This window comes from Pseudoalteromonas sp. MMG006, assembly GCF_018101025.1.
Classification (GTDB): Bacteria; Pseudomonadota; Gammaproteobacteria; order Enterobacterales; family Alteromonadaceae; genus Pseudoalteromonas.
The window spans coordinates 1-115,343 of record NZ_JAGJEJ010000008.1 but is presented as its reverse complement, the minus strand read 5'-3'; the positions used below and the strand labels follow the sequence as shown (position 1 = coordinate 115,343).

Annotated in this window: 96 protein-coding genes and 2 pseudogenes (1 of these 98 running past the window's edge); 27 read left to right on the top strand and 71 right to left on the bottom strand. The window is 39.7% G+C overall.

What is annotated here, in order from left to right; all coding sequences use genetic code 11:
- The 23 genes from J8L73_RS10130 to J8L73_RS10020 all read right to left on the bottom strand — a co-directional run.
- Positions 1–2,154, bottom strand: the 5' portion of a protein-coding gene (locus J8L73_RS10130; RefSeq protein WP_211016715.1) for a YhdP family protein. It extends 1,701 nt beyond the left edge of the window; only the first 2,154 of its 3,855 coding nucleotides appear in the window; it begins with the start codon at positions 2,152–2,154; its stop codon lies off the left edge, out of view.
- The gene (rng, locus tag J8L73_RS10125) at positions 2,154–3,626 is read right to left on the bottom strand and encodes a ribonuclease G (protein ID WP_058547573.1); all 1,473 of its coding nucleotides are present in this window, start codon (positions 3,624–3,626) and stop codon (positions 2,154–2,156) included. The genes J8L73_RS10130 and rng overlap by 1 nt, the downstream gene beginning before the upstream one ends.
- A 1-nt stretch (position 3,627) precedes the next feature.
- Complete coding sequence (locus J8L73_RS10120) at positions 3,628–4,197, bottom strand: Maf family protein (protein WP_211000353.1); 570 nt, start codon at positions 4,195–4,197, stop codon at positions 3,628–3,630.
- Positions 4,197–4,676 carry a rod shape-determining protein MreD gene (gene mreD, locus J8L73_RS10115; protein WP_211000352.1) on the bottom strand — a complete coding sequence of 160 codons (480 nt, stop codon included), beginning with the start codon at positions 4,674–4,676 and terminating at the stop codon, positions 4,197–4,199. The genes J8L73_RS10120 and mreD overlap by 1 nt, the downstream gene beginning before the upstream one ends.
- Complete coding sequence (gene mreC, locus J8L73_RS10110) at positions 4,669–5,511, bottom strand: rod shape-determining protein MreC (RefSeq protein WP_211000351.1); 843 nt, start codon at positions 5,509–5,511, stop codon at positions 4,669–4,671. Before mreC ends, mreD begins: the two co-directional genes overlap by 8 nt.
- Entirely contained in the window at positions 5,511–6,554 is a 1,044-nt protein-coding gene (locus tag J8L73_RS10105) for a rod shape-determining protein (RefSeq protein WP_007586338.1), read from the bottom strand. The genes mreC and J8L73_RS10105 overlap by 1 nt, the downstream gene beginning before the upstream one ends.
- Positions 6,555–6,690: 136 nt before the next feature.
- Positions 6,691–8,739, bottom strand: coding sequence for a formylglycine-generating enzyme family protein (locus J8L73_RS10100; RefSeq protein WP_211016713.1), 2,049 nt, complete (start codon positions 8,737–8,739; stop codon positions 6,691–6,693).
- 121 nt (positions 8,740–8,860) lie between these two features.
- Positions 8,861–12,601: an H-type lectin domain-containing protein gene (locus J8L73_RS10095; protein ID WP_211016704.1), complete on the bottom strand. Its 3,741-nt coding sequence runs from the start codon at positions 12,599–12,601 to the stop codon at positions 8,861–8,863.
- Positions 12,598–13,089 carry an agglutinin biogenesis protein MshP gene (locus J8L73_RS10090; RefSeq protein WP_211016702.1) on the bottom strand — a complete coding sequence of 164 codons (492 nt, stop codon included), beginning with the start codon at positions 13,087–13,089 and terminating at the stop codon, positions 12,598–12,600. Before J8L73_RS10090 ends, J8L73_RS10095 begins: the two co-directional genes overlap by 4 nt.
- On the bottom strand, positions 13,079–13,918 hold the full coding sequence (locus J8L73_RS10085; RefSeq protein WP_211016700.1) for a prepilin-type N-terminal cleavage/methylation domain-containing protein: 840 nt from the start codon (positions 13,916–13,918) through the stop codon (positions 13,079–13,081). Before J8L73_RS10085 ends, J8L73_RS10090 begins: the two co-directional genes overlap by 11 nt.
- Positions 13,918–14,457 carry a prepilin-type N-terminal cleavage/methylation domain-containing protein gene (locus J8L73_RS10080; RefSeq protein ID WP_211000346.1) on the bottom strand — a complete coding sequence of 180 codons (540 nt, stop codon included), beginning with the start codon at positions 14,455–14,457 and terminating at the stop codon, positions 13,918–13,920. The genes J8L73_RS10085 and J8L73_RS10080 overlap by 1 nt, the downstream gene beginning before the upstream one ends.
- Entirely contained in the window at positions 14,444–14,935 is a 492-nt protein-coding gene (locus J8L73_RS10075) for a prepilin-type N-terminal cleavage/methylation domain-containing protein (RefSeq protein WP_211016698.1), read from the bottom strand. Before J8L73_RS10075 ends, J8L73_RS10080 begins: the two co-directional genes overlap by 14 nt.
- A 9-nt stretch (positions 14,936–14,944) precedes the next feature.
- On the bottom strand, positions 14,945–15,481 hold the full coding sequence (locus tag J8L73_RS10070) for a prepilin-type N-terminal cleavage/methylation domain-containing protein (RefSeq protein WP_211016697.1): 537 nt from the start codon (positions 15,479–15,481) through the stop codon (positions 14,945–14,947).
- A gap of 13 nt (positions 15,482–15,494) precedes the next feature.
- Positions 15,495–16,085: a prepilin-type N-terminal cleavage/methylation domain-containing protein gene (locus tag J8L73_RS10065; RefSeq protein ID WP_211016696.1), complete on the bottom strand. Its 591-nt coding sequence runs from the start codon at positions 16,083–16,085 to the stop codon at positions 15,495–15,497.
- A 4-nt stretch (positions 16,086–16,089) separates the two neighbouring features.
- Positions 16,090–17,310 carry a type II secretion system F family protein gene (locus J8L73_RS10060; RefSeq protein ID WP_211000423.1) on the bottom strand — a complete coding sequence of 407 codons (1,221 nt, stop codon included), beginning with the start codon at positions 17,308–17,310 and terminating at the stop codon, positions 16,090–16,092.
- Positions 17,297–19,024 carry a GspE/PulE family protein gene (locus J8L73_RS10055; protein WP_211016695.1) on the bottom strand — a complete coding sequence of 576 codons (1,728 nt, stop codon included), beginning with the start codon at positions 19,022–19,024 and terminating at the stop codon, positions 17,297–17,299. The genes J8L73_RS10060 and J8L73_RS10055 overlap by 14 nt, the downstream gene beginning before the upstream one ends.
- The gene (locus J8L73_RS10050) at positions 19,021–20,160 is read right to left on the bottom strand and encodes a tetratricopeptide repeat protein (protein WP_211016694.1); all 1,140 of its coding nucleotides are present in this window, start codon (positions 20,158–20,160) and stop codon (positions 19,021–19,023) included. The genes J8L73_RS10055 and J8L73_RS10050 overlap by 4 nt, the downstream gene beginning before the upstream one ends.
- Complete coding sequence (locus J8L73_RS10045) at positions 20,157–21,059, bottom strand: AAA family ATPase (protein ID WP_211016693.1); 903 nt, start codon at positions 21,057–21,059, stop codon at positions 20,157–20,159. The genes J8L73_RS10050 and J8L73_RS10045 overlap by 4 nt, the downstream gene beginning before the upstream one ends.
- Before the next feature lie 2 nt (positions 21,060–21,061).
- A complete protein-coding gene (mshL, locus tag J8L73_RS10040; RefSeq protein ID WP_211016692.1) occupies positions 21,062–22,717 on the bottom strand; it encodes a pilus (MSHA type) biogenesis protein MshL in 1,656 nt (551 codons plus the stop codon).
- On the bottom strand, positions 22,701–23,027 hold the full coding sequence (locus J8L73_RS10035) for an agglutinin biogenesis protein MshK (RefSeq protein WP_211000338.1): 327 nt from the start codon (positions 23,025–23,027) through the stop codon (positions 22,701–22,703). The genes mshL and J8L73_RS10035 overlap by 17 nt, the downstream gene beginning before the upstream one ends.
- On the bottom strand, positions 23,005–23,694 hold the full coding sequence (locus J8L73_RS10030) for an agglutinin biogenesis protein MshJ (RefSeq protein WP_211016691.1): 690 nt from the start codon (positions 23,692–23,694) through the stop codon (positions 23,005–23,007). The genes J8L73_RS10035 and J8L73_RS10030 overlap by 23 nt, the downstream gene beginning before the upstream one ends.
- Positions 23,691–24,290, bottom strand: a complete 600-nt coding sequence (locus J8L73_RS10025) for a PilN domain-containing protein (protein ID WP_247659615.1) — start codon at positions 24,288–24,290, stop codon at positions 23,691–23,693. Before J8L73_RS10025 ends, J8L73_RS10030 begins: the two co-directional genes overlap by 4 nt.
- Entirely contained in the window at positions 24,287–25,210 is a 924-nt protein-coding gene (locus J8L73_RS10020) for an MSHA biogenesis protein MshI (RefSeq protein WP_211016690.1), read from the bottom strand. The genes J8L73_RS10025 and J8L73_RS10020 overlap by 4 nt, the downstream gene beginning before the upstream one ends.
- A gap of 76 nt (positions 25,211–25,286) precedes the next feature.
- Between J8L73_RS10020 and J8L73_RS10015 the strand changes: the two genes are divergently transcribed.
- Positions 25,287–26,195: a pyridoxal-phosphate dependent enzyme gene (locus J8L73_RS10015; RefSeq protein ID WP_211016689.1), complete on the top strand. Its 909-nt coding sequence runs from the start codon at positions 25,287–25,289 to the stop codon at positions 26,193–26,195.
- A 20-nt stretch (positions 26,196–26,215) separates the two neighbouring features.
- Here J8L73_RS10015 and J8L73_RS10010 read toward each other — a convergent pair whose 3' ends face one another.
- From J8L73_RS10010 to J8L73_RS10000, 3 genes are all read right to left on the bottom strand, one after another.
- Positions 26,216–27,904 carry an EAL domain-containing protein gene (locus J8L73_RS10010; protein ID WP_211016688.1) on the bottom strand — a complete coding sequence of 563 codons (1,689 nt, stop codon included), beginning with the start codon at positions 27,902–27,904 and terminating at the stop codon, positions 26,216–26,218.
- Positions 27,905–28,087: 183 nt separating this feature from the next.
- On the bottom strand, positions 28,088–28,792 hold the full coding sequence (ssb, locus tag J8L73_RS10005; protein ID WP_211016687.1) for a single-stranded DNA-binding protein: 705 nt from the start codon (positions 28,790–28,792) through the stop codon (positions 28,088–28,090).
- A 20-nt stretch (positions 28,793–28,812) separates the two neighbouring features.
- Positions 28,813–30,180, bottom strand: coding sequence for an MFS transporter (locus J8L73_RS10000; protein WP_211016686.1), 1,368 nt, complete (start codon positions 30,178–30,180; stop codon positions 28,813–28,815).
- 163 nt (positions 30,181–30,343) lie between these two features.
- On the opposite strand from J8L73_RS10000, the gene uvrA reads away from it, so the two are divergent.
- Both uvrA and J8L73_RS09990 read left to right on the top strand, forming a co-directional pair.
- Complete coding sequence (gene uvrA, locus J8L73_RS09995; RefSeq protein ID WP_211016685.1) at positions 30,344–33,166, top strand: excinuclease ABC subunit UvrA; 2,823 nt, start codon at positions 30,344–30,346, stop codon at positions 33,164–33,166.
- A 35-nt stretch (positions 33,167–33,201) separates the two neighbouring features.
- Positions 33,202–34,239: a hypothetical protein gene (locus tag J8L73_RS09990; protein WP_211016683.1), complete on the top strand. Its 1,038-nt coding sequence runs from the start codon at positions 33,202–33,204 to the stop codon at positions 34,237–34,239.
- A 95-nt stretch (positions 34,240–34,334) separates the two neighbouring features.
- On the opposite strand, the gene trpS is transcribed toward J8L73_RS09990, so the two are convergent.
- Genes trpS through rpe form a run of 3 tightly spaced genes read right to left on the bottom strand, consistent with a single transcriptional unit; the run spans position 34,335 to position 36,721 of the window.
- Positions 34,335–35,339: a tryptophan--tRNA ligase gene (gene trpS / locus J8L73_RS09985; RefSeq protein ID WP_211016681.1), complete on the bottom strand. Its 1,005-nt coding sequence runs from the start codon at positions 35,337–35,339 to the stop codon at positions 34,335–34,337.
- Between the two features lie 33 nt (positions 35,340–35,372).
- Positions 35,373–36,038 (bottom strand): phosphoglycolate phosphatase, encoded by a 666-nt coding sequence (locus tag J8L73_RS09980; protein ID WP_211000326.1) that lies wholly within the window; start codon positions 36,036–36,038, stop codon positions 35,373–35,375.
- Positions 36,038–36,721 carry a ribulose-phosphate 3-epimerase gene (rpe, locus tag J8L73_RS09975; protein WP_211016679.1) on the bottom strand — a complete coding sequence of 228 codons (684 nt, stop codon included), beginning with the start codon at positions 36,719–36,721 and terminating at the stop codon, positions 36,038–36,040. Before rpe ends, J8L73_RS09980 begins: the two co-directional genes overlap by 1 nt.
- Before the next feature lie 214 nt (positions 36,722–36,935).
- On the opposite strand from rpe, the gene J8L73_RS09970 reads away from it, so the two are divergent.
- Positions 36,936–37,232 (top strand): hypothetical protein, encoded by a 297-nt coding sequence (locus J8L73_RS09970; RefSeq protein ID WP_211016677.1) that lies wholly within the window; start codon positions 36,936–36,938, stop codon positions 37,230–37,232.
- Between the two features lie 3 nt (positions 37,233–37,235).
- Positions 37,236–37,421, top strand: a complete 186-nt coding sequence (locus J8L73_RS09965; RefSeq protein ID WP_211016675.1) for a DUF2970 domain-containing protein — start codon at positions 37,236–37,238, stop codon at positions 37,419–37,421.
- Here the strand turns inward: J8L73_RS09965 and J8L73_RS09960 are convergent.
- From J8L73_RS09960 to J8L73_RS09920, 9 genes are all read right to left on the bottom strand, one after another.
- Positions 37,378–38,235, bottom strand: a complete 858-nt coding sequence (locus J8L73_RS09960) for a Dam family site-specific DNA-(adenine-N6)-methyltransferase (RefSeq protein ID WP_211016673.1) — start codon at positions 38,233–38,235, stop codon at positions 37,378–37,380. The genes J8L73_RS09965 and J8L73_RS09960 overlap by 44 nt on opposite strands.
- 53 nt (positions 38,236–38,288) lie before the next feature.
- On the bottom strand, positions 38,289–39,623 hold the full coding sequence (locus J8L73_RS09955) for an AAA family ATPase (protein WP_211000321.1): 1,335 nt from the start codon (positions 39,621–39,623) through the stop codon (positions 38,289–38,291).
- Positions 39,623–40,693, bottom strand: a complete 1,071-nt coding sequence (aroB, locus tag J8L73_RS09950; RefSeq protein ID WP_211016672.1) for a 3-dehydroquinate synthase — start codon at positions 40,691–40,693, stop codon at positions 39,623–39,625. Before aroB ends, J8L73_RS09955 begins: the two co-directional genes overlap by 1 nt.
- Before the next feature lie 28 nt (positions 40,694–40,721).
- Positions 40,722–41,240: a shikimate kinase AroK gene (gene aroK, locus J8L73_RS09945; protein WP_004589350.1), complete on the bottom strand. Its 519-nt coding sequence runs from the start codon at positions 41,238–41,240 to the stop codon at positions 40,722–40,724.
- A 184-nt stretch (positions 41,241–41,424) separates the two neighbouring features.
- A complete protein-coding gene (locus tag J8L73_RS09940) occupies positions 41,425–43,518 on the bottom strand; it encodes a type IV pilus secretin PilQ family protein (RefSeq protein ID WP_211016663.1) in 2,094 nt (697 codons plus the stop codon).
- A complete protein-coding gene (locus J8L73_RS09935; RefSeq protein WP_211000318.1) occupies positions 43,505–44,044 on the bottom strand; it encodes a pilus assembly protein PilP in 540 nt (179 codons plus the stop codon). The genes J8L73_RS09940 and J8L73_RS09935 overlap by 14 nt, the downstream gene beginning before the upstream one ends.
- On the bottom strand, positions 44,041–44,646 hold the full coding sequence (locus J8L73_RS09930; RefSeq protein ID WP_211000317.1) for a type 4a pilus biogenesis protein PilO: 606 nt from the start codon (positions 44,644–44,646) through the stop codon (positions 44,041–44,043). The genes J8L73_RS09935 and J8L73_RS09930 overlap by 4 nt, the downstream gene beginning before the upstream one ends.
- On the bottom strand, positions 44,636–45,208 hold the full coding sequence (locus J8L73_RS09925) for a PilN domain-containing protein (protein WP_211016661.1): 573 nt from the start codon (positions 45,206–45,208) through the stop codon (positions 44,636–44,638). Before J8L73_RS09925 ends, J8L73_RS09930 begins: the two co-directional genes overlap by 11 nt.
- Positions 45,196–46,275, bottom strand: a complete 1,080-nt coding sequence (locus J8L73_RS09920; protein WP_211000315.1) for a pilus assembly protein PilM — start codon at positions 46,273–46,275, stop codon at positions 45,196–45,198. The genes J8L73_RS09925 and J8L73_RS09920 overlap by 13 nt, the downstream gene beginning before the upstream one ends.
- 131 nt (positions 46,276–46,406) lie before the next feature.
- Between J8L73_RS09920 and J8L73_RS09915 the strand changes: the two genes are divergently transcribed.
- Positions 46,407–48,899, top strand: coding sequence for a PBP1A family penicillin-binding protein (locus J8L73_RS09915; protein WP_211016659.1), 2,493 nt, complete (start codon positions 46,407–46,409; stop codon positions 48,897–48,899).
- Between the two features lie 61 nt (positions 48,900–48,960).
- On the opposite strand, the gene metL is transcribed toward J8L73_RS09915, so the two are convergent.
- Both metL and metB read right to left on the bottom strand, forming a co-directional pair.
- Positions 48,961–51,306: a bifunctional aspartate kinase/homoserine dehydrogenase II gene (gene metL / locus J8L73_RS09910; protein WP_211016657.1), complete on the bottom strand. Its 2,346-nt coding sequence runs from the start codon at positions 51,304–51,306 to the stop codon at positions 48,961–48,963.
- 228 nt (positions 51,307–51,534) lie between these two features.
- A complete protein-coding gene (gene metB, locus J8L73_RS09905) occupies positions 51,535–52,722 on the bottom strand; it encodes a cystathionine gamma-synthase (RefSeq protein WP_211016655.1) in 1,188 nt (395 codons plus the stop codon).
- Between the two features lie 268 nt (positions 52,723–52,990).
- Here metB and metJ point away from each other — a divergent pair, with 268 nt between their 5' ends.
- On the top strand, positions 52,991–53,311 hold the full coding sequence (gene metJ, locus J8L73_RS09900; RefSeq protein ID WP_002958371.1) for a met regulon transcriptional regulator MetJ: 321 nt from the start codon (positions 52,991–52,993) through the stop codon (positions 53,309–53,311).
- 63 nt (positions 53,312–53,374) lie between these two features.
- On the opposite strand, the gene J8L73_RS09895 is transcribed toward metJ, so the two are convergent.
- Both J8L73_RS09895 and rpmE read right to left on the bottom strand, forming a co-directional pair.
- Entirely contained in the window at positions 53,375–54,616 is a 1,242-nt protein-coding gene (locus J8L73_RS09895; RefSeq protein WP_211016653.1) for a malic enzyme-like NAD(P)-binding protein, read from the bottom strand.
- A 524-nt stretch (positions 54,617–55,140) separates the two neighbouring features.
- Positions 55,141–55,356 carry a 50S ribosomal protein L31 gene (rpmE, locus tag J8L73_RS09890; protein ID WP_002958369.1) on the bottom strand — a complete coding sequence of 72 codons (216 nt, stop codon included), beginning with the start codon at positions 55,354–55,356 and terminating at the stop codon, positions 55,141–55,143.
- 230 nt (positions 55,357–55,586) lie between these two features.
- Between rpmE and priA the strand changes: the two genes are divergently transcribed.
- From priA to J8L73_RS09865, 5 genes are all read left to right on the top strand, one after another.
- Entirely contained in the window at positions 55,587–57,773 is a 2,187-nt protein-coding gene (gene priA / locus J8L73_RS09885) for a primosomal protein N' (RefSeq protein WP_211016805.1), read from the top strand.
- Between the two features lie 20 nt (positions 57,774–57,793).
- On the top strand, positions 57,794–58,321 hold the full coding sequence (locus J8L73_RS09880) for an SPOR domain-containing protein (protein WP_211016651.1): 528 nt from the start codon (positions 57,794–57,796) through the stop codon (positions 58,319–58,321).
- 79 nt (positions 58,322–58,400) lie between these two features.
- A complete protein-coding gene (hslV, locus tag J8L73_RS09875) occupies positions 58,401–58,919 on the top strand; it encodes an ATP-dependent protease subunit HslV (RefSeq protein WP_002958366.1) in 519 nt (172 codons plus the stop codon).
- Between the two features lie 11 nt (positions 58,920–58,930).
- Positions 58,931–60,259, top strand: coding sequence for an HslU--HslV peptidase ATPase subunit (gene hslU, locus J8L73_RS09870; RefSeq protein ID WP_211000309.1), 1,329 nt, complete (start codon positions 58,931–58,933; stop codon positions 60,257–60,259).
- A gap of 62 nt (positions 60,260–60,321) precedes the next feature.
- Entirely contained in the window at positions 60,322–60,696 is a 375-nt protein-coding gene (locus J8L73_RS09865) for a gamma-butyrobetaine hydroxylase-like domain-containing protein (RefSeq protein ID WP_211016648.1), read from the top strand.
- A 29-nt stretch (positions 60,697–60,725) separates the two neighbouring features.
- On the opposite strand, the gene J8L73_RS09860 is transcribed toward J8L73_RS09865, so the two are convergent.
- The 3 genes from J8L73_RS09860 to J8L73_RS09850 all read right to left on the bottom strand — a co-directional run bounded on the left by J8L73_RS09860 (position 60,726) and on the right by J8L73_RS09850 (position 64,283).
- A complete protein-coding gene (locus J8L73_RS09860; protein WP_211016647.1) occupies positions 60,726–62,606 on the bottom strand; it encodes a methyl-accepting chemotaxis protein in 1,881 nt (626 codons plus the stop codon).
- A gap of 109 nt (positions 62,607–62,715) precedes the next feature.
- Positions 62,716–63,747, bottom strand: coding sequence for an MJ1255/VC2487 family glycosyltransferase (locus J8L73_RS09855; RefSeq protein WP_211016645.1), 1,032 nt, complete (start codon positions 63,745–63,747; stop codon positions 62,716–62,718).
- Complete coding sequence (locus J8L73_RS09850) at positions 63,744–64,283, bottom strand: phosphatase PAP2 family protein (RefSeq protein WP_211000305.1); 540 nt, start codon at positions 64,281–64,283, stop codon at positions 63,744–63,746. The genes J8L73_RS09855 and J8L73_RS09850 overlap by 4 nt, the downstream gene beginning before the upstream one ends.
- Positions 64,284–64,488: 205 nt before the next feature.
- Here J8L73_RS09850 and rraA point away from each other — a divergent pair, with 205 nt between their 5' ends.
- Together rraA and J8L73_RS09840 are read left to right on the top strand one after the other, a co-directional pair.
- The gene (rraA, locus tag J8L73_RS09845) at positions 64,489–64,986 is read left to right on the top strand and encodes a ribonuclease E activity regulator RraA (RefSeq protein ID WP_058547623.1); all 498 of its coding nucleotides are present in this window, start codon (positions 64,489–64,491) and stop codon (positions 64,984–64,986) included.
- A gap of 1 nt (position 64,987) precedes the next feature.
- Entirely contained in the window at positions 64,988–66,034 is a 1,047-nt protein-coding gene (locus J8L73_RS09840; RefSeq protein WP_211016643.1) for a formimidoylglutamase, read from the top strand.
- A 30-nt stretch (positions 66,035–66,064) separates the two neighbouring features.
- Here J8L73_RS09840 and J8L73_RS09835 read toward each other — a convergent pair whose 3' ends face one another.
- Both J8L73_RS09835 and J8L73_RS19310 read right to left on the bottom strand, forming a co-directional pair.
- A complete protein-coding gene (locus tag J8L73_RS09835; protein WP_211016803.1) occupies positions 66,065–67,729 on the bottom strand; it encodes a GGDEF domain-containing phosphodiesterase in 1,665 nt (554 codons plus the stop codon).
- A gap of 122 nt (positions 67,730–67,851) precedes the next feature.
- Positions 67,852–68,719 (bottom strand): annotated as a pseudogene (locus J8L73_RS19310) (hypothetical protein).
- A 182-nt stretch (positions 68,720–68,901) separates the two neighbouring features.
- Here J8L73_RS19310 and hutC point away from each other — a divergent pair.
- Complete coding sequence (hutC, locus tag J8L73_RS09830; protein ID WP_211000303.1) at positions 68,902–69,609, top strand: histidine utilization repressor; 708 nt, start codon at positions 68,902–68,904, stop codon at positions 69,607–69,609.
- A 41-nt stretch (positions 69,610–69,650) separates the two neighbouring features.
- Here the strand turns inward: hutC and J8L73_RS09825 are convergent, their stop codons facing one another.
- Positions 69,651–70,421, bottom strand: a complete 771-nt coding sequence (locus J8L73_RS09825) for an NADP-binding protein (protein WP_211000419.1) — start codon at positions 70,419–70,421, stop codon at positions 69,651–69,653.
- Positions 70,422–70,669: 248 nt separating this feature from the next.
- Between J8L73_RS09825 and J8L73_RS09820 the strand changes: the two are divergent.
- From J8L73_RS09820 to J8L73_RS09805, 4 genes and pseudogenes are all read left to right on the top strand, one after another.
- Positions 70,670–70,858 (top strand): annotated as a pseudogene (locus J8L73_RS09820) (hypothetical protein); the annotation flags it as partial.
- Between the two features lie 373 nt (positions 70,859–71,231).
- On the top strand, positions 71,232–73,940 hold the full coding sequence (secA, locus tag J8L73_RS09815) for a preprotein translocase subunit SecA (protein WP_211016641.1): 2,709 nt from the start codon (positions 71,232–71,234) through the stop codon (positions 73,938–73,940).
- A gap of 60 nt (positions 73,941–74,000) precedes the next feature.
- Positions 74,001–74,399, top strand: coding sequence for an 8-oxo-dGTP diphosphatase MutT (gene mutT, locus J8L73_RS09810; RefSeq protein ID WP_211016639.1), 399 nt, complete (start codon positions 74,001–74,003; stop codon positions 74,397–74,399).
- Positions 74,400–74,404: 5 nt separating this feature from the next.
- Entirely contained in the window at positions 74,405–75,472 is a 1,068-nt protein-coding gene (locus J8L73_RS09805) for a phosphotransferase (RefSeq protein ID WP_211016637.1), read from the top strand.
- 101 nt (positions 75,473–75,573) lie between these two features.
- Here the strand turns inward: J8L73_RS09805 and J8L73_RS09800 are convergent, their stop codons facing one another.
- The 3 genes from J8L73_RS09800 to pmbA all read right to left on the bottom strand — a co-directional run bounded on the left by J8L73_RS09800 (position 75,574) and on the right by pmbA (position 79,856).
- Positions 75,574–77,649 carry a M13 family metallopeptidase gene (locus J8L73_RS09800; protein ID WP_211016635.1) on the bottom strand — a complete coding sequence of 692 codons (2,076 nt, stop codon included), beginning with the start codon at positions 77,647–77,649 and terminating at the stop codon, positions 75,574–75,576.
- Between the two features lie 257 nt (positions 77,650–77,906).
- The gene (locus tag J8L73_RS09795; RefSeq protein WP_211000299.1) at positions 77,907–78,389 is read right to left on the bottom strand and encodes a DUF721 domain-containing protein; all 483 of its coding nucleotides are present in this window, start codon (positions 78,387–78,389) and stop codon (positions 77,907–77,909) included.
- A gap of 117 nt (positions 78,390–78,506) precedes the next feature.
- Complete coding sequence (gene pmbA, locus J8L73_RS09790) at positions 78,507–79,856, bottom strand: metalloprotease PmbA (RefSeq protein ID WP_138682584.1); 1,350 nt, start codon at positions 79,854–79,856, stop codon at positions 78,507–78,509.
- A 144-nt stretch (positions 79,857–80,000) separates the two neighbouring features.
- Here pmbA and yjgA point away from each other — a divergent pair, with 144 nt between their 5' ends.
- Together yjgA and hemN are read left to right on the top strand one after the other, a co-directional pair.
- Positions 80,001–80,534, top strand: coding sequence for a ribosome biogenesis factor YjgA (gene yjgA, locus J8L73_RS09785; protein WP_058547636.1), 534 nt, complete (start codon positions 80,001–80,003; stop codon positions 80,532–80,534).
- A 112-nt stretch (positions 80,535–80,646) separates the two neighbouring features.
- Positions 80,647–82,020 (top strand): oxygen-independent coproporphyrinogen III oxidase, encoded by a 1,374-nt coding sequence (gene hemN / locus J8L73_RS09780; RefSeq protein WP_211016634.1) that lies wholly within the window; start codon positions 80,647–80,649, stop codon positions 82,018–82,020.
- Positions 82,021–82,096: 76 nt separating this feature from the next.
- On the opposite strand, the gene J8L73_RS09775 is transcribed toward hemN, so the two are convergent.
- From J8L73_RS09775 to J8L73_RS09765, 3 genes are all read right to left on the bottom strand, one after another.
- Positions 82,097–82,612, bottom strand: coding sequence for a DUF2489 domain-containing protein (locus J8L73_RS09775; RefSeq protein ID WP_211016632.1), 516 nt, complete (start codon positions 82,610–82,612; stop codon positions 82,097–82,099).
- Positions 82,613–82,624: 12 nt separating this feature from the next.
- On the bottom strand, positions 82,625–83,221 hold the full coding sequence (gene yihI, locus J8L73_RS09770; RefSeq protein ID WP_211000294.1) for a Der GTPase-activating protein YihI: 597 nt from the start codon (positions 83,219–83,221) through the stop codon (positions 82,625–82,627).
- Between the two features lie 750 nt (positions 83,222–83,971).
- Complete coding sequence (locus J8L73_RS09765) at positions 83,972–84,604, bottom strand: c-type cytochrome (RefSeq protein ID WP_211000293.1); 633 nt, start codon at positions 84,602–84,604, stop codon at positions 83,972–83,974.
- A gap of 283 nt (positions 84,605–84,887) precedes the next feature.
- Here J8L73_RS09765 and yihA point away from each other — a divergent pair, with 283 nt between their 5' ends.
- A complete protein-coding gene (yihA, locus tag J8L73_RS09760) occupies positions 84,888–85,553 on the top strand; it encodes a ribosome biogenesis GTP-binding protein YihA/YsxC (protein ID WP_211016630.1) in 666 nt (221 codons plus the stop codon).
- A gap of 3 nt (positions 85,554–85,556) precedes the next feature.
- Here the strand turns inward: yihA and J8L73_RS09755 are convergent, their stop codons facing one another.
- The 3 genes from J8L73_RS09755 to polA form a co-directional block, all read right to left on the bottom strand.
- Positions 85,557–86,075 carry a DUF1285 domain-containing protein gene (locus J8L73_RS09755; protein ID WP_211016628.1) on the bottom strand — a complete coding sequence of 173 codons (519 nt, stop codon included), beginning with the start codon at positions 86,073–86,075 and terminating at the stop codon, positions 85,557–85,559.
- Positions 86,072–86,659 (bottom strand): YceI family protein, encoded by a 588-nt coding sequence (locus J8L73_RS09750; RefSeq protein ID WP_211000290.1) that lies wholly within the window; start codon positions 86,657–86,659, stop codon positions 86,072–86,074. Before J8L73_RS09750 ends, J8L73_RS09755 begins: the two co-directional genes overlap by 4 nt.
- A gap of 488 nt (positions 86,660–87,147) precedes the next feature.
- Entirely contained in the window at positions 87,148–89,883 is a 2,736-nt protein-coding gene (gene polA / locus J8L73_RS09745) for a DNA polymerase I (RefSeq protein ID WP_211016625.1), read from the bottom strand.
- Positions 89,884–90,407: 524 nt separating this feature from the next.
- On the opposite strand from polA, the gene elbB reads away from it, so the two are divergent.
- The 3 genes from elbB (at position 90,408) to J8L73_RS09730 (ending at position 94,393) form a co-directional block, all read left to right on the top strand.
- A complete protein-coding gene (elbB, locus tag J8L73_RS09740; RefSeq protein WP_211016623.1) occupies positions 90,408–91,055 on the top strand; it encodes an isoprenoid biosynthesis glyoxalase ElbB in 648 nt (215 codons plus the stop codon).
- Between the two features lie 225 nt (positions 91,056–91,280).
- The gene (locus tag J8L73_RS09735; RefSeq protein ID WP_211000287.1) at positions 91,281–91,676 is read left to right on the top strand and encodes a cytochrome c5 family protein; all 396 of its coding nucleotides are present in this window, start codon (positions 91,281–91,283) and stop codon (positions 91,674–91,676) included.
- A gap of 164 nt (positions 91,677–91,840) precedes the next feature.
- Positions 91,841–94,393, top strand: coding sequence for a diguanylate cyclase (locus tag J8L73_RS09730; RefSeq protein ID WP_211016621.1), 2,553 nt, complete (start codon positions 91,841–91,843; stop codon positions 94,391–94,393).
- A 16-nt stretch (positions 94,394–94,409) separates the two neighbouring features.
- Here the strand turns inward: J8L73_RS09730 and rep are convergent, their stop codons facing one another.
- Positions 94,410–96,428, bottom strand: coding sequence for a DNA helicase Rep (gene rep / locus J8L73_RS09725; protein WP_211000285.1), 2,019 nt, complete (start codon positions 96,426–96,428; stop codon positions 94,410–94,412).
- Between the two features lie 161 nt (positions 96,429–96,589).
- Between rep and J8L73_RS09720 the strand changes: the two genes are divergently transcribed.
- Positions 96,590–96,853: an accessory factor UbiK family protein gene (locus J8L73_RS09720; protein ID WP_211016610.1), complete on the top strand. Its 264-nt coding sequence runs from the start codon at positions 96,590–96,592 to the stop codon at positions 96,851–96,853.
- A 214-nt stretch (positions 96,854–97,067) separates the two neighbouring features.
- On the opposite strand, the gene J8L73_RS09715 is transcribed toward J8L73_RS09720, so the two are convergent.
- From J8L73_RS09715 to ilvG, 8 genes are all read right to left on the bottom strand, one after another.
- Positions 97,068–97,712 carry a short chain dehydrogenase gene (locus J8L73_RS09715; RefSeq protein ID WP_211016609.1) on the bottom strand — a complete coding sequence of 215 codons (645 nt, stop codon included), beginning with the start codon at positions 97,710–97,712 and terminating at the stop codon, positions 97,068–97,070.
- A gap of 8 nt (positions 97,713–97,720) precedes the next feature.
- Entirely contained in the window at positions 97,721–98,380 is a 660-nt protein-coding gene (gene can / locus J8L73_RS09710) for a carbonate dehydratase (RefSeq protein WP_211000283.1), read from the bottom strand.
- A 31-nt stretch (positions 98,381–98,411) separates the two neighbouring features.
- A complete protein-coding gene (locus J8L73_RS09705) occupies positions 98,412–99,587 on the bottom strand; it encodes a methyltransferase (protein ID WP_211016607.1) in 1,176 nt (391 codons plus the stop codon).
- Between the two features lie 57 nt (positions 99,588–99,644).
- Positions 99,645–100,679 carry an ABC transporter substrate-binding protein gene (locus J8L73_RS09700; protein ID WP_211016604.1) on the bottom strand — a complete coding sequence of 345 codons (1,035 nt, stop codon included), beginning with the start codon at positions 100,677–100,679 and terminating at the stop codon, positions 99,645–99,647.
- A gap of 92 nt (positions 100,680–100,771) precedes the next feature.
- Entirely contained in the window at positions 100,772–102,325 is a 1,554-nt protein-coding gene (gene ilvA, locus J8L73_RS09695; RefSeq protein ID WP_211016602.1) for a threonine ammonia-lyase, biosynthetic, read from the bottom strand.
- 2 nt (positions 102,326–102,327) lie between these two features.
- Positions 102,328–104,184 carry a dihydroxy-acid dehydratase gene (gene ilvD, locus J8L73_RS09690; RefSeq protein ID WP_211016600.1) on the bottom strand — a complete coding sequence of 619 codons (1,857 nt, stop codon included), beginning with the start codon at positions 104,182–104,184 and terminating at the stop codon, positions 102,328–102,330.
- A gap of 99 nt (positions 104,185–104,283) precedes the next feature.
- On the bottom strand, positions 104,284–104,526 hold the full coding sequence (ilvM, locus tag J8L73_RS09685) for an acetolactate synthase 2 small subunit (RefSeq protein WP_006793049.1): 243 nt from the start codon (positions 104,524–104,526) through the stop codon (positions 104,284–104,286).
- Positions 104,523–106,172 (bottom strand): acetolactate synthase 2 catalytic subunit, encoded by a 1,650-nt coding sequence (ilvG, locus tag J8L73_RS09680; RefSeq protein ID WP_211016598.1) that lies wholly within the window; start codon positions 106,170–106,172, stop codon positions 104,523–104,525. Before ilvG ends, ilvM begins: the two co-directional genes overlap by 4 nt.
- 666 nt (positions 106,173–106,838) lie before the next feature.
- Between ilvG and J8L73_RS09675 the strand changes: the two genes are divergently transcribed.
- Entirely contained in the window at positions 106,839–107,717 is an 879-nt protein-coding gene (locus J8L73_RS09675) for a TraB/GumN family protein (protein WP_211016596.1), read from the top strand.
- Positions 107,718–107,768: 51 nt separating this feature from the next.
- Here J8L73_RS09675 and J8L73_RS09670 read toward each other — a convergent pair whose 3' ends face one another.
- The 5 genes from J8L73_RS09670 to J8L73_RS09650 form a co-directional block, all read right to left on the bottom strand.
- Positions 107,769–109,178, bottom strand: coding sequence for an ATP-binding cassette domain-containing protein (locus tag J8L73_RS09670; protein WP_211016595.1), 1,410 nt, complete (start codon positions 109,176–109,178; stop codon positions 107,769–107,771).
- A 52-nt stretch (positions 109,179–109,230) separates the two neighbouring features.
- Positions 109,231–110,976 carry a response regulator gene (locus J8L73_RS09665; RefSeq protein WP_211016592.1) on the bottom strand — a complete coding sequence of 582 codons (1,746 nt, stop codon included), beginning with the start codon at positions 110,974–110,976 and terminating at the stop codon, positions 109,231–109,233.
- A 155-nt stretch (positions 110,977–111,131) separates the two neighbouring features.
- On the bottom strand, positions 111,132–113,465 hold the full coding sequence (locus tag J8L73_RS09660; protein WP_211016591.1) for a fatty acid cis/trans isomerase: 2,334 nt from the start codon (positions 113,463–113,465) through the stop codon (positions 111,132–111,134).
- Positions 113,462–113,827, bottom strand: a complete 366-nt coding sequence (locus J8L73_RS09655) for a hypothetical protein (RefSeq protein ID WP_211016589.1) — start codon at positions 113,825–113,827, stop codon at positions 113,462–113,464. Before J8L73_RS09655 ends, J8L73_RS09660 begins: the two co-directional genes overlap by 4 nt.
- Positions 113,828–113,968: 141 nt before the next feature.
- Entirely contained in the window at positions 113,969–114,772 is an 804-nt protein-coding gene (locus J8L73_RS09650) for a VOC family protein (RefSeq protein WP_211016587.1), read from the bottom strand.
- Between the last annotated feature and the right edge of the window lie 571 nt (positions 114,773–115,343).

The window sequence follows — 115,343 nt, the reverse complement described above, 5'->3', positions numbered from 1 at the left end:
TATCGGCATGCCAAGCCATGTTGCAGTGGCGTTATTTAAGCGAATATTGTCGTTTTTAAAAGTCAGTTCGCCATTAAGTTTTTCAAGCTCAATGCCTGGATTTGCAATATAAAGAGGTAAGTCTTTAAGTGCTACCTTGCCACTAACGCTCGCCCCACCTTTAAATTTGTCACCAACTAATAGCTCAATACTGGCCTGAGCCTCACCTTTTCCTTGCACAACTTCAAAAATATTAGCAAGAGGGTTTGCTATTGGGGTGGCAGCAAAAAAGTCATGTAACTTTTCCATTGGCGCTTTTTTATCAATTTGTACTATTAGTTCATCGGCATTCATTAAATCGGCAATACTTACTTTTACACTATTACCGAGTTCTAAATTAACTAATTGGCCCTGCTGGCTATAAATGTCCATTCGCTCATTAGCAAAATGTAATTGTATGTTAGCATTTTTGACCGAAGGCCAATTTGGATCAAACTGGTAAGTGGCATTATCTATTTGTGCTAAAACATCGAACTGCCCACTACCATCTGTAAATGGAAAGCCTGAAAGCGGCCCTGCAAATAGTACTTGCGCTTTAGATACTTCGCCCTCTTTAATTGCACCATTTAAGTAACTCACTAAGCCTGGGCTCATTGCTTTTAATGGAAAGTAATGCCCTGCAATTTTGGCATCAGGTGCAAATGCTTCAGCATAAAGATCTAACCGAGGATCATCGCCTAAACTAATTTGTAACTCAGCGGCGAGTGTCACTTCGTTGTTATCAAACCAAATATTGTCACTGTTTATTTGCCAGCCATTTGCACGCTTAGCTAAATCAAGCTCAACATTGAGTTGATTATAATTGATATCGTCACTAAAGCTCTCACCTGTAACCAGCGTACCGTTTTCGCCAAATAGGTTTATTCGGCCACGGTTTTGCGTAAGCAACCCATCAACCCTAAGCGCTTGCGCTGCTGGTACCGAATTTAATTCTTGCCAACCTATATTGTTTGCTTCAAACCACAACTGCCATTGCTGTGCACTGCTAAAACTTAAATACGCTTGATTTACCTGCCCTGTTGGTTGGCGTGCAAGTAGTGGCTCTAGGGCGTTAAAATTGCTGAGTCCCGCCAAGTTACTTAACAATTCAAAATCAACTTGATGAAGCCATACTTTATTTTGTTTGCCTAGCTGCGCTTCAAATTCAAGGCTTGGCCACGCTTTATCGTTACTATTGAACGCTAAACCGGTACTTTTTAGGTGCCAACTATTTTGCTCTGGGTATAAGTGAAAACCGCCTTCGCTTAAGCTTACTTGTTGGCTTTGATCATCTCGTTGCCAACGCACAAAGCTAGGTAGCCACTGCATTTTAATATCTCTTACTTGGCCTTCATTAAATTTTAGCCAAGCTTGTAAATTAATATCGCTATGCAGCTGTTGCTTTTCAGTATTAATATATTGCGCTAACCAATTAGATACATCCACCTGGTTAGCTTGTACATACATATCGCCAGCTATTTGTTCAATGGTATCGCCGGTAAGTGCAATGCGCGCATCAAAGCTTCCAACGGAAATACCCGGTAGCGCTAAACTACCACTCCCTAAATGCTGCTCGTTTTCGTTTTGCCATACAATATTTTTTAAAAGTAGCTTACGCTCTTTGCCATCTTCTAGGATAAAACTAATACTGGAGCTTTCTATTGCGAAGTGGCCTGTTTCACCTAAAAATAGCTCTTCTATTAATTCTTTTTGTTCAAACGATACCTCTTCGTCGTTACTTTGTAATAAGTTTTCGACCTTTACGCTTGTATGAAAGCCGTTAATAACAAAGTAATTAGATTTGAGCTGAAAAGACTTTAAGCTTTCCCACAAATTAAGTTCTAGGCTAGTTTTTGCAATAGTGAGTGAAATTGGCGCGGTTTCGTTGTCTTTAAACGATAGGTTTTCAAGCACAAGGGCGGGACCACTACCCTGCCAGCTTGCTGATATTTCACCGATTGATAAACTGATTGCAAACTTATCATGGAGGTAGGTTTCAATATCTCCTTTATAGTCGTTTGCATAAGGAAGTGTGTACTTTAAAATTGAAACAATAACGGCCAGTAATACTAAAATTATGGCGCAGGTTTGCCATAACTTTCTAAAACAAAAAAAACAGACCGCTTTTGCTTTCATTACATCATTACCACATCAAACTGCTCTTGGCTGTATAAGCTCTCTGTTTGAATGTTGACTTGCTTACCTATAAATAGTTCAAGTTCAGCTAGGTTATGATATTCATCATTAAGTAATGCCTCACTGACTGCTGGTGCTGCGTAAACCATAAACTTATCCGCTGCGTAAGCTCGGTTTACGCGTACTATTTCACGTAAAATTTCGTAGCAAACAGTCTCTACTGTTTTTTGCGAGCCGCGTCCTGAACACGCAGGGCAAACATCACATAAAACATGTTCTAAGCTTTCACGCGTTCTTTTACGTGTCATTTCAACAAGGCCAAGCGCAGAAAGACCATTAATATTAGTTTTAGTACGATCTTTAGCAAGTGCTGACTCAAGAGAGTGCAATACACGGCGTTTATGATCTTCACTTACCATATCAATAAAGTCGATTATGATAATACCGCCTAAATTACGCAGCCTAAGCTGACGCGCTATTGCAGACGTTGCCTCTACATTAGTATTAAAGATAGTCTCTTCTAAATTACGATGGCCTACAAATGCGCCTGTATTTACATCCACCGTGGTCATTGCTTCGGTTTGGTCAATAATAATATAACCACCCGATTTGAGCGTTACCTTACGGTGTAGTGCTTTTTGAATTTCTGTTTCAACATCAAACAAGTCAAAAATAGGTCGCTCACCCGGGTAGTACTCTAAAACTTGAGAAAGCAGCGGTACAAACTCTTCTGTAAATAACTTTAGCTCTTCATAAGTTAGCTTTGAGTCGACCCTAATACGCTCCATGTCCTCACCTACGTAGTCACGTAGGGTTCTAAAAGCGAGCGTTAAATCTTCATGCAAAATACTGGCTTTACTGGTTTTTTGTCTGCGAGAAGTAATTCTCTCCCAGAGCTTTCTTAAGAAACCAGCGTCGTGACGTAGCTCTTCTTCACTTGCACCCTCAGCTGCAGTACGCACAATGAAGCTGCCATTATCGTCGCCATACTCAGCCACTATTTTTTTAAGGCGTGAGCGCTCTTCTTCTGTTTCTATACGCTGACTAACACCTACATGGGTAGCATCAGGCATAAATACCAAGTAGCGAGATGGGATAGTGATATCGGTAGTAAGCCTTGCACCTTTAGTACCTAATGGGTCTTTAACCACTTGCACCATAATGTATTGCCCTTGGCGGACAAGCTCGCGAATATCTTGTACTTTTTTAATAGGCTCGTCGTCAACACCTTCAACAATTGAGGCGCTGTTTACAATATCAGATGCGTGTAAAAAAGCCGCTTTATCTAGGCCTATATCTACAAACGCAGCTTGCATACCAGGTAAAACACGACTAATTTTTCCTAGGTAAATATTGCCTACAATACCGAGGTTTCCAATTCGCTCTAATTGAATTTCTTGAAGTACACCATTTTCGATCAGGGCAACACGGCTTTCACTTGGCGTGACATTTATTAGTAATTCTGTACTCATGCTACCTTCTTAAGAATGCTTGTAATAATTGTTCGGTCTCGTATAAAGGTAAGCCTACAACGGCAAAATAGCTACCTGCAATGTGAGTTACAAAGCGACCACCCAACCCTTGGATGCCATAGCCACCGGCTTTATCAAGTGGCTCTTTTGACTCCCAATAGTCATTTATCTCTTTATCAGTTAATGTTTTAAAGGTTACATCGGTACTGACTACGCAGCTCACTACGTCAGTTTTATTGGCAAATGCGATGGCAGTTAAGACTTGGTGGGTGTTACCTGATAGGCGTTTTAGGGTGGCTGTAAAATCGTTTTTATCTCGAGGTTTACCAAGTGACTCGTTATCAATAACAACGACGGTATCACTGCCTAGTACTGGACGGTCTGTATAACCAAGCGCAACACCACTTTGCGCTTTTAATCGTGCTAAGCGTTCAACAAGGGCGCTAGGTTGTTCATTTGGTAGTGGGCTTTCATCGGCATCAACACTAAATTGTGTAAATTCGATGCCTAGCTGACTCAATAGCTCTTTACGGCGTGGGGAGGCTGATGCCAAATATACTGCACAAGTCATTATCTGATCCTAAAGTGTCTACGGTATTTACGAAGTAGTAAAAACACCCAAAACCAGCTCACCATACCGGTTGCTACTGGCCATAAATACTGAGGATTAAAATAAACCCCTAACAAAAAGTGATTTAGCCAAAACTGCATTAAGTGATACAGCGTTAAAAATAAACCAATCAGTAAACTTTGTTGCCAAAGCGAGAAGTTACGAATTTTTTGAAAGTTACTTGCAGTAACAAATATACATATAGAAAATGTTAGCGAATTTACGCCAAGCGGAGAACCAGACGCTAAATCTATGAGTAAGCCAACAACCCAAGCCGCGCCAATATTTAACCTGTGCGGGACGGCCAGAGACCAATACATAAGCACAAGTAAAACCCAGTCGGGTCTAAACGGTTCAAATGAAAACGGCAGTGGCATTAATGCCATTATTAAAGCAAAAAAGATGCTCAGTGCAATTAACAATGAATAGCGGTCAATCATCGTTGGTTTGCTCCTGTTGATTACGCCATAAAATAACAAGTAATCGAATACGGTCTAGCTGCGCTATAGGCTCTGCAAATACTTGTGCAAATGGGCGTCCTTCATCACGATTAATCTCAGTGACGACTGCTACAGGGTAACCCTCTGGGAAGGTCCCGCCTAAGCCGGATGTAACAAGTACATCACCAATTCGTACATCTAAGCTATGTGGCACGTGAGAAAGCTTAACAACGTTAATTTTACCAATACCTTCAACCACGGTACGTACATCGTTTCGTAATATGCGTACAGGCGTTGCATGCGTTGTATCGGTCATCAGTAAAACGCGTGACGTAGTAGAACCCACCTTAGTAAGCTGCCCCACTACACCCATTTCATCAATTACAGCTTGCCCTTCACTAAGCCCATCAGTAGTACCCCGATTAATAACGACCTGGTGACTGTAAGGGTTAGAGTGTACAGAGAGCACCTGAGCAATAATTTTGCGATTAGATTGCTTAGCCGATGAGCCTAACAAAGCGCGTAGCTTTTGATTCTCTCTCGCTAAAAATTGGTACTGCTGCAATTGTTCGCTTTGAAGCATTTGCTTTTTTTTCAGCGCTTCATTTTCAGTAAGGAGTTGCTCGCGAGTGTGCAAACTTTTAGCACCTAAGCTAAACAATTCGTAAGGTAAATTAGCAACGTAAATTAGAGGGCTTACAAGCGTGTTAAGAGTAGTACGAACAATCGTACCGCCTTGCGTGTATCTGTCTCCTACTATGAGTACGATACTCAAAAGCACTGCGACAAAAAGTCGCAGTTGCAAAGAGACTGTGCGTCCAAACATTAATTTCATTAGTCGTAACTAAAAACATCACCACCATGAACATCTATCATCTCAAGTGCTTTACCACCACCGCGTGCTACACAAGTAAGTGGATCGTCAGCAACAACAACCGGAATGCCTGTTTCTTCCATTAATAAGCGATCTAAATCTTTTAATAATGCACCACCGCCAGTCAGGACCATGCCGTGCGCAGAAATATCAGAAGCAAGCTCTGGTGGCGACTGTTCAAGTGCAACCATTACTGCACTTACAATACCCATTAATGGCTCTTGCAGTGCTTCTAGTATTTCGTGAGAATTAAGCGTAAACGAGCGTGGAACCCCTTCTGCAAGGTTACGGCCGCGCACTTCAATTTCAATCGGTTCATCTGTTTTAAACGCAGAACCAATTTGATGTTTAATATTTTCAGCTGTCGCTTCACCAATTAAGCTACCAAAGTTACGACGCACATAATTAATAATAGCTTCGTCAAATTTATCACCACCGATACGTACTGATGATGAGTAAACAACACCGTTTAGTGAAATAATAGCAACTTCAGTAGTACCACCACCAATATCAACAACCATTGAGCCTGTTGCTTCAGATACAGGTAAGCCTGCGCCAATTGCCGCAGCCATAGGTTCTTCAATTAAGTAAACTTCACGAGCACCCGCCCCCATTGCAGATTCGCGTATCGCGCGTTTTTCTACTTGCGTTGCACCACACGGTACACATATAAGTACACGTGGGCTTGGGCGCATAAAGTTATTATTGTGTACTTGTTTAATAAAATGCTGGAGCATTTTTTCTGTTACAAAAAAGTCAGCAATAACACCGTCTTTCATTGGGCGAATTGCTTTTATATTGCCAGGGGTACGACCTAACATAAGTTTTGCTTCCGTTCCTACAGAGGCAACACTTTTAGGTCCACCAGCTCGTTCTTGGCGAATAGCTACAACAGAAGGTTCATTAAGTACAATACCTTCGTCTTTTACATAGATTAGGGTATTGGCTGTACCCAAGTCGATCGATAGATCGTTAGAAAAAATACCACGGAGTTTTTTAAACATGAGGCTGGATGACCTTTGAAATACGTTCTTATATTAGCTGCCTCACTTTAACATGCTTGAATAGATGAGCAATATAAAGCGCAGCTGCCTTTTTAAATTTTCGGAAAAAAGGAAGCAAAGCTTCCTTATTGAGTTTTTATCGTTCGCGAACTAAGCGAAAACCAATGTAGTTAGATCTAAAGTCAGGCGCTAAAATTAAGCGCGTAGATGCACGTGCAAGACTTGGTGCAAAATTCCACGCTCCGCCTCTAACCGCCACATCTGACTTACCAGATTCTTTGCTGGTCCATTCCCATGCATTGCCTACGGTATCGTATAATCCAAATGCATTAGGAGAAAAAGACCCTACCGGTGCAGTGCGTCTGTTTGACCACTCGCTACCACACCAACCACAGTTTGCTAAGTTTTTACCAATTTCGTTACCCCAAGGGTATTCTGTTTCGGTTCCTGCGCGGGCGGCATATTCCCATTCAACTTCGTTTGGTAAACGAAATTGTTGACCTGTTTGACCTGATAACCACTCAGCGTAAGCTTTAGCATCGTTATACGTTAAACACACAGCCGGAAAGTCACTGCCCTGCTCAAAACCTGGATTGCGCCAATTTAAATTAGCTTCCCATACTGGTTCACCATTTAAATAATATGCACACCCTTTGTTTTGCTCTGCTTGCGTTTTATAGCCCGTGTTTGCTACAAATTTTTCGTAGTCTCCCACGGTTACTTCTTTGCTTTGCATAGCAAAAGAGTTCGCTATCACTTTTTCAATTACTGGACGCTCATTGGCTAAACCGTTGCCATTTATGTCGCCCATTTTAAATTTACCTGCAGGAATAACAACAACCGGAGTTTCTACGTTCGTATTTAATACATTAACGTTTTCACTAACCTGACGAGTTTTTATTTCTGGTTGCTCACGGGTGTAGGTCGGTGCAGCAATCGACTCAGGCTTTTTTACTAACTTTGCATGAATAGTCTGTGCTTTATTCAAATCAACACGAGCTTGAAATGGCTTATAACCTAACTTTCGCACTTCAACATTGTGTACTCCACGCGGTAAACGTGTAATTAAACGTGTTGAACCAAAGCTAACACCGTCAATAAATACTTCATCATCGTATACATTAGAGCGTAATGTTAGCTCTACTGTTTGATCCTGCTTTTTATTAACTATTGTAGGGTAATCTCTTTTAACAGCTGCCGATTTAACCGAATAATCGCGCACGGGTTGTTTTTTTAAACGAGAAACCGAAACAGTGCTGGCATTATCCTTGGTATTACTGAATGTTAACTGACTATCAGTAAATGTTGTGCCGTAGGCTGGTTGATAAGTTGCAGTGAGTGGCGTGCCATACTCTGAGCAATAACGATTATCAATACTTAATAAACTACATAAACGGCTGCTGTTTACTTCGCCGCGCATAGTAACGCTTAAATTAACGTTGTAATTACCTTGTCCGCTAAAGGCACTATTTACTACGTGGCTACTTAGAATTTGTACTTGAGCGCCCGCTAAATTGCGTTTTGGCTCAACAATGCGTTCTTCTGTTAAATTTGCAAATATTTGATCGACAAAGCGTTTAGTCGCTTTTTGAAGGCCCATTTGTTGGCCGCGCTGCTCACATGCCGCAAGCGTTTCTGTACGCTTACAGTTAATAGTATGGTTAACTTCAAGTGTACCTTCGCGCGTAAACTCGTTACGTAAGCGCTCTACACGAGCTGAAGTTAACTGCTCTTTTAAGCTCTCTAAAGTATTTAACAGCGTATGCTTCGCTACACGAATTTGTTCAATGTCTTTACGGTGGGATGCAATTGCCGCCAACTGCATAGAAATATCATCTTTATTTTGCTTATGATCAACCACAGCTTTTTGATAGCGCGACTGCGCTGCACTAATATCAATAGTTGGATCGTCAATCAAACGACGGTACATTTCGTTCATCGCATCGAGCGCTTGGTTTTTTTCTTTATCTAGCTCTGTGGAACGAGAGCGAAGTAGCTCTAATTGATTTTGTAACTGACTTTCTTCTTTAAGATGTTTTTCAAGTATTCTTGTCGAGTTATCGTATTCTGTTTGTTTAACACTAATCTCTGACTCAATTCCAGTTACTGTTGCTGTGTCTTGTGCAAATGCACTAGTAGCTAACAAACTAGCTGAAATTAACAGAGATAAAGGAGTAATTCGCATATATTCCAGTCCCAAAAAGCGGCAATTATTTGGTCGTTATTATTTTTTATAATTAAAGCCTTATGCTATGTACTTGCAGCACAAAACACAAGCTTTGTTCAATTATTATCTTAGTTTACAACTATTCGCGTGTTTCACGCCAGTAAATAACCCGATCATTTCCTCTAAAGCGGCCAAATTGTAAAATAGCATGAGGATTAAGCTGTGTGCCATCGCCTTGCCAGTCCCATTTTAGCCAGTCATTAGTATTATATTCTAATGTAAATTCACCTGACCCATTGGGTTGGGTATAAATACCATTATTTGTAGGGTAGTTGCCCGACTCTAATTGCCCAGATACTCCTGCTGCATACTCATAGTTTAATATAGGGCTCGAAGGCGCTACTTGTGTAATTTGAGTATGCTCAAACACGCTGCAATTATCTTCTGCATTATTAACAAAACCACTACCGTTGTAATGTTGAGCCTGCATAGGAACAAGTAAAGGGTCTAAGTCAGAACCTGAATTATTGCCAAGCACTAAACGTCCAAACTTAAACTCTATGGGTACAGAGTTTAACCTTACGCTATTGCAGCCACCTGAGCATGTTGTTTGGGTATTAGGTTTATCGTTTGCACCTACAAGTGTTGCGCCTTCAATGTTATTTAGGGTTGCCATTAAACTAACCATAGAAAAAGGACCATCAGGCTGATCTACACCTAACCTTTTAAGCGTGGTATTAATTTGGCTCATTTGCCATTGACCATCGCTTATATCTCCCCAGCTATTATTACCGAGGTTTACAAGTCGGCTGGTAAAACTTGTTGCGGGTATATAATTACCGGCTTCGTTATTTTCAGCGTTAATAAATACCAAGGATTTATCAAACCCATCACGGTAGTTTGCCATTAACTGACTGTTCTGGTTTTGTGCTTGTACTGTAAAGCCAAGCTCAAATGGTTGCTCAAGGTAAGTTAAATTACTGCCATAACGTGTACATTGTGCAGCAGCTTGTATGCCCAATATTTGAAACTGAGAAGGTGCAAAACGGCCCACGTTATAAAGCTCCCCCTTTACATCACCAGCGCCAAAGTAATCTGCATCTTGCAGCCCTGCGGTTAAATCAACAATGCCTACTTGGTCGTAATTATACTGCGATATAGATTCGCTTAAGCTTCCTGTATCACTAAAAGCAGCAGTACTCACAGCTTCAAGCGTACCTGACACACCTGATACAGGGGCTTTAATTGTAGCCGCTACTAACGGTTGCTCTGCAATAAAGTGTTTAGCAATGGGGTTATTGCTAATGTTGCTGTAATTATCAGGATTACCATCATTATTACTATCTTGCCCTGCAAGCCATTGCACAGCATTCATCTTTAAGTTAAATGCTTCACCGGTTAGTCTAAACAAACTACCATTAAAGTCTGCTGCGTAACCATCATTTTCAACGCTCATTGCGAGCCCAAATGGTTTAATAACATACTCATTCGAGCTACCTGTTAAATTAACCGACAGATTAGTTACGGGATCTAATATGAGATTGGTTTTTACATTTAGGCTGAGTTTACCTGCATCAGGATAATTAATAATAATGGGCGCTTTAGAATCATTATCAAAATTTATAGTAAAAGTTTGGGGCGCCTGCTCAACACTATAGTCATTATTGTTATTACTTAGTACAACAGGGTCAGTACAGCTCGCCCCTGCACTGCAGGTATAGGCTAAATCTAAGTTTACATCACCACCTGCAGGAAAAGCAGCTTCGCATACGCCGGTAGTAGTATTTGTTTTAACTGCCTGGATTGAGAGCGCTTTAGCGTTAAAACCTATGTTTGAAGGTTTAGCTGATAACTGAGTAGGTATAGTTGTGTTGCCATCGGTTTCATTATTAAAAATAAACCCCGCATCTGAAAACGTCACTTTACAGCCACTGAGCCCCACATTATTACCTGCAATATAACAGCGAAGCGGTGCTGAAGGGTCTGCGGTGTTATAGCCAAAAGTGACACTACCAGTTGTGCGCTTTGCAAACTCGACCACTGTAGAGCCGGTAAAACTAATATCTTCTCCTGTAACCCAGCTCTGTTGAGCGCTATTATCTGGCGATAAATTAAAACTAGACGGTTCGTCAAACAATAGATCACACGCATCGTTTGCACAGGCCGTAAGCGTCATTTCTTTTGCTTCACACGTTAACCCCTTGTTATCACTTATTGATAAACGATAATGATCTAAAGTTACCCGCTTATAAATACCACAAAACCCAGGGATACTTTCAGGGACTGTTAGTGCATCAAATGTTGAACTTCCTTCTGTAATGACTTGTGTTGCAGAAGTAATAGACCCTTTATATGTAACATTTTGCGCTATTCTTACTTCACCTGTTGCGACAATATATGCTGAGATATTCGCATCTGCGGCAATGGCCACTGCACCATCAACATAAATTGCTAAGTATGCCCCCGGTGCCACTTCTATATTCGTTTTACCAATATTTAAAAATGAAGTAGATACAAGAGATGTTGTGTCTTTTAAAAAAATCCGTGTGGGTGCTGTTACTTTATATTGTGTTTCAAGCATACTTAGCTGCAGCTCATCGTAAAAATAATCCCCTGCAAGCGAATTAGGAATAGGACCTGTTGAGCTACCATCGTTTGTAACTGTCGGTACCTGTGCAGCTTGATTTGGCTCTAATGAATTATAGCCACTTGCAACACAGCCTTGCCCGTTACACAAAGGGGGGTTCGTTAATGCTGTAGAAATTAAATTCGTCGTGGTTACAAATTGTGCATTACCATCTGTTATTTCAACCCCCTGAACAAGCTGTACTTCACCATTATTGTAAGTAGATATAGCGCCGGGAAATAAGGTCTCGCAATCTAAAATATCACCATTAAACACAAAGGTACTGGTCATCGCGAGAACTGATGCTTCTTCTTCAACATGATTTCGTTCGTTATCTGCGTTACGGTCCTCATCTACCACCAACCCCAATCGGTCTGTTCTGAGGTTACAGCTTCTCAGCCACCCCCCGTCCTCTTCCAAACGTGAATTTTTACTCGCCACTACCAAGGGAGCTACAGCAAAGTCGTTCGTAAAATTAAAGTAATTACACCCATTACTCCATCCATCAACCTCAAAGCCAGTAAAAAATGTCTCCCATGAAACCTCTACACCATTATCGTCGCTAAAAGTACGATTACTTCCAGGTTCTACAGCCATATAAGCAACGGTTTCACTTTGAATAACACCCAAAGCAGTTTCAGATGCCTCAAGCGCTATATTTACAGCACTAGTTGATAACGAACCACTTTCTACCGCTACAGTTAAAAATGGTATTAATGCCTCAGAGGGAGGATTGCCATCAATACTATTAAGCGTTTGCAAAGAATGAAAAAAGTTTGGCCTTTGAGAAAAGGGCTCTGCGAAAACTAACGACTTATAACTTTTAGGTGTGATCGGTGAAAAACCTGATTTAGAACCATATTGTAGCTCTAGCTGCAAATCGGTACTCCCGACTTCCATAACTGTTCCATCGGGAAATTCATGCACACCGTATTCAACAGCTAAGTAATGAGCGCCCATACTAACGTGTCCGCCATCTTCGCCTGAGGGCTCAAGCGGTAATGCCTCAAAGCCGGTTGTGGTAATATTGCGTATCCTTATTATTGCAGGGTTTCCGCCTTGATTTGTTGAGAGCATAAACACGGCTGGAGGCGTTATATATTGTTGCTGAAAATTTATTTTTGTCCAAATAGGCGACGTATATGTATCCTGTAATTCAATATAACGCCCTTCTATTTTAGGCGGTACGGCGTATGCGTAATTACAAAGCAACACGCTACTAAAAAATATAATGACTAATGCATTTTTCATCATGGTAACGTTTTAGCCTCTACGCTTAGTGTTCTTTGTGTTTGCCAATAGTCTTTTGTGCAACTACTCCCTGCAGGGCAATCAAGTGCAGCACACGTTGCACTGCTTTGAAGATAATATATATTCACAAGCCCGTTAGTTGTGCTGCTATCGGGTAAACCTATATATTCATCGCAACTTATCACTACTTTACAGTTAGCTAAATATGTAGTTTGGTAGGTTAAATCAGTAGTGACTGATGCACAGCTTTGAACTGAGCTATTTACAGGAAATAGTTGCGTTAAACCACTTTCAAGGCCGCTTTGCGCCGCCATATAAGCACGAGCGCCGTAATACTCAATCGTGTTTTGTTGTGATGCGCCAGAAAGCACTTTAGCTAATGCTAATCCCAGTGCTAATAAAGCAACAATAATGACCAAAGAAACGATTATTAAGTTTCCTTTTTGTTTACTGGGTAAGGCTTTTCCGTGAAGGTTTTTTCTAAGGTACATTAGGAATATGTACCTCATGGTTAAAGCTCATAACTTCAGTATCGTTGAATTGCATTTGCGCATTTACATTAAGCACAGCGTTTCTTTGTAAGGAGAGTGCATCAAGAGTAAAAAATAAATCACTCGCTAAATTGTTAGCAATATAAATACCTAATAAATCCCGTTTAACACCACTGCTTATTTGTAAGCTCACGACATCCAATTGTTTAACAGTAAAACCGTAATTGGTATATCTATATAAATACTGCCCTTCAACGCAAAAACTTACAGGTTGAGAGAGTAAATAAAGGCGCTTACTGGGTGACTCCTCAGCAAATGCTTTACTAAATTGCCACTCATCAATTGCACTCGCTGAACTATTAAATGCAGATACTTTTAAGCGCTTATTATTATTTTCATCGTATATATCAGCACTGCTTAATGGGTATATCGTTGCCCAATCTCCAGCTTGCGGCTGCGTTAAATTATTAAGTGCAAAATCAACAGCGCTAACATTAAAAGGTGCTAAGGTAGGTAGGTAATTTGTATAGTGAGTGGCCGACAAAAACGGCGTAAACTCTAAACATTGCTGAACGCTACACGCGCCACGGGCATTATTATCGCAAGAAAGTCTAAGTGAGTTTGGTGTAGCATGGCGTAGCTCTTTGCTTATACGCGTTATTACAAAACGAGCCTGCGCAACGGCTTCTTGACGCTCTATACCTTGTGAATAGATGCTGACACCTGCACCAATGAATGAAAATGCGCTTACCGCTAAAATACCAATGATCACCATAACAAGTAATAGTTCTATAAGCGTAAATGCATATTGATACTTAGCTGCTTGCATTAGTAGTTTCCTTTATATGCACTAAATCCGTAAACCTCACCGAGAGATGAAGTAACTTCAATAGTAATTCGCTTAAAGGTTGTGCCATCGTTATTCGTTGATTCGTTAAAGTCACTATCGTATTCAACATCAATAACGATATTAAAGTCGCTATATTGTGCTAACGCCTCTCCTAAACTATTTGTAATAGGCTGATTAGAGAGCGAAATATAATCATCAACATCGTTGTAGTTAGTTCGGGTCTCTGAGTTGTCAGCCCCTAAATCAGCAGGTGCGGTACACGCCTCAGCACCTAGAGATATTTCGCCACATCGCTTAAAAGGAGGACTTCTGTCGCTGTGTTCATCAAATGATTTACTTTGAATCTCGTTCATCAGAGATTGGCCTAATTCTGATGCTCTTAAAGCAATAATAGGCTCTGCACTTTTTTGTGCCTGAGGGGCAATTAACGCAGTAATAATGCTAAGCGTTATAGCAAGCATGACTATGCCTATAATCAGCTCTATTAATGTAAACCCCTTAATTTTATGGGCATGCATAAATAAGCCCTTCACCACTTATACATATAGCAGCCAAGCCAACATCAATTTTACATTGTGTTGTACAGGTTTGATTAGCACGCCCTAGCGGATCAAAGCTAATTTCAGTAAAGGTGTTTGCATTACTATCTATCGCGTTAAAAGTAATATCGCTACGTTGCGTGTTGACTTGAACAACTAAATGTTCGCTGTTATTGGCGTCTGCGCTACCTAAACATGTATCTGGTGTGGGTGGCGCGATAAGCGTGGGAGTTATATAAAGTTTATGGCAACTGGTTGTTGCTGTATTTTGCATTGCACGTAATTGCACTGTTCTGAGTGCATTTAAAGCACTATCTCGATATGAGTAGGCATCTTCTGTTGAGCTTCCCAGAAATTTGGGAACTGCCGTTACCGACAGTATTCCCAATATCACCAGAGTAATAATTAACTCAATGAGTGTGAAGCCACGCAACCGTTGCTTACAACTGCTTTTCATTTAATTTACTTAACAGCCTGTAGTTACAAGTGTAATGGTAGGTGGAGTTACCACGACAGGTCCTGTCGTTGCTGTAGCTTGTTTATAATCAATACGGCACTCATCTGTTTTTTCGTAACTGTTAGGATAAATAATTAGCGTACCATCTGCGGCTGTATCATCAAGGTTAAAATCTGCTGAATCATTCGTTGCAAAGCTAACATCTAAAAATGCTTTAAAGGCTTCTTCTGATGCTGCAGGGTACCCATAAACGGTAGGGACACCAACCGAATCACCATTAGCGTCAGTACCTAAAACAACAGTAGCCGTTGCCTTCTTGTGATTACTCGCAATAATAGATTTACCGTTTACGATATTCATACCACTGCGAATAGAGCCTTGTAAGCCCTCAAGTGTTGAAGCGTTAGCATCACCTTGCAAATTTAAAAAACGAGGAGCGGCAGTAACAGCCAAAATGCCTAAAATAACGATTACAATAATCAATTCTACAAGCGTAAAACCTGCTTGCTTATTCAATGGTAAGTTGTTTAACGATTGCGTTTTCATAAGTAAGCCTCTTTTAATTACTCAATTTGAATACTTTTACTTTTCCTGTTTGAGGAAAGTATGAAAAACCAGCCAAACCAGGTACAACGGCACCATTGGTTGGTATATTTTTAGTATTAAGGGTGTTAGTTAAATAGTAGATGCATTGTGTATTTTTTGCATTGTACCTAACTAAAAAACTTACACTTTTCACTTTTGATACTTCATTACTTAGTGTACTACTTGGTGCATCTTGTAAAATTGCACTTAATACCTGGCGACACCTTTTTGCATTACTTGCCAGTGCGCGAGTATCTGTTTTTGTTGTTTCATCACTGGTTGGCGTGCCTTTAGCTCCATCTACACCAACTATTACTCCCCCATAATTTACAAAAGTAGTATTAAGCTTGCCGCTAGGCCGCCCTTCTAATTCCCATTGTCCTTTAACCATACCAACAGCAGAAGCAAAACCACCAGCAACTGTATCTACACTTGCGTTATATGACTGATTTTTTATACCTAAATACTGAGGTATAGCGAAGCTCACAATAATCGCGAGTAAAATAACCACGATCACCAATTCAAATAACGTAAAACCTTTTGAGTAAACTCTCGAGGCAATCACTGTTTTAATTACCTTTAATTGCCGACATCATGTTCCACATAGGCATAAAAATACCTAATGCCAATATGAGCACCATAATGGCAACAAACACAGTTAATATAGGTTCTATTTTTGCGGTTAAACTACGTAAGTCATAATCAACTTCGCGCTCATAATAATCTGCGGCCTCTTGCAGTAACTCATCTACCCGGCCGGTTTCTTCGCCTACGGCTACCATTTGTAGTACTAACTGAGAAAATAAAGTTGAGCTTTTTGATGCCCTAAGCAAACTATCCCCTTTTTCTATATCTTGGCGCATTGTTATAATTGCTTTTTCCATATAGCTGTTATCAACCGCATGTGCAGTGAGTGATAAACCCGTAGTCATCGGAACGCCAGAGCGAAGCACCATAGCTAAACTTTGGCTATAACGTGCAAGTAATGTGCGCTTTAAAATGTGTCCAATAAAAGGTATTTTTAACTTGTGTTGATCCCATTTAAAACGACCTGCGGTAGTCGTTAAGTAACGACGAGTAGCTAATACAGCGCCAATCCCCAGTACTAGTAATAACCACCAGTAATTAACAAAAAAATTGCTCGTGCCAATTAAAATTTGTGTCATTAAGGGGAGTTCAGCATCAAATTTTGCGAACATACTGGCAAAGGTAGGTATTACAAAAATATTTAAAATAACCATGGCCGCAACCAACGCTAAAATAACGAAAGTGGGGTAACGCATAGCTGCTTTTATTCGTTTGCGTGTTTCTTGTTCTTTTTCAAAATAAATAGCAAGCTGATAGAAAGCATCTTCTAATCGCCCTGAACCCTCACCTACCATTACCATCGACACCGTTAACCGGCTAAATACTTCATTATGAATAGCCATGGCACTTGATAAGTCTCGTCCTTGCTCCAGCTGCTTAGTCACTTCTACTAGTACATTTTTAAACTGTTTATTTTGCGTAGTGTCAGCAAGGCCCATCATTGCACGAATTATGGGTATTCCCGCTTTGAGCAAAGAATACATTTGCCTAGAGAACATGATCATGTCATCAAGTGTTATTTTTTCGATAAATAAATTATCGAACATTTTAATATTGTTTTTAGTTTCAATCTGAGTGATTGAAATGGGAATAAACTGACGTTTTATTAAGCTATCAGCCACGCCAGCTTGGTTATTGGCCTCCACCTGCCCTTTAACTAACACACCTTTGCTATCTTTTGCTTTATAGCTATATAGCTGCATCATCATCCCCTATAATCTCTGGGATATATTCCGCAACTTTAAATACCTCATCTAACGAAGTAATACCTTGTTTGGCGTAATTTAATGCCATAGTTGAAAGTGGTGAAAAGTTTACGCTCTTTTTAGCTGCTTTTGAAAACTCTTGAGTGTCATTTGCACGTAGCGCGTCCATCATTGCGTCATCCATTTCTAACAGCTCAAAAATACCTACGCGTCCTTTATAACCACTATGATTACATGCAGTACATCCTCGGCCTTTAGAAAAGTGAGCATCAGCGGTGTCTTCGCCTAAATACTTTAACCAGCTCAACTCTTGATGATCGGGTAAATAAGGTACCTTGCAATCGTTACATATACGCCTAACTAAACGCTGGGCAATAATAGCGCGTAGCGAGCTTGCAACTAAATAAGCGGGCGCGCCCATATCAATCAAGCGCATCGCGCTGGTTATTGCATCGTTTGTATGCAATGTAGATAAAACTAAGTGTCCTGTAAGGGCTGCTCTTAAGCCGATATCAACCGTTTCTTGGTCTCGCATTTCGCCGACCATTATTATGTCGGGATCTTGCCTTAACGCCGTACGTAAAATACTCGCAAAACTCAAACCTATCTTACTATTAATTTGTACTTGGTTTATTCGCCCAATACGATATTCAACGGGGTCTTCAACAGTAATAATTTTACTTTCTTGCTGATTTAGCTCACTCAAAGCGCCGTATAATGTGGTGGTTTTACCAGAGCCGGTAGGCCCGGTAACAAGCACCATTCCGTGAGGGCGTTTAATAATACTGCGTACACGCTTTAATACATGTACAGGCATGCCTGTTTCATCTAACGATAACAATCCAGCCGATTGGTCAAGTAATCGCATTACAACTGATTCGCCATGTTGCACAGGCATCGTTGATAAACGAACATCAATGCTGTGACTACGCACTTTAATATTAAAGCGCCCATCCTGTGGTAGGCGTTTCTCAGAAATATCTAAGCCCGACATTAGCTTTAAACGCAGAACCAGTGCAGAGGCTATTTTCACTTGATTAAGGGTATGCTCTTGCAGCACACCATCTACACGTTGGCGTATTCTCAGTAACCCTTCATCCGGCTCTATATGTATATCGGAGGCACGAACTTGAACTGCATCTTCAAAAATAGATTGCAGTAGCTTAACAACCGTTGCGTCGGATGTTTCATCTCCTAAAGAGTTTAGATCAAACTCTTCTACATCTTCATATTCTTCATGAAGCTGCGCTGCAAAGTTAGTTATCTCGTCAGTGCGACGATATACATTATCGAAAGCTGCCAATATTTGGCTTTCTTGCACTACCGCTAAATCAATTCGTTTAGGGGCAAGCATAGGTGCAAGCTGATCAAGCCCTCTTAAATCAGCAGGATCACTCATTCCCATCAAAACAGAATCGCCATGATCTTCGATAACTAAAGCTCGATAGCGCCGGGCATACACTTCAGATAAAAGCTTAGAGACATCCGGCGATAGCTTACGTTGAGATATATCTAAAAAAGGAACATTCAATTGCTGAGCTAAAAATCTAAGTAACTGCGGCTCACTAATAAACTCAAGAGAAATAAGAGTTGCACCCAATTTACGACCCGATGATGCTTGCACATTGAGCGCTTCACTTAATTGTGCTTCGGTGATCATTTGCTCATGAACGAGTAGATCCCCTAAACGCATTTTTAAACTCGGTCTCATACGACCTCCTTGAGCGCAACTAAACGCTGTAATGCATGTTGGGTCATGGCTGTATTTAATCCGCCTAAATCTAATGCCACTTTATAAAGCTGCTTTGCATCTAGATATTCTCCTAATGCGTCTTTAGACGTAGCAAGTGCAAGCCACCATTTAGCCTGACTTGGCTGTAACTGTGTAAGGTGTTTAAAACTATTTAATGCTTTTTGATGATGACTAGCACTTTGAGCAGCAGTACCTTGAAGCACCCAAAACTCAAGGTTCGCTTGACTCTCAAACTCTTCACTTAAAAGCTGCAATACAACGTCGTACTCACCTTGCATAATTAATATTTTGCTTAACATTACGCGCCACTCAAGCACATTCGCATTTAAGGAAATACCTTCTTGTAAAACGAGTTGGGCCGAATTTATATCTTGTTGTTTAAAGTAAGTGCCCGCTAATAAGTTTCTTGCCTCTACGTGTAAAGGAGACTTCATTAAAATTAAATTTAAATCGCTTATTGCTTCATCGTACAAACCAAACTGTATTGCCTGCTTAGCCCCTGTTAATAGCTCAGCCTGTATAACTTGCTCTGATTTGACTAAGGCTTCGCTCTTCACCATTACATTATTTTGCAGAGATTTTTTTTCTGGTTTTGTAATATCGCTACTAACGTCTTGCGTATTTTCAGTATCAGAGGCTTTAGCTAAAGCGTCATTCTCAGTCTTGTTAGCAAGGCCTTTAGCAATAGCAGGTTGAGTTTGTTGAACCTCACTTTCTACCATTAATTGTTCGCCAGGCTTTTGCTGGATATTAACTACAGCTTTATTTTGGGTAGAGGGATGACTTAACTGTTCATCATTAGTAGCTGAATACGTTGTAGAAGGGGCTTTTTCTAAAGGCGGCTTATCAACTAAAACATCTGTTTTTGCACTAATATTTTTTATTTGTTCAATCGTTGGAGGGAGTGTTTTAGTGCTTGCGGGTAAGAATACATAAGCGGCATAAATAACTAACAACATAATTACTATAACACTTACTTTAAAAGCAATGTTACGAACGTCATAAACAGGCTTAACTATAATGCCGTTTTCAATATTTACTTGCTTTGCCTCTCGTTGCTCAATGTTTTTGAGCATATTATTAATCACGCTCATAGCCATTGCCTCCATATCCAAATGGCGGCAATAGCAAATACACTAATCGCTATAGCGCTGTAGCTCCAGTATTGGCCGGTGCGGTATTTAGCACAGTCTTCGGTATCTTTAATGGCAAGCTGAATATGCCGGGTAGTAATTTGATTTAACCCCTCCCCATACGCTTGCAGTAATACTTTATGACATAAAATATTTACTAAACGAGGTATACCACGGCTTGCTCGCGCTATTTTTAGCCCCATATTATTGCTAAACAAAGGAGGCTGATTAAATCCAGCCACTTGCAGGCGATGGTTAATATAGTAAATAACTTCAGCCGCTGTCATTGATCTTAATTTATAAGAAAAACTAATACGCTGGCGTAGCTGCCTTACTTTATTATTTGCGAGTTTTTCATCAAGCTCAGGTTGTCCAAACAATACAACTTGGATTAGTTTTTCACTCTCCGTCTCTAAGTTTGTAAATAAACGCAGTGCTTCTAGCGTCTCCAAGCTTAGGCACTGAGCTTCATCAATTAATAACACTACCCGTTCGTTATCTTCTTGAAGGTCTAGTAAGTAGTGATTAATAAGTTGAGTTAGCGCCTGCTGATCAAGCGCTTTATCTACATCCATGCCAAGCTCAACGGCAATAGCCCAACGTAACTCTTCTGGGCTTAAATAAGAGTTAGGCAAATAAGCTACTATGTAATCGGGCTCAAGTTGGTTTAATAATTTTCTACAAAGTAATGTTTTTCCGGTCCCTACCTCTCCGGTTACTTTAATAAACCCCTCTCCCATATCAATCGCCGTTGTTAACACTTGCATGGCTTCATGGTGCGGTTCAAGCGCACAAAAAAACTCAGTGTTAGGGGTTAACGTGAAAGGCATTTCACTTAAATTAAAAAAGTTTAAATACATGGTTAGTTTTCATACCATGTTTTTAAAAGCTGACGGCTTTCGCCTTGTTGCTTTTTCCAGGTGTCTGGCATAACCACTGTCGGCTTTATTAAAATAATAAGTTCTTTTTTCTCTTGGCGTTTACGAATGCTTTTAAATAAATTGCCAAACATAGGAATATCACCAAGCACGGGGGTTTTTGATTCCTCGTCTTCTGTTGAGGTTTGCATTAACCCACCAATAACGACTATTTCTCCGCTTTGTGCACGGATCACCGTATCTGACTCCCTTATATTACTTTGCGCTAAAGGCAACTCGAATCGCTGATCGTCTAAAGTAATAACTTTTAGCTGCTCCTCGGTATCTGTTACTGAAGGATGTACATGTAAAATAACCGATCCATATTTATCAATCTGCGGTGTAACATCTAATGCTATCCCTGAAAAAAACGGTGTTAAATCAATTTCTGGAGACGTTGTAGTAGATGTACCCGTAACGGTAGTACTCGATACATTAGTAACAAAATATTCGTCTTGGCCTACTTTAATAACTGCTTTTTGGTTATTTGTAGCAGTTACCCTTGGGTTAGAAAGCATTTGCACATCACCTTGCGTTTCAAGTAAGTTGATTACCCCGTTAAAATCACCTTTTTGAATAGTTAACGAAGACGCCCCACCAATAGCCGCTGAAATACTATTACTGATTGTTGAGCCCGCAGTCGTTGCAAACGAAATCCCCCCTTCTAAACCACTCGAAATACGCTCCCAATTAACACCTTGCTGGTATTCGTCTTTTAGCGTTACTTCAATAATTTTTGCCTCTAAAATTACTTGGCGCTGTAGGTTTTCTTGGCTTTGATTCAAAAATTCTTTTAGCTGACTTATTTCACTCGGTAATGCATTAACTGTAACCAAGCTTGCTTGCGGGCTTGCAATCACATAACGACCATCGCTTACACCAATTAATGATTTAAGGGCAACTTCAAGCTCTTTCCAAAAGTCGTTTTGGTTAATAGTTTGAATACGCGATCCATTTAACTCTAAGTTTTGATTACTGCTGCCAAATTCACTACTTTGCTGATTACTACTAGAACTTGAGCTTCCTGAACTATTACCACCTTGTCCAAATTGGCTCACACCACCAGCAACTACACTCACTGTAGACTGCCCATAGCGCTGCATCATTAAATAATTAACAGGTATCGTTTCTGTACGCATTTGTGCTGGAAGCACTTGAACAATTCGCCCTTCATTTACAATATCAAGCGGGTACATGCGCTTAATGACTGCAATAACCTCATTAAAAGTCACATTTTTTAAGTTTATGCTAATTGAACCGCTGACCTCAGGGTGCACAGCCACACTAAAAGGTGTTCCATCTGTTAGACCAGCAAAAAAAGCACCTACCTCTACATCATTTGCTGCAACGTCAAAGCGTTTAATGGCGAGTTCGTCACTTATAGTTTGCTCGTTATTAATTGAAGAGAGTAAGCTTTGAGTAAGCGCACTGGGCATTTGTAAAGGCGCTATCTCTTTTGTTTTTACCGGAGCCTGTGCTAATTCTTGCTCGATATGAGGCTTAATTTCTTTACCTGGTTTAAAACTATGGCACGCAGTTAAAAATGTGGGTATTAATAAAAGAACAAGCCACGGTCCAGATAAGTTATTTTTTAATTTCATAATCATATAGTTCTAATTTTATTTGCTTATCGTCATTTGCTAATACAACTTGCTTTGAGCTAATGCTTAGCACCCGAAAACCATCGACAGCATCATTTACTTGGTAAATATGGCCGGAAATAATAGCCTTGAATTTACTGCTGCTTTTAATAATAGTCTGTAATTTAAGTTCACTACTTGGCGTACTGTTTTTTATGCCACTTACAAATTTGATAGGTTGTGTTGGGTCGCGTAATTGTGCAAATACATTGGGTGTAATTACACAAATAATAACGCTCGCAAAAAAACTATAACGCAATAAATTTTTCATTCGCGCTCACCGTCGCTATTTGTAAAGTAAGCTCAGCGTCAGGGTACGTTGTTACCTGATAGCTAAACTCCTGTATTAATAATTTATCTTGGCTACTCTTTAATGCTGATAAGTACTTTTGCAAATTAAAGTAGCTACCTTGTAAAGTAACTACCATTTGATGTTCGAAAAATAATGTTTGAGTGTCATGCTCACCTAATTTTTCTACATCAATCGCTCGTGCTGGGTTTACATTAAAGCTAATAACACTCACGTCGCTGCTGTCGACTAATAAATTTTTCAAAACGGCAGGTACATTTTTAGCAGCAACAAACCCTTGGCTAAAACGGTTAAGTTGGTTATTTATTTCATCTATTTCATTTCGAGTTTGCGCTATTTGTCCTCTCAAAACTTTTGTATAGTCGTGGTTTAGCGCTTGGTTTAACATCGAAAGTTGTGCATTAATCTGCTGCCACTCTTGAAGAACAGCGTTATGCTCAGTACGGATATTAGCGACCTCATCTTGCTTAGGAAAAATCACAAACCAAAGCCCCAAATAAATTACTACAAATAAACCTACGAATAATGTTGAGTATTTTTCACGCTTTTGAAGCGAGGCAAACTGTGTTTGATACTTGACCCACGTTGGCCAACCTTTTTTGTCCTGGTTATTTAAATCTTGATTCATTGTGTCGCGTCCTCTTTCCTAAGATCGCTTGCGACACTAAATACGCTGACACCATCGCGAGTAGATAACTCCATAACAGAAAATTCTTTACCAACAAAAAAAGGCGATTGCTTTAAGTTATTAAACCAAATAGGTAAAAATTTTGACTGTGCAGCTTGCCCTTCAAAAGTAACTTTTTGCCCTACAAATTTAATATGCGTAAGCCATATATTAGGTTCGTGATATTTAGCCAAATCTTCCATTACCTGAGCGTAGTCTGCCGTTGACTGATCTGAGCTTTGCTCTAAATAACTAAATATTTGCTTTTTATGTAGGATTTCTTGCTGAAGTGTTTTTAGCTCATTAATAAATAATGTTTTATTTTGCTTGTCTGCAAGCTTCTGCTTTACGAGTTCTAATTGGGCCTTGCCTTGTTTGATGTATTGTCTATTTTTTTGTAACTCAAGTTCACTATTGTGGGCTTTATAACTATAAAAAGCCCATGTAAGCGCAATAATTAGTAAAGCTCCAAACCAAAGCGTAAGCAAGCCAGACAAAGGAACAGGATCCCGCCTTACCCTCAGTGATTTTTGATAAAAGTTAATCCGAATTTTCATAACACTGACCCTGGGTCAGTTAATTGATAAGCCGCCCCTAAAGCATAGTAAAAATTAGGCTCTAAATGCTCAGACAACTTAATATTAGGTACAAAATCAACCACTTTAATCTGTAAAAACTCAGCAATACCGGCTCGAAGTGCCAACGACGATAAGTCATCACATTGCAGATGAATACTGCGTATAGGAGGTTGCTTTAGTTGGCTTTCAAAAAAATCCATAGAGCGTTGTATTTCAAGGCCTAATGCCTCTACCTGCTCTTGGTTTTGATCTTTATCTGAAATTCCTAGAAAACCATTTAATCGTCTAGCCAGTAATAATTGCCCATCACGAATTATTAAAATCCGTGGCTCGTGCCCTACATGCTGAACAATAAGCATATGTGCCTCTTTGTGCGATCCAAACAAAGTGACTAAAATCATTTCTTCAGAAGTCATTGCGCGTAAAACAGATTTAGTATGTTCAAAGCTATCAATGAAAGGGAGAAGTTGTAGCTTATTAGTAATAAACACGTTCATTTTGCTACTTTGCATAGGTAGCGTAATTGGGTAATCGATAAAATCTGCAACTATATTTTCAGGTGCTATATCAACGAGGTCTTTAGCCGTCCAGGGCAATGATTGAATGATCTCTTCATCACTTAAATTTGGCTTATCCATTTGCACTATTTGATAGAAGGAATGAGGAATAACAATATTAACTCCGCATACATCTGTAGATACTTCATTTATACACGCCACCATCGCAGTGGTATAATCAGCTTGCTCAGAAACATTTACACTGTGGGAGCTATAGACAGACCATTTATTCTGGCTTTTTTTCAGGCAGACTGCATTTACAGTATCAGCGTAAGCTGCAACACCAATAGCTGTATTACGATCTAAACTACGGTTCAACCATGAAAACAGCTTTTCTTTCATATAGCTACTATTGTTAATAAGATATAAAATAAGTGTCGTACACTTATTTTATTTTGCAAATTGAAAACAAATAAAAATGCCTAAATCATTCGAAATCAATGAAAATAACTATATTCAACACATAGATAGTCTGTTTCTAAAAAAGAAAAATATTTCTTTAGATGTAAAACGCGACGATTTGCTACACCCGCTAATAAGTGGCAATAAATGGCGAAAATTAAAATATAATTTAGCCCATATGCGTAAGCTCAATAAAACAGAATTGCTTACTTTTGGCGGTGCCTTTTCAAATCATATTCATGCATGTGCGGCTGCTGGTAAAGAGTTTAATATTAAAACTCATGCGATTATTCGCGGGCCAGTTCTTGATGAGAATAACCCAACAATTCAATTTGCTAAGCAATGTGGTATGCAACTTCATGCTGTTAATCGAATAGAGTATAGGTTACGTCAAGATGAACAATACCTTGCAAAACTTCAAGCGCGCTTTCCTAATGCATTTATACTTCCTGAGGGCGGCACCAATGAACACGCATTATTAGGGTGTAAAGAATTAGTGCACACCTTACCCGAACACGATTATTTAGTTTGCCCTACAGGCAGTGGAGGCACATTTGCAGGACTTATTGAAGGCAGTAAGCAAAGTACGCAAGTGCTAGGTATAGCAGTGCTAAAGCAAGCCCAATACTTAATTGATGACGTAAGAAAACTTAGCAATAAAGCCAAAAATCAAAATAATTGGCAGTTGCTAACAGACCATCATGATGGTGGATATGGTAAGTTTTCATCAGCGCTTTGGACGTTTTGTCAAAACATGAAACATACCTATAACCTCCCGCTAGAACCAATTTACAGCGGAAAAATGATGTATGCGCTATGGCAACTTATTGAGCAAGACTACTTTCCTCCAGGAAGTAAAATAATTGCTGTGCATACAGGGGGGTTGCAAGGGTTAAATGGCCTTAAATACAGAGGGTTAATTTAACTTTATAAAATAAACACGCCCTAGTGAAATACTGCATGAGTAAATTCTTGTAGGGGCTCTGAAAAATAAAAGCCTTGAGCTCCCACTACGCCTAATTTTGCGAGCATAAATAACTCTTTTTGAGTTTCTACACCCACTGCAAATACAGGTAAATTTAAATAACGAGCAGATTCCACTATTTTTGTTATTTGTTTTTGGTTATCAGGTTTTTCATTTAACAAATGCACCAACTCATACGACAATTTAATTGCGCAAACTTCGCTATACTCTACTAATGACGCTATTTTTTCACTGCTTTTCACATTATCAATCACAAGCTGCGAGCTACTTTGTCTAATTATATTTAATGGCTTAGTTATCGAATTTCTATGAGCAAAAAAATCAGCTTCACTTATCTCAAACTGTAATTTTGCGTTTAACTTTAATTCAGTGAGTTGACTGGGCAGCCACTCCCAAAACTCATTATTAAACCAGTTGTTAGGATGCAAATTAATACTTACGATTAATGCTGATGCTTCACTTAACATTAGTTTTTTAACTTGGCCTATTACCGCCTTATCTAATATTAAAGCATCCTGATTACTGTAATGCTGATTAATAAAATAACGCGCAGCTAGTAAGCCATGTTGGCTATGGCGAACTCTCATAAGCACTTCATGCTGTAATATATCACCAGTGGAGAGCTCAAAAAGAGGCTGAAAAAATAATATAAACTTATTCTTTTTTATATTTTCTATCACTTGTTCGCTAGAAAGCTGCGTATCTTGGCTATGATTTAAAGGAAGGCGGTGACAATGTTGCAGCAAACTACTTTGAGATAACGTAAGTGCCGATTTAGCCAACTGATAAACAGTCACTTTGTCAGCACCTAAACGATAATTGCACGCCCCTACTTTAATATTTTTACGGATAATTGTTTTTTGATGATTACGACAAAGCAAAAATACAGCTTTATGAACCCTTTCAATGTCGCGGTCTAACTGCGCAACAGATACATTTTGTAAAGTAACACCTAAGTAGTGAGTGTTTAGCAACTCAACAGATACACATTTAAGCTCGGGAAAGCTTTTAACAATGGCAACTTTAAAGGTAGCCTCTTTGTCTGTATTTTTGTCAAAATTACAAGTGTATTCAATAAGTAAAAATAAGCTATGAGACGCTAAGCTCACCCCATATAAAGAACTTAATTCACAATTTTTTACCGGCTTAGTTACCCCTCCCTCTTCATATTTTTGCTTAATAAGTTTGGGGGATTTTATTAAGGCCTTTTGCGCGGCCTTTGTAGGTGTCTCTTTTAATAAGCTCCACCAACAATAAAACCAACAAGCAGCGCCTATAATAACTAAGTTTAATAAAACAAATAAGTAGCCTTGCTTTACCCAAGCAGAATAATGATAAATACTTAAACTGAATGTTTTATAAGTAAATACGTCATGCTCAACGCTTACCAAATGCTTAAAATGTTCTGCCGGCACTTTAGGCTTAAGCATAAACCCTTCGCTTTTTACCAGCGCCGCTAGCACTTCATTATTTATAGAGGGAGCTAAATTTAAATCGTATATTTGTTTAACTAATTGCTGCCCAGATGTATGTATTTTTTTATGAAGAGCGTCGTTTAATAAAAAATTTAAACTCACAACAATTAGCCCTACAAAAGCAAAATACATTACTTTGAACTGTTTTAAATGCCAAATATTGCTGTGTTGCATGGCGCACTCACTCGTTAAGTTAATAACCAAAGTGTTGTTCAATATTTGCATAAGCACAAGGGTCTAAACCAAGTTTAAATATTTATCGCAAGTGTTAAACAAAAAACCCAGTTTTTACACTGGGTTTAGTTTAATACTTCATTAAAAAGTGATTTATATTTACACTTTTAGATTATACGTTTCCTAGAACGGAATATCGTCATCAAAGTCTATCGTTGGTTCCATAGGATTTGACGCGCCGCCTTGAGGAGCATTTTGTGGCTTAGGTGCAAAACCACCTTGCTGCTGTGGTGCACTATTTTGCTGTGGAGCAAAGCCACTATTGTTTGATTGCTGGTATTGGTTATTTTGCTGTGGTGCAGGCGCTGACTGAGGTTGCGCTACAGGTGCTGCTTGTTGCTGTGGTGCGTATCCACCTTGCTGGCTGTTTTGACCTTGGTTGTTTTGGCCATAGCCACCGCCTTGCTGATTATTTTGGTAACCGCCACCTTGTTGGCCGCCTTGATTACCTTGATAGCCACCACCTTGCTGATCGCCACCGCGAGCGCCTAGCATTTGCATTTGCCCCGTAAAGCCATCAACAACGATTTCAGTTGTGTATTTTTCTTGGCCTTGTTGGTCAGTCCATTTACGTGTTTGAAGTTTACCTTCTACGTAAATTTGTGAACCTTTACGGCAGTATTCGCCCACAATTTCAGCTAGTTTTCCAAAAAACACTACACGGTGCCATTCCGTTTTATCAACCATTTGGCCAGTGTTTTTATCTTTATAGCTGTCTGACGTTGCTAAGGTAATATTTGCTACACCATTGCCATTAGGCATGTAACGAACTTCAGGATCTTGTCCTAAATTACCAACCAAAATTACTTTGTTCACACCGCGTGCCATGGAACCATCTCCTATAAACGTTAGATTAAACCAGCTACTTTACGTGCTTGGTCTAGGTCAAATTCTTTATCATTAATCTTTAAATAGCTGCGGCTTTCGTCGCGTACTACTGTTGCTTCTATTACGCCAGGTAAAGCAACTAGCTGAGAAGCAAGTGCTTGGGCTTGCTCTTCAGAACTTAAATTGGTCATTAAACTAATAACTTTACTTTTCGGTGGGACTTGCATTTTCCACGCAATAATAAGCCATATTAACCCAACAAGTGCCGCTGCCGCAAACACAGCTTGCGTACTTGTTGTTTGGGCAACATAACCCCCTAAAATACCACCTAAAAAAGCCCCTAAAAACTGGCTAGACGAATACCCGCCCATCGCCGAACCTTTTTGGCTAGCTGGGGCAATTCGCGATACTAGCGCAGGCATAGTGGCTTCTAAAAAATTAAATGCCACAAAATAAAGCAACATACAAATGGCAATACCAACCACACTATTTACCCAAATAGACATGGCAAACATACTAATAGAAAGCAGGGCTACTGAGCCAATAAACGCTTGTTTTTCTTTTTCTTTTTTAATCGCAATAATCATAATTGGGACCATTAAAATAAACGCTAAAAGCAATACCGGAATATATAAATACCAGTGGTGATTTGCCACTAAGCCATCTTTTATTAGCTGACTCGGCAGTACCACAAAAATAGTAGTTAGCGTTAAATGTAGCAGTAGCACACCTGCATTTAAACGCGATAACTGTGGATGCTTAATAAGTTTTTTAATGTCGCTAAAGCTTGCCAACGTATCACCTTTGGGGGCTTTATTAACGGCATTGGGCACTAAAAATAAAATAATACCAATACCAAACACAGCGAGTATTGCTGTTAACCAAAATACACCTGCCACGCCCCAGGACGCTGCAACAATAGGCCCTAATAACATCGCAAAGGCAAAGCTCATGCCTATGCTCATACCAATCACAGCCATTACTTTAGGGCGTTGTTCGTCGCGGCTTAAGTCGCTGGCAAACGCAAGCAATGCACTGGCTATTGCTCCCATACCTTGCAGCGCTCGGCCAACAGTAACCATTTGAATAGATTCAGCAAGTGCAGCAATAACAGAACCCAGCGCAAACACAACTAAGCCACCAACAATTACTTTTTTACGGCCTATTTTATCAGACAAACGTCCCATAGGTATTTGCAGTACTGCTTGGGTTAAACCATAAGCGCCAATTGCAAAACCTATCCACATAGGCGAAAAACCATCAAGCGATTGGCCATAGATAGCCAATATAGGCATCAGCATAAACAAGCCGAGCATTCTAAATGCAAACACACTCGCCAGCGATACAGCGGCGCGTTTTTCTCGTGAATTAAGTGAAGATGCGGTCATTATCTGCGTAATCTTACGATATGAAAAATTTAGGGTGGGATTCTACCACAAGCTTGGCAATAATTAATCGCCTATAAGTAAGGATTTTTTCGTTGATCATTGATTAATAATGTTTCGTATTATGCGATACTGAGCAAATAATTTTGGTAATAAACGAGATAGCATGGAAAACATTGAAGTCCGAGGCGCCCGTACGCACAATTTAAAAGACATCAGCCTAACCATCCCACGTGATAAATTAATTGTTATCACTGGCCTATCTGGTTCGGGAAAGTCATCACTGGCATTTGATACTTTGTATGCAGAGGGACAGCGTCGTTATGTTGAGTCACTTTCTGCCTACGCAAGGCAATTTTTATCGTTAATGGAAAAGCCTGACGTTGATCATATTGAAGGCCTCTCTCCCGCCATTTCTATTGAGCAAAAATCAACATCGCACAATCCTCGCTCAACAGTAGGTACCATTACCGAAATATACGATTACTTGCGTTTAATGTTTGCCCGCGTGGGCGAGCCACGATGCCCAACCCACGACTTACCACTTGCAGCACAAACAATTAGCCAAATGGTTGATACCGTTTTGGCACTGCCAGAGGGCACTAAGCTGATGCTTTTGGCCCCAGTGGTTAAAGAGCGTAAAGGTGAGCACGTTAAACTGCTTGAGCAGCTTGCAAGCCAAGGTTACATTCGTGCCCGTATAGATGGCGAAGTGTGCGACTTATCCGATCCGCCAACGCTTGAGCTTCACAAAAAACATACTATTGAAGTGGTTGTTGATCGCTTTAAAGTAAAAGACGGCCAGCAGCAGCGTTTAGCAGAGTCATTTGAAACCGCACTTGAGATGTCTGGCGGTGTTGCAAATGTAGCCTACATGGACGACAGCAGCATTGAAGAAATGCTGTTTTCAGCCAACTTTGCCTGCCCTACTTGTGGCTATGCAATGACCGAATTAGAGCCGCGTTTATTTTCGTTTAATAACCCTGCCGGCGCGTGTCAAAGTTGTGACGGTTTAGGCGTACGCCAATATTTTGATCCTAACCGCGTAGTACATAACCCTGAGCTAAGCTTGGCCGGTGGTGCTATAAAAGGGTGGGATAAACGCAGCTTTTATTATTTTCAAATGCTTCAAGCGGTAGCCGAGCATTATAAATTTGATTTAGATGTACCATTTGAAAAACTTGCTAAAGAATCTCAAAAAATTATTTTAGAGGGCTCAGGGCAAACTAAAATTGCTTTTAATTACCGTAATGACAGAGGCGATTTAATAACACGCAACCACGAGTTTGAAGGCGTGTTAAACAACATGAACCGTCGCTATCGCGAAACTGAGTCGAACTCGGTGCGCGAAGAGCTCGCTAAATATCAAACTAGCCAAGCGTGCCCTAGTTGTCATGGCTCTCGTTTACGCCAAGAAGCACGCCACGTATTTATAGGTCAAACAAACCTGCCTGCTATTACTACCATGAGTATTGGCGAAGCGATGGACTTTTTTGAAGGCTTATCACTTACAGGTCAAAAAGCCCAAATAGCAGAAAAAATCCTAAAAGAAATTCGCGATCGTTTATCGTTTTTAATTAATGTTGGCCTTAATTACTTATCACTTGAGCGCAGTGCCGATACCCTCTCCGGTGGTGAAGCGCAGCGTATTCGTTTAGCCAGCCAGATTGGTGCGGGCCTTGTAGGTGTAATGTACGTACTGGATGAGCCATCAATTGGTTTACACCAGCGCGATAATGACCGTTTATTACAAACATTGGTGCATTTACGCGACCTTGGTAACACCGTTATTGTTGTTGAGCATGATGAAGACGCGATTCGAGCAGCCGATCATATTATTGATATTGGCCCAGGTGCGGGTGTGCACGGCGGCCACATTATTGCACAAGGTACACGCGACGATATTTTAGCCACTAAAGACTCAGTAACTGGCCAGTTTTTATCAGGCGTGCGAAAAATAGAAGTACCAAAAGAACGTAACCCAACCAGCGATAAATGGCTTGAGCTATTTGGCGCAACAGGTAATAACCTTAAAAATGTCGATTTAAAAATTCCGTTTGGTTTAATGACCTGTATTACCGGTGTATCTGGCTCTGGTAAATCAACACTTATAAACGATACGCTATTCAAACTAGCGCATACTGAATTAAACGGCGCAACCACAGCAGAAGCCGCGCCTTACAAGTCAATTAGTGGCCTTGATCATTTTGACAAAGTAATTGATATTGACCAAAGCCCAATTGGTCGTACACCGCGTTCAAACCCTGCGACGTATACTGGTATTTTTACGGGTATTCGTGAGTTATTTGCAGGTACACAAGAGTCACGTTCTCGCGGATACAAAGTGGGTCGCTTTAGCTTTAACGTTAAAGGTGGACGCTGTGAAGCCTGCCAAGGTGATGGCGTAATTAAGGTAGAAATGCACTTTTTACCTGATGTATACGTACCGTGTGATGTATGTAAAGGGGCACGCTATAACCGTGAAACCTTAGAAGTACAATACAAGGGTAAAAATATTCATCAAGTACTAGAAATGACCGTTGAAGACGCGCACGACTACTTTGATAAAATACCTGCAATAGCGCGTAAACTTAAAACGCTCATGGACGTTGGTTTATCGTATGTGCGTTTAGGACAAGCCGCTACTACGCTCTCTGGTGGTGAAGCACAGCGTGTAAAACTTGCCCGTGAACTTTCTAAACGCGACACAGGTAAAACACTGTATATACTTGATGAGCCCACAACCGGCCTTCACTTTGCCGATATTGAACAGCTACTTGTTGTATTACATCGCCTGCGCGATCATGGTAATACCATTGTGGTAATTGAGCATAACTTAGATGTGGTTAAAACCGCAGACTGGGTGGTTGATTTAGGCCCAGAAGGTGGCGCTGGCGGCGGCGAAATACTCATTGCAGGCACGCCTGAAGAAGTAGCCGAATGTGAGCGCTCGCACACAGGACATTACCTAAAGCCCCTATTAAACTAACTGAGGTTTATTACCTCATACGATAAGGAAAGTCAGTGTTAAGGCGTTATAAAATTATAAAATGGCGAGCCAGTAGGCTATTTAAACAGCTGCAAAAAAAATCGCAGCCTTTTAAAGCTGATATTGATGAGCATATTAAACCCATATGGTTTAGCCTTAGCACCGCGCAAAAGCTTTACTTAGCAGCGCTTATATCTGTGATTTTCTTTAAATCTTGGTCACTTTGTGCGCTTTTAACAATGACTGCCTTGGTAATTGAATTTTGGCCAAAGTTTAATAAACTTTGGCACTCCTTAGCAGGCAAAGCTTTAATTTTGGTTTTTTATGCAACCATTGCTAATTTTGTTTTGGCAAATGCAAGCAGCATTGTTAACGATGTAACTCACGTATCAGCTGCAAACATGAGCTACACACACAATTTTGCAACTTTGATATATTTACCCATTTGGGCATTAGGAATTACACTCTGTACATTACTAATATTTCAATTTATTTTACCCTTTTATATCATAATGCTGTTACTTATAAAGCCATTTGGATCGCAAAGCATTAAATATATAAGTCAAAGCTACTCTCCCTTACTTACCGCATCTATTAGATTAATATTAGCCTTCATAACTTTAAGTACCCTCTATCCTTTATTGGACGATAGGGATGAAGCAACATTTCTATCAGATATAGAAAACGGTTTCTATTTTGGAAGAGAGCTGGCCAGTGGCTCTCCTGAGGTGAAGGGGCAAGCTATGGTCAACCTAAATGAAAGGCTGGCTCAACAGAAAACAAAAACTCAACCCAGCTCGCCAAAAGCAGAAGAAATAAATGAATTCGCCGAATCTGCAAGTTCATATGTTGCTACTGAAGGTTATTTTGAGCGTAGTAAATATCTTATAGCGATGTTTGCATTTAATTACGAAGCGGATGAATACTCAAGGTGTAAAAAAGCCGAAAATAGCAAAGTGGTAGAGTTGAACGATTACGAAATAGTAGAGATTACGCCAAATGAAACTATGCCTTATGGCTATTCTTTTATTGTAAAAGCCTGCGAATCGCCTGCGTTTAAGTCCACTAGCTGATAAATTATGGCTTTTTTAAGTGATGAATGAAGTATTAGAAGTTATACAGAAATGCCGCTAAATTTAGCGGCACTTTTACTTTAAACTAAATCAAATTATGTACGAGGAATAAACCCTAGTGCATCGTAAACCGATTTAAGAGTTTTTTCTGCACGTACACTGGCCTTTTCTGCACCTGCTTTCATGATGCTATCAAGTAGGTTTTGATCTTCTCTGATCTCTTTAAAACGTGCTTGGATTGGCTCAATCATATTTACTACCGCATCGGCAGTGTCTTTTTTCAGATGGCCGTACATTTTACCCTCAAACTCAGGCACTAAATCTTCGATTGAGCGCTTAGTCGCTACGCTTAATAAAGTAAGTAAGTTAGAAACACCTGGCTTTTCTTTGCGATCAAAGTAAATACGCGCTTGCTCATCTGAATCGGTTACTGCTTTTTTAAGCTTTTTCTCAATCTTTTTAGGTTCATCTAATAACATGATGTAACCGTTAGGATTTTCGTCAGACTTAGACATCTTTTTAAGCGGGTCTTGAAGGCTCATTACGCGGGCGCCAAACTCAGGAATATATGGCTCAGGTAATTTAAATACATCGCCATACAAGTTATTAAAGCGAGTAGCTATATCTCGAGTTAACTCTAAATGCTGCTTTTGATCGTCCCCTACTGGTACTTGATCAGCTTGATATAATAAAATATCGGCTGCTTGTAATACTGGGTACGAAAATAAACCTACGTTTACATTGTTAGCATGCTTAGATGATTTATCTTTAAACTGGGTCATGCGGTTTAGCTCACCCATTTGTGCGTAACAATTTAACACCCATGCTAGCTGTGCATGCTCTGGCACTTGTGATTGAACAAAAAGCGCAGACTTTTCAGGGTCAATACCGCATGCCGCATATAAAGCTATACCATCTAGCACACGAGAGCGAAGAAGCTCAGGCTCTTGGCGAACAGTAATTGCATGTAAATCAACAAGCATAAAGAAACTTTCGTGGTCTTCCTGTAGCTTTAGCCACTGGTTAATAGCGCCAACATAGTTGCCTATTGTCATACCACCGGTTGGCTGAATGCCGCTTAAAACTACTGGTTTACTCATGATTTTCCTTTAGTGTTTAGTTAGTTAAAAATTTTAACGCTGTGTAAGTGTCGGTATTATATCTAAGAAGTTATCGCATAGGTACTGCGGATTAAAATCGCTTAGCTTTTCGCCTTGGTTGTAGCCATAATTTAAAGCTATAACATCAATTTTAGCGGCATGTGCAGCGAGTATATCGCTTTTAGAGTCGCCAATCATAATGGCTTTGCTTGGTTCAACATTTAACTTGTTACATGCAAATAACAGAGGCTCTGGTGATGGCTTTTTTACCATGTCGTCACCACATACAATTACTTCAAAATGGCTAGTAAGAGAAAGCTTATCCAGTAGTTTTTCGGTAAATATACGTGCTTTATTAGTGATTAATGCTTTTGGCATGCCGCGTAATGCACTAAGACCCGTTTCTACATGCTGGTACAGTACACTGTACTCGCCAACTTGTTGTTCATAATGTTGATAAAACAAAATAATGGCTTTATTACTAAGTGTTTCATCAAGATGTTCACTTATTTGCATATCGCCACTAAGTGCACGCATTACTAATGTTTCAACGCCATTTCCTACCCAGCTCTCTACAAGGCTTTGGCTAACAATAGGAAAAGCTAAATCGCTAAGCGTTAAATTTATAGCTATGTATAAGTCGTAAACGCTATCAACTAAAGTGCCATCAAGATCAAATAAAGCTACATCGTATTTCATTACTTTACCCTTCCTAGCTGCTCACGCATTTGATCGATCACTACTTTGTAATCAGGCTGATTAAAGATTGCAGAGCCAGCTACAAACATATCGGCTCCTGCTTCTGCCGCTGCAGCTATGTTATCAACCTTAATACCGCCATCTACTTCTAAGCGAATATCACGGCCTGATTCAATAATACGCTGCTTAGCTTGTGCTAACTTTTCAAGTGTATGAGGTATAAAGCTCTGCCCGCCAAAGCCTGGATTAACCGACATTAGCAATATTGTATCTAGTTTATCGATAACATGGTCGAGGTAACTTAAACTAGTAGCAGGGTTAAATACTAAACCCGCTTTACAGCCATGATCTTTTATTAACTGAATTGTGCGGTCAATATGCTCGCTAGCCTCTGGATGAAAAGTAATAATAGAAGCACCGGCCTCAGCAAACAAAGGTATAATACTATCTACAGGTTTCACCATTAAATGCACATCAATAGGCGCGGTTACACCATAATCTCTTAGAGCTTTACACACCATAGGACCAATAGTGAGATTAGGCACATAATGATTGTCCATTACATCAAAATGCACTACATCAGCACCTGCAGCGAGAACTTTATCTACATCTTCGCCCAGTTTTGCAAAGTCAGCCGATAAAATTGAAGGCGCTATTAAGTATTTTTGTTCAGGGTTTAACATAGTAATCCGTCAATCAGTTAAGTATGGCCTTAATGTAACGTAATTGCTGACGTTTCCCAAGTAATACGCGGCAAATTAGGTATAACTAAAAATACCAATTTAAATACATAAGTATTTATTTATAAACAGTTTTAGCTATTATAGGTAAATATTAGTTTGTTATTTATACAGCTTTTGTTATTATTAAAAAAGTAACTCATTTTAGGCTAATATTATGCGTGCATTTAAAACAGGGATCTTAATTGCGTCGGCATTATTATTTATTGGAGCAATTAGTTTTGCACCAAGCTCTGAGCAAGATTTAAGCTTAGTTAATAATTGCCAGCATCAAACCGTAAGCACTAATTCACAAAGCGTGATTGCGTGTGCAAAAGTAGAAGAAGACTCATCGTGGTTTTCATGGCTAACGGGCGATAGCCGCAGTGCTCAATTTCACTATTTAGATTTACTAGAGCTTTTAACTAGTTCTGAAGATTCTAAAAACCCGCCTTCGTTAAAACCTCTATTTTAAATAATGTTGCAGCTTATTAGCGCGTTTCAAAGTGTGCTAGCTGCATTTTTTGGTGTTCAATCAGAACATAAACGCAAAGCTGACTTTAAACAACACTCTCCAGTCACTGTTATTACAATCGCAATTATACTTTTTATAGTTTTTATTATCGTAATTTACGCAGTGGTTGCTTGGGTGCTAAATACATAGCCATTAGCTCATCAACTTTGTTTCGTGATCCGCCTTTAGGGCTAATAGTCCGCTTTACTTTAATTTGTTCAAGCGATGCTTGGCTATAAATTTTTCGCGTCCATACCGTATCGTGATTAGAAATAAGCACTGGTGTATTATTTTCAAATGCAGCTTGCTCGGCTAAGTTGGCGAGATTTGCTTGGTCATCTAAATTGAACCCTCCTTTAGCGTACGACGTAAACGAAGCCGTTTTACTTAATGGCACATAAGGTGGATCGCAATAAATAACAGCGTTACTGGGTACTAACTTAAAAACGTCGTCGTAACCTAAGCAGGTAAAAGTAGCTTTTTGTGCTTTTTCTGCAAAAAAGTACATTTCTTTTTCAGGAAAGTAAGGCTTTTTATATTTACCAAACGGTACATTAAAAATACCTTTTAAGTTATACCTACAAAGCCCATTGTAACCATGGCGATTCATGTATAAAAAAAGCATAGCCCTTTCATATACATCGCTACTTTGATTAAACTGTACTCGGTATTCGTAATAAGCATCTGCGTGGTTATTCAAATCAACAAATAACTTTTTGGAATCACTAATAAACTCGTCAGGCGAGTTTTTTAGTTCTTTATACAAATTGATTAGATCAGCATTTATATCGTTGAGAATATAGTGTTTAAAATTACTATTTAAAAACACCGAACCAGCACCAACAAAAGGCTCAACCAGCGTATCAGCATGCTTGCTAGCTTTATTTAATCGCGCATTTATATCTTCAACTAGGCTGTACTTTCCGCCGGCCCATTTAAGGAAGGCTCTACTCTTTTGTTGCATTGGCTCTTTACTTCAATCTGCTGTTGCGCGATTTTACACTAAAGTAGTGTATTTTACTGATCAACAAGTGCAATTTCTTGTTTTATTTTACTCATTTTTTTATAGAAAGGTTTGTTTTTTCTAACCTGAGCAGGCAAATTGGCCATCGCCGATTTTGCTTCGTTTAAACTGGTAAAATTACCAAAAGTAACCACCCACCACATCTTATTATTACGCATTGTTTGATAGGTATGAGTGTGCTCTTGTAGATTATATTGAGCAATAAATTCATCACTTACTTTTTGCTGAGTTACTGCAAGTAATTGTATAACCAAACTGGCATCAGCTTGGTTTAAGTACCAACTAGTATTTAAATCAGTCCTAGGCTGCCCTGCTTTATTTACTATTTCAGCTATTGGCGTTTTAGACTCATTAATATTTAAGTTACTCGCCTTATTGTTCTGAGCATCATTAACAGTGATCTTGTCTTGGTTTGTAAGACTTTGCATAATAGCGGGAACATCATTGATGTGTACTTTTTCAGACACTGATTGCTCAGGAGCTATTTGAGCTAATGAGGGGTTACTTATTGCTTGTTCGTTTTTGACACTCGCTTTAGCTACTTGTTCTACAGGGATTGCGGTAGTTAGCACTTGCGGCTTTTCTTGCTGATAGTACTCCTGCCACCACTGCGTCATGTCTGACTTATAAAGCAAACCAATTATTAAAAGCATAATCAGCAACATTAAAATCAATAAATGCAAACGCCAAGAGACTTTATCCTTTACAATTACATCAGCAACATGTTCATTGGGCTGCCAAGCTAGCAGTAAACTCGGATTGCCGTGTGCTTCAGCCAAAAACGTACTAAATACAGGATCCTCATCATAAGGTAAATCAGTAAAGTACCACTGCATCAACATCTTACTTTCTTTAAGTGTTAATGCTTCTAAGTAAATCTCAACGGCATTACTGATAGGTAGTTTAGATTGCGAAGCAATCATAATATACAGAGTATTAGGACTGTTTTTTGAAAGTAACTCCAGCTCAACTAACATTTCATCAGACAACTGTTTGCCACCATCAAGTACCCACAAGCAAGGCCCACACGGTTGTTGTTGCAGTAGCTGATAATAATTTTCAGACAGACTCAAGGTATGATCGATTAGCGGAGAATTAAAACTTTGCTCTAATAAGTCACTCATCAGCTGAGCGTCAGTTGTTTGGGCACTTATATGCACAAATGCTTTATTAAAGTCGTTATACTTATCGGTAATGAAGGTTTCGAGCATATAGCTTTTACCAAGCCCAGAAGTGCCTAGTAATACAATTAAGTTTTGCCCGTATTCAAATTGCAGAGCAATTCTATCCACCAACGCCGCACGGCTTGGTAAAATTTGCGCCTGCATTATTGCTCGATTAACGCTCTAACTTGGTCGTCGGATACGTCATCTACCAATGCGCATTGACCAAATTGAGTAGGTAAAATAAAGCGTATAGTGCCTTTTTTATTCTTTTTGTCTTTACGCATGTGCGTTAAAAACTGCTCACTAGTCATTTCGCTTGGAATTTCGGTAGGTAAGTCGTAAAGCTTAAGTAACGCTATTATCCTACTTACTTCACTTTTCGATAAGTCACCACGAGTATGTGCAAGTTTTGCAGCTAATACCATTCCCGTTGCTACAGCTTCTCCATGCAGCCATGCTCCATAACCCATTTGAGCCTCTATTGCATGAGCAAATGTGTGGCCTAAATTAAGTAATGCACGAAGGCCATTTTCTTTTTCATCTTGTGCAACGATAAGCGCTTTAATTTCACAACATCTATAAATGATGTGCTGCAAACTTGCTTCATCTAGCTGCTGTAGATTTTCTACATTTTGCTCAATAAAAGAAAATAGCTCGGTATCGTAAATCAGGCCATACTTAATAACTTCGGCCATACCTGCTGCAAATTCCCGCGCTGGTAATGTATGAAGAGACTTAGTATCAATAAAAACAGCTTGCGGCTGATAAAACGCCCCAATCATGTTTTTACCCAGCGGATGATTTACAGCTGTTTTTCCCCCTACTGATGAATCGACTTGCGATAAAACAGTAGTTGGAATTTGTATAAATGGCACACCGCGCTGGTAACACGCAGCGACAAAACCAGTTAGATCGCCAATAACACCACCGCCTAATGCAATTAAGCAGGTGTCTCGACCGCAGTTGTTTTGCAGTAAAAAAGCAGATATTTTTTCAAACCATTCTAACGACTTATATTGTTCACCGTCAGGAATGATAAAAGAAAGAGGATTCAGTTCAGCTAACGAATCAAGCAAACCTTTTAGATATAAAGGCGCTACGGTGTCGTTAGTAATGATGATAGGCCGACAATCACCAATATGGTGAACAAGGCGGCCATTATCTTGAAGTGCAGATTGACCAATAAAAATAGGATAACTTCGCTCGTCCAAATTAACAGTTAATTCAAGCATGCTTTGTTATTTCCTTTATTATTGGTTTTTAAAAATCTAATTTCTCGATGATTTGGTTAGCAACAACTTTAGCGCTTTGCTCATCAGTGCGTACAACAAAATCGGCAACTTCTTTGTATAGTGGCTCGCGTTCTTCTGCTAAGCGCTCTAGTACATTACGAGGTGCTTCTTCAGTTTGCAGTAATGGGCGACGCTTGTCGCGTTGCGTGCGTGCAACTTGTTTTTCTATAGGTGTCTCTAGGTATACAACGATACCACGAGCCGAAAGCTTGTTTCGAACTTCTTTGCTCATTACTGAACCACCACCGGTAGCAAGTACAATACCTTGCATTTCGGTTAAATCGCCAATAACAGACTCTTCTCGAAGTCTAAAGCCTTCTTCACCCTCAAGATCGAACACCCATGCAATATCTGCACCTGTGCGGCGTTCGATTTCTTGATCAGAATCAACAAATTCAAGGTGTAATTGGTCAGCGATGTGACGACCAATCGTGCTTTTGCCAGCCCCCATGGGGCCAACTAGAAATATATTACGTTTCTCAGCCATATCTTTTAGTACAAACGAACTCTAAAATTTGAAATAAAACCCCGCCTAACGACCTGGCCCCAAAATTAAGGAGGGGATTATCTCAGTAATTGCCGGGGTATTTCAAGTCAATTAGAATAAAAAGCCATATAACGAGCAATTAATCTAAATAATTGCCTGTTGATTAACAAAATAGCACTAAATTTTAGTCTATTTGTATTTTTGGCGTCACGAAAATGAGTAGTTCACGTTTTTCATTGAACTCACTCGTACTTTTAAACAACCTTCCTAAGTAAGGAATATCACCTAAAACTGGTACTTTATTTGTAGTATTTATTATTTGCTGTTGAAATATTCCACCCAGCACTACAGTTTGGCCATTTTCAACAAGCACTTGTGTTTGGATTTCTTGAGTATCAATAGATACCGCTTCACCTGTACCCGTTTGTACTGTGTCACCCCGAGTATCTTGCGTTATTACTAGATCCAAAATAACTTTATTATCAGGCGTTATGTGAGGCGTAACCTCTAAACTCAATACAGCCTTTTTAAAGCTTACCGTCGTTGCACCACTTGAGGCAGACTCTGTATAGGGAATTTCAGTCCCTTGCTCAATTCGTGCTTTTTGTTGGTTTGCTGCAATAATGCGTGGGCTTGCAATAATCTCGCCTTTATTTTCCTCTTCGAGTGCGCTTAACTCTAAGTCTATTAAAGTACCATTCGCCAACTTAGCAATATGTAAACCAATACTCGCCGCAGGATTAGTAATCGGTAAGTTTACGTTTAGCCTATCAGTTAAATCTGGAATGGTACCGTTAGATATAGTTTCTGCCCCCTCAAGTGAACCAGAAATGCCATCGCTATCTTGCTGATCGCTAAAACCCCAGCGCACGCCTAAATCCTCAGTGACATTGTCGCGTACAGTGACCATACGAGACTCAATAACAACTTGCTGGACCGGAATATCAAGAGTTTCAATCATACGTCGAATATTCTCAATACTCTTAACAGTATCTTTTATTAATAAAGTATTAGTACGTAGATCTACCGATACACTACCGCGAGCAGTGATGATACTGTTTGTATCTGTTTTTAATAGATCAGCAAAATCTTCTGCTTTAGCATAATTTAATCGAATATATTCACTATAAAGCGGCTCTAAGTCTTCAACTTGTTGCTTAGCTTTTAGATCTTTAGCTTCACGTGCTGCAAGCTCCTCTGCAGGCGCCACCATTAGAATAGACCCATCCATGCGCTTATCTAAGCCTTTAATGCGTAGTACTACGTCAAGCGCTTGATCCCATGGCACACCATCTAAACGAAGTGTGATATTACCGGTTACTGAGTCACTTGTTACAAGGTTAAAGTCGTTATAGCCTGCAATAATTTGTAATGCTGCACGAACAGAAATATCTTGAAAGTTTAAGGTCATAGGACGACCTTGATACTCAATCCCACCATCTAAATACGCGTTTTGTGTGCCATCTTTTTCTACAGAGAGTGTTAAAATATTATCTATTTGCTGATAGGTAAATGTAAATTGAGCATTGGGTTCAATAACAACTCGACTTAAACCTTCTTCTTTAAACGTTTCGATATTGCTTACAACAGTACCGAAGTCTAAAACATCTAGTTCATAAAGTAAGTCATCTAAAATATCTGTATGGTGAAAATCAGCATAAATTTTGCCGCCGCTCTCATGCACTTCAATTGCGGCTTGAGTGTCCTGTAAAAATACGAGTACCTTTGCTTCGCCTTTCTCACCTCGTCTAAAGTCAATTGATTGAATTCGATTTATGTAATTTCCACTTACATTATTTGCATCCACAGCAACATCTTCACTATCAGACTCTGTTAGTGGATTTTCTGACACACGTATTGACACTAGATTATTATGAACCTCAGTTTCATAAATTTTTAACCTATCAAGATTTACGCTTACTTTAAGGCCCTCGTCAGTCAAAATATTGGTCACGCTGCTGATGCCCGCTTGGTTGACAGCAACATCATTTAAACCCACTTCAAGCTCAGCGGTATCAAAAAACATCTCAATGCGGGCTGGACTATTAAAAACCTGCACTTTTGGTTCAAGCGTTAATTCTTCATCAAAAACAAGCTGTAATTCAGTCTCACCTTTGAGGAGCGGATTATAACGAACATCATAAAGTAGTGGCCCTGCAATGGCTGCATTTGCGGTTATTAAAGCGATTGCCGCCAATAATGACCGTGAAATGCTTTTAAGCCAAAGTACATCCTTATGCATGTTATTTTTACCTTTTTTATTATTAATCTGCGCCATCTATTGCCGCCTCTAACATTTCTAATTTAGTCAGGCGCTCTTTCCAACAACCAGACCCATCAGGAATTAATTCCACCAATTCTATATAATCATTATTTACTACTTGCACTTTCCCATCGTAACTACCAAGGTAATTTCCAACAGTTACGCGGTGTAATGTGTCGTCTGCCGCAGTTATTAATGCCCAAACTTGGCCGCTAGAGCCAATAGTGCCTTTCATAGCTAAGTTGTCTAGTGGGTATTTTTCTAAGGGCTCACGGCGGCGCTCTGGATCAGGGTGCAAACAGTTCTTTATTTGTGTTAGTTTATTTTGAATTATTTCTGGCTGCGGCGCTACAAAGGGACTACGTAGTCGCTCAGCACTATATTCAAAAATTTCGAATTTAGTCAGCTCCGGAATTGATTCTACTTTTGCCGTAGTACTTGCTTTTACTTGGTCTATAAACTCTCTTTGTTCTGAGGTGTCATCATTACAACCACTCAGAACTAAAACAATGACTACTGATATAAGACGAAGGAGATTCATTTTTTTCTCCCTTCTTCATAACGGTATGTTTTGGCCACAACACTAAATGTTAGTTGTTTATCGCCTGATGATAAAATAGAGAAGTCATGCAAGCTCACAATACGCGGTAACTGAGCGACCTTCCCTACAAACTCACCAAATTCATGATATGTACCTATTACTTCTATTTTTATAGGTAGCTCTGTATAAAACTCTTTTTCTACTTCAGGAAGCCAACCAATTTTTAAAAACGTCAGCCCACTGGTTGTACCTACATAAGATAAATCATCTAATAAACCCGGTGTTTCGTTTGAGGTGGGTAAGCGCTTCAATAATTGAGAAAATTTCTCTTCCATATCAATCATTTGCTGGCGGTAAATGTCAAGTTTGCTTGCTACTGCGTATTTAGTCCTGTAAGTAGTACGTAGCTCAATTTCTTTAGCCACTGCACTGTGGTAACTATCAATTTCATCAGAGACTAATAAGCTATAGCTAAAAAATAAAACAAGCAAAGTCACAAATGCGCAACAAATTGCTTTAACTGCAACCGGCCAATCGCCAATATTATCGAGCTCAATCTCATTCCAATCTATTTCGCTTAGCGCTTTAAAATCAAGGCTCATCGCTAACCTCACCAATTTGGTCAAAAGGTTTTACATAAAACTCCATATTAAAATCACTGAGTAAACGCGAAGATTGATCACCGGCCACAATGCCCTGCATTGATGGACGCTCTAATAAATATGAACTTTGAACTTGGCGAAGCATTGTTGATAAACGGTTATTAGACTCACTACGCCCTTTAACGTGAATTTGACTTCCTTTACGTTCAAGTTTTGTTAAATAAACACCTGCAGGCACTATTTTAGCTACTTCATCCATTATCTGAGTACCCAAATTTCGGCTACCCTGTAATTCTTCAATAAGCCTCATTCGCTGCTGTAAGTTTTCTTTCTTTTTATCCAACCCTCTAATTTCACTTATTTTTTTATCTAGCGTGCTAATTTCTGAACTTAAATAATTATTTTTTAAATTTTGTCCATCTTTTAAGGCGCTGTAATAAGAGCTGAGTAAGTACATACATGCGAAACAAATCATAACAACACCAATTAGCATGATTACAAACTTTCTTTTAGATTCTTCACGCTGTAGCTCACGCCAAGGGAGTAGATTTATATGTGGCATGATGAAAAACTCCTTAATGCCAGGCCCGTTGCTATCGCAAACTGCGTCCTATGACGCTGCATTACATTACGATCTACTTTTGGTGAGATTTCCATATTAGTAAAGGGCTCTGCAACTACGGTATGGATACCTAGTTCTTCGATAAGTAATCGATCAATACCTTTAATCATCGATGTACCACCAGTAAGTACAATATAATCAATTTGCTCTTTTCCACTGGTCGTTAAAAACATTTGTACTGCACGACGAACTTGCTGCAGCAATGATGTCTGAAAAGGCGCTAATACTTCAAATGTATAATTAGGCGGCAAATCCCCTGACGTTTTACCGATTTCTGCCTCATCAAAGCCTTTATTGTAATAGCTAACAATGCTGCTGGTGTATTGATCCCCCCCAAATACTTGATCTCGGGTATAAATGGTTTCACCAGCTTGAACAACACTAACAAGCATGAGTACTGCGCCAATATCAATCACTGCTACACACTGATTAAATGCGTCACTCGGTAACTGTTGATAGTAAACATCCATAGCTCTACTTAATGCGTAGCTTTCAACATCAACTATTTTAGCTTCTAAGTTAGCTGTTTCAAGCGCACCAACACGAGCCTCTACACTTTCCGTTCGAGCGGCTGAGAGCAATACATTCATTTTGCTCGGATCGGCCTCATTGGTAGAGAGCTTTTCAAAATCTAAACTCACTTCATCAAGAGGGTATGGAATTAAACTATCGGCTTCAATTTCAATTTGCGATTCAAGTTCAGCATCAGTTAACGATACATCCATGAAAATTACTTTGGTGATAACCGTTTGGCCCGAGACAGCCACAGCAGCAGATTTTAGCGACTTAGGTAACTTTCTTTTTAATTTTAAAATTACGTTTCCTATCGCTTCAATATCTTGAATAGAGCGCTCATTTATAGCGCCTTTTGGCATAGGTTCAATTGCAAGTGCTTCTAGTCGAAATCCCGTTTCAACCTCACGTAAAAGCACAGCCTTAATTGAGTGCGATCCAATATCAATCCCTACCATCATCGGTGACGGCTTTTGAAATAGTTGACTTAGCATGTTTGCAACTTGGCCTTTGTTTTAATAATAAACAAGTTATAATTTTTATCTGAAAAAATATTATTCATTTTTTAATCAATATATACTAGCAGTCAAAACTCGCAATTGGGAGTCCATTTAGGGAAATATAAGTGATTTTATTAAAACGAACTTTACAATTTTTTATCATTTGTACGTTAATTAGTCTGATTACATTAATCAGCCTTTATTACTACGTTAAACCTGATATCCCCAGTGTGCAAGTTTTAAAAGACGTGCAATTACAAACTCCTATGCAAGTATTCACTAAAGATGGCCTTTTGATCAATCAATTTGGTGAAAAACGTCGTATTCCTGTCACTATTGATGAAATACCACAGCCCCTGATTAATGCATTTTTAGCAACTGAAGATAACCGTTTTTACGACCATGTCGGCATAGATCCCATCGGTATCGTGCGCTCTGCTATTGTGCTTATTTCTACCGGTGAGAAAAAGCAAGGTGCAAGTACTATAACGATGCAGCTTGCGCGAAACTTCTTTTTAACGCGCGAAAAAGCGTATATCCGTAAAGTTAAAGAAATATTTATAGCCCTACACATAGAAAATATATTAACTAAAGACGAAATTTTAGAGCTCTACCTTAATAAAATAGAGCTAGGTAACCGTGCATTTGGTATTGGTGCTGCAGCACAAGTTTATTATGGCAAAGAGTTAAAAGATTTAACACTTGCACAAATGGCGATGATTGCAGGCTTACCCAAAGCCCCTTCTGCGTTAAATCCTATCCGCAACCCTACTCGAGCAAAAGCTCGCCGAAATGTCGTTTTAGGACGTTTATTAACTGAAAACTACATCACCCAAGAACAATATAATGAAGCAACCAACCAGCCTATTACCGCTTATTTTCATGGCGCAGAGATAGATTTATACGCACCTTATATCTCAGAAATGGTTCGAGCTGAAATGGTATCTCGTTACGGAGTTGATAAAGCCTATAACTCGGGCTTTAAAATTTTTACATCCGTTGAATCTCGCGTGCAAAAAGCAGCGCAAACAGCGTTAGTTAATAATTTGCATAATTACGATATGCGCCATGGCTTTAGAGGGCCTGTTGATGTTTTATGGGATCCTGAAACACAACCAGCTTTAACACAGCAGCAAATTATCGATAAATTGAAACCAGTAAAAGAACTTGGCGATTTAAACGCTGCGGTTGTATTAAGAGTAAGCGAAAAGAGTGCTGATGTTATTTTAAAAAATGGCCAAAAGACTACTCTTGATTGGGATAATTTAAAGTGGGCGCGTAAATACATTACTCGTTACCGCCAAAGCTTTGCACCCAAAGCAGCCACCGATATTTTGAGCCCGGGTATGCAGATATGGCTACGTAAAAATCAAGACGACTCTTACATACTTAGCCAAATACCAGAAGCTGCCAGCGCTATTGTGTCGCTTGATCCACAAGATGGCAGAATTAAAGCAATTGTAGGCGGTTACAGTTTTGAGCAAAGCCAATACAATCGCGCAGTTCAGGCTAAGCGCCAAGTCGGTTCAAATATTAAGCCTTTTATTTACTCTGCAGCGCTAGAGAAAGGCTATACGCTGGCATCAATACTAAACGATGCCCCCATTAACCAGTGGGATAAAAGCCAAGGTGTTGCATGGCGACCTAAAAACAGCCCTGCAGTTTATAATGGTCCAATACGTATTCGCCGTGCTTTAGCGCAATCTAAAAACGTAATTTCAGTACGTTTACTACGTGGCGTTGGCCTGCAACGCACAGCTGATCACTTATTAAAGTTTGGCTTTAAAAACTCAGATATTAACCGTAGTGAGTCACTTGCTCTTGGTAGCGCCTCTATAACACCTCTAGAACTAGCTCGTGGTATGAGCAGCTTTGCTAATGGTGGCCATTTAATAGAACCTTACTTTATCTCAGAAATTCAAGATGCTTATGGCAATGTATTATTTAAAGCTAACCCAGCGATGGCTTGTGACGAAAGTGCGACTCCTGTAAGCAATGAACTTATGCTAAACAACAGCACTGATGAAATAGAACAACCTCGTCGATGTGCTCCTCGCGTTATATCTAAACAAAATGCGTTTTTAATAGCTGATGCGTTGCACAGCGGTATTTGGGGCGGGGGTAGTTGGGCACATAAAACTGGCTGGAGTGGTACAGGTTGGCGCGCTCAAGCATTAGAACGTCGTGATCTTTCTGGTAAAACGGGTACCACCAACGATTCTGTTGATACCTGGTTTAGTGGTTTTAATAGTAAAGTGATGACCTCTGTATGGGTAGGGTTTGATAACCCAGGAAATCCGCTAGGTCGTTCAACTTATAATAACAACCTAGATAGTAATCAAATATCCGGTGCAGAGTCAGGTGCAAAAACAGCGCAGCCAGCATGGGTTGAGTTTATGAGAGCTGCACTTGAGGGCACTCCTGAAGCACCCATTGAGCCACCCGAAGGGCTTGTCTCTATTCGTATTGATTTAGCGACTGGTTTACTTAGTCATAAAAATGATTATACAAGTCGCTTTGAGTATTTTGAAAAAGGCACAGCACCGACTAAATACGTGCTATCACAGCCTAACGATATATTTGAAGAAGATACAAAAACAGAAGAAGAGCTATTTTAAAGCATCTATATAAAAACGGCGGCTTAACTTAAGCCGCCGTTTTTATACCTACATACATAACTTATTTTAAGTTTTGCACAAGCCAATATAAATCAGAATGAATACCTGCCGCAGTTACTTCGCTACCCGCCCCAGGGCCTTGAATAACTAATGCATTGCCGCTGTACCATTTACTGTTGATCACAAAAATATTATCGCCTGGCGTTAAGTTTGCTAACGCATCACCGTTTGGCACGTAGGTAATACCTACTTTTGCAACGACGTTATCGTGCGTAATCTCTAATACCCCTGTGTATCTAAGCACAGCATTTTGAGCTTTGGCTGCTGCAGCGTGTTCTTCAATAAAGCCATCAAGCTGCATTTTTTTATCTATAAAATCGTCCCAGCTACCTTGAGCAAGTTCAACTGGCATGAGCGCCGAGAGGCTTATATCGTCCAGCTCAAGCTCTACACCTAGCTCTCTGGCTAAAATAAGTAACTTGCGCTGCATGTCACGCCCAGATAAGTCTTCACGCGGATCTGGCTCTGTAAAACCCATTTTTTGCGCTTCAAGCACTAACTCTGAAAACGCGATACTGCCATCATACTTACTGCATAACCACGATAGTGTGCCAGAAAACACACCTTCTATTCGCGTAATTTTATCGCCACTATTTTGTAAATCAGCTAAAGCGAAGTTTATAGGTAAGCCTGCCCCTACACTTGTGTTATAACGCCAGTGTAGGTTGCGCTCTGCTAAGTTATTTATAAGGGTTTGATACCAACGTGTAGGTGCTGTGCCCGCATATTTATTTGCACTAATTAAATGGCAATCGTTTTGCACAAAGCTAGTATAAAGCTCGCTAAATTGCTCGCTAGCAGTAATATCAATTACAACTTTATGCTCGTAATCAAGCTCGCTAATTGCATTTAATAAATCACTAGTTTGGTATTTTTGTGCCTCAAGCTGCCATTGTTCTTTCCATGTTTGAGGATTAACTCCACTTGGATTAAACAACATCTTTTGAGAGCGCACCAAAGCAACTAATTTGATACTAAAATCACTACCTAAACGCTCTAGTTGCTTGGTCAATTGGTGTATAAATACTTCACCTACATTGCCTAGACCTGCAACTATAATCGCGATTTCTTGGCCTTTATTAACTAGCTTATCGTGCAATGTGCTTAGCACATCGCTATCAATAAATTGATCAGTTAGTAATAAAACGTAACCATTATCTTGATGCACAAAACGCGGTTTTATAGTTTGCTCAGCTAATACTTCTAAAGCTTGTAGGTTAAGTGTGCTGACATCTTGCTCTGGTGCAACAACAGCACAGCCGTTCAAATTCGACTCACTAATATTAGCTCTACCAGCAAAGTAATTAATAACTTGATATGTTTGTGCAGCCGGTACGACTAAATACACTTCTCCATTATGGTTAAAGTGATGAAGGCTATGCTGAATAAGCTGGCTTACACTTGCAACCTCACCTTCACTCAAGCCTTCTACTGTTAATAAGTCAACATTTTGTAGCGTCGTTATAAAGCGCTTTTTCTTAGCTAAGCCTTCTTTAACAATACGAGTTGGACTTGCTTGAACATCAAAACTACTACGTACGGCTAGTTTTATATCGGTATTCTTTAAAGGCGATAACGTTTTGGCATGTAAAACAGGGTTACCCAAGCGTGCCAGTAAATTGGCCTGAGTGCGGCACACTTTAGCGTACTTAATTGCTTTTTTTACCTTACGCGGATCGGTACTAAATACACCTTGCGTGTCAGTCCAAATGCATACCTGTTTGGCATCACAATAACTGGCAAGTAATGTAGCACTGTAATCACTACCATTACGACCAAGCGTTACGGTATCGCCAAGTGTATTTGCAGCTATAAACCCAGTTATTACATTCACTTTATTGGCATCTATGACACTGTTACATTGCAGCTTATTTTGAGCATGGCACAATTCACCATCATTTAAAGTAAAAAGCAGGCGAGCATCGTGTGAGCGAGCATGTATATTTAACTGTTGTAGATACGCAGCCAATAATCGTGCAGACCATAACTCACCATGGGCAAGTAATTGCGCTTCTTTAAGCTGCTCAGTTTGCGCTAAGCTTGCAATTACATTTAGCTCTTCGAGTAATGTTTTAAGTGCATCACGCTTTAAATCAGCTTGTAACAATTGATCAATTAAATCACTTTGATGGTTGTTTAACTGCAATAAAATATCAGCGACAGCTTGTGTGTCTTGCTGCTGATAACTTTGCCACAACGACACAAGTGTATCTGTAGTTTTGCCTGCCGCAGATACCACAACACAGTCGCCAGGTTGAGTATGCTCAATAATTATTTTAGCTACGCTTTGATAACGCTCACTTGAGCTTAAGCTTGACCCACCAAATTTATGTACACAATTGACCATATTTTTACCAATTCGCTTAATTAAATTGTTTATTTTGAGGTAAGAAAACCGTGTCGATAACAAGGCAAAAATTTCGTTGTTTAGTTGTTCTATATGAGAAATTTTTAACAAAGTTAGCCTGCGGTTTCCCCCCTCAAACCGACTAGGTGTTATTGCGCTTTGGGACTACTACCAAAGCGCTGGATGAGCTGCATTTAATTCTACATTCCCATCAGGCGTACCAGCCCCTTAACCTATGCGGTTAACGTTTTTGTTTTGTCCTGGTTTTACAAGGTTAAAAACGCGCTCGAAGTCGGCAACTAAATCGTTTATATCTTCAATACCTACAGAAATACGAATGAGCGTATCACCCACCCCTGCTTCTAAACGGGCTTTAGGTTCCATTCCTGCATGCGTCATCGTTGCAGGGTGACAAATTAAGCTCTCTACGCCACCTAGCGATTCTGCTAAGCTAAATGCTTCAAGGCTTGTTAAAAATGCCGCAGCGTCGTTAACATCGCCTTTAATATCAAAGCTCACCATACCACCAAAGCCAAGTTGTTGAGCCTTTGCTAATGTATGTTGAGGGTGTGACTCAAGGCCTGGGTAGTAAACCTGGCTTACAAATTCAGAGCTCTCAAGGTACTTTGCAATTGCAAGCGCATTTTCTTGATGCTGCCTTAAACGTACGTTTAAAGTACGTAAACCACGAAGCGTTAAATAACTATCAAACGGTGCACCTGTAATACCAATGTTATTTGCCCACCAAGCAAGCTCATCACCAAGTTCTTGTGTTGCAGCAATTACGGCGCCGCCTACAACATCCGAGTGGCCATTAATATATTTAGTCGTCGAGTGAACAACAATATCTACACCAAATTTGATTGGGTTTTGCAGCGCAGGTGATAAAAACGTGTTATCGGCAGCAACAAGCGCCCCACACTGCTTAGCTATATCGGTGACAGCTTTAATATCGGTTAGACGCAGTACTGGGTTACTTGGTGTTTCAATCCATATTAATTTAGGTTTTATGGCTAAAATTTTATTTAAGCTTTCTTGTTTAGTTAAATCTAAAACTTCGAGTTTTAGTAATCCGCGTTTTTGCAAAGACGTAAATAAACGGTAGCTTCCACCATAACAATCATGTGGAATTACTAAGGTATCGTCATTATTTAGTAACTGAGTCGCTAAATGCACCGCAGCCATACCTGTGGCAGTGATAATGCCACGCGCACCACCTTCAAGTTCAGCCAGCGTTTCGGCTAATATATCGCGATTAGGATTACCGCTTCGTCCATAATCGTACTGGCGCTTTGTATCAAAGTCGGCAAACGAATACGTAGTCGACAAATAAATTGGCGGAACTACAGCGCCGTGGTGTTTATCTGCATCTACGCCGTTGCGAACTGCAATAGTCGCTTTGTTTTTTTCGCTCATATTCGTCACCTGATTAATTTGGATGTTTAGACGTCCAAAAGAGTAAGTTATCTGTTTTAATAAGTCAAAGATTTTAAAGCTCTAGATGGCTAAAAATAACAGACCGATAAAACTTGAATGGGGCTATATTTACTATTACAGCCAGCTTATTAAGATAGATTGGTATCTATTATTTGACTATCTTTTTTAAATCGATAGAATTTCACGCATATTTACACGCTTTTTACGCCGTGTTAGAAATTAATAATCTGAGGCAACGATACATCTTATGGCTAAATGGAATGGTGAGTATATTCACCCATACGCAGAACACGGGAAAAAATCAGAGCAAGTTAAAAAGATCACCGTTTCGATCCCGCTAAATGTATTAAAAGTTTTAACGGATGAGCGTACGCGCCGTCAAATAAATAATCTTCGCCATGCAACAAACAGTGAGTTGTTATGCGAAGCATTTTTGCATGCATTTACGGGCCAGCCATTACCAAATGACGATGACCTACGTAAAGACAACGCAGAAAAAGTACCGGAAGAAGTTAAGAAGATAATGCAAGAAATGGGCTTAGAAGTGCCTATTTTAAACGAAGAATAAATCGTTACCTTTTTAAACAAAAACCTCAGCATTACTGAGGTTTTTTTGTTTAAGCGCTATACACTACGCCATATAATTTTCAGGTAAGTCGATTTGCGCAACACCTGATTCTACCGCAGCCTCAGCAACGGCTTTAGCTATGCGAGGCAATAAACGTGGATCCATTGGCTTAGGAATAATGTAGTCTGCGCCAAACTCAAGCTTATCAACACCTGCAGCTTTTAACACTTCTGCTGGTACTGGTTCTTTAGCTATGCTTCGGATAGCCTCTACGGCGGCAATTTTCATTTCATCGTTAATAGCACTCGCACGTACATCTAGTGCGCCACGAAAAATAAACGGAAAACATAAAACATTATTTACTTGGTTAGGGTAATCAGATCGTCCCGTTGCCATAATTAAGTCGTTACGTGCGCCATGCGCAAGTGCAGGATCTATCTCAGGATCTGGGTTTGAACATGCAAACACCACAGGTTTTTCTGCCATTAGCTTTAAATCTTCGGCAGCTAATAAGTTAGGACCCGAAACCCCCACAAATACGTCAGCATCTGCAATTACATCTTGCAATGTGCGTTTGTCGGTATTATTAGCAAAAAGTTTTTTGTATTCGTTTAAGTCATCGCGACGAGTATGAATAACGCCTTTGCGGTCAAGCATATAAATATGTTCGCGCAATGCACCACATTTAATTAAAAGCTCCATACAGGCCACTGCAGCAGCACCTGCACCTAAACAAACTATTATCGCATCCTCGATTGACTTACCTTGTACTTCCAGCGCATTTAGCATACCAGCTGCCGTTACAATGGCGGTACCGTGTTGGTCATCGTGAAAAACGGGAATACTACAACGCTCAATTAATGCTTTTTCAATTTCAAAACACTCTGGTGCTTTAATATCTTCAAGGTTAATCCCACCAAAAGTATCCGCAATATTTGCCACGGTATTAATAAAATCTTCAGTGGTGCGATGCTTAACTTCAATATCGATAGAGTCGAGCCCAGCAAAACGTTTAAATAAGAGCGCCTTGCCTTCCATAACGGGTTTAGAAGCTAAAGGCCCTAAATTACCCAGTCCTAAAATTGCAGTACCATTAGTAATTACCGCAACAGTATTGCCTTTACCTGTATATTTATAAGCATTAGCAGGATCTGCTGCTATTTCACGAACGGGTTCGGCAACACCTGGGCTGTATGCGAGCGCGAGATCTTGTACCGTCTCAGCGGGCTTGGTTAGTTCAATACTAATTTTACCTGGTACTGGGTGCGAGTGATAATGTAGTGCTTGTTCACGAAAGTCTGACATAACGCGATGGTATCCTGCAATTTAAGTTAAAGTGAGAGGTGGTGTCTTTTGGTAAGATACCCTTATTATTTTTAAATTCCAAGCAATATCAGGTCTATCCTGTTATATGCTATATCCTTTAATTTTAATAGGTTTTTCAGTAACTTTGCTGAATTATACCGACATTAAATAAATAAATATTCAATTGAAATGCACATATTGAGGTGCTTTTATGTGCCAAATAAATCTCATAAAATGTACGTTTAAAGTATCAATATAAACTTAAAATATTAGCCTATTACATCACTTTAAAAACATATAACTCCATGTTAGCTACTTTTATCAACCTAGTTATAAAATGTACTAATTAAAATATAGAGAATATATATAGATTTGTCTTTAAAGGTTTATGCATAGTCAGAATAATAATAGGAAATAGTTATGCACGAGTGAGCACTACGCAAGAAGCTTACTTAAGTCATTTTTATAAATTTTAGGCATAAAAAAAGCACCCTAAGGTGCTTTTTTTAACTAAACAGCAATAATTACTTCTTGCTGCTAAGTGCACCGAAGCGCTTGTTGAAGCGATCAACACGGCCGCCAGTGTCTAAAATCTTTTGCTTACCAGTGTAAAACGGGTGACACGCAGAACATACGTCTAAGTGAATGTCTTTACAAAGAGTTGAGCTAGTTTCGAATTTGTTTCCGCATGAACATGTTGCAGAAATTACTTCGTACTTAGGGTGAATACCTTCTTTCATAGGAACCTCTAGTTAAGGCCGCATCGCTCTCCAAACCCGAAGTCTGGCACCATACGTCGTTAAAACAAATTTGTTGGTCGCGGATTTTATCCAACAACCCCCCCCTGCACAAGCATTAATTAAGTTTTTTGATAAAAAAGTGAACAACCTCTTTCTACAGTACTATTGCTTATAGGTTTTTAGGCGTATTTTTAGTACATTAGGCAATTAATTTTATGGGTGAAGTTGTTATGCGTTTTGTTGAAGTTGCTATTAAAGTCCCACTACCACGGACTTTTGACTATAAAGTAGAAGAGCAACTCAACGGGTTATCAAGGCAACTTGAGCCGGGTATGCGGGTTTTGGTGCCTTTTGGTAACCAAAAAAAAGTCGCTGTTATTCTCAGCATTAAAAATACGACTGACGTACCTGATAACAAAATAAAAAATATAATAGAAGTCATCGACGACACCCCTATTTTAAGCGCCCAGCATCTAGATTTACTAAGTTTTACCGCCAAGTATTACTGCTATCCACTTGGCGAAACAATACATATTGCGCTACCGGGGGCTCTTCGCCAAGGTGAATCACCCGATAAAACCAGTATTAATATGGTTACCCTTACTGAAAAAGGCGCAAAAGTCCCTTCGCTAAAAGCTAAAACTCAGTTAAATCTATTAAAGCAGCTATCACAATCAGGTAAATCATCGTTAACTGAATTAAAGGCCCTTGGCTTTAGTAAAAAAACAATCGATAGCCTAATAGATAAAGAATTAATAACACAAACTATTGAGCACGATAACGAATGGCAAAGCCTTGCGCCTACTGTTGGTAGCAAGCCTGTACTAAATAAAGAACAAGCTGTTGCCTGTACGGCTATTAATCAAAGCACTGGCTTTAAAAGCTTTTTATTAGAAGGAGTAACGGGCAGCGGTAAAACCGAAGTATATTTACAGTGCCTTGAGGAAGTTTTAAAGCGTGGCGAGCAAGCATTAGTACTCGTACCTGAAATAGGCTTAACCCCGCAAACTGTAAACCGTTTTCGTCGGCGCTTTCCTGATACACCCATTATGTTATGGCATTCGGCTCTTACAGATAACGAACGCTTACAAACATGGCGTTTTTGCGAAAAAGGCAGTTGCGCCATAGTAATAGGCACACGTTCGAGTATTTTCTTACCCTTTTTTAAACTCGGTATGATAGTGGTTGATGAAGAGCACGACTCATCATTCAAACAGCAAGACACCCTACGTTATCACGCTCGAGATTTAGCAGCTTACCGTGCTTTTCAGCACAAAATACCGCTTATTTTAGGCAGTGCAACGCCCGCACTCGAAACACTGCACAAAGCTATAAACAACAAGTATCAGCTTTTAAGCCTTACTGAACGAGCGCAAACAGCCACCGATAATCAATTTAAGTTACTTGATATGAAAGGGCAGCCCGACCAAGCAGGAATTGCACATGCAAGCCTTGCGACTATGCGCCAACATTTGAACCGGGGTAAACAAGTGATGGTATTTTTAAATCGTCGTGGTTTTTCTCCTACTCTTATTTGCCATGAGTGTGGCTGGCTAAGTGAGTGCAAACGCTGTAGTACCAGTGCTACTTTTCACAAAGCGATAGGTCAAATGATTTGCCATCACTGTGGCGATCAATACCATGTTCCACATCAATGCCCTGACTGCGGAAGCACGCAAATATTTCCAAACGGTAAAGGGACTGAGCAAATAGAAGAGTTTTTATCGAGCGAGTTTCCTGACACACCAGTAACACGTATAGATCGCGATTCGACCCGCCGCAAAGGGAGCCTTGAAAAAGCACTGGATGAAATAAATCTCGGGGGCGCACGCATTTTAGTAGGTACACAAATGCTTGCTAAAGGTCATCACTTTGCAGATGTAAGCTTGGTCCTTATTTTAGATGTAGATAGCGGTTTATACTCTTGCGATTTTAGAGCAACAGAACACTTAGCTCAGCTAGTTACGCAAGTAGCAGGACGTGCTGGTCGCTCTGGCGAACCTGGGCAAGTATTATTACAAACGCACTTTCCAGAGCACCCTCTTTTACAAGATTTAGTTAATAACGGCTATCAAGACTTTGCTCGTTTTGCTTTAAGCGAGCGGGACGACGCTGATTTACCGCCAATCACTAATATGGCGATTGTCAGAGCACAAGGACACAGTATTAAACAAGTCGTCGATTTTTTGACAGATTTGGTTCCTGTAAATGGGGTATCTGGTATACAATTGCTGGGTCCGATCCCCGCACCTCTTGAAAGAGTTGCAGGCATGTATCGTTTTCAATTACATATTCAAGCGCAAGATCGCCGCGTATTACACCAGTATCTTTCGCAAATGGTTGATTATTTAAGTACTAGCAAACTCGCCCAAAAAGTTCGCTGGAGCTTAGATGTAGACCCTATAGACATGATTTAGGTTAAGGCCACAATAACACCATGGCACAGCACGATTATATTAATAAAAAGCCTGCAGGCAGAAACAGTAAAAAACAAGCACCGGCTAAAAAGCCCTTCCCAACCCTATTAGTAATGATCGCCTTGTTACTCGTTGGCGGTTTTGTTTATGGGTTATGGTTTATAAAAAATAATGCCGACCCAAAACTGGTAGAAAAACAAGCCAACCCAACTCCTGCAAAAAAAGTAGAAGTAGCGATACCACGCACTCCTGAATTTATTAAAGAAATTAGAGAGCACGAAATTCAGGTTGAGGTAAAAGAAATTGAGCAAAAAGGTCCGTATGTTATGCAGTGCGGCTCGTTTAAAACTCATGCACAAGCCGAATCGCTTAAAGCTAAGATAGCGTTTGCTGGGCTAATTTCTGAAATAAAAGAAGCAAAAGGCAGCAATGGAATTTGGTACAAAGTACGCTTAGGCCCTTATAAAACCAAACGCCAAGCTGAAAGCGATAAAAATAAACTAAAACGTGTAAAAATAGTCGGCTGCGGAATTTGGGGCTGGACTTGAAAATAAACCATTCACCCATATAACCTCATCATAATCGTTTTTTACGAGTTGCCAATGCAACTCGATGATGAGGAATAACATGACCACTATTGTAAGTGTACGCCGCGGCGACAAAGTAGTAATCGGCGGCGATGGCCAAGTTTCACTTGGTAATACCGTAATGAAGGGTAATGCTCGCAAAGTTCGACGTCTTTATAATGGCAAAGTAATCGCTGGTTTTGCTGGCGGTACTGCTGATGCCTTTACCCTTTTCGAACGCTTCGAAAGCAAACTAGAAATGCATCAAGGTAACCTTACCAAAGCTGCAGTAGAAATGGCCAAAGATTGGCGCAGCGACAGAGCCCTTAGAAAACTTGAAGCCCTCCTTGCGGTTGCCGATGAAACGGCCTCTTTAATCATTACTGGTAATGGTGATGTTGTGCAGCCAGAAAACGACCTAATTGCCATTGGCAGCGGCGGTAACTTTGCCCAATCAGCAGCGACTGCTCTATTAGAAAATACAGATTTAAGCGCTCGTGAAATAGTAGAGAAAAGCTTAACTATTGCAGGCAATATCTGCGTATTTACTAACAACTTCCAAACAATCGAAGAATTATAATAGGAATTGCTATGTCTGCTATGACTCCAAGAGAAATCGTTCACGAGCTTGATCAACATATTATTGGTCAAGCTAAAGCTAAAAAAGCAGTCGCTATTGCACTTCGCAACCGCTGGCGCCGTATGCAACTCAATGATGATTTGCGCAGCGAAGTTACACCAAAAAATATTTTAATGATTGGTCCTACAGGTGTAGGTAAAACAGAAATTGCACGCCGTTTAGCAAAATTGGCCAATGCACCATTTATTAAAGTAGAAGCGACTAAATTCACGGAAGTGGGTTATGTTGGTAAAGAAGTTGAAACCATCATTCGCGATTTAGTTGATGTATCGATTAAAATGACTCGCGAGCAACAAACTAAAAAGTTTAAGCACCGCGCCGAAGAAGCTGCAGAAGAGCGCATTTTAGATGCACTTTTACCACCAGCGAAAGATCAATACGGTGAAACGCAGCGTGATGATAATTCATCAACTCGTCAAACGTTCCGTAAAAAACTACGTGAAGGTCAGCTTGATGATAAAGAAATCGAAATTGATTTAGCGCAAGCACAGCCAAATGTAGAAATTATGGCGCCTCCTGGTATGGAAGATATGACCAACCAGCTGCAAAGCATGTTTCAAAACATGGGTGGCGACAAGCGCACTAAACGTAAGTTAAAAATTAAAGAAGCCTTTAAGCTATTAACGGAAGAAGAAGCCGCTAAATTAGTTAACCCTGAAGAGCTAAAAGAGCAGGCTATTTTTGCAGTAGAGCAAAATGGTATTGTGTTTATTGATGAAATAGACAAAATCTGTAAGCGTGGCGATTCGTCTGGCCCAGATGTTAGCCGTGAAGGCGTACAGCGCGATCTACTACCGCTAATTGAAGGTTCAACGGTAAATACTAAGCACGGTATGGTTAAAACAGACCACATGCTATTTATTGCCTCTGGTGCATTCCAAATGTCTAAACCATCAGACATGATCCCAGAGCTACAAGGTCGTCTACCAATTCGTGTTGAGCTTGAAGCTCTCACTGCTGATGACTTCAAACGTATTCTTACAGAGCCGCATGCTTCACTTACTGAGCAACAACGCGAACTTCTTAAAACGGAGCAAGTTGATGTTGAGTTTAGCGATGATGCCATTGAGCGTATTGCTAAAGCCGCTTGGCAGGTCAATGAAAAAACCGAAAACATCGGTGCTCGTCGTCTTCATACTGTAATGGAAAGGCTGATGGAAGAAATTTCATACGATGCCTCTGAAAAAGCAGGCTCATCATTAATAATCGATGCCGCTTATGTTGAAAAACACTTAGGCGCACTTGTTGAAGATGAAGATTTAAGCCGCTTTATTCTATAGAACGAATATAAACGTTATACTAAAAGCCTCCAGAACGGGGGCTTTTTAATGGGACATATAAAATGAAACACGTAACAAAAGTACATTATCACAGTGTGAGCAGAAACCTTGATGTTTACTTTGATGATAACAGTAAAGCTGTATTTAGCTGTGAGTTTTTACGTGTTCACTCCCCTTCAGCAGAGGTGCAAGGCCACGGCACTGGCCCAATGAAGTTAGTACTTAATAAGCAAGCTGTAGGAATAAAAAATATAGTACCAGTTGGTCATTATGCACTGCGTTTAGATTTTGACGATGGCCATAATAGCGGGCTATTTAGCTGGCGCTACTTTGAAAAACTACAGCAGCAACAAGATACGCTATGGAGTGAATATTTAGCACGGGTAGCTGAGCACGAAGAAAGTAAATATAGCGTGCCTATAAAGTTTGTTCCTTAATCTTTATAGACACGCACTATTAAGCGTTATTACACCTTAAACTTATCAATTGCAGTAAACAGAACACGTGCTTGCTGAGACACCTCTTCACTTGTCTGCGCGTTATTAGTAGCATGTCCCGAAGCATCTTGTGCAATATCCCTTATCCGTACCACGTTTTTATTTACCTCAGACGCTACCTGGCTTTGCTCATCAATCGCAACGGCTATTTGAGTACTCATTTCCATGATAGTTTGTACATCTTCGGTTATATCACCGAGTAGCTCACCGGCTTTAATGGCCTGCGATGCGCTTTCATCTCCTTGTGAGCGACACTGGTGCATAATACTAACCACCTCTTGAGTGCGTTGTTGCAGGGTATTAATAATCCCCTCTATTTCACTAGTCGATTCTTGTGTGCGCTGAGCAAGTGAGCGAACTTCATCTGCCACGACTGCAAAACCACGCCCTTGCTCTCCAGCCCTAGCCGCTTCAATTGCTGCATTAAGCGCTAATAAGTTTGTTTGATCTGCAATGGCGCGGATCACATCAAGCACAGAGCCAATGGTTTCGCCGTCCTTTTCTAATTGCGATACAACGCTTGATGCATTACCTAATGAGCTAGATAAATCTCTAATATGCTTAACCGTTGAGTTAACTTCGTTACGCCCTTGCTGTGCGCTTAAGTTGGTTGATTCTGCTTTTTTAGCTGCGGCTTCTGTATTATGAGAGATATCTTGAATAGTTGCCTGCATTTGCGTTGCAGCTGTGGCTACCATGTCTGCTTCATGTAATTGCTCTTGCATACCAGAACTTGTAGCTGCTGTACTTTCAGATAAGTGCTCAGTAGCCACATTTAGCGTATTTAAAGCGGTGTTAACCTCATCAATCAGATTTTTAAAGTCACCAATTAAACTATTAAAGTCTATGGTCATAGTGGTAATTTCATCTTTACCTGTTTGCTCAATCATCACTCTTAAATCATTATTACGACGAATATCATTAATAGTATGATAAACACGTTCAATAGGTACAATAATGGAATGGCTCGTAAAATAAACTAGCGCTAATACAATTACACCTGCAATCACAAAAACTAAAATAGCTAAAAATTGAGCCTGCTCTACACTTTGCTCTACTTGTAACTTAGTGTCTTTAACTATTTGCGTAACAATTGCGTCGCTTTTATCTACGCTATTACGCATTATTCCAAGCGCGCCCGACTCAAGGTCCAGTCCAAGCTCAGTTTGTGCCTGCACAAGTGTTTTGAACTCATCTTGGTATGTATCAATCAGAGGAATAATTCGTGTTTTATATTCGCTTGGTAGTTGCGCTGAAGCTATCTGCTGTTTAAATGTATTAATTCCCTCATTAAAACGCCCTAGATACTTAGTATCAAATCTCAGCATAAAATCTTTTTCTGAGCGTCTTAGCTGTAGCATTGACGACAATAATTGGTAGTTTTGTTGCTCCTTTAAAAGCTGCTCAACTTCATGAACGGAGCTTCTTAACTTACCGTACAAGCCTTCGGTGGGGGTTAGGCCTATCTCTTTTTGAAGCTTAACAACAGTACTAAAATTATTATTGTAGCTACTTATTAGTTGCTCAAAGCGCTGAACTTGCCCCTGCGCTATACCTTGGTCATCCATTAACTGTGTTAACTTTTTTACTTTATCACTTAAATGTTCAAAATCTGTTTCAAATGCAGCTAACGCATCTTCTTGTTTATAAAATAAAAAGTTTTTTTCATATTTTCGCAATGCTAGTGCATGCACGTTAAGCTCTTCTGTCAATTGAATAGTCTTGTTTAAACTAAGGGTTGTACGTGATTCATAAATGATCACGCATAAAAGAACCACCATTGCTAAACCAACAACCACAGCGTTTAATTGTAAACGTCGTTTAATAGTTAAGTTTTGTAAAAAATCCATCGTAAATGCCTTTGTTTAATATGCATTTATAGTATAGCTTACTCAGTGACCAGGCTCATCAAATTAACGACTTTTTTGCTTTAATTCGCTTTTTATACATCCTTTATCACTAGAAATTTACACTTCCCCACAAACCTCTATGCAGTGAGTGAGTATTATCCCACTGCTTTTTGAGTAGCCAATCAATTAAAGGGGTAGGATCACTTGGATAGTTAATTTGCTTGTTTTGCGGTGCACTGTTCCAATCATCAAGTGCTTGTGGGTTTAAGTAATTCATAACGTGCGCCATTCCCATGGCAAGCAATGTTTGTGCATTTGCATCTTGTTCAAATTGCCCTTCTAGTGGTTTTAATAAGAGCTTTTTCCCTAATTTTAACGCCTCACTAGCCAATTCAAATCCTGCATTACCTATCACGCCACTTGTGTTTGCTAAGTCATTTAAAAAACCAGTTCGAGAAGGAGACCGTAAATGTATATGCCCAATCGATTTATCTTGGGTATGGGGGTGGTAACAATAAAACTCTTTTTCAGGAAAGTCTTTCAAATAATCAACAATACTATCTAGGTTTTCAAACGGTAAATACACCAACACTTTGTTCATAACAGCAACCGGATTACCATGTTCATGGTTTGCAATAAACGGTGGAATAATGTTGTGCGCAAAAGGTTGCCAATGCACGCCTAAATAAGTATTTGCAGGTGCATAAGTTTTAATAAGAGACTTTCTTAATATGCCATGGCCAAATATCGGTACGCTGTCTGCTAAAAATGCAGCCTGATGGCTTATTCCCACCACGGGTATGCCCGCTCGCTTTGCAGCCCAAGCCGATACAGGTTCAAAATCGTTAAGTACAAAGTCATACTGTTTTACATCAAATGCTTTTATATCACTGACTAATTTACACACCCTGGCCTTTTTAAGTGTTTGCAGCGCTTTAACTTGCCCATTTTGAGTGCTAAACGATAAACCGCGAAATGTCTTGTAGTCAGAAAATTCATGCATATCAAAGTAATCTTTATTTGCACGCCCTGAAAAAACATAATCTACATCTATTCCTAAATCATTGAAGCGGCTAGCCATAACTCGAGCTCGCGTGATATGACCATTACCAGTACCTTGAATTCCATACAGTATTTTCATACAGTCACCACCAGCATTAATGCACATAAGCCACATGAACTACCGATAGCTGCTCCAATAATAATATCTGCCGGGAAATGCACGCCCAATATCACTCTAGACAATGCAACACCAGTAGCCCACGCAAAACAAAGTAAGCCTAACTCAGGGAAAAAGTGACCTAAAATAGTCGCCACCAAAAATGCAGCTGCACTGTGCCCTGATGGCAAGCTAAACTTATCGCTTGGCACAATATAGGCATTGGTTACCAAACAATCGCATGGGCGAATGCGTGCAAATCGATTTTTAGCTAAAAAATAAATAGGTCTTTCAATAACAAAGCCTAATAGTACCGTAGCAGGAAGTAGTTGATGCTGTTCATTACTACTTAGCCACCACACTGCGGCACATAGCAATAAGTAAAGCGCACCATCTCCGCTTTTTGAAAAGCCAAGCGCCGCTGTTTTAAACCATTTTGGTGAATTGTAATTAAATAAAGTTAAAAACAATTGCTCATCCATTCGAGCTACTTTTTTAAGTACACTGTTATTAGTCATCACTTACTCCTAGCTGTATACTATCCGAACACTTTTTTAGCTTAGGCGTTGTAAATAACAATTGAGTGACGCTTTTAAGACACTATTGTTGCTATTGACGATCTTACGTGTATTTTGCTTAAATTTACTGCTATTAAGTCGTTGTTATTGCTTATAAGGAGGGTATACTGAGCTATAACTTAATGTATATTTTGAGGATAAAATAATGGATTACAGCACTTCTGATTTATGTGATCACTTTGCCGATGTGGTTGACGTGCTTGAACCTATGTTCATAAACTTTGGTGGACGCCATACCTTTGGTGGCCGCATTAAAACAGTTAAATGTTTTGAAAATAACGAACTGATCCGTGAATTACTTTCTCAAGATGGTACAGGCTCGGTGCTTTTAATTGATGGCGGTGGTTCAACACGCCGTGCGCTAATTGATATAGAGCTTGCAGAACTTGCCTTTGAAAACAACTGGCAAGGTATTGTTGTTTATGGTGCAGTGCGCCATGTTGACGAGCTTGAAGACCTAGATTTAGGTATTCAAGCAATTGCATCTATCCCGGTTGCTGCTGATAGCGAAGGTGCGGGTGAAGATGGCATAGGTGTTAACTTTGCAGGCGTTTCGTTTTTTGATGACGATTTTATTTATGCCGACAGCACTGGCATTGTTTTATCTGCTGAAGAACTAGAATTGGAAATCGTAGAAGTATAACGTGACCAGTTACTTAACAGTATATGATGAAAGCGCGGTTAAGGCTCTTTGCACTACCCGCGCAAACGAAACCAAAGCTTGGCAGTCAATGGCCCTGCTAGACACCCAAGTAAACGTTCAACAAGCACTAATAGATGCAGCTCAATTTGGCATTCGCTATGTATTACTTGGTATTTGTGAAGATATCGGTCCCAGAGCGAATTTAGGAAATAAAGGTGCCCACCAAGCTTGGCCTGCCTTTTTAAAGCGCTTTTTAAACCAGCCTCATAATCAATTTATTGCAACTCAAAAAGTATTACTACTTGGTGAAGTTAATACCACTGATTTAATGCTGCAAAGTAACCCGCTAAGTGCAAAACAGCCTGAGCAATTAACTCAGTTGCGTGAACTTTGCAGGCAGCTTGATGAACGTGTAGAAGCCGTTTTAAGTTTAATATTTAAAGCAGGTCTTGAGCCTATTGTAATAGGTGGCGGACACAATAACTGCCTAGGTATTATTAGAGCTTTGAGTAAACACAGCCAAAACCCCATCAACGTCATAAATTTAGACCTTCATGCCGATTTCAGACCATGTGAAGGCCGCCATAGTGGAAATGGCTTTACCTACGCCTATAGCGAGCAGCACTTAAATAACTATCATGTAATTGGGTTACACGAACTTAAAAATAATCAGGCAACACTTGATGCAATGGCCCTAGCCAATCACAGTTTTACTAGTTATCAAGCAATTGCAGTAAGAAGAGAAATAACGCTAAGTAGCGCTGTCACTCATGCACTTCACAACACCGATAATTATGCACTAGGTATTGGGGTTGATTTGGATAGTATAACTTACATGCCAGTAAGCGCTTATAATTGCAGTGGTTTTAGTGTTGCTGATGCTGAACATTTTGTACATTTAGCCGCGAGTAATCGCCGCGCTAAGTACTTACATTTATGTGAAGCAGCGCCTAGCCAACACCCTAACGGTTTAGACGCTGGCGCTGAGCATACAGGGCAAGTATTAAGTGCGCTGGCAAATAGCTATTTACAAGCTAAAGAACAATAGACATGCTCCTTAGATAAATGGCTGGGTTGGTTACTCAGTTATATCCATACGCCACTGTTTCAACCAACTCATCAAACCAATACTACTTAACGGATGACCAAAGTAATAACCTTGAGCGGCATACGCTTTTAAACTTTTGACAAATTTTAGTTGTTCAAGAGTCTCTACGCCTTCAAATATGACTTTAGTCTTTTGTTGGTTATGCATTTCAACCATGCCACTCACTAAGCTACGTATGTTGTTTTGATTGCTAAAATCAGCAGTAAGCGAGGGCGCCACTTTAATATATTCCGCAGCCAAACTTGGTAGCTTAGAAAGCAGTACAGGGTTATCACCTAAGCCATCAACACATATTTTTAGGCCAATATTATTTAATCTAGCGATCATCGCTCGGCTTTTATCATCAAGACTTGTGAATATATGTAAAGGGCACTCAACTATTAAGTCGCCCGGCTCTAATTGATGCTCATTTGTTACCAAATCTACAAATTCAACAAATTCTTCATTGAGCATTTCGGGGCCAAACACATTAATACTCAGTGGTACAGTAATGCCTTCGATTCTCAATGCCATTGCAAGCTCTGCTGCTCGCTCAATCACAAACTTAGCTAATGGATAAGCAAGTCCTGCAATTCTTATATCGTCAATAAAACGATTGGCAGATAAAATTCCCTGTTTAGGGTGTTGCCAGCGCAGTAACAATTCTAAAAATTCAATCTGGCCACCGTCATTGCAAATAACGGGTTGAAAATAAAGTTCAAGTTCACTAGCAAAATCAATATTAGCAAGCTCTTTTAAACGCGCCTGCTGCTCTAGCTGCTCTACCATCATTTGTTGATGATAAGGCACAACTTTTCGATTTGGGTGGCTATCAAGGGCAAGGTAAACAAACGATATTAAATTATCAAAGTTACTGTCTTGCCCATCACAATTTACATAACTTGCGCGGGCTTTTACCTCTACCGTACAATTAGCTACATTAAAAGGCTTTAGCGTTGCCCCTAATATTTGCTCAATAACTTGTTCATGGAGGTGCTTCTGGTTTGCTAGGCTACAAATAAATGCAAAATTTAATCCGCCTAAATGGGCTAGCTTTTCATGGCTACTTATAGATATGATTTCATCACTTACTAAGGATTCTTTAATTCTATTAGCCGATTGAGCTAAGAGAATATCGCCAAAATCGCGTCCAATATGCTGGTTAACTTGCCCAAACCCTTCTAGTCGAATTACCACTAAAACTGCATTTACTTGGTTGTCTTCACACCACTGATAGTAACCTTGGCGTAGCTGCTTTTTATTCGCAAAAATAGATAATGGGGACTCTTCCATAAACGTCTCATCAATACTTTGAGGCACTATAACAACCTCTTTTTCTGCTCTTTCATCATTTAAAAAGCCAACAATGGCTAACAATAATATGGCAACTACTATCCAAAAAAGTGGTACTGCTAATAATAAATGAGCCGAAAATAACACAATAAATAATAGCCCCGCAGCGGCGCTGACAATAATCATGCTCCAGTTATTTCGCTCAAAAGCCTGCCACGAATGAAAGCAAAAACCAAAAGCCAGTAAAATAGCTAACCAAGCCGCACCACTACTTAAAATGGCTAACCCAACAACCCCAGTACATAAATAACTAAATTTAATACTGATATTTTTAACAGAGAATAACGTAGCGATCATCGCCATTAGCAGCGCACCGCTAAAAAAAACAGGGAAGTTACCGTCAGTCAAAATATTCAAGTTCATGCCACTCCATTAGCTAAAAAATTTATTAAAGACATGTAAATATGGACAAAAATAATACAAGACTAATTGATTCTACCCAAAATCCATAAATTTGATAGCTTATTTACGCCAAACGGGCAGCTTAATTGCGATGGGAGACTTATGTGCCTATGCGCAATATCAGCTCTTGTACCTACCTTAAGTATTCCTCGGTCTTTTAAATCCAAAACCTGTGCTGCATTTATGGATACGTCTGCAAGCACCAGCTCTGGCATAAGCCTAAAAAAGGTACGCACCATATTTATCATTAACTACAACGAGCATAAAGGTGAAGTACCAGAATTAAAGTCACTCAATAGGAGGTAACTGCGTTTCTCGTGAGAAATAAAATACACTGGGTAGTAACACAGCAATAATCCCAGCTTGTGCCATGACTTTTATAGGATCTTCATCAAGGTATTCGATATGATCAGCCGACAAGCCTTTAAATTCAGCTACCAGCTATGCACTGCGCTGATTAGATAGCTGCTCTGCATGGCAGCATTTTATAGGCAGGTTATGTCTTTTAGCAGCTTCAAACACTTGCTTGGTTTGCTAACAACCCGATTTAATTTCAACAGTTGTAACACCTTCAGCTAGTAATTACTCGAGTTCAGCTGCACGAGTCGCAGCAACTGTACTTGCTATACCGCCACCTTGAGCAGCTATTTACTCATAGTTACACTGTGCTAGCGTTGTTCAAACTCTTGTGACTAGAGCCTGCAGATACTAAGTGAGTATGAAAATCTATAAGCCCTGATGTTAACCACTGCCCTTTAATACTAAATGCAGGCATTGCAAACACATCAAAACTTAGCAAATCCGATTGCTTACCTAACCACGCAACCTGCCATTTATGGCCAAGGCTACATTTTCTATTGCTCCATATGGAGCATCTATAGCGCTGTTCATAGTGGCAATATTGGCATCAATAATTAGTAAGTCGAAGTCATCTAGTTCATTTTTAATATTTTATTATGTATGTTCCCCCTCTAATTTGCTTAAAATACAATCTAACCATCCGTCTTGTATATACAAGGTAATTATGTCATCTTAACTAACATTGTTTATTATAAATACAGCGCATTTATTCAATGACAACGCCTAAATTTGCTCAGATAAAACAATTTATTGTCGATAAAATCAAAAATGGTTCGTGGCAAGAGGATCAGCGCGTCCCTTCAGAAAATGAGTTAAGCAGCCAATTTAGTGTAAGCCGTATGACTGCACGCCGTGCTTTAAGCGAACTTACTGACGCGGGCATTTTAACTCGAAGCCAAGGCTTAGGTACATTTGTAGCGAGTTTTAAATCGCAGTCATCATTACTGGAAATAAAAAATATTGCCGATGAAGTTAAAGAACGCAGTGGCCGCTACAGCTGTAGTGTACATATTCTCGAATCTATTAATGCAGTAGCGCCTATTGCAATTGCACTTGGAGTAGAAATAGACAGCGTAGTTTATCGCAGTGTACTTGTGCATAACGAAAACGAAAAACCACTGCAAGTTGAAGAGCGCTTTGTAAACCCAGGTATTGCAAAAGGTTATTTACAGCAAGATTTTACAATGCTTACTCCGCACGAATATTTATCAAGCGTGGCTCCACTTACCCAGGCCCGCCATACTGTAGAGGCAGTGATGCCCAATGATGAAATGTGTCAGTGGCTTAATCTATACAACGAAGAACCTTGTCTGCAAGTAATCCGCCGTACTTGGTCATCCATAGGCATAGTGAGCTTCGCACGACTTGTATCGCCTGGGAGTAAATACCGCTTAGGTGGGCATTTAACATTTAAAAAATAACCTGAATTCAAAATAAAAACTTATATCAAGCACAATTCAGTTTAAATTGCGTACTGATAGCTAAATCCTAATGCTTCAATAGCTGAGCCCAGCACCTTACGCTCAGCCACTTCATCGCTTGTAAAGGTGGGCATTTCGCCGCCATGCTCTGCACATTTTTGAGCATAATAATTCGCTTTCGTTGGGTGTGAGGGGTTCACCACATTGTAAATATTTTGCCCAGTATTAAAGTTTTCGATTACCGAAAAAATAGCATTTATTACATCTTGTTGGTGCACCATATTAACCACTTGTTGACTCGATGTGTTTAGCTCTTTACCTGCAACAAAACGACCAGGCTCACGATTTGGCCCAAGTAACCCAGCTAAACGCAGTACTTTACCGCCTTGTGCGAGTACTTGCTCTTCAGCATCGTATAGTTTTATTTGTCGCTCATTTGTACACGATATCTCACTAGTTTCGCTATAAATACCAGCTTCTTGGTCATACACCCCGGTGGATGAGCATAATATAAAGCCTTTTGCATTTAGCTGTTTAGCAAGAATAAGTGCCGCGGCTAAGGTCTCTGGATAGTTGCTCTGAGTGTTACGGCTACGCGGAGGGATAGCGCACACCCAATAGGCATCGCGTAAATCCACTTCGTGTTTTAGCTTGCCATCAACTAATGTAAGTTGGCGCTGAAAATCATCGCTATGCTCTTCACTTTGGTGAGTGCCCTGTACATCCCAACCTGCTTGCTTGGCTTGAACACACAATGCATGACCAAGCCAACCCGCTCCTAGCACTACTAATTTATTAGCTTTATCTTTCATTTTTTGCATAACCCTTCATTTTAAACGCATAATTAGTGCTGTCTATCTGACTTCGTAGCGATTTTAAGTAAGATACAACTTACTAAATAACAATAATACGTACACTTATGCTAAATAATTTATCATTACGGAAGAAAATATTATTATTAATTGGTGAAACAATCACAGTTTTACTAATAATAGCTTCAACTTTTTTTGTTAAATATATCGCAGACCTTTCCAGAGTTAACATAGAGCGCGAAGCACCAAGTTATCAAATTGCCACCTCTACTGAGGAGCAAACTGTGGTCTCAGAGGATATTAATACCAGCCTTTCGGCAATAAATAACTTAGTAAATAGTACAGCCGATCATGCTTATACACTTGCCGATGAAGCGCCTGATTTAAGTGACTTAGCAACTGCACTTAATAAAACGGTTAACCAGTTTAAATTATAAAATGCGGGGCAGTAATGTAGAGCGCTAAGTATACAACTTAAGCGCTTACTCCCCCCTTGTTTTTAATTTATTAATCACCATATCTTTACAACTTGCGGCTATTTTTAGCGTAATTAAATCAGTTAAAGTAATTTTTACGAACGAGATCAAAATTTTCTGTTTTAAATACACATCTTTTTGTTGAGATAGTTTGTTGTTTGCCAGAGTCTGGTATAGTAGCGCACGTAATAAACAGTGCTTTTTGAGCACTTTAATACAAAATTGCTAATTAATATGTTCTACGTGTTATGTAAAAGCACATATTAATTACCAATTGTAAAAAATGGGTTAGCCGACACTCGGTTAACAAAGAATACATTGTAACGGTTTTATCATGATATCTAATTTATTTACCAAGATTTTTGGTAGTCGCAATGACCGCACTATTAAAAACCTAAGAAAGACGGTCGCGCTAATCAATGCGCTAGAAACGCAATTAGAAGCGCTTTCTGATGAAGATTTAAGAGCTAAGACAGCTGAGTTTAGAGAACGTTACGACAACGGACAAAGCCTTGACGACATTTTACCAGAAGCATTTGCTGTGGTACGTGAAGCGTCAAAGCGTGTAAATGCTATGCGTCATTTCGACGTACAGCTATTAGGTGGTATGGTTTTACATCAAGGTCGCATTGCAGAAATGCGTACCGGTGAAGGTAAAACACTCACAGCAACACTTCCAGCCTACTTAAATGGCTTAACAGGCAAAGGCGTACACGTAATTACCGTGAACGACTACCTTGCTAAACGTGATGCTGAAACTAACCGCGAGTTATTTGAGTTCTTAGGCCTAACTGTTGGCTGTAACGTACCTGGCATGATGCCACAGCAGAAAAAGCAAGCTTATACTGCCGACATCACCTACGGTACAAATAACGAATTTGGTTTTGACTACCTTCGTGACAACATGGCATTTAGCATTGATGAACGCGTACAGCGCCCATTATTTTATGCAGTAGTGGATGAAGTAGATTCAATCCTAATCGATGAAGCACGTACACCGCTTATTATTTCAGGCCCTGCTGAAGATAGCTCTGAGCTATACATCGAAATCAACAAAATAGTGCCGCTTTTAGAGCTTCAAGAAAAAGAAGACGAAGAAGGCGTTGAAGGCGATGGCGATTACACAATCGACGAAAAGTCTAAGCAAGTTCATTTAACTGAACGTGGCCAAATTAAAGTTGAAGACTTATTAAGTGAGCGCGGTTTAATTGAAGAAGGCGACTCGCTTTACTCAGCAAGCAGCATCACCCTTTTAAGCCATGTATATGCAGCACTACGCGCTCATAAGCTTTATCAAAAAGATGTTGATTACGTTGTTAAAGAAAACGAAGTCATTATTATCGATGAGCATACAGGGCGTTCAATGGAAGGCCGTCGTTGGTCTGAAGGTTTACACCAAGCTGTTGAAGCTAAAGAAGGTGTAAAAATTCAAAACGAGAACCAAACGCTTGCTTCAATCACTTTCCAAAACTACTTCCGTTTATACGAAACGTTAGCAGGTATGACAGGTACAGCCGACACTGAAGCATTTGAATTTCAGTCAATTTATGGCCTGGATACTGTAGTTATGCCAACTAATAAGCCGATGATCCGTGATGATCGCGCCGATTTAGTTTACCTAACGCAAGAAGAAAAATACGAAGCCATTTTAATCGATATTAAAGATTGCCAAGAGCGCGGACAACCTGTGCTTGTAGGTACTATTTCGATTGAAAGCTCTGAGTATTTATCACAGTTTTTACGCAAAGAAAAAATTAAGCACAACGTACTTAACGCTAAATTCCATGCGCAAGAAGCTGACATTGTATCGGATGCAGGTTTACCTGGTACTGTTACTATTGCAACCAACATGGCCGGTCGTGGTACCGATATCGTGCTTGGCGGCAACTGGAACAGCGAAGTTGAAAAACTAGAAAATCCAACAGATGAGCAAATTGCTGAAATTAAAGCAGCATGGAAAATTCGCCATGATGCAGTAATTGATGCTGGCGGTTTACACATCATTGGTACTGAGCGCCATGAATCGCGCCGTATAGATAACCAATTACGTGGTCGTTCTGGTCGTCAAGGTGATGCCGGCTCTAGTCGTTTTTACCTATCGATGGATGATGCGCTAATGCGTATATTTGCCGGCGAGCGCATGACTAACATGATGCGTAAACTAGGCATGCAACGCGGCGAAGCAATTGAGCACCCATGGGTTAACCGCGCAATTGAAAACGCACAACGTAAAGTAGAGGCACGTAACTTTGATGTACGTAAGCAACTACTTGAATACGATGATGTAGCAAACGATCAACGTCGTGTTGTTTACTCTCAACGTAACGAACTGCTTGAAGAAGGCGATATTTCAGAAACTATCACAGCTATCCGTGGTGATGTACTTACTGGTGTTATTGACCAGTACATTGCACCGCAAAGCCTTGCTGAGATGTGGGATGTGCCTGGCCTTGAAGAGCGCTTAAAACAAGACTTCCTAATTGAGCTGCCTATTTCACAATGGCTAGCTGATGACAATAAACTCTACGAAGAAAAACTTCGTGAGCGTATTGAGCAAGCGGTTGAGCAAGCTTACAAGCAAAAAGAAGAGCAAGTTGGCGACTCTGTACTACGCCAGTTTGAAAAAGCGATTATGCTACAAAGTCTTGATCAGCACTGGAAAGATCACCTTGCTGCAATGGATCACCTACGCCAAGGTATTCACTTACGTGGTTACGCGCAAAAGAATCCTAAGCAAGAGTACAAACGCGAGTCGTTTGAACTGTTCTCTGAAATGCTTGAAAACTTAAAAGTTGATGTAGTTGGCATTTTAAGTAAAGTACAAGTACGCGCAGAAGAAGATGTTGAAAAAGTAGAAGAGCAACACCGCAAGAGTGAAAACGCTCCTCGCGAATACCAACATGAAGAAGCTGAGCACGTAGGCGGCGAAGCACCTCAAAGCGCAACCGTAATGGCTAGAACAGAGCCAAAAGTTGGCCGTAATGATCCGTGTCCTTGTGGTTCAGGTCAAAAGTTCAAACAGTGTTGTGGTAAATTAAAATAACCACGTATTGTAAGTAATTAAAAAGCGACGCTAGCGTCGCTTTTTTTATGGAGTAAAAATATGACAATAAAAATAGTAAATGTAGCCGTTGGTGTTATTAAAAAAAACAATGCCATATTTATTTGTAAGCGCGGTGATGAGCAACACCAAGGTGGCTTGTGGGAATTTCCTGGTGGCAAAGTAGAAGCTGGCGAAAGCGTATTTGCAGCGCTTAAGCGTGAACTAACAGAAGAAGTGGGGATCACAATTCACAGCTCCAGCCAGCTAATGGTGATTGAGCATGACTACGGTGATAAATGTGTAAGACTCGATATTCATGTCGTTAGTAATTTTAGCGGTGAAGCACGTGGCGCTGAAGGACAACCAAGCGAATGGGTAGCCATTAGCGAGCTTAGTAACTACGACTTCCCTGCGGCTAACGCTGATATTATTGAAAAAATACAAGCTCGATACGCGTAAGTAAAATGAATACGTTAATTCAAAATAAGTTGAGTGAGCTTTTAGCGCTAAACCCCGAACAAACTCAGGTTAGCGCTATAGGTAGCGGGCACATAAATACGACGTGGCTGCTTAGTAATGCGTCGCAGCAATTTATTGTGCAAAAGCTCAATACCCATGTATTTAAACACCCTCTGCAACTCATTAATAATGCGAAATTAATTGAACAGCACTTATGCGCTAAACAGCAAAGTAACAGCTACCCGCTTGAGATTGTTAAACACATACGCACACACAGTAATGAGTACTTAATAAGCATTGAAAACGAGCAATACCGAGTACTTAACTTTATTAAGCAAAGCTTTAGTGAAGATGTAGTTAAAACCACAGAGCAAGCACATCAAGCAGCTTTAGCATTTGGCACCTTTGCAAGCGCCCTTCACGATTTTGATGCCGCATCGCTTTACACTGTTATTGAGAATTTTCATAACTTAGCCATTCGCTTTAAGCAATTAAACTCAGCTATCAATACAAGTGCAGAGAAGCGGCTCACTCGCTGTGAAAGCGAAATAGCCTATTGCTTATCGCAGCAGCATTTAATTAAAGAACTCAGTGATATAGCCTCTGACTTACCTATTCGCGTATGCCATAACGACACTAAAATAAATAATATGCTGTATTGTAGTAATACGCATAAAGCAAAAGCGGTTATCGATTTAGATACCTGTATGGCAGGGTTTTTACTGTATGACTTTGGTGACATGGTACGTACATTTTGCTGTGCTGAGGCAGAAGACTCGACCAACCTTGATAAAGTAGTTATTCGTAAAGAGATTTTTGAGGCGCTCGTTAAGGGCTACCTAGCTCCCCTTCAGCCTGTTATGAGCAAGGCAGAACAATCAAGCTTGTTGCTTGGCGCTAAAATTATGCCGTTAATGCTTAGCGTGCGTTTTTTAACTGATTACTTAAATAACGACGTGTATTTTAAAACCACCCATGCAGAACATAACTTAGAACGAGCTCAAAACCAATTGGCTCTGTACAAAAATATTTTAAGTAATGAAAGCTGGATGCATAAAACCCTCATGCAATAGCAGCAATGTTATTGGTATAAAAAAACCAGCAAGCTAAACACTTGCTGGTTTTTTATTAAGTTAACCTAAATTTTGGTTAAGCTAATTAAAATAAATATCAATTACCAAATTTTTACGCGATCTTCTGGTTTGATATACATTTTGTCGCCTTCTTTTACGTCAAACGCTTCATAAAATTCTGGCATGTTCGACAAGATACCGATTACACGGTAGTGGCTTGGTGAATGTGGGTCTGTCATTAAGCGGTTACGTAACTCTTCATCACGATACTTACGACGCCAAATTTGAGCCCAGCCCATAAAGAAGCGTTGATCGCCTGTGTAACCATCAATTACCGGCGCTTTGCTATCGCCTAAAGATAACATATATGCTTTATGCGCTACGGTTAAGCCACCTAAATCACCAATGTTTTCGCCAAGCGTTAGCTCGCCGTTAACACCTGCATCTTCAAACGGCTTATACTCATTGTATTGTGCCACTAGTGCACCTGTACGCTCTTCAAACTGTTTAAGGTCAGTCTCGCTCCACCAATTACGTAGGTTACCGTCACCGTCGTATTTAGCACCTTGGTCGTCAAAACCGTGACCAAGTTCGTGGCCAATTACCGCGCCAATTGCACCGTAGTTTACAGCATCATCCGCTTCTAAATTAAAGAAAGGCGGTTGTAAAATGGCGGCAGGAAATACAATTTCGTTGTTTACAGGGTTGTAATAAGCATTTACCGTTTGCGGCGTCATGTGCCACTCAGAACGATCAACAGGCTTGCCTAATTTAGCAATCATGTCTTTGTAAGCCCATTCACTGTAACGAATGTAGTTACCTACTAGTTCTTCTGAATTGATTGTAAGCTCAGAGTAGTCTTTCCAGTTATCTGGGTAACCAATTTTAGGGGTAAATTTGTTTAGCTTTTCTTGGGCAGCAAGCTTAGTTTCCGGGCTCATCCACTCAAGGTTTTCAATAGCTACACCGTAACCTTTAATTACGTTATCAACTAACTCTTCCATACGCGCTTTCGCTTCTGGCGGGAAATTATCTTTAACGTACACTTTACCTAAAATTTCACCCAGTACACTGTTAGAAGCATCAACTGCTTTTTTCCAAAGTGGCGCTTGCTCTTCTACACCACGCAATGTTGTGCTGTAAAAGTTAAATTTAAGATCAACAAAATCGTCACTAAGTAGCTGTGCATAGCCACTCACAAAATGGAATTTCAAATAGTTTTTCCACGTTGTTACGCCTGTGTTTTTATACACGTCGGCAAATGCTTCTAGGTAGCTTGGCTGACGCACAATAATTTCTTGTATATCTACACCAGCGTCTTTAAAAAACGTAGCTAAATCAAAATCACCCATTAGTTTATCAGCATCGGCAACCGTCATCTTATTATACGATTTTGTTGCATCACGGCTTTGTACTCGGCTCCACTGTGCATCAGCTAAAGACTTTTCAAATGCGATAACACTTTTAGCGGCTTCAGATGCATTTTTAACACCTGATTTAGCTAAAATATCGGTCATGTATTGCTCATAAGCTGCACGAATTTTAGTAAACTTTTCGTCATCTTTTAAGTAGTAGTCACGATCTGGTAAACCAAGGCCCGATTGCGATAAGTACAACGCATATTCGCTTGAATTTTTAGCATCGTTATTTACAAACCAACCAAATGGTAAGCTAGCACCTTGCTTTTGAATTTTAGCCATAAGGCCAGCTAAATCAGCTTTAGACTCAACACTATCAATTGTATCTAAAGAAGGCTGAAGTGGTGTAATTCCCATTTCATTACGCGCGCCTTTATTCATGTAGCTTTTATAAAAAGCACCAATTTTATGCTCGTCACTGCCCGCTTTAGCCGCGTTATTAGCAGCCGCGCTTTCAAGAGCCACTTTCATCGCTTTTTGCGACTCGTCATATAACTGCGAAAAAGAACCGTAGTTAGATTTATCGCCTGGGATCTCTGTTTTAGCAAGCCACTGACCATTTATATGATAATAAAAATCATCCTGTGCACGTACAGACTCATCCATGTTGGCAAGGTCTACACCTAACTCAAGTGTTTTTTCTGCAGGAGCCGTGACTGCTGCAGTTTCGGTGGCTTTTGTTTCTTGTTGTTTTTCACCGCAACCTACTAGGCCAAGCGCAAGTGCAATACTTGCGGCGGTAATAGTTACTTTCTTCATAGTTATTCCGTTTGTTAGTTAGAATTTAATACCAACTCCATTAAATTCTTGAATATAGCAGGAATAAAAATAGCACTGCCTACACGCTTTTACTTAATGGAATGGGTATCAAGAGCGAACTCAGATAAAAGTACGCCATATGGGTATAATAAACCCCATTAAACAAACATTAAAATAGAATATGTAACAAAGTATTTTGAATGCGATGAGCAAACGAAATAGCCCTACCAATGACAAATAATTTGAATTTCAAAAAATTATTTTTTTCCGTGCAGAGCCAGACGCTCTAATTTTTCTTTTAGAGAAGGAGGTGCAGATGCAGCAATCGCATTTAAATAATCGGAGGTTTGAGTGCTCATTTTACGAGAATTACCCGTAGCTGCGCTTTGTGCTTGGCTTTTATTGCCAGTAGCGCTTAATCGCTGAGTAGCTTGCGGATTTGCAGTAATTTTTATTTGCCCAAGCTCAGCCATTCCTGCTGCTCTAAAGTGTGACTGCATATCCATTTTCAAATAATTAAGCTTAAGCGCGATAGAAGCCGATACAGCCTCAATCATTAACGTACCATCACGGTAGTTACTCACTCTGCACTTTTCGCTCAGCTTAGGTCCTAAAAACTCTTTTAATAGAGTTTGCTGCTTATCAAGTGCTTGGCTTTTACCTGCATAGGCCGACAAGCGGTTGTTAAGCCCCGCCATAATGTCGGTTAGCGGCTTTGGTGCATATCTATCTTTTGCCATTTAACACCCCATAAATTTAAATAAAGCATTGTTAAGCCAAGCACGTAAATGTTTGGCTTAACTGAGCGCTTTTATATTATACCAATTCGCCTAATTAAGTATTATTGCAAATTGCTATTAAGCGCCTGCTATTTGCATTTGCTCTATAAGTACTGAGCCAGTTTGAATACCGCCTCTGCGCTCAATATCGCCACCAATTGCACTAATGCCTTTAAACATATCTTTTAAATTTCCGGCAATAGTAATTTCACTTACAGGGTATTGTATCTGGCCGTTTTCGACCCAAAAACCAGCTGCTCCACGCGAGTAGTCACCCGTAACGGTGTTTACACCCTGGCCCATAAGCTCAGTAACTAATAAACCAGTACCCATGGTTTTTAATAAAGCCGATAAATCGTTATGAGTTTGTTCAACTAACCAGTTATGTATACCGCCAGCATGGCCTGTTGGCGTCATATTCATTTTACGTGCAGCGTAACTTGCTAATAAATAGGTTTGTAGCTCGCCACCTTGGATTATTTCACGATCAAGCGTTTTAACCCCTTCGCTATCAAAAGGCGATGATGCTAAACCTTTTAAAATATGTGGGCGCTCAGCTATATTTACACAGTTACTAAATACCTGTGTGCCAAGGCTGTCGAGTAAAAAACTCGACTTACGATAAAGTGCACCACCACCAATGGCCGATACTAAATGGCCAAACAGTGAATTAGCAATATCAGCTCTAAAAATAACAGGCACTTTCATAGTCCCTAGTTTTTGGCTGTTTAGTTTAGCGAGGGTTTCTGCAGCGGCTTCAAGCCCAACCGCAGCGGCATCATTTAAACCAGCTTGATCGCGCGCAACGGTGTAAGCAGAGTCGCGCTGCATATGCTCGCCTTCTTTACCTATTACCATAGTGCTAATGCTATGACGAGTCCGAGGAAAACCTGCAATTAAGCCATGGCTGTTGCCATATACACGTAAACCTTGGTGCGATGAAAAGCTGGCACCGTCTGAATTAACAATTCGCTCATCAGCATTTAATGCAGCTTGCTCTGCGGCATGACAAAGCTCAATACCTTGCTCTGGGCTTACATCCCACGGGTGGTATAAATCTAAATCTTTTGGTGAAAACTCGAGTAATTCTTTATCGGCAACGCCATTAAATGGGTCATCAGATGTAAATTTAGCTATGTCTATCGCTTTTTCTACAACGGTACGCAGTGTTTTTGGATTCAAATCGGCGGTAGACGCAGAGCCTTTATTATTACCAACATATACACTTATACCTAAACCACCGTCTTGGTTAAATTCAATGGTTTCCACTTCACCCATACGTGTACTAACCGATAAACCAGATGTGCTCGACATCGCAGCTTCTGCAGCTGTTGCACCCAACTTTTTTGCATGCTCAAGCACTTCGGCTACGGCATCTTTTACTTGAGAGATTTGAGAATAAATTGGATCGTGTTGTTGGCTTTTCATAAATTAAGTCCTGAGCCTTAAGGCAATATTGCACGCATTTTTTATAGTTAAATGCTAACACACTCACTGCACCACATCAGCTAATATTAATCACTAAAAGAATCGCGTATAATGGCAAAAGTTATTTTTATTTAAGAGCACCCCATGGCAAAGAAAAAAGGCAAGCCTGCTGAAATTGAAGAAGAAATTATATATGTATCAAGAACGGAGCTTAAGCGCGAAGCGCAAGAGTTTCATCAGTTAGGTTCTGAAATTGCCAAAATGGGTAAAAAACAGCGAGAGCGCCTACCATTAAATGACGATTTAAAAGAGGCCATGGTTGTTGCTGATAAAATTAGTAATAAAAGTGATGCTTACCGTCGTCACTTAAACTACATTGCAAAAACGCTTCGTACTGTAGAAAACATCGAAGAAATTAAAGCAATAATCGATGTAATGCTAAATAAAAATAACCAAGCTGAAGTATTGGTTAAAAAAATTGAGCAGCTTCGCGCAGACTTAATTGAGCAAGGTGATGATCTAATTAATGAAACCATTGAGCAGTTTCCTGAGCTAGACCGCCAACAGTTACGCCAGTTAGTTCGTAATGCGACCAAAGAAGCTAAAGCTGAAAAGCCTGGTAAAGGTTACAAAGAGTTATTTCAGTACCTTAAAGATGCTCATACAGTGACTTACTAGCGTTAAAAATAAAGTTAAAAAGGTGCTGCGGCACCTTTTTTTGTTGTAGATCAAAAACTCTGCTTACAAAGCTTTTTATAATTTGCACCTTATTAACATAAAGGTGCGCGTGATGATAGAACTTCCAAAATGGGATGATTCCCTAATAAACAAATATAATGTTTCTGGTCCTCGCTACACCTCTTACCCTACGGCACTTTCTCTTAGTGAAGGTTACAACCAGCAAGACTTGCTAAGCGCCATTGAGTCATCATCTAGCCGTTCACTATCTTTGTATATACATATTCCGTTTTGTAGCCAACTTTGTTATTACTGCGGCTGTAATAAAATTATTACTCGTCATCAATCAAAAGCAGATGTGTATCTAGATTACCTTGCTAAAGAGATTAAAGCCCAAGCTTCCCTATTTAAACACTACACCGTAGAGCAATTACATTTAGGTGGTGGAACTCCCACTTTTTTAAATACCAAGCAAATGACTCGCTTAGTGACTTTATTAGAGCAGCATTTTGATTTTACTCATACAACTGAGCGTGGAATAGAGATAGACCCACGCTCACTTAGCGACAACATGCTCGTTGATTTGCGTGTGCTAGGCTTTAACCGCGTATCGTTTGGTATTCAAGATTTTAATGATGAGGTGCAACTTGCTGTAAATCGCCCACAACAAGCCAGTAAAGTTAAGCAACTAATTACTCAAGCGCGCGAGCTTGGCTTTAAATCAATTAATGCAGATATGATTTATGGGCTTCCACTACAAACACCTCAAAGCTTTAAGCATACTATTGAGCAATTAATTGCGTTAAACCCTGACCGTGTATCGGTATTTAATTACGCTCATTTGCCAGAGCGCTTCGCTGCACAACGTAAAATTAAAGATGCAGATTTGCCTAGCGCGCATGACAAACTGACTATGTTCAAAAACACTCTTGAACAAATGACTCAAGCAGGATATCAATTTATTGGCATGGATCATTTTGCTCGCCCCGAAAACGAGCTAGCAACTGCACAAAACGAAGCTAAGCTACACCGTAACTTTCAGGGTTACACCACACATGGTAACTGTGATTTACTGGGCTTAGGTGTATCGTCTATTTCACAAATTGGCAATGCTATTTTGCAAAATCAAAAAGAGCTAAAGCAATATTATCATGCAACCGAAACACAAAGCGGCTGTGCGATTAATAAAGGGATGCATTTAAATACTGATGACATAATACGTGCTGATGCTATTAAACAGCTTATTTGCCAGTTTGAGCTTAATACAGAAGACTTTGCCAATAAGCATGGTATTGAATTTAATAGTTACTTTGCAGATGCTCTCACTGCACTTATACCGCTAATAGATGATGCCATGGTAACAATCAATGACAATACGATTAAAGTAACGCCGCGCGGCAATTTATTTATACGTATAATTTGCATGTGCTTCGATGCTCACTTACAAAAACAAATTAACGCAACGCGATTTTCCAGAGTAATTTAGCCTGAACTTTGGGTAATAAATACATCGACATAAAAAAAGCAGACCTAGGTCTGCTTTTTTACATTATCAATAGTACTTAATTAAACACTACTTTATCGCTGCCAGGAGCCGCTTTAAACTCTACAATAATTTTTGCGCAATCAGCTTTTATAGCGTCATTAAGCTTTTCTTCTGCGCGCCAACGAGCCGTGTCTTGTTTAAAAATCTCTTTTTTAGAGTATTTTTTACGAGCATCATGCGTTGGCATTTCTTTAACTACTTCGTACATTTCAAAAATGCCAGGGTACTGAGCAGTTAAATCACGCTCATCTTCAAATGCGTATTGAGACATAAGGACCCAAATACGCAAACACCCTTCTGAAAACTCACACTGCTCTTCGTTCATTGCACGAGCAATTAAATGAATGCTGTCGGCCAATTTAGCATTACGCTCTAAACGTGACTTTTTAAGCTTTTTTTGCTGCTCAGCTTGAGTTTTTGCAATTAGCTTTTTTTGTGCACTTAACTTATAAAGCAACTGACCCGCATAAAATGCTAAGCCAGCAATAATCGCAGCACCTACAAATAAGGCTATGATCAACGCTGTACTCATTATTTGCCCTTACTATTTGTCGTCTTCGTCTAGCCATTCATTGGCTAAATCGTCAGATAAGTATTGATCGAAGTCAGCGTTGCTTTCACTTGCAAAGTCATCTTCGAAATCATCTTCAAACTCGTCTTCATCCTCATCTTCAATACCAAGGATTTTACATAAGGCTTGATGGCGAGCAATACGGCTATTAAAGTACTTAGCATCTTTACCGGTTAGCATTTCACCTTTTTCATGGCGCTCGACTAATTTTAGTAAGCGCTCATCATTTTCAAGCGCTTCAAGCTCTTGTTCTGGTGTAATCTCAGGCTCAGTAACCTTTTTAAGTTCAACCGTAGGTTTTAAGTTACGTTTCATTTCAACTTTAGGTTCAGGTGCTGTAGCAATTAATGGCACTGCTTTTTTACTGCCTACACGCTTATCTTTGGGCGTGTAACCGCCTTTTTGGCTATCATTATCTAATAGCTCAGGAGCGTTACGAGAACCAGGCTTAGCACCTTTGGTTTTTTTTACTCGCTGCTCTTTCAATGCGCGCATTTCTTTAAGTTTGTCTTGGCTTAGACGAACAGGTCCATTTGATGGGCTTTTGCGTGACTTTTTAGTTCTACTCATATCTTGATCATCTCACTTAAGAGGTTTTGAGCGAGGCGCAACTTAATGGGCATCGCAGTGCTGGCCTAGCCAGAAGAATTCAGTTTGCGCTATAGAGGTTGGGTTACTCATTAAAAAGCGCCTTAGCTAATAATCGCTAATTTTAAACGGTGGGTATTGTAACAGGACAAATAAAAAGGCGGTAGAGAAAACATCTCTACCGCCTGCTAATCTGAGCGCCATTATCTGGACACTTCTCCCTTCGACTTTTTTTAGTCTTTATTATTTTTATTATTATCGGTCCGTTTTGTTATTATTAATACCTTCCCTGTAACATTCCCTTTTGTTTTTATTATTAAACTTCCATGAGTTTTTTATTATTCTCGGTCGTCCTGACTCTTTTTTATTATTTCCTTTAGTAGCAACATCTTGTGCTATGTAGTCGTGTCGCGCCATTTTCCTTTAGCATAATCCATTTTGTTATTGTTGTTTTGCGACAGTGGTTAATTTACTCGTTAATAATTTTGTTACAACTGGTTTATATAACTTTTATTATAATGATTACATTAACATGAGGTGAAGTATTTATTTTTCAATTAGTTAACTTGAAACAAAAATTTAAAAGAGGACTTTTCTTACAACTTAATATGGTCAATGTCTCACATAGGCAAAGGGTTATATCGGTAAATTAACATACAAAAAAAGCAGCCTAAGCTGCTTTTTTCAACACATTACAGTCTATTATCTAGTGACGGCTAGATAAATACGACTTTAGTGTAAACCACCTAAGTACTGAGAAAGCACTTCAATGTCTTTATCTGTTAATTTCTTAGCTATATCGCCCATCATGCCGTTTAGGTCATTACTACGCGTGCCATCGCGGAATTTTTCAAGTTGAGACTTGATGTATTCTGGATGTTGGAAAGAAATTTTTGGAAACTTAGCTAGTGATGAACCGTTACCACGAGGGCCATGACATGCTGCACATGATGGAATTCCACGTTCTGCATCGCCCGCTTTGAAAAGCATTTTACCAACTTCAACCACATCTTTAGGTGTTGAACCTTCAGACATATTCAATGAAGAGAAATAGGCAGCTAAATCTTTCATGTCTTGCTCGCTAAGTGGCATCGCCATAGCGCTCATAACCGGATCCATACGACCTTCTTTACCGCCAGAAGTCATACCTAATTTTAAATCCTGAAGTTGCTTAAGGATATAATCTGGATGTTGACCTGCAAGCTTAGGGTAGATATTAACCGGCGCATTACCATCTGGGCCGTGACAAGCCGCACACGTTGCTGATTTTTCTTTACCTGCGTTTACATCGCCATCGAATGCTGTTGCGTTGCTTGCTGACAACGCACCAAGCAATATTGTTAAAGATAGTGCTATTTTTTTCATGGTGAATTCTCTGTTTCCGACCCTGTATCATCTACAATATAGATAGTTGTAATACATGTATTCTACACGATAAAAAATTCTCTGGCACGTTTTCTACTCATATTAAGCTTATAAATTATAGGGTTTTGACCTAGATTAAGCTTTAAGTGTCTTTTAATGTGCCATTTGTGCTGCTTTAAGGTGTTTAAATACGCTTTTTAATACATCCTTTATAGTATAAAATACGCGCCCTGAGTGAATTTAGTTTACTCAACATGACCATTTTTAAGTTTTAGGAGAGCCTGTGCTCAAATCTCGTATCAAATATAATACTGCGTCTTTCGTAACAAGCGCTCCAGACATTACTAAATTACCTGCTGATACGGGAATTGAAGTCGCGTTTGCTGGTCGCTCTAATGCAGGTAAATCAAGTGCACTTAATGCGCTTACAGACCAAAAGCTAGCTCGTACAAGTAAAACACCAGGGCGTACTCAGCTAATCAATACCTTTGAACTTGCCAATGTTGACAACATGCGCTTAATCGATTTACCTGGGTATGGTTTTGCTAAAGTACCAATTGAAATGAAAAAGAAATGGCAAAAGTCGTTAGGTGAATACCTGCAAAAACGCCAAAGCCTAAAGGGTATCGTGGTATTAATGGATATTCGCCATCCGTTAAAAGACTTAGATAAAGATTTAATTAACTGGGCTATAGGTAGCGAAATACCAGTACTTGCCCTTTTAACAAAAGCAGACAAGCTTAAGCAAGGTGCGCGTAAGGCACAGGTATTACAAGTACGTCGTGAATTAAGCGAGCTTGATGGTGACATTACTGTACATGCATTTTCATCGCTTAAAGGCACAGGCTTACCTGAAGTTGCTAAAAAGCTAGATGAATGGTACTTAGGTCCCGTTGTAGCAATTCCACCACAAGACAAACAAAGCAAAGAAACAGACCCTAACGCTTAATTGCTAAGAAAGATAAAACTTTTCTTCTGCTGATTTTATATAATAGCCGCGCTCATCTTCTGCGGCTATTTCAGCCCACTGGTAAAACACACTTCTATTTATACGTGCACAGCAACCATACGGTAGCTGTAAATAGGGCACGGCTATACCTTTATAGTTTTGTATAGTTAATGGCTGTTCAGCACTTATGAGCCATTGCCTAGCAATATTATCTACACAACACAAAACCTTTCCTTGTGCTGTATTTTCAAAACGCCAGTCCACAATTATAAATGGCGCATCTTGCACCTCTATCGCTATTTTTTCGACTGGGGTTTTTAAGTAAAACTGCGTACCTTCTTTACATAAAACACTGGCGAATAGCTTCACCATAGCAATGCGAGTTATCTCACTGCCATCGTAAAACCATTGCCCTTGCTCATCAATAACAATTGGCAGCTCACCACAATGAGTTGGCTGCCAGCTGTCAAACGGTTTGCTTGGCTCGCTTAATTGTTTACTAAGCTGTGCAAGTGAGATCACTGCTTTTTAAGTGTTAGTGCAAATGTAACGGGTACAGCTGTCGCTATTGACGGTAACCCCGCTAATTTTTGTAGCTGTTTAACACCTTCCGTTACGCCAAAATCATCACTATTAATAATAATCGGTGTGAAAGATGACACGCTTAAGTCACCGTTTTGTAAGCTAGTTACTAACACATCTATTTTGAATGGCTTTTTATTTCCATGAAAATCAAGTTCAGCATCAATACCTTTAAGCACATGCTGGCCTGGCTTTTTAACACGACTAAGTTCTTTAGCTAAATCAGCACTTAAAACAGCATTTGGAAATTTACTCGCTTCAAATAATAGTTTAGCTAAACGCTCATTACGGATTGGGATAAGCGTTTCTGCAGAGCTTAAGTCGACATTTACACTAAACTTACCGCTATCTGTAAGCATGCCCTCGAGGTTGGTAAAGTGATGGGCCTCTGCAACTGAATCTTTTTTAATTGATACAAAGCTCAATTGGCTTTTATCATTAACAAGCTGCCAATCAGCCTGAGCAACATTAGAAATGACTAAACTTGATAAAGAAAAACCTGCAATAGCTAATGCTTTAAACATAACGCACTCCTTAGTAATAAAATGAAAATAATAGGAATCAAAAATAATAGCACTTTGATGGTATCACCTGCGATGTACCCAAACCACCTCAAAGTAACGAATGGATAACGCGATGAGCAAAATTAATAAAGCTGAGTTTTTAGGAGCAGAATAAAAAACGGCCCACCAAAAATATGGCAGGCCGGTATAGCAAACTGGGGAGAAGCTATCAATTTGTTGCACCCTTTCAGATGCATCATCAACAGGATGTCCTACAGGATGAGGACGGGCGGGACTTTAACAAAAGAGCGCATAAAAATACAATGATATTCCTCAAAAACAGTTCGAATTGACGAACATATAACTATTTAATACAAATAGTTGCTTAAATTAACCTACTTTTAACTAAACCTTGTTCACAGCAAAAACCTAAAGCATTATTGCGCTAGTTTTTTACAGTCATAAAAAAAGCGCCTAGTGGCGCTTTAAAGTAAATAAATAATTAAGTATTAGTGAGCTTGTTCCCAGTTTTCACCTTCATCGGCTTCTACTATTAAAGGCACATCAAGTGTGGCCGCTTGTGACATGAGTTCACAAATTTTTTTTGTGTACGCTTGTGCACAATCCGTTTTAATCTCAAATACCAGTTCATCGTGAACTTGCATAAGTAACTTAATCGTATTTGGTGCCTGCTCGCTTACCCAGCTATGTACACTTAACATTGCTTTTTTAATAATGTCTGCCGCTGTGCCTTGCATTGGTGCATTAATTGCTGCACGTTCAGCACCTTTGCGTCGAGCGCCATTGCGCGCATTGATTTCTGGTAAATGCAGGCGACGACCAAAAATAGTTTCAACATACCCATTTTCAGCGGCTTTTTCGCGGGTTGTTTCCATGTATTCAAGTACACCAGGGAAACGCTCAAAGTACTTATCAATATAGTGCTGCGCTTCGTGGCGTGGCACATCAAGCTGACGCGCTAAACCAAAGGCTGACATTCCATAAATTAAACCAAAGTTTACTGCTTTAGCTTTACGGCGCATATCTGTGGTTACATCATCAAGCTCAACACCAAACACTTCAGCAGCAGTTGCACTGTGAACATCTAAACCGTTTGCAAAGGCATTAAGTAGGCCTTTATCTTGCGATAAGTGCGCCATAATACGCAGTTCAATTTGGCTGTAATCGGCAGCCACTATTTTATAGCCTTCTGCGGCTATAAAGGCTTCACGAATACGGCGTCCCTCTTCAGAGCGAATTGGTATATTTTGTAAGTTAGGATCGGTTGAACTTAAACGCCCTGTTGCTGTAACCGCTTGATGATAAGACGTATGCACACGTTGCGTTTTCTCATTGACCATTAACGGTAATTTGTCGGTATACGTTGATTTAAGCTTAGATAATCCACGATGTTCAATAATTACTTTTGGTAATGGATAATCATGGGCAAGCTCTTGCAGTACCTCTTCAGCCGTTGAAGGCGCACCTTTAGGCGTTTTTTTAATAACTGGCAGCTCAAGCTTTTCAAATAATAGAACTTGTAATTGTTTGGGTGAGCTTAAGTTAAATGGTTCGCCTGCTATTTCATATGCTTCTTTTTCAAGTTCAAGTAAACGTTCACCTAAGCGCTGGCTGTGCGCTGCAAGCATATTGCTATCAATTGCTACACCTGTGCGTTCAATATCCGAAATAACATTTACCAAAGGCATTTCTATTTCTTCAAATACCGATTTTAGCTTTTCATCTGCCTCTAGTTTAGGCCACAGCACTTCGTGTAAACGCAGAGTTATATCCGCATCTTCAGCAGCATAAGGTGCGGCTTTTTCAAGCTCAATTTGGTTAAAGGTAAGCTGCTTTTTACCTTTGCCAGCAATATCTTCAAAGCTAATATTTTTATGGCCTAGGTATTTAAGTGCTAATGAATCCATGTCATGGCGTGTGCCTACGCTATTAAATACGTACGACTCAAGCATAGTGTCAAACTTAATACCGTTAAGTTCATAACCGGCATTAGCCAGCACACTTTTATCGTACTTAAGATTTTGTCCTACTTTGGCTTTATTTGCATCAGCTAAAATTGGCCCAAGTTTTTGCATTACAAACTCAAGGCTTAATTGCTCAGGTGCTCCTGGGTAGTCGTGCGCAACAGGTAAGTAAGCTGCTTCACCCGCTTTTACTGAAAAGCTCATACCGACTAACTGCGCTTGCATATAATCAAGGCTGGTTGTTTCGGTATCAAACGCAAATAATTCAGCACTGTTTAACTGCTCAATAAGCGTATCAAATTGTGATTCGGTTAAAATAGTTTCGTAATGTGCATCTTCTACTTTTGGCAGCTCATTTGCCTCAGTAGGCACATCTATATGTGTATCTGCGGTTTTAGGATCATCCAATAATTCAGCTAACCAACGACGAAATTCGCATTCACCATATAATGCAATTAACTCATCTTTATTTGGCTCTTGAAGCTTAAAGGTATCAAGATCAGATTCAACCTCAACATCACATTTTATTGTTGCAAGCTCATAACTTAAAGGCAGGTGATCAAGCGCCGTTGCTAACTTTTCACCAATTTTACCTTTAATATCGCCAGCGTTATCCATTACACCTTGAAGCGATCCGTATTTTTGAAGCCACTTAACAGCTGTTTTAGGACCGCACCCTTCAACACCCGGTATGTTATCAACCTTGTCACCCATCAATGCTAAATAATCGATAATCAGCTCTGGACCTACACCGAATTTTTCTACTACGGTTTGTGGGTCTGAAATACTGTCGGTCATGGTATTAATAAGTGTTACATGCTCATTTACAAGCTGAGCCATGTCTTTATCACCCGTTGAAACGAGGACATGACGTTTTTGCTCTGATGCAATGCGTGCAAAGGTCCCAATTACATCATCGGCTTCTACACCTTCAATGCTAATAAGCGGAAAACCCATTGCTTTAATAATGCTGTGTATTGGTGCTATTTGTGTGCGTAAGTCGTCCGGCATAGGCGGGCGGTTAGCTTTATACTCGCTATACATATCATTACGAAAGGTTTTACCTTTGGCATCAAACACCACTACCATGTGCGACGGATCATATTGCCTGATCAGGCTTTTAAGCATATTGATCACACCATAAATAGCCCCAGTAGCCTCACCTTTTGAATTAGTTAAATGCGGCGGAGAATGATAAGCACGAAATAAATATGAAGAGCCATCAACTAAAATAAGCGGGTTTTCGGGGATCTGAGCCATGGTGAATTTGGATCCTAAATACAAAAAATTAAGGTAATTGTAAGCATGCCATAAGGCAGTAAATAAAACGACAGTGAATTATTATCCATCGTGGTATAAAAATTAGAGCAAGCTGTGGATAAGTATGTAGATAACAGCCACAGGCTATTCTTCCGAAGCAATATAAAACGCTTAGAAAATACTTTAACTGCTTGTTTTTGTTTAAAAAAGATAATACGAGGTTCTTTTTTTATTATTTTAAACCAATGTGGAAAAAGGTTTTCTAACTGTTACATCCGCTGTTAGTCACTTTGATTATTTGTATCCATTTAAATAACCGGAGGAGTATTCTAGCATAATGGATCAAAGATCATAGCGATCCTTTATAATTTTTTTAGAGGCGAAGTGATCGCAAATGGCATAAACCGCAAAATAACTTGCTCAGCGAATGCTTTTTATACTAAAAATTTATTTTAACGAGAAATTTTGAGCATGTTAGACTTCACCCAATCGACTTATGAAAATGATTTTAGGAGCACAAAAGCATGAAAAAAATAGCCGTAATTTTAGCAGGGTCTGGTGTTTTTGATGGTAGTGAAATTAATGAAGCTGTACTTAGCTTATTACATATAGCTAAAAATGATGCTAGCTATCAGTGTTTTGCACCAGATATAGCGCAGCATCACACTATAAATCATATCACGGGTGAAGAAATGCCTGAAACGCGTAATGTGCTTGTTGAAGCCGCACGAATTGCTAGAGGCGACATTAAATCGCTGAAAGAATTAGACGTACAACAATTTGACGCGCTCATTGTTCCTGGTGGTTTTGGTGCAGCAAAAAACTTATGTGACTTTGCTCTTAATGGTACAAATGCAACTATCAACGCTGGGGTACTTGAAGTGGGTAAAGCATTTGCAAAAGCTAAAAAGCCAGCAGGTTATATGTGTATAGCTCCGGCTTTGATCCCCTTTATTTATGATGATGCTTCACTTACTATCGGCACTGATGAAGATACAGCAAACGCATTAACATCGCTCGGCGCTAAGCACGTAGACTGTGCGGTTGACGATATTGTAATTGATCAACCAAACAAATTAGTAACCACCCCTGCATATATGCTTGCACAATCGCTTGTTGAAGCCGATGCAGGGATCGAAAAACTTGTACGCAGCGTATTATCTATGAGCTAACTTAAAATGACTTTGCTTGTAATGTAGCAAATTAACTTTATTTGTTTACTTTACAAAATAACGTTAATTTTTAAATTTTATTGCGTTAACGCAAAAATTAGTCAGTTTTATTAATAAAATAGCCTCTTAGCGTTTTATAAATTGCTTCAGAGAGTTATAATCGGTTTAATTTCCGTCATCTATAATCGTGATTGATCACGTTCAAATCGAAGTGAGCAAGGCAAAATGAAAAAACTAACAGCTGCAGCATTAGTAATGCTAGCAACCACCGCATACGCACAGCCATATGATAATTCTATGACTGAAGATGCAATAAAAAAACGTCTCGCGCCGGTTGGTGCTGTATACCTTGAAGGCGACAAAGCGGCTGTTGCTGCTGAGCCTACAGGCCCACGTTCAGGTGAGCAGGTTTACCAAGGTGCTTGTTTTGCATGTCATGGTACTGGTGCATTAGGCGCGCCTAAATCAGCTGATGACTGGGCACCGCGTATAGCCAAAGGTAAAGATACTTTACTTGAGCACGCACTAAATGGTTTTAATGCAATGCCGCCTAAAGGGACTTGTATGGATTGTTCTGATGACGAGATTAGCGCTGCTATCGATTTCATGACATCTAAGTAAATACTATTTAGTAATGTAAGAAGGCTTACCTTAGGTAGGCCTTTTTTAATGCCTTTTTAACGCTTTTAGCCACATTTTTACCACAATACTTACTTGACCTGTCCCCTTAAAAGTGAAATTATAAGAACAATAACTATACAATAAAAAATCGCCGGTCAACGTCATTGGAAGATAAACTCACTGTACCGAGTAAGTTAGCGTATCAAAATAAAAAGCTCAAAGCGCTATTAGAAAAGTACAAGCAATCTCACCATCTACAAAGTGCCCTGATACAATTATCAGAGCAAGCGAGCACTGTTGCCGAGTTAACCCTACTTTACCCTGCCATCCACGATATATTGCAAAAATACTTACCGAGCAAAAGCTTTTATGTGGTGCTTTCCAATTCGTATAACAATTCATTGGAACTCTCTTATTTTTCAGATGAAAAAGACGGGATTGCTGTTCCGCTAAACCAATCTAATAGTTTTGATGAAGGGGCTACGGGTTATGTATTTAAGCAAGGTAAAACAACCTACTTTACTAAAAAGCAAATGCAGCAAGCTGCAGCTAATGGCTTGTTTAAAGCATTAGGAACACCTGCAGAGCATTGGGTAGGCGTACCTGTTTACCAAGAAAAAAATATTATAGGTGTACTCGCGGCACAAAGTTACGATACCCAGCAAGGGTATAGCTGTGAGCAAATACAGCTATTAGAAGTAATGTCACTTTATTTGGCAACGGCAATTGAGCGGGTAAAAAAACGTGAGTTACTTGAGTCAGAAGTAAAAATTCGTACCCGTGCACTTACGCAAAGTAATGACGCGCTGAATATTGAAGTGGAGCAACGAAGACACGCACTGCAAAGACAACAAATATTATTTAAAATTTCTGAGCTTGCCACACAAGCAAAAAATATTGATGATGCCTATCTTCAAATACATCAGATAATAAAAACCATTACTTATGCCGACAATTTATATATTGCGCTATATAACAAAGATAGTGGATGGATAGACTTTCCCTATTACGCTGATGAATTTAGAGAGATAGCAAAGCCACGGCGTTTTGCTAAAGGTTATAGTGAGTTAGTAATTAGTACTGAGCAAACACAACTCATACACCCTTGTAGAGCTAGGGAGCTATTAAAAAGCGGCGTTGTACAACGCTCAACCCCTGTCCCTTTAGAGCAAAAAGCAACGAGTTGGCTTGGTGCTCCTCTCAAAACATCGCAAGGTGTAATGGGCTTAATTGTTTGCCAAGCGTATAATAACAAACATATTTTTAGTCAAGACGACAGTGAACTAATTACCTTTGTATCGCACCAAATTGCAGCTGTTTTACAAACTAAGCTAGCTAATCAAGCTATTGAAAAAAGTCACCAAGAGCTTGAGTTTAGAGTTAGTGAAAAAACAAAAGAGCTTCAACAAACAAATCTGCATTTGCAAATGCAAATAGATGAGCGAAAAAAAATTGAACAGCAACTTTATCACGATGCTCATCACGACTCATTAACTGGCTTACCCAACCGTAGCTTATTTTTAACACAGCTAGAAAAAACACTACAAAATTATCAGCGCTTTCCAGAGCATCATTTTGCTGTACTGTTTATTGATTTAGATAAATTTAAAGATATAAACGATCAGCTAGGGCATCAAGCTGGCGATCAGTTTTTAATAAGCGTGGGTGATTTGTTTGCTCATTGTATACGTGAGCATGATTTACTTGCACGTTTAGGTGGCGATGAATTTGTTATTTTATTAACTCATCTAACTGAACCACAACAAGCAGAAGATGTTGCGAATCGTATTATTGAGATAATGAAAAAACCATTTTGCAGTAAAGGCACGTGTATTAAAAGTGGTGCTAGTATTGGTATTACGTTTTCACAACCACAATATACTCATACAGATGAAATTATACGTGATGCGGATGCAGCGATGTATTATGCTAAAAATTCAGGTCGAGACCGCTACGAGCTCTATCATCCATTATTAACGCAATCAATTCCTACACAAGAATCACAAACACTTCATCATCTAGACCTGCTCCCAATGCATTTTAAAAGCAGCGAAATTATTACACTTAATGAACAATTTCAATCAGAGTCTTTATTTGAAGCCTTTGGCGAACACCCTGTTTTAGGTTGCACTAGTTTTGATATTTTGAAAAAGTTTGCAACGGATAAAGATCAGCACGTACAAGTTGAATTAGAATTATTGCAACAAGCGTATTCGCAAGCCATTAGTGCGGAGATCGCAATGGCACTTGTACCCTGTTCAACTATTTTGCTTGAACAGCTGGAGTTTATTGTTTTTACCGAGGTATTGAATAAACAACAAGGGCAAAGTCAGCTTTGCTTATTATTTGATGAGCAAGAAATTCGCCATGCCAGTGCTATGCAAATAGATAACCTCAAAAAGTTACCTCAGTTAGGGTTTTCTATTGGGCTTAATAACTTTGCCAAAGATGGGTGCGAGCTAAACTTACTAACTGAAATAGACTTTGATTATTTACTGCTTAGCTCAACATTTAGCAAACGTGTTTTACAACAAGATAGCGTTGATTTACAGCTACAAGGGGTGCTTGCAATTACCCAGCTTAAGAATATGAAAGTGATTGCAAAAGGCCCGTCCATACTTAATTTTAGAGCCCTATTAGATAAGCACGGATTAGCTTTTTTTGTAGGTAAGCAGCACACGCTCACACACACACAAAACATATCTGCGGTGTCTTAGTCACAGCTAAGTTAAGCTACTCTGGCTTTTTAAGCATAGCCCGTAAATTTGCAACACGAGCTTGGCCTTTTTCCATTCGCTCAGCTTGAGTGTTGGGCGCTTTTTTATTCTCAAACGCCAAATCGTCTTGCGGTAACTCTTGTACAAACCGGCTTAGCTCCGTTTGCGATGTTTCTCCAAACTGACGACGTATTTTTGCATACGTTAGTGTCAACTCTTGTTGGGCACGGGTAATACCTACATAAGCCAAGCGGCGCTCTTCATCAACGTTGTCTTCATCAATACTTACTTGGTGAGGTAAAAGCCCCTCTTCCATACCAACCATAAACACATACGGGTACTCTAAGCCTTTTGATGCATGCAGAGTAAGTAGTTGCACTGCATCTGACTCGTCTTCTTCCTCGTTGCGCTCAAGCATATCGCGAAGGGTTAGTTTACTTACAACTTCAGCGAGCGTCATCGGCTCATTATCAGCATCGCCTGTGAGCATATCGGTGATCCATCGATACAATTCAGAAACGTTTTTCATCCGCATTTCAGCCGCTTTTGCGCTCGGTGATGACTCATACAAGTACGCTTCGTAGTTTATGTTACGAACTAAATCTTTAACGGCTTCGAGTGTATCGCTGCGCACTGCATTATCAGATAACTCCACTACCCAGCGAGCAAACCCCGAAAGCGCATTTAAGCCACGGCCTTTAAGTCTGTAGCCTAAGTCGTTATCAAAACAGGTGGCAAATAAACTTTGGTGCTTTTCGTTTGCAAGCGTTCCTAACTTTTCAAGGGTGACTGTACCTATTTCACGACGCGGTGTATTAACAATACGTAAAAAGGCGTTATCGTCATCCTGATTAACGAGTAAGCGTAGATACGCCATAATATCTTTAATTTCTGAGCGAGAGAAAAACGACATTCCACCGCTTATTTTATAGGGTATTCGGTTGCTCATTAATGATTTTTCAAAACCACGAGCCTGATGATTCCCGCGATACAAAATAGCGTAATCTTTATAACTCGTTCGCTTCATAAACTTATGAGATATGATCTCTGCAACCACACGCTCCGACTCGTGCTCTTCATCACGACAACCAATTACTTTAATGGGTTCGCCGTAACCTAACTCACTAAATAATTTCTTTTCAATATCGTGCGGGTTATTTGCAATCAGTATATTTGCCGATTTAAGAATCCGTTGTGCACTACGGTAGTTTTGCTCAAGCTTTATTAGCCTAAGGCCTGGGTAGTCTTTACTTAAAAGAATTAAGTTTTGCGGCCTTGCACCACGCCATGAGTAAATAGATTGGTCATCATCACCTACCACAGTAAAACGTGCGCGCTCGCCAACAAGTAGCTTAACAAGCTGATATTGACTGGTATTGGTATCTTGATACTCATCCACTAGCAAGTACTTAAAGCGCTGTTGCCATCGCTCTCGAGAAGTCTCGTTATTAGTAAGTAACAACGTTGGGATCATAATAAGATCATCAAAATCTAATGCGTTATAGGCGCGTAGCTGAATTTGATAACGCGCATATAGCTGCGCAAATAAAGACTGCTGTGCATCACGTGCCTCACGCACTGCTTGCTCTGGTAAAACGAGTTCATTTTTCCAATTGCCTATTTGCATTTTTAATAGCTTGAGTAAGTCTTTATCGTTTTTTAATTCGTCTTCTGTTAAATCGTTTAAAAGCTGGTTTGTGTCTTGATCATCAAATAACGAAAAGCCCTCTTTAAAGCCTAACGTTTTTAACTCTTTTTTTATTATTTCAAGGCCTAAGGTATGAAACGTTGATACCCATAATCCTTTTGCCTCTTGCTTACTAAGCGTTTGTAATACGCGCTCACGCATCTCTTTAGCGGCTTTATTTGTAAACGTTACAGCTGCAATATTTCGCGCTTTGTATTCACATTGTTGTACCAAGTAAGCAATTTTATTTGTTATAACACGAGTTTTACCAGAGCCTGCGCCAGCTAACACTAAGCATGGACCACTAATATATTTTACTGCTTCATCTTGTTTAGGATTGAGTTTCATAACGACCAAAGAGATTTAAAAGACGCGCAATTTTAACGTAACCACCACAGCAGGCAAAGCAATTGCCTTAATTAATTCGATAAAGATGATCATGTGTTAAATACAGTGGGTATAAGGTAATATGAGTTATTATCATTTTAGGCAAGGCCGAAGGGACAATTATGATCAACCCAGCAAAACTTGAAGAAATTGCAAAGCAAATCACGAGCAATATGCCACAAGGTGTAAAAAATTTAGCGGACACACTTGAAGGTAAAACTAAGCAAGTTTTACAAAATAAGCTTGCTGAAATGGACTTTGTAAGCCGTGAAGAATTTGATGTGCAAAGCCAAGTGCTAATTCGTACTCGCGAGAAATTAACTGAATTAGAAGCAAAAGTTGCCCTACTTGAGCAGCAGATAAGTGCTAAAACAGACGCTGAATAATCAATACCAACCTGCATAAATCTTTGATCAATTTAACGAATTAAATTGCACTATAACGTCGTTAAAAATTTTTTATTTAGAACAAATAGATACAAAAATTTTTGCCTAGTTCTAGCGTAATTTTCTTAACGTTAAATAAACCTCATATATAAGCAGATTGGTATAAGCGTAAAAATACACAAGGCAGCTTAGGCTGCCTTTTGTATTTTTAGCTTTATTTAAATAACTCATCGAGCACGTAATACGATAACGCAGCTTGCTGCTCAATGCTCACCGTATACATTTTTTTCGCAACTTGCTTGCCCGTAATTGGCTTATACCGCTTTAAAAAAGGCAGCATTGTAATAACCGGGAAAAGATAACTCCCTATTTTTTCGGCCACTCTTAATTGTTTACGCTCACCGAGTAACAAAGAAGGCTGAAAAATACTGCACTTAGCAAAATTAAGCTGCTTAACGTGAAGTTCAAGCGCCCCTTTCATTTTTAAGTACGCGCTGCGGCTGTGTGCATTAGCCCCGCTTGAAGAAACTAAGCAGTAATGGGGAATATTGTTATTTGCAGCTAATTGCGCCGCTATAAATTGATAATCAAAATCGACTTTACGCTGCTCAGCTACTGAGCCCGCTTGCTTAAGTGTGGTACCTAAGCAAGAGAAAAAAACATCGCCTTTAATTAGCTCTGAGTGTTGAGTCAGCTTATCAAAATCAATCACATGATTTACTAATTTAACATGCGAGATGGCTAAATCACGACGGCTTAAAGTCACTACCTTTGAGTAATCTTTACTACTGAGTAGCTTATGCAGTAGCTCATTGCCCACTAAGCCTGTGGCACCTATTAAAACCGCCGTTTTAGCCATGCGCTTAGTTACTCACAACCCGCTTTTTGAAAAACGTGTTGTATCGCTCTTTTATAACTTTCCGTTTCTTCCTCGGCGCAGGTAACAACCGCTTCTAAGTCATGCAAATGACCATTTTCAAGCCCGTAAACCCAACCATGAACCGTTAAATCTTGGCCCTTTTCCCATGCGTCTTGCACTATGTTAGTTCTACACACATTACGTACTTGCTCTATTACATTGAGCTCGATAAGACGGCTCAAACGCTGTTTCTCATCCATAGTATTAAGGTGCTCAAGGTGCTTTTCTTTTACATCTCCAACGTGGCGTAACCAGTTATCAATAAAGCCAAACTTAGCATTGTCCAATACAGCTTGTACGCCACCACAACCGTAATGACCTACTACCATAATATGTTTTACTTTTAGCACTTCTACCGCGTATTGCATTACTGACAAACAGTTGTGATCGGTGTGCACTACAACGTTTGCTACATTGCGGTGTACAAATAACTCACCAGGTAATAAATCAACTATTTGATTGGCTGGAACGCGAGAATCTGAGCAACCAATCCATAGATACTCTGGATTTTGCTGCATTGATAAAATTTTGAAAAACTCAGGGTTTGCTTCACTCGTGCGTTTAGCCCAGCGTTTGTTATTTTCGAATAAATTTTTTAGCTTTCTCATTGCGTCTCTTATTAAGTCGAGGACAGGGAATTTAATTTATATTGGCAAGGATCAGTATATTACGAGGCGTTAACTGCTTTTCGCAAAACGTGTTAATGTTTACTTGATAACCTTGCTGCTGCAAATATAAAGCACGATCGAGCACAAGCCAAACTTCTATTGCCCTTCTGAATACATGTCGAACCAGTTCAATTCGGTCAGTGACTGTTTTTCTCTTCTGGCCAACACTTAAAAATAACTCATAATCAATATCTTGAGGTAAGGTTAATGCTTTCTTTTCAGCAGCCCATGAACAAAATGATTTAAATGAATCTGAAAATATTGCCTTATTAACCGATGGGACACTTACATAAGACTGCTCATTCGTTATCGACTTTCTAAGCGCATCAAAGCCGAGTCGCCATTCAAGCTCCGTTTTACGCACTTTATCTAATCGAGATGGAGCGGTAACCGTTTCTTGTAAAGCTAACTTTAAATCTCGATGAGTTAAATTAAGCTTACTTTGCTTTGCAGTTTCACTCATTGCTTGATAGTTATTTGGCGTATACAAATGATAGCAACAGGGGGAGAAGCTAATTTGCTTGGCTTTAGCAAAGCATGCTTTTTGCATAAATACTTGATGTAGTGCCCCACATGCATGCAGTGCAACAGCGTGAGTGTCTTCGTTAAAAAAAGACTGAGTGTCGTCACTAAGCACATCGGCTTGGCTAAAGTGCATTGGTAAGCCTTGCTGCTGAGCACTTTTTTGTCCTTGCTCACATAAATTAGCCTGAAGCTCAATACTGTGCACACTACTTGCGCCATTAAAAGCAAGCATTCTGCCTAAGTGCCCTTTACCTGCACACCACTCTAAAACAGGTTGGGTAGTATTAGGTAATGCCGATACAAAGTCTTGTAGCTGCTCAAACTTGCGCCCTTTTATACCGGTACTAATCCAAAATGGGTATTCACTGCGAGATACATCAATTTGCGGGATTTCGCACAGGGTTTCGAGGTCATTTACGTTATTTATATATGGAGTAAAAAATTCATACAACCGCGCTTGATCGCAATCAAGCTCAGCGACTTGTTGATCAGTTAAGCTATTAAGTAAGGTCGTTAACTCAGGCCACGGGAGGCTCTCAAAATCAAATGCGGTACATTGCCAATAGTGGCGAGTACTCATTAAAAATGCATCTAGAGCAAAAAATCGTTCAACTAACGTCATAACAACTTAAACTAAAATAAAGACGATTTATTATACCAGTTAAGTGCTTTTACACGTCTACTTTTTACTAAAAATAAGCCGTAAGTACAGCGGAATAGAAATTATGCTCACCAGTATTGCAGCAATTAACATCCACGATAACTGCATGGTTTCTGGCTCTTCGTAGTTATAAATAAAGCCAGCTTTTACTTCATCAAACTCATTTTTCCCAATGCCATATAAGTCAGCTATAAGCCGCCATTTTGCCATCGACATATTACCTAAATTCGTTGTTGGCGGTACAATATACTCCCGCAAAACCTCTGCCTCGTACGCTAATTGATGAAAGTTTTTATGTGTAGCGTATTTTAACTGCGTAACAGCAATAGCCTCATCCATGTTCATAATGGCATAACGCCACCCTTTCAAACTTGCTTGATAAAAGTTCTCTACTGTTTGAGGATGCTTTTTAAGCATATATTCGTTAGTAAATAAAATATCACTATAAACGTCCATTCCATATCTTTGCGGACACACAAGTCTGTGGGCTATGCCTTGCTGCGTCATGTTATAAGGCTCATTCGTCACATAAACCTGCATGGCATCAAGCTTGTTTTCTATCCATGCTTGCGTCGGATTTTTACCACCATAGACTTCGAGTTTATCGACATCGATTCCGCTGCGTTTAAGCATGACTAAAAGCTCAGTTCCATCTATTCTACTTACCTCAGTAATACGCTTATTAACAAAATCCCGAGGGTGAAAAATGTCAGACGTATCTCTAACCATCCAACAATAAGGAGAAAATTGTAAAATTGCAGCCATTGCAACAAAAGGTTGCCCCATAACTTTTTGTTGTAAAATACCTGAATGCGCAACGCCAAATTGGGCGTTATTAGAAGCCACCGGAGAGAAAGTATCGGGCATTGAAGGGTTAGCTGGCTTAATTGTTACGTCTAGGCCGAGTTCTTTATAATACCCTTTTTCTTTGGCCATGTAGTAACCGGCAAATTGAAATTGATGAGTCCATTTTAGTTGTAACGTAACAGATTCTTGTGCAAAACACGGACTACAAAAAAACAATGTTACGAGTATTAATCCTTTAATAGGCAACTGGGAGTTCCAAATAATGGTAAATACTTGTAACTATATGTAAAAATAGAGATAAAGCAAGCACCCTACTAAGGGTGCATACTTATAGATAATTAAGCTGAAATTAGGTTTTCGGCTTTAAGATGTTGGGATTGAGTAGTTAAAAATTGCGTAAAACACGGGTTTTGTGTTTCATCTTGAACGCTGTAACCTAAACGGTTTAAGTGCTCGTTAAACATATCAAACTGACTTGGTTCAATAGCAAAACCAGCCAATACATTCCCCATTGAGCCACCGTGGTTACGATAATGAAATAGCGTAATGTTCCAATTACTACCAAGCGTATCTAAAAAGCGCGCAAGGGCGCCTGGGTATTCTGGAAATTCAAAACGCAGTAATCGCTCGTGTAACTGCTCTGGCGCTTTACCGCCAACCATATAACGTACGTGCAATTTAGCGAGCTCGTTGTCTGACAAGTCACAAAATGCATAATCGTTTTTGGTGAGGTCTTGTTTTAATTCGTTGAGCTCTTGCTCACCTTGGCGCAGTGCAATACCTACAAAAATTTGCGCTTCACCTGGGCCCGCATAACGGTAGTTAAACTCAGTAATAGCACGCCCCCCTAAAGAAGCACAAAACTGTTTAAAGCTGCCTTTTTCTTCTTTGATGGTAACGGCTAATAACGCTTCGTTTTTTTCACCTAGCGCAGTGCGCTCAGCAACATAACGCAGGCGATCAAAGTTTAAATTTGCGCCCGAAAGCACAGCGGCTAAATGCAGTCCTTTTAAACCCGATTGCTGGCTCCACTTTTTAAGGCCTGCTGTTGCAAGAGCCCCAGAAGGTTCTGCAATTGCGCGGGTAGAGACAAAAATATCTTGCATAGCGGCACATATTTCATCGCCAGTAACGGTCACAACCTCATCGCAAAACTTTTGCGCTAAGCGAAATGTTTCACTGCCGATTATTTTTACCGCTACGCCATCGGCAAAACTGCCGACACGATCAAGCTCTACAGGTTCTCCCGCTTCAAGTGCAGCTTGCAGACATGCACTTTCATCTGCCTCTACACCAATAACTTTTATATCAGGGCGTAATGACTTGATATAAACAGCCATACCTGCAAGTAAGCCGCCCCCGCCCACAGGTATAAATACTGCATCAAGCTCGTTTAGTTGCTGCATTAACTCGCGAGCAACTGTACCTTGCCCAACAATAACATCGGGATCGTCGAAGGGCGGAACAAATACACCATTTCGCTGCTCTGTAAGTTCAAGCGCATGTGCTTTTGCAGCATCGAATTGATGCCCATGTAGTACCACTTCACCGCCCAGTGCGCGTACCGCACTTACTTTTATTTCAGGCGTGGTAACGGGCATAACAATAGTGGCTTTATGACCAAGGTGCGAAGCACTAAGTGCCACACCCTGAGCATGGTTACCAGCCGATGCCGTAATAACCACAGACCCTTTAGGTAACTTATTTAATTTATTATAAGCACCGCGTAACTTAAACGAATACACAGGCTGTTGATCTTCACGCTTTAACCAAACATGGTTGCCTAATTTATCACTGAGATCGCGCATTTCGCTCACCTCAGTGACTTTAGCCAAAGGCTCCATATTTGCCTGAATGATAGCGCGAAAATAATCGAGCTCTTGAGAAACCATAATTAGCTAAGCTCCTCCAGTTTGGCTAAATCACGTACTGCGCCTTTATCGGCACTCGTTGCAAGTAGTGCATATGCTTTTAATGCAGACGATACGTAACGCTCACGATCAACCGGTTTGTAGGCTAATTTTCCGCGTGCTAGTTGTTTTTGCTTACGCGCTTCAAGCTCTTCATCGCTTAATGCCAAGGTGATTTCACGCGTAGCAATATCAATAACAATTTTGTCACCATTTTCAACATACGCAATAGCACCGCCACTTGCCGCTTCTGGCGATACGTGGCCAATAGATAAGCCTGATGTACCACCTGAGAAACGACCATCGGTGATCAATGCACACTTTTCAGCTAAGCCTTTTGATTTTAAGTAGCTCGTTGGGTACAGCATTTCTTGCATACCAGGGCCGCCTTTAGGACCTTCGTAGCGGATAACAACTACATCGCCAGCTTTTACCTCATCGTTTAAAATGCCTTCAACTGAATCATCTTGTGATTCGTACACCACTGCAGTGCCTTCAAAATGTAGCATTTCATCAACAACACCCGCGCTTTTAACAATACAACCGTCAACCGCTAAGTTACCTGAAAGCACAGCTAAGCCGCCATCTTGTCTAAATGCATGTTCAACACTACGAATACAACCATGTTCTCGGTCGTTATCGCCTTCATCCCAACGGCACTCTTGGCTCATTGCTTTTGTAGTACGAATACCAGCAGGGCCTGCACGGTAAAACTTTTGCGCCGCTTCGTTTGTAGGATCTGTCGCATCCCACTTTTTAACAAGCTCACCCATTGTCATACCCGCTACGTGGTTTACCGATAAATCAACTAAACCGGCTTTGCCTAGCTCACGCACAATCGCCATCATGCCACCAGCGCGATGCACATCTTCTATGTGATACTCTGGTGTAGCTGGGGCTACTTTGCATAAAAACGGGGTTTTACGAGAAAGCTCGTCAATGTGCGACATATCAAAATCTACGCCGGCTTCTTGTGCCGCTGCTAATAAGTGCAATACGGTATTTGAAGAGCCACCCATGGCAATATCAACAACCATAGAGTTCATAAAGGCTGTTTTATTAGCAATAGCGCGAGGCAGTACGTCTTGGTTATCTTTTTGGTAGTACTCACGGCATAAATCAACAATGCGAGCACCCGCTTCTACATATAACTGCTTACGATCTTTATGGGTTGCAAGCGTTGTACCGTTACCTGGTAGTGCAAGGCCAATAGCTTCTAATAAGCAGTTCATTGAGTTTGCAGTAAACATGCCTGAACACGACCCACAAGTAGGACATGCAGAGCGCTCTACTTGCTCTGAATCTGCATCACTTACTGTTTCATCTGCGCCTTTAACCATGGCATCAACTAAATCTAGTTTAATATCAATGTTAGCAAGTTTCGTTTTACCCGCTTCCATTGGTCCGCCCGATACAAAAATAACCGGTATATTTAAGCGTAGCGCTGCGAGCATCATTCCTGGAGTGATTTTGTCACAGTTAGAAATACAGATCATCGCATCGGCGCAGTGCCCATTAACCATGTACTCTACTGAGTCGGCAATTAAATCGCGAGAAGGCAGTGAGTAAAGCATACCGCCGTGGCCCATTGCGATACCGTCATCAATAGCGATGGTATTAAATTCTTTTGGTACGCCACCCGCCTGAGTGATTGTTTCAGCCATTAACTCACTAAGCTGATTAAGATGTACGTGCCCTGGTACAAATTGTGTAAACGAGTTAACTACAGCAATAATTGGTTTACCAAAGTCTGTGTCGGTCATGCCTGTTGCGCGCCATAATGCACGTGCGCCTGCGCGTTTACGTCCTTCAGTTGTTGTTGCACTTCTTAATTTAGCCATAGTTACCTCTGTTTTGCCGCTCTGTAAGCGGGCATTCCTCATTCTAAAAATTGGTGAGTAACTGTTATTCAATTACTCGTAAATTTGTGTCGTTAGCAATTACACAGCTTGTTGCTGTAAATTTTGTAAAGTGATTTCTTTAACGTCCACCAGCTTATTTAACTGGCTTGTTAAAAGATGGATTGGTTTATCGCTGTCTACTGTCATTGCAACATTGTAGTGGCCATCATCCATATTGAGCTGAAAATGCGTAAGATCAAAACCACGGTGACGCACTACACGTAAAAAACGCTCGACCGCTATACTTTGGCTCTTTAATGCAATAGTTAGGCTGTGTTTCATTGTGCTTTCTCCGTAATCATTTCGTCATTTGCAGCCCCAGGTGGTACAAGTGGCCATACGTTTTCTTTATCGTCTATGCAGGCATGTACTATGTACGGCCCTTTACTGTTAACTAATGCTGTTATTGCATCATCAACTTGATTTGCATGTGTAATTGTTTGCCCAGGAATACCAAATACAGCGGCTAATTGAACAAAATCAGGGTTATCTGACAGGTTTGTTTCAGAGTAACGTCCTTCAAAAAATAGCTCCTGCCATTGGCGAACCATACCTAAGCGTTGGTTATCTAATATTAGTATTTTTACTGGTAAATTGTTACGGCGAATAGTGGCAAGCTCTTGGATGTTCATCATGATTGAGCCATCACCCGACACCGTGATTACAAAATCATCTGGGCGCGCTACTTGTGCACCAATGGCGGCAGGTAAACCAAAGCCCATTGTGCCTGCACCACCACTACTTAAATGGTTGCTCGGGTGGCTAAATTTCATGTGTTGCGCTACCCACATTTGGTGCTGACCCACATCGCAGCACACTACACCTGTTTTTGGCATACGCTGGCTTAATTGGTTCAATAAATACGGGGCAAATACTTTTTCGCCTGGGTAGTCGTAGCGCCACGCATGCTTTACGCTTAACTGCTTATTTGTATCGCACCATGCTTTAGGGGTTACAAAGCACTCAAGTGCCGGTAATGACGATTTTAAATCAGCAATTAATGAGGCTTTAGCAGGTTTACGTTTACCTACTTCAGCTGCGTCAATATCTAAGTGGATTACTTTTGCTTTGGCTGCAAATTTAGCTAAGTTACCTGTTACGCGGTCATCAAAGCGAGCGCCTATACACACTAATACATCGCACTCTTGTACTGCTATATTAGCGGCTTGTGTACCGTGCATGCCTAGCATGCCTAAGTAATGTTCGTAATCTGGTAATACACTGCCTAATGCCTTAAGTGTGGATACTGCTGGCATCTGCGTTTTATTTAAAAACTGCATTAACTCATTTTGTGCATCAGCGGCTTGCACGCCGCCGCCAACATATGCAACTGGCTGCTTTGCTTCACTTAATAACTGATTTGCAATGGCAACTTGGTTTAAATCAAGTTGCGGTAAGTATTCATCAGCCGCTAACCAAGGTTTAAAAGGCACTTGCGCCATTTGAATGTCTTTTGGAATATCTACAAGTACAGGACCTGGGCGACCACTTTGGGCTAAGTGCATAGCCTCTTGTAGTATTTCGGCTAAGTCTTCTGCTCGCTCTACCATGTAACTGTGTTTTGTACACGAAAGCGACATACCCAATACATCTACTTCTTGAAATGCATCTGAGCCAATGGCTGCAGTAGGTACTTGGCCGGTAATTGCTAACAATGGCACTGAGTCCATCATCGCATCGGCAAGTGCTGTTATTAAGTTAGTTGCCCCTGGGCCTGAGGTTGCTAAACATACGCCTAATTTACCTGTGCTGCGGGCATAACCTACAGCAGCAAAGCCAGCACCTTGCTCATGACGAGTAAGGTAATGTTTGACTGGCGCGCCATACAGCGCATCGTAAATTGGCATAATAGCTCCGCCTGGGTAGCCAAATACCTCTTTTACGCCGTGCTTGGCTAATAAATCGATTGTTAGTTCTGCGCCTGTCATTAATTAATCCTCATTCCTCAGTGACAACCCAATTAAATACTTACTTAAAACTTATAGCTAAAATCTTTAAAACTTTGTACTTAAAACTAAAAAGCCCTCCGAACGGTTAGGTGCGGAGGGCTTTTTAATGCTTAAGTTTATAGCACTACGAAGCCCTCGCGGGAATAATCACCACGATAATAATCAGGACTAGGTTAAGTGCATTTGTAAGCATGTAATTAATACCAAATTTAAATCATTTGTTACGAAAGGTAATCTTTCGCTCTGTTATGTATTAGTACCGTGCTGAGCCCTTTAAGTCAATACCAAACTCAATTCAAAAAAAACACTAAAACTCAAATTAAGTGGTTTTAAAATTCACCACAAATCCATTTAAAGGATTTTTTATGCTTTAATTTCAAGCATGGAAATTCACTATTCTTATATCTCTCATTTATGGTTTGATTAATTTTTGAGGTTTTTTGCAAATAAAAAATATTTATTTTCCTCAGGGAATACGTAGGTTCTCTTAAGCAATTCTTAAGTGTTGTTACATAGCATGACGCTGTTATTTTAAACGAGCCTAAATAACGAAAATAATACCCTTACATTTAATTTAACACTGCCCCTAAAGTGAATTTAGGTTAGTATTTATCTAACTCAACAATGAGATTTTAAGGACAAGCCATGAAAGCAATGCCTCGTATTAGTCACCTTTTTATTATAGTGCTGTTTACAGTACTCAGTTTTAATAGCCTTGCGGCACCGGCTTTATATAAAGTAGAAAAAAACGGCACTAGCTCGTATTTGTTTGGCACAGTTCACGTAGGTGATGCCAGCATGAAAGGTTTGCCAAAAAAAGTAACCGAGGCTATAGATCAAAGCGATGAAGTGATTGTAGAAGTAGATATTAGTAAACTCACGCCACTGCAAATGCAGCAACGCTCAATGCCATTTATGATGCTTAAAGACGGCAAAACTTTACAAACAGAACTATCAAAACAAAATTACAATAAGCTTAAAGATTACTTTGCTAAAAAGTCGATTGATATTGCTATGTTTAACGGCCTAAAACCGTGGGCTGTAATGGTAACCATGATGCAAATTGAGTTTCAAAATGCAGGTTTTTCTGATCAAACGGGCATAGATAAGCAAGTACTTGCTTACGCTAAAGAGCAAAAAATTAGAATAGGCGAGCTCGAAACGCTAGAGCAGCAGTTACAAATGTTTGATGGTATGGCGCTGTTAAGTAACGAAATGATTGAAGAAACGTTTGAGCAGCTTGCCGACATTAATACCTACTTCATTAAGCTAGTAAACGCATGGAAAAATGGCGATATGGATACGCTTACCGAGTACTACAACATGAGTTTTGACGAGAGTAATTACGGTGAAATAAGCGAGCAAGTTATGCTAGTTAATCGTAATGATAAATGGGTTGAGCAACTAGTGCCTCGTTTAGCTAATGAAAAACTATTTATTGCTGTTGGTGCGTTACACCTGCCAGAGCAGCATGGTTTAATAAAGCAGTTAAAAGATGAAGGTTTTAGCATTACTCGCCTTTAAATTATAATCTTGAAGGCTAGGCGTATTATGCTTAGCCTTTTGCTTTAATGCTTAATGAAAATCTTCCATTTTTAAGTAATTCTCTATTCCTTTAATTTTGTCTGCCGCATGGTGATTTACATAAATCACAGTACTTGTATTAGCCGCGCATACTTTCTCGATTAATACTAACACCCGCTGCCTATTCGCTTCATCTAGCCCTAAGCAGGGTTCATCTAAGATAAGTAATGTTGGGTATTTTACCATTGCGCGTACAATTAATAACATACGCTGATCGCCATAAGATAGCTGGGTAAATGAGGTATTTTGTTTATCGCTTAAGCCTATTAATGCAAGCCACTGCTTGGCGATATTTACTTGTGAATCATTCGGTTTTTGATATAAACCAATGCTGTCATAAAATCCTGAAATAACAGTATTAAGTGCCGATATACTTACTCGGTAATCCATATGAAGTGCATTTGATATAAAACCTATATGCTGCTTTATATCCCAAATACTTTCGCCCGTACCACGTTTAAACCCGAACACCTCAATGTCATTGTTATAGCACTGAGGGTTGTCTCCTGTTATTAAGCTTAATAAGCAGGTTTTACCTGAACCATTAGCTCCACTTAGTTGCCAATGCTGATGCTTTTTAATAGTCCAGCTTAAGTTTTTAAATACAGTTACATCACTGTAACTAACTTTGGCATTATTTAATTTGACTAAAGTCTCCCCGGAAAATAGCGATTGTAACTGTGTGCTATCGGGTTTTGGTACACTTAATGTAGTGTGCTCTAAATGCAGTAATTTTAGTAAGTCGTTTAACTGTTCAATACTTGGGTTAGCTAATGTATGGATTAAGCACCCTTGGCTAACATAACCATAATGAGAAATAAAAGCAGGGATTTCATCCAGACGGTTTAAGACAAAAACAAAAGTAATTGTTTTACTAAGATCTACTAGTATTTGATTAAGCTGCAGGCACGAATCCGCATCAAGTCCATCAAAAGGCTCATCAAGCACCACTAAATCACTGCTTGAGCTAAGCGCATTAATGAGTAATAACTTGCGGGTTTCACCGGTTGATAGGTCTCTAAAGCGCCTGTTTAGTAGCGTATCAAATTTAAAAAGCTCAATAAGCTGAGTTAAAAGGCTGCTGTGTTGGTTTTGCGAGGTAAATATAAGATCTTTTACTAGGCTTTGCTTTTCATGCTCTAACTCATTTGCTAGTAATTGCTTTTGGGAATCAGATGAGACCAGCATCAACTTGTCAATGTTACTTAAACGTTTTCCACCCTCACACTGTGCCTCGCCTATTAAGGTAGCCGTTAGCGCTGATTTACCTGCGCCATTACCGCCTAATAATAGCCAATGTTCTCCCAAATTTACTTGCCAATTTAAAGTACTAATATTGTAACGGCTTTTACCCTGCCCTTTTAAATAACCATTAAATTGCTGAAGTGTAATTGACTGCACGTGTGTTTCCGAGTAAACAATAAAACAATAACTTAGCGCATATTTAAAGGGCTTAGCAAGCACCTTCGCTACACGGGTTACTAATTTTACTTATACTATTTAAAGCATCCTCAATTGCCTGCTGACTAATGGGCTTATAGATGTGAGCATTAGCGCCATTTTCATATACTTCTTCCATATCATCATCTGAGGTATTTGCTGTTACAGCTATAATTGGCATCGTTTTTTTAAGCTCAGCACGTATTTTTTTTATGGCTGTGAAGCCATCCATTACTGGCATATTTAAATCCATAAAAATAATATCGTACTCGTTTTGACTCACCATATCACATGCTATTTCTCCATTTACGGCGCATTCGTAGCTTAAATTTAAAAGAGTAAGTATACGTGTGAGTAACATAGTATTAAGTGGGTTATCCTCAACAACTAAGCACGTTAGATTGCTGTTTAATGTATGCTCTTCAAGCGCTTCTTTATGGCTTATTATTGGTAAACTTAAAGTTACTATAGCACCATGCGGCTCGTTATTTTTAAAACTAATTGTGCCATGAAGTGCCTTAACTACATACTGTACGCGGGTAAGTCCGGTTCTTAACCCTTGAAAGTGATTACTCTGTTTGAACGAATCAAATTCAAGGTCAGCAACTGCCTGAGAAAAACCACAACCAGTATCTTTCACAGTTAAGCAAAACTCATTATTTAAAAGCTTTGCAAATACATTAATTTCACCTTCGGCAGTAAATTTAATCGCATTGCTCATCAATTCAGTAAACATGTGCTGCAAGCGCTGGTGATCTAATTTACAAATACAATTTAACGATTCATCTAAATGACTCGTTAATTTTATACCTTTTTGCTTACATACATATTCATAAGCTATCACTACTTTATTGCACGACTCTAATAGGTTTTCATCTTTTAAATGGGGTACCCACTTCCCTGCACTTAATGCCTGCAGGTCTTGTAGCTCATCAAGCATGGATATTAATCTGAGAGAGCAATATTTTGCCTGAGTTTTAATACTTTCTTGCTCAGAAGTTACCTCTAGCGCTTCTATAGATGTGATTAAACCCTGTAAAGGTGTTCTAAATTCGTGGCTTGCTCTGGCAATAAAATGCTCTTTGTTTTGGCTAATCTGTAGAACAAAATCTTTTTGTTTTTGTAATTCAGACAGCGTATTTGTTACCTCTTTCTCCATTGGCATAAAAACAAATCTTAGCTCAATTAGTAGTAATATCATGGCTAATAGCCAGCATAATATTTCTAAATTAGAAACCCAGTTAACCTTACTGAGCGCGCTTTGCTCATATAAGCTAACAGCCTTATCGAGATTTAATAAAAGCGTTTCTACCTCTTCAATAGAAAAAACTGACTGCTTTACCTCTCCTTTTTGGTATAACAACTTCTCTGCTTCTAATATGTATTGTGTGACGCTTTTATCTAGTTGTACTGGCTCATATAGGTATAACTTTATAAGTTCAGGCGTTAAATATTTATATTCCCCGTCAGGGTTTTGCGCTAATAATTGTTGATGAGCAGATTTAAATACATTTAAAGATTTTTTTAGAGATTGAGTGTGTAATGCAGAGTAGTTATTTGTGTTAAGTATAGTATTACTATGCCATGCTATTTTTTGCGAGAGCATCCTTTGCTTACCTGCAATATTAATAATTTTAGCATCAAACTTTTGAACCGAAATACTTAATTGGAGTAATAATGCAGAACCACTGATCAAAAGCGCAATAGCTAATAACGCCCATCGGTATCGTTTTCTAACACTTTTGATAATATTGAACATGTAAGAGCCTGTTTTTTTATTTAAGTGTAGCCTAATTTTATGGAACGCAAAATCAGTAAGAGTAATACCATTTATATGATTAAGTAAGCTACGTTTAGACAAAAAAGCGATGACAATAAAAACCCAGCAAAAGCTGGGTTTTATAAAGTTAAACGTTATCTATTTTCTAATCGGTTGTAATCAAACATTCCATGTTCTATACCACGATACTCTTTTGCCACAGAGTGTAAAATGTCGCTGTATTGCCAAAACTGTGGATGAGTACGGCGTATTCCAAATTTACTTTTTAAAGCACGATAATCAGCTTCAATTTGCATCATTGGCAACTGCTCGGCAAATGCACTAACTTGTTGCTCGTTATTTAAATACCAAATAGCAGCAGGATAATCACCTATAAAGCCAGGTACTATTGTAGCTGTATCTTCATCATAGGCGCGCTGGCCATCTTCGTTTAATAAACTCGATATATTATAGTGTGCATTATGATGGATGATTGTATAACCTTTATGGCTATTATCAGCTTGCTTAACAAGTACAAAAGAAATTTGAGGCAATAAATTAACCGCTTTAGCAGGCATATTATTTATTGCACTTAACGGCTCTGGCACTTTAGTGTAATCGTACCTCTCACTTAGTACAGGCGCTAAAGTCTCCTTCATTAAAGCGTATAACTCGTGCTGTGGGTTATCGGTTTTATACTCAATACCGCTTGGCTGGCTAAATTCGCGATTATTTTTAAAGAACTTAGATAAATCTGGTGGCGAGTTACGATACCACTGCTTTTTAATTTGATTACGCTTTGCCTCTGGCAGCAATGATAAAAAGTTTTGCTCGCCCTCTAAACGTAAAAAATCCATATATAAGCGTGTCACTAATTGATGACCAATATTTCCGTACACATCAAAACCGGCTACAAGTAAATAGTGGATGCGCTCAAATAAAGCATAATCAAGTATCCAAGTTGTTTTAGGCTCTTGTCCTATAAAACCTTTAACCACAGTAGCACTGTCAAAATGACGAAAAATAGTTAAAGCTGCGTTCTTATTATGCCCATCACCTTTCCAAAGCAAATCGGTTGTAAGATGCTCGCCACCTTTAAACATCTCGTTTGCAAGCTCAACTTTAGCCTGTAAATATTTTTTTTCACGTACTGAATATTTAACCCAGCTAGAGATAGGTAATGCATTACTTTCTTCAGCTGCAGGAAGTTCTAAAGCATCTTCGTGCTGTACAAGCATTTGCCCTACAGCAGGTGTGGCTACTTTATCAGGGTCAGCAAAAGCTACCCAAAAATGATCATTAATGACGTTTAGCGCAATCTGACCACGACAAACAGGCCCTTTTATAAAACCCATAATAATAAGTTCTGCTTCATCAAGCATAAACTGATACTTAGAATTAATCGGAATTACTTCAAATGTTTTAAATGGATTTGAAGCCGACTCAGCTTTATAACTTGGCATTTTAGTTACGGTGTAATCAGGCGCAATAAACTGCTCGTATAAACGCAGTAACTTAGCTTCATTAAGCTCAAGTGGTAAATGTGTTTTAGAAAGAATAGTTGAGCGTTCTTGCATGAAACGATAGTAAACACGGCTAACTTTAGGATCATCATATGGGCGGCGCGTGTTGATTAGCTTTATTGTTTCACCAGGGGGCGTACTTGAACGCACAAGTTTAAAAAAGCTTTGTGGGTTTTCTGGAGTAAAATAAATGTGCGCTAAAAACCAATGTTCATATATATAACGGGCTGATAACTGATACTTTAAACTATCTTGATTTAAAAATGCTTCCCAGCCTTTTATCTTGTTTAAATCAAATTGGCTAGGTGGCTTAAGGTGCGACATTTTACCGCCACCTTTAAGCCAGTTTTGTAAATGATTAAACTCTTCCCGCGATACCCCAGGTAAACCATAAGGCATACCTGCATGAGGTTGCTCATCCGCAAGTCGACCAAATTCGCCCATTGTGGCACATGTTTGCGAGCGACTAAGTGAAAAATCAAATTCATCATCTAATACTTCATTAGCAGGTAATTCATGGCTTTGCTTTAATACCAAACTATTAAATAGCACGCTACCAGCTAAGTTGGCCTCTTCTGTTTGAGCGCGCTCATTAAGCACAGGCGTAAAGTTTTTCTCTCGCCATTGCTTTGTATCAGTAGCATCAAATAATAAACGGCTCGGTGTAGTGGCAAGTAAACGTGTTCCATCATAAACAAGGTCTTTGCTTAGCCCACGATCAATCCCCTCAGGCGATGAAAGCTTCAGCTGACAAGGCGCATCATAACAGCCATGACATACAACACAGCGAGTATCGAGTACTGGTTTTACATTTTGTAAAAAATCAGCTCCAGCACCCGTGGTATGTGAAACAATACGCTCCTGTGTTTGCTCTGCACCGAATACATTATCGTAATGAGCGTTACCCAAATATGCACAACCACTCAAAATGATCAGTACTAAGGTGCTTATTAGTATTTTTTTCACTCTTCATCCTCATCACCTAAGTCAAATGTTGGCATCATATCCATTTGTGGAGACACAAACGTTTGTTGCTCTGAGGTATTTAGAACCACACTTAATAAAGGACCATGAGTTAAAGTAATTTGCGCATCGTGCTCTTGTTCTAAAGTTGCTGAGTACACCGAATCTGTAATTAATAGCTGGTAATTACTTAGCGTAATAGCAACACTGCTATCTTCGCTCGGGTTTTGGCAAATTTGAGTTAATAACTCATCATTTAACGCAATAGAAATTTCAAAATCAGGTTGCTCTAAATCTCTTTCACTTAAAGTTTCATCAAGAAGAAATAAAGGAAGGGTTAAGTTGCTATCTTGTTCAATTTCCATTGTGCTCTCAGTGCTACTAGCTATTTAATTATGTGCATTATAGCAAGAAAAATTAAACATTAATTCATAATGGATAGTCAAATAACGTGGGGAACTTAGTTATTGGTATTAAATAATATTATCTTTAATACCAGCATATATTTACGTTAATGAACTACTAAACATATCTGATTGTATTACCGAAAATACAGCACCTTGAGGATCGCAGATAACACTAAACCGACCAACATCAGGAATATCTGTCGCAGATACACACACTTGCCCGCCAAGCTCTTTAACTTTTTTAATAGCTGTATCGCAATTTTCAACAGCAAAATAAATCATCCAATGAGGAGGAATATCTGCCGGCCACTCTTTTGTCATCTCAAGCATCCCTGCGATAGGTTTACCATTAACTAAAAATAAGGTGTATTGCATATTATCCATTGGCTTTGTTTCACTTTGCCAACCCAGCAAAGAACAGTAAAAATCTTTACTTACTTTAGTATCTCGCGTTGCCAACTCATACCAATATGGCGTGTTTAGCTCCTCAATACGTTTACACCCTTTATGCGCATTCCCTTGCCACAGAGCAACAGTTGCTCCAACAGGATCTTTTATCATTACTATTCTGCCAGCATCCATTACGTCATGAGGACCCGCAATAATTTCAGCACCAAGGCTTTTTGCTTTTAAAGCACATTCATCGACATTATCTACAGTAATATATGCCAACCAATAACTCGAAACACCCGCAGTAACCTGTTCTTGATCCATTTCATACATAGCTGCAATATCATCACCTTGTTTTTGCAGCATGGTGTAATATAAATTTTCTCCAATTGGCTGGTCATCATACCCCCAATCAAATAATGAAGTATAAAATGCTTTACCTTCTTTCCAGTTATGAGAGCAAAGCTCAGACCAACAAAAAGTACCATGCGGATGATTTTCAATTTTACTCATTATAAATCCCTTATTATTCTAATTTTATATAACTGAGTTCTGTACTCTATTTGTAAATTTATAAAGTAACAGTTATTAAATTTAGACTAGAGTAATAATTGTTCTGAGTCGACAAAAAGAAATACATGCCAGGAAGGTTTAAATAAAAACTATTTTAGTGAGGCCAAGGCTAACACCCAATCTACTCACTTTTGATTACCAACAGCCGTGGAGAGTTACAGTAAAATGTTACTGTCTTGGCCGACTGCGATATTGCGTGATTTTAGTGTCATTTAACATGCTTTTAGCGTCAGGAGTCGCTATGCCCGACCTCCGTGATAAAGGCTTGATGAGTGTCTATCAATTGTGCGTATTTCACTTTTCTGCAGACGTAAAAAAGCCCGACTCTTTCGAATCGGGCTTTCTACAATTTGAAGTCGGTGCGCTACGCAGTAGAATGTTCTACTTTCACATAGCAAATGGGATACTATCATTGGCCGGGGCTCGCCTTTGAGGTGTTTTGTTTGATGTATAGGAATACCCTGGAGTACAGGAGATACGAGAGCGGCAACTACTGAGCTCTGCATGGGCC

Excerpts from the sequence above, each read along its gene's own strand:
- rng (WP_058547573.1), bottom strand. The coding sequence starts at position 3,626 with ATGAGTACAGAATTACTAATAAATGTCACGCCAAGTGAAAGCCGTGTT.
- ilvD (WP_211016600.1), bottom strand. The coding sequence starts at position 104,184 with ATGGCTAAATTAAGAAGTGCAACAACAACTGAAGGACGTAAACGCGCA.
- rpe (WP_211016679.1), bottom strand. The coding sequence starts at position 36,721 with ATGTTAAACCCTGAACAAAAATACTTAATAGCGCCTTCAATTTTATCG.
- yihI (WP_211000294.1), bottom strand. The coding sequence starts at position 83,221 with ATGAGTAGAACTAAAAAGTCACGCAAAAGCCCATCAAATGGACCTGTT.
- J8L73_RS10050 (WP_211016694.1), bottom strand. The coding sequence starts at position 20,160 with ATGAGCGTGATTAATAATATGCTCAAAAACATTGAGCAACGAGAGGCA.
- J8L73_RS09825 (WP_211000419.1), bottom strand. The coding sequence starts at position 70,421 with ATGAAAGATAAAGCTAATAAATTAGTAGTGCTAGGAGCGGGTTGGCTT.
- J8L73_RS09920 (WP_211000315.1), bottom strand. The coding sequence starts at position 46,275 with ATGCTAAGTCAACTATTTCAAAAGCCGTCACCGATGATGGTAGGGATT.
- J8L73_RS10085 (WP_211016700.1), bottom strand. The coding sequence starts at position 13,918 with ATGCAAGCAGCTAAGTATCAATATGCATTTACGCTTATAGAACTATTA.
- J8L73_RS09765 (WP_211000293.1), bottom strand. The coding sequence starts at position 84,604 with ATGAAAAAAATAGCACTATCTTTAACAATATTGCTTGGTGCGTTGTCA.
- J8L73_RS10105 (WP_007586338.1), bottom strand. The coding sequence starts at position 6,554 with ATGTTTAAAAAACTCCGTGGTATTTTTTCTAACGATCTATCGATCGAC.
- J8L73_RS09800 (WP_211016635.1), bottom strand. The coding sequence starts at position 77,649 with ATGAAGAAAGTAACTATTACCGCCGCAAGTATTGCACTTGCGCTTGGC.
- J8L73_RS10060 (WP_211000423.1), bottom strand. The coding sequence starts at position 17,310 with ATGCAGCTATATAGCTATAAAGCAAAAGATAGCAAAGGTGTGTTAGTT.
- J8L73_RS09860 (WP_211016647.1), bottom strand. The coding sequence starts at position 62,606 with ATGGATTTTTTACAAAACTTAACTATTAAACGACGTTTACAATTAAAC.
- J8L73_RS09835 (WP_211016803.1), bottom strand. The coding sequence starts at position 67,729 with ATGGCGATGATCGCTACGTTATTCTCTGTTAAAAATATCAGTATTAAA.
- J8L73_RS09720 (WP_211016610.1), top strand. The coding sequence starts at position 96,590 with ATGATCAACCCAGCAAAACTTGAAGAAATTGCAAAGCAAATCACGAGC.
- J8L73_RS09960 (WP_211016673.1), bottom strand. The coding sequence starts at position 38,235 with ATGCAACAAAAGAGTAGAGCCTTCCTTAAATGGGCCGGCGGAAAGTAC.
- can (WP_211000283.1), bottom strand. The coding sequence starts at position 98,380 with ATGAGAAAGCTAAAAAATTTATTCGAAAATAACAAACGCTGGGCTAAA.
- trpS (WP_211016681.1), bottom strand. The coding sequence starts at position 35,339 with ATGAGTAAACCAGTAGTTTTAAGCGGCATTCAGCCAACCGGTGGTATG.
- J8L73_RS10015 (WP_211016689.1), top strand. The coding sequence starts at position 25,287 with ATGCCTAAATCATTCGAAATCAATGAAAATAACTATATTCAACACATA.
- ilvM (WP_006793049.1), bottom strand. The coding sequence starts at position 104,526 with ATGAAACACAGCCTAACTATTGCATTAAAGAGCCAAAGTATAGCGGTC.
- ilvG (WP_211016598.1), bottom strand. The coding sequence starts at position 106,172 with ATGACAGGCGCAGAACTAACAATCGATTTATTAGCCAAGCACGGCGTA.
- J8L73_RS09775 (WP_211016632.1), bottom strand. The coding sequence starts at position 82,612 with ATGAGTACAGCGTTGATCATAGCCTTATTTGTAGGTGCTGCGATTATT.
- mshL (WP_211016692.1), bottom strand. The coding sequence starts at position 22,717 with ATGAAATTAAAAAATAACTTATCTGGACCGTGGCTTGTTCTTTTATTA.
- J8L73_RS09665 (WP_211016592.1), bottom strand. The coding sequence starts at position 110,976 with ATGTTCAATATTATCAAAAGTGTTAGAAAACGATACCGATGGGCGTTA.
- J8L73_RS10045 (WP_211016693.1), bottom strand. The coding sequence starts at position 21,059 with ATGTATTTAAACTTTTTTAATTTAAGTGAAATGCCTTTCACGTTAACC.
- J8L73_RS10090 (WP_211016702.1), bottom strand. The coding sequence starts at position 13,089 with ATGTACCTTAGAAAAAACCTTCACGGAAAAGCCTTACCCAGTAAACAA.
- J8L73_RS10070 (WP_211016697.1), bottom strand. The coding sequence starts at position 15,481 with ATGAAAACGCAATCGTTAAACAACTTACCATTGAATAAGCAAGCAGGT.
- metB (WP_211016655.1), bottom strand. The coding sequence starts at position 52,722 with ATGAGCGAAAAAAACAAAGCGACTATTGCAGTTCGCAACGGCGTAGAT.
- hslV (WP_002958366.1), top strand. The coding sequence starts at position 58,401 with ATGACCACTATTGTAAGTGTACGCCGCGGCGACAAAGTAGTAATCGGC.
- hemN (WP_211016634.1), top strand. The coding sequence starts at position 80,647 with ATGATAGAACTTCCAAAATGGGATGATTCCCTAATAAACAAATATAAT.
- ilvA (WP_211016602.1), bottom strand. The coding sequence starts at position 102,325 with ATGGTTTCTCAAGAGCTCGATTATTTTCGCGCTATCATTCAGGCAAAT.
- mreC (WP_211000351.1), bottom strand. The coding sequence starts at position 5,511 with ATGAAATTAATGTTTGGACGCACAGTCTCTTTGCAACTGCGACTTTTT.
- J8L73_RS10080 (WP_211000346.1), bottom strand. The coding sequence starts at position 14,457 with ATGCATGCCCATAAAATTAAGGGGTTTACATTAATAGAGCTGATTATA.
- aroB (WP_211016672.1), bottom strand. The coding sequence starts at position 40,693 with ATGCTTGAATTAACTGTTAATTTGGACGAGCGAAGTTATCCTATTTTT.
- J8L73_RS10120 (WP_211000353.1), bottom strand. The coding sequence starts at position 4,197 with ATGACTTGTGCAGTATATTTGGCATCAGCCTCCCCACGCCGTAAAGAG.
- rraA (WP_058547623.1), top strand. The coding sequence starts at position 64,489 with ATGGATTACAGCACTTCTGATTTATGTGATCACTTTGCCGATGTGGTT.
- ssb (WP_211016687.1), bottom strand. The coding sequence starts at position 28,792 with ATGGCACGCGGTGTGAACAAAGTAATTTTGGTTGGTAATTTAGGACAA.
- secA (WP_211016641.1), top strand. The coding sequence starts at position 71,232 with ATGATATCTAATTTATTTACCAAGATTTTTGGTAGTCGCAATGACCGC.
- J8L73_RS09930 (WP_211000317.1), bottom strand. The coding sequence starts at position 44,646 with ATGAGCCTTGATTTTAAAGCGCTAAGCGAAATAGATTGGAATGAGATT.
- J8L73_RS09735 (WP_211000287.1), top strand. The coding sequence starts at position 91,281 with ATGAAAAAACTAACAGCTGCAGCATTAGTAATGCTAGCAACCACCGCA.
- mutT (WP_211016639.1), top strand. The coding sequence starts at position 74,001 with ATGACAATAAAAATAGTAAATGTAGCCGTTGGTGTTATTAAAAAAAAC.
- elbB (WP_211016623.1), top strand. The coding sequence starts at position 90,408 with ATGAAAAAAATAGCCGTAATTTTAGCAGGGTCTGGTGTTTTTGATGGT.
- J8L73_RS09895 (WP_211016653.1), bottom strand. The coding sequence starts at position 54,616 with ATGTCAGACTTTCGTGAACAAGCACTACATTATCACTCGCACCCAGTA.
- aroK (WP_004589350.1), bottom strand. The coding sequence starts at position 41,240 with ATGGCTGAGAAACGTAATATATTTCTAGTTGGCCCCATGGGGGCTGGC.
- J8L73_RS09935 (WP_211000318.1), bottom strand. The coding sequence starts at position 44,044 with ATGAATCTCCTTCGTCTTATATCAGTAGTCATTGTTTTAGTTCTGAGT.
- priA (WP_211016805.1), top strand. The coding sequence starts at position 55,587 with ATGCGTTTTGTTGAAGTTGCTATTAAAGTCCCACTACCACGGACTTTT.
- J8L73_RS09805 (WP_211016637.1), top strand. The coding sequence starts at position 74,405 with ATGAATACGTTAATTCAAAATAAGTTGAGTGAGCTTTTAGCGCTAAAC.
- mreD (WP_211000352.1), bottom strand. The coding sequence starts at position 4,676 with ATGATTGACCGCTATTCATTGTTAATTGCACTGAGCATCTTTTTTGCT.
- J8L73_RS09965 (WP_211016675.1), top strand. The coding sequence starts at position 37,236 with ATGTTGCAGCTTATTAGCGCGTTTCAAAGTGTGCTAGCTGCATTTTTT.
- J8L73_RS09955 (WP_211000321.1), bottom strand. The coding sequence starts at position 39,623 with ATGCAGGCGCAAATTTTACCAAGCCGTGCGGCGTTGGTGGATAGAATT.
- J8L73_RS09940 (WP_211016663.1), bottom strand. The coding sequence starts at position 43,518 with ATGGCGCAGATTAATAATAAAAAAGGTAAAAATAACATGCATAAGGAT.
- J8L73_RS09880 (WP_211016651.1), top strand. The coding sequence starts at position 57,794 with ATGGCACAGCACGATTATATTAATAAAAAGCCTGCAGGCAGAAACAGT.
- J8L73_RS09715 (WP_211016609.1), bottom strand. The coding sequence starts at position 97,712 with ATGGCTAAAACGGCGGTTTTAATAGGTGCCACAGGCTTAGTGGGCAAT.
- J8L73_RS10095 (WP_211016704.1), bottom strand. The coding sequence starts at position 12,601 with ATGATGAAAAATGCATTAGTCATTATATTTTTTAGTAGCGTGTTGCTT.
- J8L73_RS10000 (WP_211016686.1), bottom strand. The coding sequence starts at position 30,180 with ATGACCGCATCTTCACTTAATTCACGAGAAAAACGCGCCGCTGTATCG.
- J8L73_RS09980 (WP_211000326.1), bottom strand. The coding sequence starts at position 36,038 with ATGAAATACGATGTAGCTTTATTTGATCTTGATGGCACTTTAGTTGAT.
- J8L73_RS09795 (WP_211000299.1), bottom strand. The coding sequence starts at position 78,389 with ATGGCAAAAGATAGATATGCACCAAAGCCGCTAACCGACATTATGGCG.
- pmbA (WP_138682584.1), bottom strand. The coding sequence starts at position 79,856 with ATGAAAAGCCAACAACACGATCCAATTTATTCTCAAATCTCTCAAGTA.
- J8L73_RS09970 (WP_211016677.1), top strand. The coding sequence starts at position 36,936 with ATGCGTGCATTTAAAACAGGGATCTTAATTGCGTCGGCATTATTATTT.
- metL (WP_211016657.1), bottom strand. The coding sequence starts at position 51,306 with ATGGTCAATTGTGTACATAAATTTGGTGGGTCAAGCTTAAGCTCAAGT.
- J8L73_RS09850 (WP_211000305.1), bottom strand. The coding sequence starts at position 64,283 with ATGACTAATAACAGTGTACTTAAAAAAGTAGCTCGAATGGATGAGCAA.
- J8L73_RS10100 (WP_211016713.1), bottom strand. The coding sequence starts at position 8,739 with ATGCGAATTACTCCTTTATCTCTGTTAATTTCAGCTAGTTTGTTAGCT.
- J8L73_RS10075 (WP_211016698.1), bottom strand. The coding sequence starts at position 14,935 with ATGAAAAGCAGTTGTAAGCAACGGTTGCGTGGCTTCACACTCATTGAG.
- rpmE (WP_002958369.1), bottom strand. The coding sequence starts at position 55,356 with ATGAAAGAAGGTATTCACCCTAAGTACGAAGTAATTTCTGCAACATGT.
- J8L73_RS09925 (WP_211016661.1), bottom strand. The coding sequence starts at position 45,208 with ATGCCACATATAAATCTACTCCCTTGGCGTGAGCTACAGCGTGAAGAA.
- J8L73_RS09855 (WP_211016645.1), bottom strand. The coding sequence starts at position 63,747 with ATGAAAATACTGTATGGAATTCAAGGTACTGGTAATGGTCATATCACG.
- hslU (WP_211000309.1), top strand. The coding sequence starts at position 58,931 with ATGTCTGCTATGACTCCAAGAGAAATCGTTCACGAGCTTGATCAACAT.
- J8L73_RS09865 (WP_211016648.1), top strand. The coding sequence starts at position 60,322 with ATGAAACACGTAACAAAAGTACATTATCACAGTGTGAGCAGAAACCTT.
- J8L73_RS09705 (WP_211016607.1), bottom strand. The coding sequence starts at position 99,587 with ATGACGTTAGTTGAACGATTTTTTGCTCTAGATGCATTTTTAATGAGT.
- J8L73_RS09750 (WP_211000290.1), bottom strand. The coding sequence starts at position 86,659 with ATGTTTAAAGCATTAGCTATTGCAGGTTTTTCTTTATCAAGTTTAGTC.
- J8L73_RS09655 (WP_211016589.1), bottom strand. The coding sequence starts at position 113,827 with ATGGAAATTGAACAAGATAGCAACTTAACCCTTCCTTTATTTCTTCTT.
- J8L73_RS10010 (WP_211016688.1), bottom strand. The coding sequence starts at position 27,904 with ATGCAACACAGCAATATTTGGCATTTAAAACAGTTCAAAGTAATGTAT.
- J8L73_RS10030 (WP_211016691.1), bottom strand. The coding sequence starts at position 23,694 with ATGAATCAAGATTTAAATAACCAGGACAAAAAAGGTTGGCCAACGTGG.
- rep (WP_211000285.1), bottom strand. The coding sequence starts at position 96,428 with ATGAAACTCAATCCTAAACAAGATGAAGCAGTAAAATATATTAGTGGT.
- J8L73_RS09650 (WP_211016587.1), bottom strand. The coding sequence starts at position 114,772 with ATGAGTAAAATTGAAAATCATCCGCATGGTACTTTTTGTTGGTCTGAG.
- metJ (WP_002958371.1), top strand. The coding sequence starts at position 52,991 with ATGGCTAAATGGAATGGTGAGTATATTCACCCATACGCAGAACACGGG.
- yjgA (WP_058547636.1), top strand. The coding sequence starts at position 80,001 with ATGGCAAAGAAAAAAGGCAAGCCTGCTGAAATTGAAGAAGAAATTATA.
- uvrA (WP_211016685.1), top strand. The coding sequence starts at position 30,344 with ATGGAAAACATTGAAGTCCGAGGCGCCCGTACGCACAATTTAAAAGAC.
- J8L73_RS10025 (WP_247659615.1), bottom strand. The coding sequence starts at position 24,290 with ATGAAAATTCGGATTAACTTTTATCAAAAATCACTGAGGGTAAGGCGG.
- J8L73_RS09675 (WP_211016596.1), top strand. The coding sequence starts at position 106,839 with ATGAAAGCAATGCCTCGTATTAGTCACCTTTTTATTATAGTGCTGTTT.
- polA (WP_211016625.1), bottom strand. The coding sequence starts at position 89,883 with ATGGCTCAGATCCCCGAAAACCCGCTTATTTTAGTTGATGGCTCTTCA.
- J8L73_RS10035 (WP_211000338.1), bottom strand. The coding sequence starts at position 23,027 with ATGAAAAATTTATTGCGTTATAGTTTTTTTGCGAGCGTTATTATTTGT.
- J8L73_RS10055 (WP_211016695.1), bottom strand. The coding sequence starts at position 19,024 with ATGAGACCGAGTTTAAAAATGCGTTTAGGGGATCTACTCGTTCATGAG.
- J8L73_RS10020 (WP_211016690.1), bottom strand. The coding sequence starts at position 25,210 with ATGAAAGAAAAGCTGTTTTCATGGTTGAACCGTAGTTTAGATCGTAAT.
- hutC (WP_211000303.1), top strand. The coding sequence starts at position 68,902 with ATGACAACGCCTAAATTTGCTCAGATAAAACAATTTATTGTCGATAAA.